Consider the following 115,343-nt stretch of genomic DNA (forward strand, 5'->3'; position numbering starts at 1 on the left):
GAATATTTCTTCGATATTGAAGATGAAGACTATCTATCAGATGACGACACAGATTCAGACGAAGAGTCTGATGAGGAAGATGAAGAATCCGACGACGAAGATTCAGATGAAGAAGATGAAGAGTCCGACGACGAAGATTCAGATGAAGAAGATGAAGAGTCCGACGACGAAGATTCAGATGAAGAAGACGGAGAGTCCGACGACGAAGAGTCAGATGAAGAAGATGGAGAATCCGACGATGAAGAATCTGAAGAAGAAGACGGAGAGTCCGATGACGAAGAATCAGATGAAGAAGACGGAGAGTCCGACGACGAAGAGTCTGATGAAGAAGATGGAGAATCCGACGATGAAGAATCAGATGAAGAAGATGGAGAATCCGACGATGAAGAATCTGAAGAAGAAGACGGAGAGTCCGATGACGAAGAGTCAGATGAAGAAGACGGAGAGTCCGGAGACGAAGAGTCTGATGAGAAAGATGAAGAGTCCGGAGACGAAGAATCTGACAAGGAAGATGAGGATTCAGATGAAGAAGTAGTATCTGACGACGATGAAGAAGGTGAAGAAGAAGAACTTGACCAATTGGATGAAGGCGTCGACAGTTTGTCTGGAAAACTAAATGCACAAAATAAGAAGCTTGAAGTCGTTGAAATGCAAATCAATAAACTTCTTACATGGGCAGAGAAAAAACTTGGTTCGGACGCTGACGTGTCTGAAATTAACGCCCTGTTTGAAGAAGTTGATGAATTGCGCGCAGACGTGAAAGAACTTGAAGAAACGCTTCAAACGGAACAGGCGAAGGCCGTTGATGACGTGAAAGAAGAAGAGAAAGAAGAATTTGAAGAAAAATCAGAGGTTGAAGAAAACAAAGTATGGGAAGTTCAATTCAATACCGCGATGACTCAAGAGAAAGTCGATGCTCTGAATTTCTTTGTTTTTGACAAAGACATGCAGATCGTATCGGTTGACGTTGCATACAATGCAGAGAAGAATGTTGTGGAAGTTATTCCAGACCAGGCATATAATACTGGCGAGACTTACACATTAATTATTGCTAGTGATGCTGCAAACCAGAATGGCCTAGCCCTTAAGAGTGCGGTACAAATGAACTTTACAATCCAATAAGGAAGTAGGACGAGCATGCATTTTCGCATGCTCGTTTTTTTAAAACTTATAAAGTGGTACAAATGGGAATTCGGACATTTGCTCAGGTTAATCGGACGGGAGGAGGGGGAATCCGGACATCTAGTCGGGCTATTCAGACAAGTGGCGAACGAATTAGGACATTCACTTCGAATTCGGACAAGAGATGCACTTTATCGGACATCGGCGCGAGTTTTTTCGGACACCTGCCCTATCAATTCCTTACATGGAAGTGATTTGTCAAAAAGTCAGGACTCTCATAGAATAGAAGAATCACCCACTATATTCCAAACGGAAGTTCATGTTTCGTTTCATGAAATCAGAGGAAAAGGTATTAGGACCTTTTTTCTTCTGATTTCATAAATAGGCAGGTTTTCTATGTCGATATAGGGAATAAGGGTATAGATGGTTCTATTACATACTTCTGGGAGGAGACAAGCAGATGAAACGATTGATCATGGCTCTTATAATCTTATTTATTCTATCTTATTCACCAATAGCTGCAGAAGAGACGGATACCGTTTGGTCCAACAAGTCTTGGACCGTGACCTTCAATACAGCTATGGACTTCAGTAATTTAAACGAGGCGATTTACGTATGGGACAAAGATCGTAATAAGGTTCCGGTCCAGCTCCAAGCATCATCTGACAACAAGTTTGTTGAAGTAGTGGGCATGACGCCTTGGACATTCAAACCAGGCCAAACGTATACGATATACATAACCCCTGCATTATCTTCTATCGAAGGCACACCGATGAAGGAGACGTTCACCAAAACCTTTACAGTGAATGAACAGGCTGATCAGGAATTGCAGGTGAACGATCTCATCGTGACGGAATCCAACAAGTCTGATGTCACAGCAGATTTCGGAGAGCCTGTCGAAGTGGCGCACCTTTCAGACGAGTACCGATGGGAAGTGTACCATGATCAGTTTGAGGATTTTATAATGGTTTTATACAATGGTGCGAATATCGTTCATGGGTATTACACGAATCAAGACATATTCGAGCTTTCCGGGAAGTTCAGGTTAAACGCTTCTTTTGATAGCTTAGAAAAAACATATAAAGAGAGAGCATATATGATCAAAGACGATGATGGGCGTCCAGAGAAGTTCATTATGGGGAGAGAAGATGTCACGCTCTATTTATTCCTAGACGTATTCCGTAATAGTAAACTGACCAGTACATTGATCATGTCACGAAAAGCAGAGGAAATGTATTATAATCGAACCAATACATTAGAAGAAGTATCAGATATGCAAATCTATCAGATCACAAATGCCATTCGAGTCCGCTATGGACTGAACCCTCTCAAGCGAGATGTGAAAATTGATGAGGTGGCTTATCGTCATAGTGTCGATATGGCGGACAATGAATATTTTGCACACGTGAACTTGCAGGGGCAGGGGATTCTCGATCGATTGAATGATGCGAATCTTTCCTATAGAAGTAGCGGTGAGAATATTGCTGCGGGCTATGCTACAGGAATTGAAGCTATGGAAGGATGGATGAACTCAGCCGGTCATAGAAAAAACCTATTGGCTGAGCACGACCTCATTGGTGTGGGAGTAAGAGTTGACAAGGATAGCCCTTATGGAATTTACTACACGCAAGACTTTGCTTCTGAATGAGATAGGTAAACAACATGAAAGGCAAGACTCTCTTAATGGGTCTTGTCTTTTTTATTTGCTGATTTGTCAATTTGCGATTTTAGAGGATTAAAGAGCTAGAAGCTAAGAAAGTGAGAAATGAATAGAATGATTATATTTATTCTAATAAAACTACTAAATTTGCATGAATATGACTTAATATTCATTATTCAGAAAATTTTAATTAGTGGAAACATTTGAGATAATTATACTCGGACATATAAAAAGGGGGAGTCGTTTGATGAGAAAGTGGTCATTATTTTTTGTTGTTGTTGCCATGGTTAGTCTATTAGCTGCTTGTGGAGGCACAGAAGCTAATAATGCGGATGCTACAGAGACATATACCGTTGCTACGGATAATAACTTTGTACCATTTGAATTTATGAATGAAGAAACGGGAGAAATGGAAGGATTTGATATCGATTTGATCAAGGCGATTGCGGAAGAAGCTGGCTTTGAAATCAATATCGAGTCTATGAAGTTCGATGGTGTTGTCAGTGGAATGCAGTCCGGTCGATTCGATATCGGTATTGCAGGTATGACGATTACGGAGGAGCGTAAGGAAACAATCGATTTCTCTGATCCATACTATGATGCCGGTCTTATGATCGCGGTTAGTGAAGATAACAATGAAATTGAATCTGAAGCGGACCTTGCTGGTAAAAAAGTAGGTACACGCTCAGGTACGACAAGTGAGCAATACATTAAAGATAACCACCCGGATGCTGAGCTTGTAACCTTCCCAGGAATTGTTGAAGCGTACATGGACTTGGAGTCTGGTCGTCTAGATGCCGTTATGTATGACGTTCCAAACGTTCAATATTACGTAGCAAATGATGCTGCTGGTTTGAAAACGGTTGGAGAAATCCTGCAAGGGGAGCAATACGGAATCGCTTTTCCTCAAGACTCTGAACTTGTAGAAGACGTCAACACAGCTCTTCAAACATTGATCGACAATGGAACCTATGATGATATTTATGAAGAGTGGTTCGGGGAGCGCAAGTACGGAACGGAATCATCTGAGTAAAGAATCTATAGTCATTAGGTATAGCTGATCAAAAAGGGCGTAGCAAGGATTAGCTTGTTGCGTTCTTTTTCTTTTAAAAATCATAGCGAAATTTGGTGAGGTTTGGATCTCCTTAAGTAAGGGTCTGAATAAAATAAGGAAGTATGAGACATAAAGTGCTTCTATCAAACAACCACATTTAATACGAATGCAAGGAGCGAATACAGATATGGAGTTTATTACAGAATCTCACTACTACCGGGTTATGCCGTTCCTTTTAGAAGGTCTCGTTTGGACGTTATTGATCACGGTAGTTGGACTGATTATCGGTTTTATACTAGGTGCGATTTTCGGGTTTGCCCGCTTATCTCACAATAAGATTATTTATGGAATTGCAACTGTTTACGTAGAAGCGGTACGCGGTACGCCGATTTTGGCGCAAATCTTATTTATTTACTTTGGTTTATCCGACTTGACAGGGATCAATATTGATAAGATATCTGCTTCCATTATTGCGATTGCGATTAACGCTGGTGCTTACATAGCTGAAATTGTCCGTGGTGCTGTTTATTCAATTGACAAAGGTCAAATGGAAGCGGGCCGATCGGTTGGTCTTACCCGCAACCAGACGATGCGGTACATCATCTGGCCGCAAGCATTCAGACGCATGATTCCGCCACTTGGGAACCAGTTTGTAATCAGTTTGAAAGATACTTCTCTTTTCTCGGTTATTGCCGTTACCGAGCTGTTGTATATGGGACAGCAATACTACGGGTCTACATTCGCAGCCTTTGAAGCCCTCACAATGGTCTGTCTGATGTACCTCTTGATTACGGTACCAACCGCAGTGTACTTACGTAGAGTCGAAAGGAGATTGGATGTCTGATGATTAGCGTAAAGAATTTGCATAAATCGTTTGGCGATACAGAAGTATTAAAAGGAATCGAAGCAGAGATTGCTGAAAAAGAAGTGGTTTGCGTCATCGGTCCTTCTGGATCAGGGAAAAGTACGTTCTTACGTTGTTTGAACTTGCTTGAAGAAATCACTTCCGGCGATGTCTATATCGAAGGAGACAATATTGCCGATAAGAAAATCAACATTAACGAAGTACGTTCACGTGTCGGCATGGTGTTTCAGCACTTCAATTTGTTTCCACACCGCACTGTACTAGAGAACATTACGCTTGGCCCTATTAAAGTTAAGGGAATGAATAAACAAGAAGCAGAGAAAGTAGCGCTTCCTCTGCTTGAAAAGGTCGGACTTAGCGACAAAGCGCATGTATATCCTGAAAGCTTATCTGGTGGACAAAAGCAGCGTGTTGCGATTGCGCGTTCATTGGCCATGGAACCACGAATCATGCTTTTCGATGAACCGACATCGGCGCTTGACCCAGAACTGGTGGGTGATGTGCTGGAGGTTATGAAAGACTTAGCCAAAGAGGGAATGACTATGGTCGTCGTCACTCACGAGATGGGATTTGCAAAAGAAGTGGGTGATCGGGTTCTCTTCATGGATGAAGGGATTATCATGGAGGAAGATACACCAGACAATATTTTCGACAATCCGCAAAACCCACGAACGCAAGAATTCTTAAGTAAAGTATTGTAAGATAAAAGCTTCTCCTTTAGGAGGAGCTTTTGTTTTGTATGTAAAATTATGATATCTTCCACCTTTTCGCTTATTTCCGACAAACGTTTAATCATTTCCCGGGGAATATCTTTCATTATCGACACATCACTACTTGATTGTCAGACACCAAAAAAATGGATCATTTTACTAATGAGTGATCCATTTTGATGATATAGACGATAGCTATGTAAAGCCCCTGGGAGTGAGGTATGCTATGATGGCGTTAGCAACTGTGGAAAAGGGGTGTGTTATGAGTAATCGTGATCTTGAGCATTATCAGAAGATGATCGATGGTGATAAAGAATCGCTGGAAGCGATTTACGATAAATATGAAAAATTACTGTATTCATTCGTCATAAAATTATCATCCGATCCATCATTAGCCGAAGAAGTATTGCAGGAAGTATTCATTAAGCTATGGACACATAAGGCCAAGTACGATGAAACAAAAGGAAAGTTTTCGTCTTGGATCGTTACCATTACGCGTTACACAGCAATCGATATCATTCGTGCGAAGAAGAACGAGAGTGTGTCTTTAGAAGAAGAGACCGACATGCCAGAACAACAGGGGGATTCTGTTGAGGATCTTGTCGAGTGGAAAGAGAAGAGTTCAGAGGTCCGTAAAGCGATTGACCAATTATCTGATGATCAACAGAAAATCGTTCACTTATTTTATTTCCAAGGATGCAGCCAAAGTAAAATCGCTGAAGAATGCGATTTGCCTTTAGGTACCGTAAAAGGCAGGTTGAGGCTCGCCTTAAAACACCTGAAGAAGCACATATCAACAGCGGAAGGGGGGATACGTGATGCGTGAATGCGAGAAAGTACTAGACTATTTTAATCATGAATTGACAGAAAAAGAGAGAGAAGAGTTTGAACGCCATCTTGCGTCTTGTGACGAATGTCGTGAAGAAATTGAAGAGCTCCAGTTATTAACAGAAGATTTGCCATTCAGCACTGAACCCGTCGATCCTCCAGAAGGGATGAAAGACCGTGTGTTAGGTGCCGTTTTTGCTGAAAAAGAGTCTGATTCTCAAGAGAATAACGTGGTTTCATTCGAGGAGCGCAGGAAAGAAGAGACAGAACCGAAAGAACCACAGCCGAAACGTAACAACCAACGTTGGGTGATGCGTGGTTTGGCAGCAGCCTTAACGTTATCATTGTTAGGAAATATACTCGTTTTGACGGGTGGTGATGAAGAGGTTGCGAACGAACCACCAGCAGTAGACAGTACAGATATTGTGAATCAACGTGTCCAGTTGCAAGGGGAAGCAACGGATGCCAGTGCTATAGCCGCTATGATTCGTCAAAACGACAAGAATTTATTGACGTTACAAGCCGAGCAGCTTGATCAGCTTCAGGGTGACGAAGTTTATCAAGTGTGGTTACTTGAAGGAGATAAGCCATATCGTGCCGGAACATTTGTTGCCAATGAAAACGGTGAAGGGGCCGTGGCCTATTCAATGGATGACTTGCCGGCGGACGCTGATTGGGATGCTGTTGCCATATCTAAAGAACCAGATGCAACAAGCGAAACTCCACAAGGCGATGTGATTTTGAGTTCTAGTTTATAGAAGTAAGAAGAGGTCTGAAATCTGATGTATGGATTTCAGGCCTCTTTTATTATGCAAGGTGGCTGAATCGGACATTTACTTTATTAATTCGGACAGATCGTCTAAGAAATCGGACACCCGCTCACGCAAATCAGACATAGGATGCCCTAAATCGGACATTCGGCTCTTATTCGGACAAAGCGCACAAGAAATCGGACACCCGCTCACATAATTCAGACATCTCCCCTCTCATTTGGGACACCCCTTCCCCTCCCATTAAACAAAATCAATATAATTTCATAAAAAACTTAAAAAGTATAAACCTTGATATGACAAGGTCTATAGATCAAATCTGCATGGTTTCTCAATATTTTTTGATCAAATAGTGATCCAATCGTAAAACTCTCCCGATAGCTTAGTGATTAATCAAAAACAAAGGAGAGATTTACATTATGAATAAGAACGTGAGAAATGCATTTCTAGCCGTACCGTTGAGTGTGTCGTTATTAATTCCGACAACATTGAGTGTCAGCGCACAAGATCATGCCAAGCCAAGCGTAACGACAGAAGCTGTTGAACTACGATCAACTTTAGATAACCTATTAAGTGAACACGCTTATCTAGCCGTTGAAACGATGAGAAAAGGTGCAGAAGGAGCAGCTGACTTTGAACAGTCTGCAGCCGCGCTATCCGCGAACACGGAAGATCTATCAGGCGCTATTGCATCTGTATATGGGGAAGAAGCCGGACAGCAATTCAGTCAAATGTGGACAGATCATATCGGATTCTTCGTTGATTACGTAAATGGAACAGCAAACAATGACGAAGAAATGAAACAGATGGCATTAGATGAATTGAACCAATATCGACAAGACTTCTCTCAATTCCTTGAATCAGCGACAGGCGAACGTCTAGAAGCTGATGCACTAGCTGAAGGACTTCAAATGCACGTAAAACAATTGATTGGTGCTTTTGACAGTTATGTAGCAGGCGATTACGAGAAAGCCTATGAGTATGAACGTGAAGCGATCAAACATATGTATGGGGTAAGTAAAGGACTTTCTAGTGCGATTGTGAATCAGTTCCCTGATAAATTCAACAATACAAAAGCCGTTACTCCAGCAGCAGACCTTCGCTCTAACCTGAACCACTTGCTAAGTGAACATGCTGGTCTAGCAGCGATGGCTATGCAGAATGGTATTGATGGAGCAGAAGACTTCGATGCATCCGTACAAGCTCTATCGAATAATACAGATGATTTAGCCGCAGCTATTTCTTCCATCTATGGGGAAGAAGCGGGTGCCCAGTTCAAAGAAATGTGGTCTGGTCACATCGGTAACTTTGTAGATTATGTAAAAGCGACAGGTGCAGACGACGCTGAGATGAAAGAGGAAGCACTACAAGCGTTAACTCAATACCGTGCAGACTTCTCTCAATTCCTTGAAACAGCAACGGGAGGCGAATTGGACGCTGATGTTCTTGCTGGAAATCTTCAAGAACACGTGAATCAGTTGACGGGTACTTTTGATAGCTATGTAGAAGAAGACTACGCGGCAACGTACGAGCAGCTACGTACAGCTTATGCTCATATGTTCGGAGCTTCCAAAGCCCTGTCTTCTGGATTTGTAGCTCAATTCCCAGAAAAATTCGCAGCAGATATGCCATCTGAAATGCCGGACACAGGTCTAGGTGGAACAGCAGATTCCAACAACATGTGGATTTTCGCATCCATCCTAGCACTGCTAGCAACTACAACTCTATTCATCCGTAAGTCAGAAAATCAACAATAAAAAAAGAGAGGGGATTCCCTCTCTTTTTTTATCAAAATAGAGGAGAACGTAGCTATGAAACGAATTTTATTTTTCTTATTGTTGTCTGTATTCTTAGTGGCTTGTAACGGTAATTCTGACACGTCCTCTTCAGCTGAAGGGCAATCAAAGAACGAAGAGGTCAACCAAGAGGAAGCTGATGAAGAAAAGAAAGGCTTACAAAAGAAGAAACAAGGCATGTATGATGACCCAATCATCAAAGAAGAAGATGTCAGCTTAACACCAAAGAGAATTCAAATTCCTGCGATCGGGGTAGATGCTTCCATTGAGAATGTCGGTACGCTAGCCAACGGACAAATGGGTGTACCACAAGATGAACAGAACGTTGCCTGGTTCGAACCCGGTGCGAAACCTGGTGCTAAAGGCAGTTCAGTTCTAGCAGGTCACGTAGGTCGAACAGAAGGCGCAGCCGTATTCTATCACCTGCAGAATTTGAAAAAGGGAGACGAGGTAGTCGTAACGGGAGAGAGTGGCGATTCGCTGACTTTTGTCGTTACAGGTCGTGAAGTATTCCCACAAAACAATGCTCCTGTCGAAGATATTTTCGGGTACACCGCAAGGAAAAGTATGAAGCTGATTACGTGTACGGGTGAGTATATTCGCAACAGTGGCGGACACCAAGATCGATTAGTGGTCTTTACAGAATTAAAAGAAGCCTGAAAGTCCTTCGTATATTGCGGGGGGCTTTTTTGTATGCGTCATGACTCTCCCATTTTTGTTGCAGTATATCGCGTTGCAAGGGTTCTGTGTTTTGTATGTGTTAAGGTAAGATGAAAAAATCCCTCTCCTTTCGAAAAAGAGGGATTTTTTTTATTGATCGATAATGATATCCTGTATAATTCGAAAGAACTAAAATGTTCAATGAAAAAGCATTAAAGTATAAAGAACTATGAATAAAAACCTAAATTAGCTGATTTTTCCGAATGTTATACCTCTGTAGGATTTCATAAATCCTCTGAAAATAAAATGTATACTGCCGATATTATACAGGTCAGACGTATATATAGCACTATATAATTTATTCGGAGGTGTCCTATGCTAATTTTGGAAAATCAAATTGTTTCGCCGTATCTAGTACAAACGGCACTCCATCAAAGTATACCGATTTATTACTCTAATGATGAGCGATCCTTTCAATTAGATGATGAGTCGAAAGTATTAACAAACTCAGAAAGTTGTCTGACGTTACTTGAGGAACAGCATCCTGATCATCCTCATACACGCTCCTCAGCGCTCGTGAAGGACAAAGCAGAATTCCGGGAATTATTATCTTCGATTAATGAGGATTACTTTTTCCGTAGAGTTAGTTTAGAAGAATTATTGCACATGGACCATGATGCGGTTCCATATCCTGTCGTCATTAAACCGAATCGGGGATATTCCAGTGTCGGTGTCTACATAGTGAAAGAGAAGCAGGATTGGGAGAAGGCGGTGAGAGGGTTATATTCGGATCTCACTTTGTCGAAGCAAATGTATTCAGAATCCGTTGTCGATGGCGAGCAAATCATTATCGAAGAGTGGATCAATGGGCAGGAGTATGCGTTCGATTGCTATTTCGATAAACAAGGACAACCTGTAATCCTAAGCGTACTTAAACGGATTTTTTCCCACGACCAAGATACCTCTGATCGCATTTACTATACTTCGAAAGCCGTCGTGAACGAAATTCAGACAGAGATGGTCGAATACCTCGACGTGTTGAATCAGCGATTAGAGTTAAGGAATTATCCTTTTCATATTGAAGTAAGAAAAACATCGGATGCCATCATTCCCATTGAGATGAATCCATTACGGTTTGCTGGAATCGGTACAACGGATGTGAGTCAATATGCATTCCAAATCCAAGCTGCGGATTATTATTTTTCAGATCAAAAGCCTGATTGGCAAACAGTCACAGACCACGCGGATGACGCGATATATGGATTCTTCTGTGCGGATGTCCCCTTGCATATCAGTCGTAATCTGATTGAAGAAATCAAGCACGATGAGTTGATGAGTGAATTCAGTCAAATTTTAGAGTACCGCAACTTAGAAACGGCGAACGATCGGACATTTGCGGTCATCTTTTTCAAAACAGAGAGTATGGAGGAGATGGAGTATTTGCTGAATATCGATCTGGAACCATTTATTAAGCAGAAACAGATGAAGGAGGAAGTTAAATGAAAAAGAAATTAAATGTAAACCCGAAGAAATCGTTGCTCGCCCAGCTGTTTCTTACTTTTATTATCCCGTTTTTGATTGTAGGAGTGATGATGTTCGGATTTGTGAAGTATATTTCATTCCAAATCATCGATGATTATGTTCTTCCTCAATTCGACCAAATCTTGGAGAGCAATGGGGAGAGTCTGGCCAATTCCATAGAACCAGAGATGGTAGAAGGAACCATCAATAACCCGGAAGGTGACAATTCGAGTTTACTGAATACACTGAATGCCTTCATGGAAGGAAAAAAACGCTTGGAATATGCCTACGTATTGACACAACAGGAGGGAACGGACTACATTGTCGGTTTAAACGGTAGTGAAGATGTGATGATGGAGTCTCCATTCACGGAAGAACAGGCGTCTTCGTTTTCTAATCAAGAAGTCGTCGTTACCGATATTTACACTGATGAGTGGGGAACCCATAAGTCATACTTCATCCCTGTTAATGGGACGGATGCAATCATTGGAGTCGATATGAGTGCACAGTTCATTAACGATTTACAACAAGAAATCGATCTATTCTTAGTAGGGTTTATTGTCGTGGCGCTCTTGATTGGCGGGATTTTAGCTTATACGTATGGTACGCGCTTGAACAAATCGATTCAATCGATCTTAGCGTCTGTGAAAAAAGTAAGCCAAGGGGATTTGACGGAGCGTATTGAGTCGAAGCGAAAAGATGAGCTTGGTCAATTAGCTTCAGCAACAAACGAAATGGCGGATAGCCTTCGTGACCTTGTTCAAAGTGTACGTGTTTCATCGAATGATGTAACCGCACAGAGTGAAGAGTTGACTCAGTCCTCTATTGAAGTGCGCGAAGGTAGTATGCAAGTTGCCTCTACCATGCAGGAACTTTCTTCTGGTTCTGAATCACAGGCGAATAGTTCTTCTGAGTTGTCCGGAATGATGGATGGTTTCGTACGTAAAATCGATCAGGCGAATGCGGAAGGTCAGACCATCTCTAAAACCTCTCAAGATGTATTGAAAATGACAGGGAACGGTAGTCATTTGATGAAAGAGTCTGTGCAACAAATGAACGCCATCAATGATATTGTGAAAGATTCGGTTGAAAAAGTACAAGGACTCGATAAGCAATCGAAAGAGATATCTAAGCTTGTGAAGGTGATTCAGGATATTGCTGAGCAGACCAATCTTTTATCTCTGAATGCGGCGATTGAAGCAGCAAGAGCAGGGGAACATGGCAAAGGGTTCGCTGTCGTTGCGGACGAAGTGAGAAAACTTGCGGAACAAGTGTCCACATCGATTGTAGATATAACAGGCATTGTGAACAACATCCAGTCTGAATCCAGTGCGGTTGTGGAATCGTTGGAGAATGGGTATAAAGAGGTCGATCAAGGGTCTAAGCAAATCGAGGTGACCGGCCATACCTTTGATGATATCAACGATTCTGTCAGTGATATGGTTCAAAAAATCCAAACGATTTCTAGTAACTTGACGGATATTGCAAAAGACAGCAAGTATATGAACACATCGATTGAAGACATCGCTTCCGTTTCTGAGGAATCAGCAGCAGGCGTGCAGCAAGTCGCCGCTTCTTCAGAGCAGACGAGCACTTCAATGGATGAAGTATCACATAGCGCCCGTCAGTTGGCGGAGCTCGCGGATCAATTGAATGAGAAGGTTGGTCAGTTTAAGTATTAAAAGGTTATAGTGTATAAATCAAAATCCCCCCTGTGCCAGATTGATTGGCGCAGGGGGGTTAGTTATTCACTACTGACGGTTTCCGTTGCACTGTTTAGCGTTAGAAGGGCCGGGAAATCACTCGCTTGCAGTGGCCCAACAGGACGTTGGGTCGTTCGACGTTGCCACACGATGTGGCGGTTTTAGTTCGAACATCCTATTTCGCTGAGCTTCCTCAGGCTTCGCCTTGCGGGATCTCAGCGATCATGTACATCCCACAGGAGTCTCTCAATTTCCCGGCCCTTCTTACTTTTAAATGTAGAAAGGAAACATCGGACGTGTGGGTATTTTGCCAACTAGCTCACTGTTCTATAGCTAGTGTCCTCCATTACGCTGAGGGTTCGGTTCTCTCTAATGTCGATAGGGGTGGTTTTGAAACAGCGAGACTCCCGCGGGAGAAGGACTCAGGCGAGACCCCACAGAGAGTGATAACGAACGAGGAGGCTTGCCGGTTCCCCCGCAGGAAAGCGAGTTGTTTCAAAACCACCCCTCCAACTTTTTTCTGTGATGAACCCCGTATGTTTACGAATGTGAATCTTGCTCAATCCACCTATTAGTTTATCTCTAGAATTACGTAACCGTTGGGTGCTAGCGTCAGGTTATGGCCACTAACGTTTGAACTCTCATCCTGATCAAGAACACGATCTACGTTGTCGTCAATGGTGAGTGTTTTTTCTTCAGAAAGCGTATTGACCGCAAACAGAAGAGTTTGGTCATCTGCCTTCTTCTCATAGACAAGGATATCATTCGTATCCCTGAACGAGAGTTTTCCTCTGTTACCGAAGGCTGGTTCTGTTTTACGGTAGTGAATCAGCTTTTTCACATATTGGAACAGTTCAAGGTCCTGATTCTCTTCATTCCATTCCATGCATTTACGACAGCCAGGATCGTCACCACCGGTCATTCCAATCTCGTCTCCATAATAGATGCACGGAGCTCCTTCATAGGAAAGTTGGAACAAATACATCATCTTGACTGCATCTTTATTTCCATCCGCATACGTCAAAATCCGTTTTGTATCATGGCTATCCAGTAAATTGAAGGAAACCTCGTTCACATTTTCCGGATACATATGTTGCACGTGAGTGATTTGGTTTTTGAACTGACTCAGGGACATTTCATCATTGAAGTATTTCAACACGGCATTGGTGAATGGATAGTTCATTACCGCGTCGAACTGATCCCCTTGCAGCCATGGCATCGAGTCATGCCAAATCTCTCCCAAAATATAGGTTTCCGGCTTCACCGATTTAACGGTACGACGGAAGTCACGCCAGAAAGCGTGATCGACTTCGTTGGCTACATCAAGACGCCACCCATCAATATCAAACTCTTCGACCCAATATTTCGCCACATCAAGTAAGTGCTGCTTCACTTCGGGGTGTTCGGTATTCAGCTTCGGCATTTCTGGGACAAAAGCAAAAGTATCATAATTCGGTTGTGGCTTTGTTTTCACCTCTTGTTCCCACATATGGAACCATTGGTAGTACTTCGACTGGACACCATTCTCCAGCACGTCTTGGAAGGGAGCGAAGTAATAGCCACTATGGTTGAATACAGCATCAAGCATTACGCGAATACCCCGCTTGTGGCACTCTTTTACTAATATTCGGAACGTTTCTTTGTCTCCGAATTGTGGATCGATTTCCATATAATCAATCGTATCGTATTTGTGGTTCGAATAAGCTTTGAAAATCGGCGTGAAGTAAAGACCGTTTACCCCGAGCGATTCTATATGATCCAAGTGGTCGATGACGCCTTGGAAGTCTCCTCCAAAGAAGCTGTCTGGTTTCGGGTCTTCACTTTCCCATGCTATGGTACCTTCTGGATCGAGCGAAGGATCACCATTTCCGAATCGTTCAGGGAAGATTTGATACCAAATCGTTTCTTTTGCCCATTCCGGAGCAGTGAATACGTCCGCTTCATTTAAGAATGGGAAACAAAAGTGGTACGCGATATCATCGACCGGCACATGATCGAAGAAGCCTTTCTCTGTATAGTTGGTCATTTCCTCTCCATCTTCTAGCAGAAAGGAGTATCGGAGGCGACGATACGGTGGCTTCAGAGAAGCGAACCAGTAGTCGAACAAGTCATCACTGCCGCTCTTTTCCATTTCTTTTTCCTCGTATATCCACTTTCCGTCTTCCCATACATAAGGGTCTCCGTGAATGAGGGTGACCTTCTGTATGTCCTCTTTCTTCGTACGAAGACGAAGGTGGATGGTTTCTTTATCATAGGCATACGCGAAATTGTTTTTCGCTCTATGGTAGACCGCTTCTTTCAACATGTAGATCTCATCCTTTCTGAACAATCGATTGCACACATATTTACTTTCTATATTTAAAGCTATAGAAAATGATAAATGAAGTCAATCTCAAATGTGAAAGCGGTTAAAACCTTATATTAAAACATTATCCTAGCTAATAATAATTTTTAACAAATTTCACGAAAACGCTTGCAAAAATATATGGTGTTTGTATAATAGGAATCAAGAGTTGTGCAATCGTTTTCACTAACTTTTGCAAAAATCACGTCACAACGTGATCTACTATTCTAAGGGGGAAAATTTCATGAAGAAATGGTTAAGCGCGTTACTTATTGCTTTTCTCGCTGTAGGTTTACTTGCTGCTTGTGCACCAGAGCGTGACGAAGAAGCAGATGCAGGAGGCTCTGATGGAGAAACTTCTGAAGACTCAGAAGGCACATCTGAAAAACCTGAGAAACTAGTTGTTTGGGAAGATAAAGATAAAGGGATCGCACTAGAACCTGCGATTGCTAGTTTCGAAGAAGAACATGGTATTGAAGTTGAATTCAAAGAACTCGATATGGCAACGAAAATGGGTGAGCAACTTCGTCTAGATGGTCCAGCTGGTACTGGCCCGGACGTATTGACACTACCACATGACCAAATCGGTCAAATGGCAATCGAAGGATTGATTGCACCGTTACAAGTTGATAGTTCCGTAACAGATATTTACACAGAATCTGCTATTCAAGCACAAACATATGATGGAGAGCTTTATGGCCTTCCGAAAGCAACAGAAACACCAGTATTCATCTACAACAAAGAACACATGCAAGAAGTACCGGAAAACTTTGAAGATCTTTATGAGTTCTCCCAAGACTTCGGTGGAGAAGAAGAGTATGGTTTCCTAGCACTTTGGGACAACTTCTACTTCGGTAACGCCATCATGGCTGGTTACGGTGGATATGTCTTCGACCGTGCGGATGGAACGTTGAACCCACAAGATCTTGGTGTGAACAACGAAGGTGCTGTTGAAGGTGCACAGTACATTCAGAAATGGTATGACAACGTATTCCCTGCAGGTATCGTAGGGGAAAGTGGTGGATCTGCGAAAGATGGTCTTTTCCAAGATGGTAATGTCGCTTCTCAAATGGACGGCCCATGGGCATTCCAAGCATTGAACGAAGCTGGAATCGATTATGGTGCTGCACCACTACCGAAGCTTCCGAATGGTGAATATCCTGAAACATTCATCGGAGTGAAAGGTTGGCACGTATCTGCTCAATCTGAGAACCAAGAATGGGCGACGAAGCTAGTAGAACACATTGCGAATGAAGAAAATGGTAAGATCCGTTTTGAAGAAACAAATGAGATTCCACCAATCAAGTCTCTGATTGAAGATCCAATTATTGCGGACAACGAAAATGCAAGTGCAGTAGCTATCCAGTCTCAGCGTGGTACGCCAATGCCGAACATTCCTGAAATGGGAGAAGTTTGGGAGCCAATGGCACAAGCCTTGCAAGTTATCGCAACAGGTAAGAACGATCCACAATCTGCTTTAGATGAAGCACAAGACACGATTAAAACAAACATTGAATTGAACCACTCTGGTAACTAATTAGGCGGAGCAGTACCCGGCTTACCGGGTACTGCTTCACTTTTTAACCGATATAGAGAAGACGTTCAAGGGAAAGAGAAAGGAGAATGAACATGGGGGATCAGGAAAAAAACTATTCAACGAATCATCGGAAAACCGCTCTTGCCTTATCTATCATTCCTGGACTCGGGCAGTTCTATAACAAGCAGTGGATCAAAGGGATCGTCTTTCTCATTTTGACAGCATCTTTTTTCATTGCTTTCACAGATTTGATTCAGTACGGATTTTGGGGACTATTCACTCTTGGAATCGATCCCACGTATGACCATTCCATCACTCTTTTAGTAGAAGGAATACTCGCGGTCATTGTCACGTTACTCGGATTATCAATCTATGCGTTAAATTTAAGAGATGCTTTCAAAGTGGGAAAGCAAAGGGATCAGAATCAAGAGCCTAACTCTGTACGCCAGCAGTATCAGAACTTGATTGGCGGCGGGTTCCCTTACTTAATGATGACACCAGGATTCATGCTACTCATCTTTGTTGTCATTTTCCCGATTCTATTCGTTGTGTTACTCTCGTTCACAAACTATGATTTGTATCATTCTCCACCAGCGAACCTAGTGGATTGGATCGGATTCCAGAACTTCATCGATATCTTCCGTATTAAGATTTGGCGTGAAACGTTCTTCAGCGTTCTCGCTTGGACCGTTATTTGGACGTTCGGAGCTACAACACTGCAAATTGCTTTGGGTATCTTTCTTGCGGTCATGATGAACCAGAAAGGAATCAAGTTCCAGAAAGTGATTCGTACGGTCTTCATCTTGCCTTGGGCGGTACCAGCTTTCGTATCGATCCTTGTTTTCGCGGGGATGTTCAACGAAACATTCGGTACGATCAACAACGATATCCTGGCTCTCTTTGGACTGGGAGATATCCCATGGTTGACGAACCCGACTTATACGAAAATCGCTTTGATCATGATCCAAACATGGCTCGGATTCCCGTTCATCTTTGCAATGGTTACAGGTGTCCTGCAGTCGATTCCTAGTGAATTGTATGAAGCAGCCGACGTAGATGGGGCGACGATTATGCAGAAGTTCCGTCAGATTACGCTGCCACTGGTCCTGTATGCGATCGCACCGATCTTGATCACGCAATATACATTTAACTTCAACAACTTTAACGTGATCTTCCTGTTCAATGGAGGAGGTCCAGCCGTCCCTGGTCAAAACGCAGGCGGCACAGATATTCTGATCTCCTGGATTTATTCCTTGACGGTAAGCTCGGCACAGTACGGGAAAGCAGCAGCCATCACTATGATTCTATCGTTGATCGTTATTGCAGTCGCACTGTGGCAATTCAGAAGAACGAAATCATTCCAAGAAGAGGATATGATGTAATATGAAAAATAGTAGAGCTAAAACGATACAACTGACACTCTCGTATCTTGTGATTTTGTTTATGTTTGCGATTATTTTGTACCCGATTCTTTGGATCGTCGGTGCATCGTTCAACCCAGGAAACAGTTTATCTGGTTCCTCTATCATTCCATCGGATGCCACTCTGAGTCATTATAAGGAATTGTTTGATTTAGAGAAGAGTGATTATTTGCTTTGGTATTGGAATACACTGAAAATCTGTTTCATCACGATGGTTCTATCCGTGATTTTGGTTAGTTTAACGGCTTATTCATTCTCAAGATTCCGTTTCGTCGGTCGTAAAAATGGTCTGATGACCTTCTTGATCTTGCAAATGATTCCGAACTTTGCTGCGCTGATCGCGATTTATGCGCTAGCCAATCTAACCGGATTATTGGATACGCATTTGGCGCTCATCCTTGTGTACACAGGTGGAGCGATTCCGATGAACACGTACTTGATGAAAGGGTACTTGGATACCATTCCAAAAGAATTAGATGAATCAGCCCGTATGGATGGGGCGGGGAACTTCCGTATCTTCTGGCAGATTGTTATGCCACTTGCGAAGCCGATCATTGCGGTTGTCTCCCTCTTCACTTTCATTACACCATTCACGGACTTCATCTTAGCTCGAATTCTACTTCGTACAGAAGAGAAGTTTACGCTTGCTGTCGGTTTGTTCGAATTGATTTCCGGTCAGTTCGGTAATGAATTTACAAAGTTCGCAGCAGGAGCGGTTTTGATTGCGATTCCGATCGCTATCATGTTCCTTTCCTTACAGAAATATTTCGTTTCAGGCCTGACTGCAGGTGGAACGAAAGGATAACGTTTGAAGAAGAGAAGAGGTCAGGTGGAGCGTATTGCTTTTCCTGACCTCTTTCAATCAAAAGAAGAGCTGCTCACGTTCCTTATGGTATGAAGTGATCAGAATGTTTCGTATGAGGTAGGAATACCGGCCCGTCTGCATAGGACGACAGAATCAGGTACAATAGAGATAACGCTTACAAACATAGAAGGTGATATTATGGGAGTGACAATTAAAGATGTAGCCAAAGCGGCCGGCGTAGCTCCGTCCACCGTGTCCCGTGTGATCGCTGACCATCCGCGTATCAGTTTAGCGACGAAAAAGCGGGTCAAGAAAGCGATGAAGGAAATGGGTTACCATCCCAATGCCAATGCGCGTAGCTTGGCGAATAAGTCGAGCCAATCAATTGGTGTTGTGATGCCGGCAGGAGCAGATAATGCCTTGCAAAATCCTTTCTTCCCTGAGGTATTACGAGGAATCAGTAATATCGCACACAGTATGGATTACTCCTTATTGCTGAATACGGGGCAAACGGATGAGGAAATACTAGAAGGTGTAAAACGGATGGTTCACAGCAATCGTACAGATGGAATTATTTTACTATATTCACAACTTAACGACCCTGTCGTCAATTTCCTGTTGGAACACAACTTTCCTTTCGTCATTGTCGGGAAACCGTCGGAACGAATCGATGAAATCACACACGTAGACAATGACAATGTGCGAGGCGGTAAAGAGATTACGGAGCATTTAATCCAGCAAGGTCATGAGCGGATTGCTTTTATAGGAGGGTCTACGGACTTAGTTGTAACGGTCGACCGTATGAAGGGCTATCAGCTGGCGTTAGAAGAAGCGGGACTGCCATTCTTAGAGGAGTATCGCATTCATACCGAATTTCTCGAATCAGGTGGACAACAGGCTGTCAACGAGTTGTTTGCTTTAGAGAATCCTCCGACGGGACTCGTCGTAACCGATGATTTGATGAGCATTGGTGTAGTCAGCATGCTCGAGAAATGCGGGAAGTATGTTCCGGAAGACATTTCACTCGTAAGCTTCAATAATGTCTACTTATCCGAGATTACACGTCCACCGCTGACGACAGTGGATATTCATATTTACGAGCTTGGTCAGCAGGCAGCGAAATGTCTAATTGAAAAAGTGAAAGACAAATCGGAGCCGGCGAAACGGGTTATTGTTCCTTATACGATTCAATATCGTTCGTCGACGATCGAAAGAGACATGCCATATATTAAGTAAGAATGTGAGGGAACCCGCTGTAAGGTGGGTTCTTTTTGTGGTATAAGACATCTATTTTTTATGAAATTGGGCAAAAGCAAACCCCGGTCAAAGTGGAGATCTGACCGGGGTTTCTCATTATGCTTATGCTGCTTCTTCTTTCGTTTGTTTCTGTACATCTACATTACGCTCGTTGGTTGGATCAAAGTAGAGGATGTAGCTGCCATCTGTTTCAGGGGTGAACGTCAAATTATCACCTTCCAGCCATTCTCCGTCACGAACGAATTTATATTCGAGTGTTTCACCTGCTGTAAGTTCAATCGGAGCACTCTTCCAAAGGCTCTCCTGATCATCAAACGTCAGCAAGTGATGGTCCGTTTCCCAATCGAGGGGAGCAGATCCTCGCACGACCACTTTAGAATACTTTTGGTCTTCGCTCGGCTCTTGTTCTTGTAAGTTCCCTTTCACTTTATACATGGACACAGATGCGCCGTCCACTGTTACAGGTAAGGTACGTTTGTTGCTCTTGAACGTTTCATCTCCGAGTAAAGATTGAAGTTGAACGCGGTTCGGTGTGTCATGGTGATAGAGTTTTTTCAAATCCAGTTGACGTTCGCTACCGTCTCGGTTCACAACGATAACGATTTTTTCTTGGTTTACAGAACGCTCAAAGATCATAAGGTCGTCCTCTGAATAAATCGTATTGAAGTCTCCGTTTGTAAGTGCAGGATGGTCGTTTCTCAATTGGATTAACTGTTGATAATGAGCTTTGACATCTAAGTTCTGTTCTTCTTTGTCCCACTTCATCATTTCGCGGTAATAGCGATCTTTCCATTCGCTCACTTCATTATGGTCACCGCTTTGAGAAAGACCGATTTCGTCTCCGTAATAAATAATCGGCGCACCAGGTAGAGCGAATTGAAGGGAAGCCGCTTGCTTTAATGTCTCGGTATTACCGTCTGCTTCAAATAGGAAGCGAGGCATGTCATGACTGTCTAGGAAGGTCGTACCGATAAATTCTTTACCATATTCATTGTTGATGGTTTCTAAATGATCCGTTACTTCATTAAGGCTCGTTTGATTAAGAAACGTATTGGCAATCGCCCCTTGTGTCTCAAAATCGATTGCGCCATCTAATTTACCTTTATAAGAAGTAATGGTATCAAGGTTGTCCCAAACCTCTCCGAAAATGAAAGCATCAGAATCCAGTTCTTTCACTTTATCTCTGAAATCAACCCAAAAGCTCTGACTAGGTCCCTTGGCGTAATCTAAACGGAAGCCGTCCACGCCGATTTCTTCCATCCAGAATGGCACCACTTCATTCAGCATGTAGTCTCTCGTTTCAGGATGGTCATTATTGAGTTCTGGGAGTTCGTTGATGCCATAGAACGTCTCGTATTCTTCTGGCCAATTTAAGAAGGTGTACCAGTCAAAATAGGGACTTTCCGTTCCATTTTCCACAGCATCTTGGAAAAATTCATGCTGGTCTGATGTGTGGTTCGGAACAAGGTCATATACAATCCTAATATCCTTATTATGAGCTTCTTCTACTAGTTGTTTCATCAATTGGTTGCTGCCAAAACGAGGGTCGATATTCATGAAGTCGGTCGGGTGATACCCATGGGAATACGGCCCTTCATATATCGGCGACACCCAAATCGTGTTCACACCCAGGTCATCAATGTAGTCGAGCTTCTCGATGACTCCTTGAAGATCTCCACCCATCCATCCCTTCAACTGCTCGTCGTAAGGAACCTCTTCATTTACCGATGTATTGTTTTCTATATTTCCATCACGGAAACGGTCTACAAATACTTGATAGATCACCGCTTCTTTAGCCCAGGCTGGTGATGTGTGATCCTCTACGTAGTATGCGAATTCTGTTGCGTAATCTGATGTTAATGCACCATTATCTGCATACTGTGACCCTTGGTTATACCGATTCCACACATCGATTTTGTATTTGACGCGTGTATCATTTTTTTGTTTCGGTATGGTTGCGGTAAAGACAGACGTCTTTAATTCATTTGATTCAATCTTGAGGCTTTCTCTTTGTAACTCGATGGTTTCTCCCGTTACCACTTCGCCTCTATTTCCTTCTGGGGAGGAGCCGTCCGTTGTGTAGTAAACGGCACCATTGTCGACAGGACCAAAGTGTTTTACGGTTACAGTAAGCGTTACTTCGTCTTTTTTAGTAGGAGTATAAGGAGTGTGGTTGAAGTCATGCGTCACGCTCTCTGCTACAGGAATCGCTTCCCAGGTGTTCACGGTATCTTCGAACATCTCAGGTTCCAATGAAAACGTAGCCGAGCGAGGGTTTTCGCGTTTTTCTTTATAGGCTTCTCCACCTAAACTGTATAAGTATGAAAGTTCTTCCCCAGGCTCACCACCAACAGTCAGTTGGAAGCTGTTTTCTCCCGTCTGTTTCATCGGACTGATCGAGTAATTGAACCCATTTTTACTATGTGCGACGGTCGGTGTCAGCCAGTCAGGGGTGCTTGCAGGAACTTGTAACGAAAGAATCAAGCTGCCTGATGCTTGGTTTGCGAGTACAACATCCACTGTGCGTTCATTATCTGGGTGAAAAATAAACTGATACTCCCCATCTTGTGAAGGTGTGAAAACAAGGTTTTCTCCTGGCATCCAGTTGCTGTCATAAACGAATTTATACTCGACATCTTCGCCGCCCGTCAATTCGATCGGTTCACTGACCCAAACGTTTTCTTCCTCATCGTAGGTAAGAGGATGATCATTCGAGCTCCAGTCTAACGCCTCGGCGCTGCCACGTAGGACAACCGAATCAAATGTTTGTTCTGCGTTCAATGCAATCGGTTGCACAAAAGGCAAAAATAAAACGACCATTACTATTGCTAGAAACCATTTCTTCAAGGACATCCCTCTTTCAATTGTATTTGGAATCGCTTTCATAATAATATAAAAATTCAGGCTTGTCCACCTAATATATGGGGTATAAGTAATCATCCCACAAAACCAGTTCGTGAGAATCAAAACTTTAGTAGGGGAATATAGAATATACTTGTAATTTTATGTCGGATGCAGTAACATAATCTGTAAACGGTTTTATTTGAATTGTCAGTTAATTTTTTGTAAAAACATTGAATATTCGTTTACAATACTTGATAGGGAAAGGGTAGGAAGTTATGATACAACCAGATGATCGAATTGCTACACCTGGACAAGTGGTAAGTTTTGAGAGAAACGACATTACTTTCAAAGGGAAAGTCATCCCGAGTCAATGCCAACGTTCAGTGATTGTTGATTTAACCATTATGGATAACTTAGCTGAAATTGATTTCGAATATGAAAGAACGGTTGTTGCTCATACCAACTATCGTATTATAGAAGAATAACGATGGGGCCCTCTTTGAGTTGCGATACTCGGGAGGGTTTTTGCATGAATGTTCGGAAGCTTTAGGAAAATTCCTATAAAGGAAAGGGAGAAGTCAGAATATGAACCAGAGACTACGCAGAGGAATCACCCCTGTATTGATTGCATCCGCACTTCTACTTGGCACGTCTGATATACATAGTAAAGCGGCTGAAAGGGACGACCAGCAAGTGATCGTCGTCTACAATAACGAAGAAGGAAAACAAGCTGTAAAGACGTTGAGTTCACAAATTGAGCGTGAGCTTGATTCTATTGACGCCTTGTCTGTAAAAATGAACGCAGCCGGAATTGAACAATTAGAATCCAATCCGGATATCGGCTATGTGGAACGCTCGTCTGCGGCAGGCTTATTAGGGGAAACAGCCCAGTGGAATGTAGAGTCCGTAAACGCCCCACAAGCATGGAAGGAAGGCTATACCGGTAAAGGGGTCAAAGTTGCCGTGATTGATTCGGGAGTGAACGCTAGTCACAATGATTTAGACGTCGTGAAGAGTGTTTCTTTTGTGGAAGATGATCCAGCGACAACGACGATTGATGAGTCATCCGTTGTCGATCAAGATGGACATGGTACACACGTAGCTGGAGTGATTAGTGCAAACTTTGGTGGCGATATCGTTCAAGGTAGCGATGTAGCCGGTGTTGCTCCTGACGTGGAATTGTACTCTTTAAAGGCGATTGCGACCAAAGAGGGGAACACACTCGATATCATTGAAGCGATCGATTGGGCGATTGCGAACGATATGGACATTATCAATCTATCTTTGGGAAGCGGAACCCACTCCGAGCTTTTCCAAGAAGCTGTGGATCAAGCCTATGAAGCCGGAATTCTAGTTGTAGGTGCAAGTGGAAATGACGGGCAAGACACAGAGGTCAGGTATCCGGCCAAGTATAATAGTGTCGTAGCCGTTTCTTCTGTCAATCAGCAAAAGAGTCTGTCTGACTTCGCATCTATTGGTCCTGAAGTAGAATTCACTGCACCGGGAGAGCCGATTACGAGTACTTATGAAGATACATACGCGATTATGGGGGGGACGTCTCAAGCAGCACCTCATGTGAGTGGTTTTCTCGCTTTACTCATGCAGAAAAACCCGGCGATGACGGCTATGGAATTGAGACAAGAACTGAAAAAGTACACGACGGACCTTGGTCCTGTTGGGCGTGATGAGAAATTTGGTTATGGATTCATCGATTATGCGGTTTATGACGACATGCCTCCGGGCGAGGTTAGAGGAGTTCAGTTGACTGAACAACAACAAGATTCCTTCACGATCGCTTGGTCGAATCCTGCCAATTCGGATTTTCAAAGTGTCCGAGTTTACTTGAATGGGGAGTATGAAGGCAAGACGAGTGGTGAATTCTATACGTTTGACGGGCTGGAATCCTCAAGTGATTATACCGTTGAAATTCGAACGGTCGATGACAGTGGAAACGAATCTGAAGGCATTCAATTAAATGTAGCGACTCAAGTCGATTTGTATACCAAACAACTTGCAGAACAGGCCGCGGTCATTCAAGATAAACTGACAAATGCTCCTGAACAGATGAACTTGTGGGATATCGATTCAGCTGAGTTGGCCATTGAACAATTGGATGATCCAGCCATGGAACGTTTGGCAGCGGACTTGGAAGCCTATAAACAATCAATTGGACTCAAGGCATTCGATTCAGTGGCTATGACACCATCGAAAGATTTGACCGTTCGATTTAACACGGCAATGGATGAGGAGTCTTTCGAAAACCGACAAGTGTTTGTCCGTCATAAAGGAGAATTTGTAAACGGCATTGATGTTCAACTGTCTGAAGACGGAAAAGCTTTAACCATCTCAGCACCTTCAGGTGGTTATCCATCAGGGGATTGTGCATTATATATCGATTCGGGAGTGAAAGGTTCCAATGGCCGTGGTCTTGGTTCACCTGTCGTCATGAAATTCAACTTATGATTTCCTGATTGCCGCGATAAAGCCATAAAAAGAGGCGTACCTATGACAGAGGGTACGCCTTTTTTATATATGTTTATTTAGAATAGGGAGAAACAATATAGGTTTCGGGTGCCTCCGTATTTTTGTGAGGGTGTTGAACAATTTTTCGTAGGTTAGAAGACGCTAGCCCCGTTGTTAAAATATGGTTTCATTAAATTGAAGGCGGGAATACACCATGTAACAAGTATAAGGAGGACGTTTACGTATGAAGAATTGGATAGTAGGAATACTCATAGGCTTTGTCCTATTAGGGTTGACGACGTCGGTTTCAGCTGCTGACCGCACAAATGTAGACCTGGATAAAGTGTGGACGATTACGTTTAATACGGAAATGGATTTGAATGACGATGGGATACAAGTTTATGATGCGCAATCGCAACCTGTAAATGTGAGTTTGAGTTACGGGAAATCAAAAAAGAAAATCATGGTTCGAGCAGAAGATCCGTATGATGCTGGAAGTACATATCACCTTGAGGTGAATAACAAATTGACTTCCTCTGAAGGTATTGCCATTCAGGAAGAAGTGAATTTTACTTTTGAGACGAAAGCCGGGGCTAGTGGGCTGACAAATCAAGACATTTTAGCATTGATCAATGACCGAACAAATGAAATCCAGTCCATTATTGGAACAGACTTAAATGATAACTTAGGTGGAGAAAGAGATTTTAGCCGAGTGGAAGCGGACTTGCAACAAGAGGCAACTAATTCATTCGTCAATGGCTTTCTTAAAGACCAATATTTGAACAAAGCATGCGGAGGCTGTGACTACTCTATTTTCATCAATAATTCTAGTCGTGTACTGTACTTCGAGGTTCTTGAAAACAATGAGAACACAGTAACAGTAAAAACAGCTGGCGCATCCGGATATATCACGAATAGTGGATATGCAATTTATGAGTTCACTAAATCTGACGGTAAATGGTTACTTAATGATTATTCTAATACTGAATATTCGGAAGACAATTACTTGAACCTTACTCCTGAACAAGGGGAGCTGTATATAGAAAACGCTTATAACAAGCAAGTGACTTACGTTCGGACAGTCAGCCAGCCTCCTTTTGATACAGGAACAGAAGATCGTCCTTATCACGTCTATGAAGTTGTAGGCGAAGCTGATATTTACCTAGATACGTACACAGGATTTTCAGAACGTGGTGATTTACTAAGTAAAGATCCACTATCTGATATGGAGTTGAAGACGGTAGTAGAAGAAACGGTTGATGAGGTTCACAACATCATTAACGGAGACATCAATCAAAATCTGGGGACAGATGTTCCGAAAGATTATGACCGTGTCCGCCCTGACCTATTGAACGTAGCTACAGGTGATATGGTTGTTGGAACGTTAAAGGAATATTACGAAAATGCTTGCGGCGCTTGTGACTACAGATATTTCCAAGAACCTAGTTGGAATTTGAAGTACAATGTGCTAGTTAATGATGGGCAGCACATTCGTCTAGAATCGGCTAGTCCTAGAAATGTATTCGACGAAGGTGGATTCGAGGTATACGACTTGGTATTAGAGGGTGGTTCGTGGTTGCTGAACGGAATAGAGCAACGCGATTTCACTTCTGAGGAGCATTTGAATGTTACAGCAAAAGAAGCACAAGCCTACTTAGAAACTACAGACCGACAAGGAGAGTATGAGTTTCTGAGAACAGAGACGAAAGAAATGAATAATGAAGACGGATTTAAGCAACGTCCTTTCCATATCTTCAAGTTCACGGGTGACAATGGTGCGACAGACCAAGTCATGTTCGATTCTTATACTGGTTTCACTGAATAGGCAATATCTCCCTCACATTTTCTACGTAAGAGTGGTATAATTCTCGCAATGTTGAAAAAAAGGTGAGTGAGAGATTATGAAAAAATTGGCACTCTTTCTTGTCGTCGTTCTATTCATAGCCGCTGGTTATGTAGGATACTTGTTTTTCTTCAAATCCTACGATACGGCCGATCAAGAGGTCGATCAGTTAGCAGATGAGCAATATGAAATCAGCCTTCCTGAAAGTAGTGGACCGGAGGAAGGAAAAGGAGCACCGACACAAGACCAAATTGTTGAGTCTTATCAGTCAAGCTACCAATCCTTAATGGCAAACGCAGAGGAACGAGTGAATCAATTGGCCTCCCAGGCACAGAACGAATATATGAGCAAACTGCAAAATGGTGAGGACGTATCGTACAGTTATTTCTATAATAAATACAATTCTGCAGCCGACCGGCTTGAAGAAACAACCGATCAGGCTTTTGAGACAATTTACAAGGATATGAACCAGTCACTCGAAACACATGACTACGCATCAGCTGAAGCAGACCAATTACAACAAGATTATGAGCAAACGAAGAAACAGTGGAGAAATTCACTTTTACAAAAAGTGAAAGAGTCTCTATGATTTTCAAAATCTAGAATTTCAAGGGTTGTTCTTAGTTAAAGAAAAAATTATAATTTGAACAATAAAGATATTTCCGACCGCTGAAAGGATGGAGCCATATTGGCACAACTCTCTAAATTGTTTTTGGATCAACAGGAGCTTTCTCTGCTCGGACGATATAGTGTGCGAATTGATCGAACGATTGTTGTTGAACCTTTCAAACCTTTGACCGAGGATACATGCCAACGTATCTTGAATAGCCAGATGTTAATAAACCGCATCGGTATTCAAGGCGCTGAATCGATGGATTCTGTGGAATACGAAGGACCTTATTCTTGTAAGAGGGTGTTTGGGGTTTTGGTTTTTAGTCGTGTATCTTGATGGAGGGAGCTCCCATTATGGGGGCTCTTTTTTCGTGTGTTTTTTAGTGTTGTGAGTGTAATTCGGACATTTTCGCGGTTGATTCGGACGTGGGTGGTGTTATATCGGACACCGGTTTTGGTAATTCGGACAGGAGAGGCGTTATATCGGACATTTTGTTAGGATTCGGACAAAGATAGCAGGATATCGGACACCAGCACGTGTAATTCGGACAGGAATGGTGATATATCGGACATTTGGTTAGGATTCGGACAAAGACAGCAGGATATCGGACACCAGTACATGTAATTCGGACAGGAATGGTGATATATCGGACATTTACCTAGAATTCGGACAAAGTCACACATAATGCAAAAAAAGCGATTGGCAGCCAAATGCCAATCGCTTTTCGGTTAGGATGTAGGGTTGTCAGCGTTGCTGCTCTTCATAGCACTTTCCCCCGAATCGTTGTAGTTCAATTTATCTTGCAATTCGTCTTTTACATTTTCTAAGCTTTCTTCGTCAGGTACAAAGTAGAATAATCCATCTTCCAACCGTTCATTGTTGCCTTCAATGTTGATCGTTTTCGTGTCCGCTTCATCAGAAGAGAATGCCTTTTGGATGGCATATATTTCACGAGGAGACAGGTTGGTCGAGATGTTCTGACCGACCACATCAGATATTTGTCCTACTTTGAATATCGTGCCAGCTGAGATTGCTTGATCTATCGATGCCTTAATGAATTGACGCTGTCGCTCGTCACGTGGGTAGGATATTCCGACATCTTCCCGTTTTCTCATGCGTACGAAAGCCAATGCTTCTTCACCGGTCATTTTCGTTGGACCTTCTTCAAACTCGATGATTTTGTAATAATCGATACTACTTCGTTCCCAGAAGCCTTCTTCGACATCGATCGTTACGCCACCGAGTAAATCAACGATTTCAATGAATCCTTCGAAGTTTACCGTCGCATACGTATCGATTGGAATACCTAAATAGTCTTCTACGGTTTCGACAGCCAATTTTTCAGCACCGTAACCGGATAATTCTCCAAGAGAGTACGTTGCATTAATCTTATGAGAGCCGGCGTATTGACCGACTTTTTCTTCGGGTAGCTCAACACGAGTATCTCGGGGGATGCTCGTCATCGTCATTTCCTTTGTTTCAGGGTCGAGTGTCATCACAATTTGAGTATCTGCTCGCCCAGCTCCGCCATTTGTCGAGTAATCTTCAACGCCAAGCAACAAAATCGAAATAGGGTCTTTCCCTATATCAACGGCTTCTTCACGTAGATCAGACTTTTCGCCACGCTCTAAATCTTGATAGGATGCCGTATATACCTGAGATGCATAGTAAAAGCCTACACCCACAAATATCGCTATGATAAATAAGAAAGTTACGACGAGTCGAATCTTCTTTTTTCGATTTCGTTTTCGTCTTCTTACAACTCTAGTTGTCAAAGTAAACACCTCGATTTTTTACCTTTCAATAGTTTATTGTAACATATCTGCCCAGATACAAATGACATAATTCGAAGGTACGAAGTTTTGTAACGCGATTGAAGTGGAGGTGATATAAAAAAACCTCGCTCAAAAATGAGCGAGGTTTCTGTTTTTATTCAATTTCTTCTTTTTCTAAAATCAAGTAGTTCAATTCTTTTCTATCTATACTATTGTAGCGTCCGGAATTGAATAGATAGAATACAATACCGATCAGGATCCAAATTCCTAGCGCAATATAGGACTCGGTTCCGAGAGATGCTGGTGACCAAGGAAGTAGAAGTAATACTAAGAATCCAATGGCACTAAGCATGCCGATCAAGGACAAGAATTTCTTACCTGGTGCGACAACATCAGCATACCCACGAGCCGGCTGTTTATCCGACCAGCGGAAAAATTTATAAGCTGTGGCCGTACAGAAAAAGTAAGCGATCGCCACACCTGTTGAGGACATATCAACGACCCATAGTAGTGCTTGGCGTCCAAACCAAGGAGCTATCAAGCAAATCGCCATAGTGAATAATATACCAACGTAAGGTGTGTTGTGTTTCGGATGCAACTGTCTGAACATATTCGGCAAGATTCGGGCACGGCCCATTGCGAAGGTCAACCGACTCGCTGAAATGTAGAAGCCGTTCAGTCCTGTGAATATCCCCATACAAACGGCTGCCGCAATAATGAACACACCGGCACGACCCATGTAGCTTTCAATGGCGTCTCCTGTTCCCCAAACGGACTGAGTTTCCTGAATCTGAGCAAGTAAGTTCTGCCAAGGAATCGAGCTTGCTGTGATTAGAATCATAGCACTGTATGCAATTCCGGCTGCAAGTAAGGACCAGATAATCAATCCGAACGCTTTTTTCGGTTCGAACTCGAATTCCTCTGCAGCTTGCGGGATGTTATCAAACCCGACATAAGCAAACGGTGCAATCGCAAGAATCGTCAGGATGGATGCAATCGCTGTTTGGTCAGGGTTAAAGGCAGGTGTGACATTCGAGAGGCTCGGTCCATCTGCAAAAATGGCTCCTACACCGAGCAGCGTAATGCCTAGAATCAAGATAATACTGAACACGAATTGCGTCTTTCCAGAAAAGCTGGCGCCTCGTATATTCAAGATAGCGAATAAAATAAGAGCGATACTAGCGATGGCAATCTGAATAATCGATACTTCATAGCCAGCGACGGTGTACATATTTCCTGTTCGCACGAGGTCTGGGAACAAGAACTTGGCGAGCAATGCGAGTGCCGATGCATTCAAAGCGACGATACAAATGTAACCGAGTGTTAAAAACCATCCGGCTATAAAAGCGAATAATCGTCCGAACCCAATGTAAGCATAAGCGAATTCGCCGCCCGTTACCGGGAACTTCTCAATTAAAAACCCGTAACTTACACCGATGATCATCATCAATGCGGCACCAAGTAAAATACCGATGATGACGCCAATCGGTCCAGCTTGATCGATCCAGTCTGTCGGCAGGACGAAAGCTCCCCAACCAATCGCGGATCCAAACGCAATCGCCCACACCCAATGGGGTTTCAACGATTTCTCTAATTTCTTTCTTTCTCTGTTGGCCATGTAAAAAAAATCCTCCTAAAAAATAACGTGCCTGACTATTTTAAAGATAGTTGATATCGTTCGCAACCCTATTAGGTTTATATTTACCTAGAACCGCCATGTTAAACCATTTGCAGCCTGAAAAATTTGATGAGAAGAGTCAAAAAAAGCTGAAAATTTACAAAATGATATAGATTCCTTTAAAAAGGTTTTGCTATACTGAAAATAATGGATTTTTCATTTATTTACTTTTCATGAATGAAAATGACAAATACTAGGGTAGAGAGAGGGAGAGTAATATGGGGAAAACTAACAAAATTGTCGCTTCTTTAGCTGCGACGACAGCGATGGCAGCGGCGATTGCACCAGCGGCGACTGCGGATGCAAAGGATTTCAGTGACGTATCGGATCGTTATGTAGATGCAGTCAACTTCTTGCTTGAACAGGAAGCAACGAACGGGTACTCCGAAACGCAATTCGGTACTCAAATGTCGATCAAGCGTCTCGATGCGGCTATTCTTTTGGCAAATGTGTTAGGTTTGGATACAGAAGAAGTCGATGAATCTGGATTCACTGATGTTCCGGAACGTGGTCAGGGTGCTGTCAGTGCATTGAAAGCAGCTGGCATTACGAATGGTAAATCTGAAACGTCCTTCGGCTCTCAAGATGAAATCACTCGTGGAGAACTTGCGATTTGGATTCAAAAAGGATTTGGATTAAAAGGTGTTGAACAGTTACCATTCACGGACGTAACGGACCGTTATGAGGATGCTGTGGAAGCGCTTTTATCGAATGATGTGACAAGTGGTATGACAGAAGATGAATTCGGTACATACGCGACAGCCAAACGTGGCGACTACGCAATCTTCTTGAAGAAAGCGTATGACATGATGGATGAGCAAGAAGGCAAGTTCGAGTTATCTGTGATGCACACGAACGACACGCATGGTCATATTGAAAACATCGCACAGAAGAAGACGGCGATTGACGATTACCGTCAGTATCACCCGGAAGCTTTGCTTGTTGATGCAGGTGATGTTTTCTCCGGAACTCTTTATTTCCAGGAATTTTTGGGCCAAGCTGACCTAGAATTCATGAACAAATTGGGCTATGATGCGATGACATTCGGTAACCATGAATTTGATCTTGGTAAAAGCGAGAATGGACATCAAGCATTAGCTGATTTTGTTAACAATGCGGACTTCCCGTTCGTAGCTGCGAACGTGGACTTCTCTGGTGATTCCCTATTCGATGAAATGAATAACGGAGACGAAATCGCTTCGACACCAGAAGACGGAGAGATTTACGGCGGAATCGTAACAGAAGTGGATGGAGAGAAAGTGGGGATCTTCGGCCTGACAACGGTTGAAACACCAGATATCTCTAGTCCAGTTGATATTGCTTTTGAAGACTATATTGCGGAAGCGAAGAAAATGGTTCAGTCCTTTGAAGACCAAGGCATTGATAAAGTCGTTGCCCTTACGCACCTTGGATATAACGACAACGTGGATTATGATAACGACGTTGCTCTTGCAGAAAACGTTGAGGGCATTGATGTCATTGTCGGCGGTCACTCTCATACAGAACTAGCTCCTAGAGTTGTCGGAGATGAAGAGCCTACTGTTCTAGTTCAAACGGGTGAATATAGTGATAACCTCGGTACACTAGAAGTTGAATTTGACGAAAATGGTGTCGTAACAAGTTATGCTGGAGAACTAGTTGAGCTTGACGGTTTAGAAGAAGATGCTTGGTTTGCATCTAAACTAGCACCTTATACAAAGCAAGTAGAATCTATTAAAAATGAAGAAATCGGGGTATCTTCTGACGTTGTCCTTAACGGTGTACGAGAAGACGTTCGTACTGGAGAAACGAATCTTGGTAACTTGATTGCTGACGGTATGCTTGCGAAAGCTCAAAGCATCAACCCGGATACAGCGATTGCGTTAACGAACGGTGGAGGAATTCGTGCTTCAATAGATGAAGGTCCTGTAACTCTTGGTGAAGTTTTGACGGTGATGCCGTTCGGTAATGCACTAGGAATCATGAATCTCACAGGTGCAGAGATTGAAGAAGCACTTGAACACAGTGTTGAAATGGCTCCAGAAGCATCAGGTGCCTTCCTTCACGTAGCTGGTATGAAGTTCGAATATGACAGCAGCCAGCCTGCAGGTGAGCGTATTGTGAACGTTCAAGTGGAAACGGAAGATGGTTACACACCACTTGAAGCGGACATGAACTATGATGTTGCGAGTAACTTGTTCACGATCCAAGGCGGCGACGGTTATACAACGTTTGAAAAAGCGTATGAAGAAAACCGTGTCAGCGAGCCAGGATTCATGGATTACGAGATTTTCGTTGAATACTTGAAATCTCAAGGCGACACGATCTCACCAGAAACAGAAGGACGTATTACGGACGTTGCAGGTGAATAATAGATTTTGAGCTCAGTAGTAAAGGGTCTTCCCATCTTAAGGGGAGACCCTTTTTGTTTTTCTTGATAAGTGAAGGTCATTTTCACTCTTTGGCAAGGAGAAAATATTACCAAGGGTATTCATGAGTAAAATGGCGGATTTGTTATAAATATTCTTCAATTTATGACAGGATTACCGATATTAAAGACAATGAGAAGATTTTTGTTACCTATTGAAAGGGGGAGACGTTGACAGAGGATTTTGGATAGAAAAAATCGCCTTTGTCAGTATTTTTTATGAAAAAAAGACATCTTAGAACAAAGTCGTTACGCTTCAGTATGATCATGCTTTCTTTCGTGCTGCTCTTTGCTCTTGTGCCTTGGCAGGGAGACGCATCAGCAGTAGGAAAGGGATCTTTAATTGTTTCGTCCGTGTATGAGGATTCTGCGAGAAAGACCGTTTCGATTTCAGTCGAAGCGAGTAGTGTTGAAGATATGGCCAGTGGACAATTGGAATTACGCTATGACCCACAAGTGGGATATGCGAGATCGGTGGAAGCGGGTTCTGCTGTAAGTGGCTCGATTTCCACGGTGAATTATGAAGCAGCCAAAGACGGCATCATCAAATTTGCATGGATCTCAACAGAAGAACTTTCTTCTGATGGAGAACTGTTGAACCTTGAATTTTATACGACCCATGAAAAAGGCGTGAAAGCAACAGACCTTGAATTAGTTGCAACACAGGTCTTTGATGAGGACGGAGAAGAAATTAAGGTCGCTCTTGAAGATGGATACGTAAAGCCATTCGACGGAAAAATAGAAGTAGCTGAGGAAGTAGTCGGCGATAAAACGTGGACTGTAACGTTCAGTACACCTATGCTATCTTCATCGATCACGAATCAAAGTGTCTACATTCTTAACGAAAGTCGAAGAAATCTAGTAAAAGCCGATCTGTCACTAAGTAATGATGGTACAGTCCTGACGGTTACACCTGATGAGGAATTGGGCCGTTACTTTGACTATAGTTTAATTGTTTCTGAGAACGTACGATCTATGACCAATACACGATTGAAACAAGCGGTGAAAGTGCCGTTTACAGTTAAATAACAACAGGAGGCGACGGTATGAATAAGAGACTCATCAGCTTATTTACAGCACTTGTTCTTATAGCGACGTTATTCCCATCGAATCAAGCGTTCGCTTATCGTGATTCAGTTGTCGAAGTAACGCAAACCTATTCGACAAGTGATGAAGTACGAGTAGCTGTGAAGATGCACAATATAAGAAATCTTAATTCCGGTAGTTTGCAAGTGTCTGTGGAAGGTTCTAACTTAGACTTGGATGGATTTGAAGCGGCACCGAAGTTTGATAAAGGGATGTTTACGACAACATCTCGAGAAGAGGGAGATACGCTCAACATTAGCTTCTTGGCTTCTGGTTCTAACGAAATCGATATCGATTCTTCGATTCTTGGTTACGTTACATACGAAGTAGAGGATTCTTCCAACGTCGGAGAATCATATGACATAACGTTAAAGAACGTGTCATTCAAAGATGCAGATGATGAAGACTTAGTAGAAGCCACATATGATGGAGCGGTTTACTATGAACGTTCCATGGGTGATGTAAACGATACGAACGAGTTAAATGCAGCACAAGCTATGAAAATCCTTCAACATGCGAACGGATCCAGTACGCTGAGTAGCGAGGACTTGGAATTCGCGGATATCGATGGGGATGGAAACATCTCTCAGAAAGATGCGAAAGAGTTGCTTGAATTCATTGTCGGTAAGAAAACGAGCATGATGAGAATCCAAACAGAAGAAGTAAATACAGCTTTTGTAGAGGTACCATACAGTCACGTTATGAAAGCGAATTATGGTCAAGCCCCATATACTTGGGATGCTAGCAACTTACCATCTGGACTGGAAATCAATGAAGAGACAGGTGAAATTTCTGGTTCACCTCGCGACATCGAAACAGAAACGATTGATATAACGGTTGAAGATCGCACAGGTGCCGAGATGTCGAAGAGCTTTGACCTTTCGGTTATCGAATCGGATGTGAAACAAATCGAACAGATCTCTCCGATCACCGTTCAAAAAGGAGAACAACCAAATCTTCCATCTAGTATTCAAGTAACCTACAAGGATGGCACTACTTCTAATGAAGGTGTCGAGTGGGATACAGTCAATACATCGAACGTAGGGGAATACACGATTTCTGGTGAAGTGGGAGATACGCAGCAAACTACGTCTGTACAAGTGATTGTGTTTGATGGCGACGAAAAGCCTTATGTTGCTGAAGATCAGATTATTGGCGTTACAACGGACTATGTCGGGTTCCTTGATGTTCATACGATTACGGTGAAAGTGACGGATAAGGTTTCTCGTATGGAAGTCGTATCTGGTCGTACGAAGATTGAAATGAATGCGGATGTTGATAGTACGTTCAGTCTGGCTACGCCAAGACTTGAGTCCCGGGATGTTGTAACAGTTATAGCCTATGATTATTTCAATGAGAAGATTACGGAGAGAAAAGTTACTTTAAAGTAAATGGGGGATTCTAGTGAAGAGACAATTGCAAAGCATGAAACTTGTTTCGTTTGTCGTCATATTAAGTGTCTTATCAACGTTGTTTGTTCCCAATGAGGCTAGTGCGGCGAGTTTGAAAGACGGGACATTGAACGATGAATTCAGTGACTTTCGTTTAGAAAACATCGGTGCTAGTAATGCAGACTTTAGTTTTGATACGAAAGAATCTGACGATGGTATAGATTCTAGTAGACTATTTTATGTATTAATTGATAGCAATGATGAATTAGCAGATACCGATGTATTTAATGCTTCAAGCGAATTGAAAACTATGTTGGACAGTGAAGAAGTTTATGGGTTATCAAACCCAGATCTTTTGCTGAATACAGACGGTGGTAAAGTCATTCGTTATGGAAGTAATCTAGATTTAAGATCAGGTCTTACAAATGAAGAGATTAATTTGAGTGGATTGGCTGAAAACAAGAACTATCGATTATATGTTGGTGCTTCGTCACCTGAAATGGATAAACCGAATGTAGATGTAGACAGTGGTCACACTGAGCCTAACGCTTCGTCTCCCGAACTTATAGAAGATCGATACGTACGTGTGACTTACACCGGAGATTCTTTAGGTGACCCTAATGAGCGTGACTTTAAAGTTCAATACTTAGATGGCACTTCTCGTAACGCTCTTTTTACACAAAACTTAGAAGAAAATGCTTCAGGGGACCTTCTTCTAGATTTTGAATTTGATTTCGATAATCAATTGTTTGGAGATCAAGGTGATTTTGGAGGAACTACTGACTTTGAACACTACAAGTACTACATGACAATCTCTAACGGTGTTGAAATTAATAAAAATGATTCTTGGATTCTTCAATTCGACAACAATGGGGTATTAGACAAGAGCCAGAACAGTATCATCAATGTTCCTCATACAGAGTTCGTTAGTGCAACTTCCGATAATTCTTCTGAAGAAATTTTCACAGGAGATGGCGAGATTCTTTTCTCAACAGATCCATTCCCATCTCTATTAGATGGTGCTGGAAATAGTCAGGCTGGGTTTAGTGTATCAAATACCCCAACTGATCAGGACTTCAGATACTTGAGAGGTGTGGCTTCTAACAGAAGAGGAGAAGTGACACTAAGGTTCGATGATGACATTGCTATAACCTCTAAAGGTCGTGAACAAATTCAAATAGTAGGTAGCGATGGGGAAGATTTTCGAGATTATGATCGTTCGGTAAGTCTAAATAACTCAGATGATTCAATACTTGAAATTCCTTTCGTAGCATTAGACCCTGGTAAAGAATATTACGTAAGTATTCCAGCGGGTAGCTTGGCATTAGATACAGGTACCTTTGGATTAGGCCAGCTGAACTTAGGTAACGAATTTAACCAAATTATCTTTTTCACAGAAAAGAAACCAGAAATCGCAAGTACATTCTTTAATCCAGGCAACGATACATTTGATCATAACTACTCTCCTTTCAGCTTGAACCCTACTGACGATATTTATCGTATTCCGGAATTGGTTGGAATTAACAAGTTGGGGGTAGGATTAAATCAGCAACTTGTTGTTAGCTTTAGAGATAAAATCGAATTGAATGGTAACCCAGATGGAAAACTACAGATCTCCTCTTCTGGAGATAACCGAAACTTGACTGCTACTGCAAGTATTAATGAAAATCGACCGAATGAGTTGATTATTACAATTAAACATGGTGACAATAACCAGAAGCTGCTTCGCCCGGACGTCATTTATGAATTGGTTATCGAACCAGGGATTGTAAAAGACCATTACGGTGGCGGTGCATTTGCAGAAAGTAGTACGATTAATGTAGATTTCAAAACGGCTGATGGATTCAAGAATGCCTTTCTTGATAAATCATCTTACGAGTTGAACTCAGGCCTTCTACAAACACCGAGTCATAATATCGCAATCGATGTGCCGAAAGTGTACATCCGTAACGTGGAAACCATCCATTATCGTCAAGGACTTGCTCCTGACGCTCAAGTGGCTCCGAACATCACAAACGTCGATGTTGAAGCAGATCCTGATGTAGCCTACTTAACGGTTACAACTAACCAGGATGAGCGTAGCATGCTTGAACGAGGTGCGAACGGTAAATTTACAGCAACTTTTGCTGGATTAAGCTCAAATGTAACACAGCTTGAGATCACAGCTTACGATGTAAATGAAAATGAACTAGTAACAAGAATCTTCCGTTTACAAGGAGCTCCTGGTTCTGAGTTTAAAAATGACTACGTCCCAGAGATTACAGATGTATTCGGTAAGAGAATCTCTCTTTATGAATTAATGCAGCAACCTGATCTAATGCGCCAAGTACTAGAACAGATTCCTGTTAGTGAGCTAGATCGTATTGGTGTCCTTGAACCATTCTTCGCACCATACAACGATGTACCTTAATTGAATACTAAAATAGAAAGCTCGGATGCTAAGTAAGCATTCGGGCTTTCTTCTATAATCAAAACATTTAAAAACCGGGTTAACTATGGTAGTCAACCCGGTTTGTTTGTTACTCAACACGAAACTTAAACTTCACCTTATGACTCAACTTTTCCCCATCAGGCGTCTTCAAGTCGTCCGTTATATACAATTCATAATCTTCGCCTCGGTCGTAGCGATCCTCAGGTATGACATATAACTCACGATTACTTACTAAAGCGACTTTAATATCCAGCTTTCTTGAACTAGATTCCTCTCGGATATAGACAGATCGATTATTGATGGTGTCTGGATTGATATCTGTACTGAAGGCTATCTTCCAGTACTTGTTCTCTAAAACGCTGTCTTTTGCTTTTTTGACTACCCAGCCATCGTTTGTTGTCCCGACGACGACTTTGACGCTGTCTACTTTTCCAGTATCAGCGGAGCGGGCGTATAGGGTGGTTGTCCCTGTACTGACCCCTGTCACTTTTCCTGACTGGGAAACAGTGGCGACATCCTTGTTGCTAGAAGAGTAGGTCAGTTTCTTATTGGTTGCGTTACTTGGATAGAAAGTCGGTGTTAAGCGGATGCTATCTTCTGCATCGACTTCGACCGTACTCTCTGCAATTTCAAAAGCTGACAGATCGACATAGTCTTCTGGATAGACGTGAACAGTAATGCTGCCTGTTTTTCTCTTATATAAGGTGGTGACGGTAATTTCAGCGGTTCCTTCTGATACGGCTTCGAGTTCTCCGTTTTGTTTTACTTTTACGACAGAAGAATCGCTGCTTTCCCATTCATACACATATTGATCGGTGGCACTGAGTGGGAAAATTCTGTACTCCAACTGATATTCTTCGTCTTGCTCTAGATATAAATCATTCTGGTATCCTTTGATATAAATGCGATCAACAGGTACGGAGACTTCGATGTCTACAGAGTCCTCAAAGCCGCCATCAATCGTTGTAGCCGTAATCGTCGTTCGTCCTTCAGATACCGAGGTGACTTCACCTTGCGTGTTGACCGTTGCAATGTCAGGATCATCAGAAGTCCAAATCACTCGTTTATCTGTCGCGTTATAGGGATAAACGAGGGCTTCAAGCTCAATGGTATCCTCGGTTACGCCTATCCATTCAGGCACGCGCTCAAGCGTAACGGACTTTTTGTTCAACTCGACACCTGTAACAGGAACGGCGATGATGACATTCACCGTATCGGTGTAGGCACCATCTAAAATCGAAGCTGTAATCTTCGCGCGGTTGCCTTCTATTCGTGTCATATCATCGGTGACTTGAATTTTTCCATCGTCCGAGACGGTTACCATATCCGTATTGCTTGATGACCATTGAATTTCTGTTTCAACAGCCCCCTTCGGAATGAGCTTTGCGTTTAACTGAGCTTCATCGCCTTCCGTTAAGGTAATGGTTTCGCGATCGATTTCTACTCCTTCAGCAAGCGACAAAATCAAATCTGTCGGCAGGCTGCGGTTCAGCGCTGTTCCGTCTCCGAGTTGTCCGTATTCGTTCAGCCCCCATGTGTACACGTCACCTGAAGCAGTCTTGGCGATCGAATAACGGTTCCCGGCATCGATTTCGGCAACATCGTTGATGGCTGTCAACTGCGTAGGAGGTTGCGTGATTCGGCTTGAGACAGGGATGCCTAATTCGCCGACCGCATTATCACCCCATGCCCAAACGTTTCCTTGTTTATCTAAGGCAAGATTATGAAAAGCGCCGGCTGCCAATTGTTCCACCGCTGGTAATGTTGGGACAACAAAAGGGGTGGCGATATCGGTTGCGTTTGGATTCAAGCCGAAGTCATTTTTCCCCCAACTCCACACACGGCCTTGTTCGTCTAGTGCTAATGAATGGGAAGTCCCTGTTGCGACTTGGGTGATGTCAGGTAAGCCTTTTATTTTATAAGGAGTTTTGGTAAAGGCAAAACTGACCGGCATTTGACCGCCCCAATTTTCTCCCCATGCCCAAACGGCACCGTCTTCATCAAGCGCCAGATTATGATGTTCAAAGCTTTCAATCTGTACGATATCCTCTAAGCCGATAATTTGTTCAGCTGTCAGCTTTTCGCCGGTCGCTTTGTATTCGTGCTGTCCTAATTGTCCGAATTGATTGGAACCAAAGCTCCAGACTGTACCATCGGATTTTAAAGCTAATGAATGGCTGTCACCGGCTGTGGCTTGTATGATATTCGATAACTTTCGCTCGACGAACTCATCTGAACCATCTTTTTCAAAAGCCATGACTTGCGAGAGCTCAGGTTCTGTTGTTGTTGCTTCTCCAGTCCCTGCTTGTCCACTATCATTCGAGCCGAACGAGAACACCTCTCCGTATTCTGTTACGACGAGTGAGTGGATATCCCCGGTTTCGACACTCGAAATTTTCTGATCGATGGTTGTAGAAATCTCTTTTGGAACAGATGTCTGATTATCGCTGATTGCCAGCTGGTCAAACGCATTCCATCCCCAACCTAGTAGATGATCATTCTCATCGGAGTCTTTTTTCAAAATCAATGTGTGATTACCGTATATCGAAATGGTCGGTTCGGCGCTGACCGTATGCGTGAGAATGAGGGAAGCTGCCAACGCTAACAGGAGCCCCCAACCTAATTTCCATTTAGTCATAGTGCACGACAGCTCCTTCTAGTTCGTTTTTCGTATAATAGCTCGGGATGTCTTCCAAGCGATAATAGCCGTTTTCGTCATCTACGAAATTTAATCGATCCCCATCAATGAGTAAATAAGGATCTCCTTTAGACAAGTCCAATTGTGAAGATTCAATGATTACTTCTGTGGAATGATTCTCATAGGTCAAAACTACTCCACCTAAGTCGATCACGGTCGGCTTCGCGTCTACTGCATGTTCGGATTGAGTCGTAAATGACATCATCGCATGCTTACCAAGAGGGAGGTCATCTTCACCGAATGTATTGAATTTCGTAATGAATAACTGATAGGTCGTATCATACTCATAGCCACCTGATGCAGGACGGATTTTCACGGTATCCCCCTGAATGCTTGTGGATAGGGGAATGACTTCCTTATTTTCATCCAGCAGGAAGATCGAATCACCATGTAAGTCAGGCTTGCTGTTAAAGGTGATGGTCCATTCTTTATCTGTCGCGACGTTCAATTTTCTCCCGAAGTTCAGGAACTGTAACGTATCTTGTGGATCTGATTCGACGATGTTTCCATCCTCCGTCAATTCATCGATCAGGTCTTTCGTGTCGGGGTGGTCGACCATGAGCTGATTCATGGTCAGGTTGAACGTTACATCAGAGAATGACTCATACTCCAATGGGGATAAGTCATAAATCAGGTTCCCCTCTAGGTTCACATGCTCTAAAGAGGGGAGCTGATCGATGTCCTCGACACTTTCGATTTGATTATAAGCGAGGTGAATTCGCGATAAACGATTCAAACCTCTGAGCGGTTTGAGGTCTTCAATCTCGTTCTCATTTGCGTACAGTTCAATTAATCGGGAAAGGCGATCGATATCAGATAAATCCTTGATTCTATTTTTACTCATGTGCAGTGATTTCAAATCTCTCATCTCATCGAGGACATCGATATCTGTAATACGATTGTCTGAAATCCATAGATTTTTCAAGTCACCCAGCGGTTCCAAGCCTTCGATCTCTTTGATTTGGTTGTTGGATAGATAAAGAGAATCAAGGTTCGTCAGTTGCCCTAAAGGATGGACATCGAGAATGGAATTGTCCGATAAGTTCAGCCATTCTAATTTATCCAAGTCATCCAAGAAGATGGTCGACGTGATGAGGTTGTTCGATAACCCTAAGTGCGTCAGGCTCTTTAGATCCTTTAATCCCCATAGATAGTCGATCTGATTGTTACTGACGTATAGCTTTTGTAAATCGGTCAAGTCTTGCAATGGACTGATCGATTCAATCTGGTTATTCGATAAATAAAGTTCTTCTAAAGAGTGGAAATGTTCGATTCCATCTATATTCGATAGATTCTTATTCTGAAGATCGAGCACGGGAATGTGCGTCACCTCATTCTTGAAAATCTCCTCATCGTCTTCTTTATCGAGAAATTCACGTATCGCTTCTTCAAAGTTCTGGTCGGTAAACTGAATGGTGGAGTCGGTATCGTTTCCGGACTCGCTACCTTGCTGTGGTAAGTATGTCAGGGAACCTGACTCGATTGGTAGTCTGTTCATCCAGTCCAGTTCGGTTGAAGGAGTCGTGACGTCCAGCACATTTTCCTCTACGCGAAGCTCTTTGACCTTTTCCCATTTGTATAATGGAGAAAGGGTGGTCAATTGATTATCGCTTAAAAGCAGAGATTCTGTCTGAACCAGATTCCGAAGCGGAGCCACGTCCGTTAACTGATTGGATTGTAAATGCAGACTCTTCATATTGGTCATATTTTTTAGCGGCTTTACATCCGAGATATTATTATGATCTGCCCATAGTGTCTCTAATTTTGATAATGGGCGTATATCGTCTAGTGAGTCTAGCTCATTGTCATTAACATATAAGTGACGTAGAGAGTCTAAATTACGGACAGGTCTAAGGTCATAAATACGGTTGCTATTCAGCTTAAGTTCACGGAGATTCACAAGAGAGCGAACCGGCGTGATGTCTGTAATTTGATTCGCAGACAAAGAAAGGATAGACAAAGTCTCCATTCCGTCCAAAGCTTCTATATCCCGAATGACGTTGTTATGTAACTGAAGTTCTTCTAAGTTTTCCAAATAGGAAAGTGACATAATCGATGTCAATTCATTATGGGATAGATCTAATCTTTTCAAGTTTTTGTACCTTTCAATCCCAGCAAGAGAATTCAACTCGTAATGGGATAAGTCGAGTTCTTCCACTTCCGCTTTTTCATCTGGTGTTAAGGAGGTTTCTACCCCGAGTTCTTCTTGGATCGCATCTTCTAATTCTTCGGCAGAAATCGTGATAGGAAGGGATAGAAGGGCTGTAAGCATCAAAGCTGAAGCTAAGGATCGTTTTACTAAATTATGCATGGGTTTCACTCCGAACTGAATGTGATCATACCTTCTTCTTATATCGGGAAATTTCTAGATTTATCAAGTCATAGCGACATGAAAAAACTCCAGACCGAGTAGGGTCTGGAGCTCTGATTAAAATTGACCGGCCACTTGACTTAAGAGGTTCGATTTTCTAGATTCCTTGGCACTCTCATATTGAGATTTGAACTCACTGGCTGCATTCTTGCTATGTCCATGTTTAGCCAGCTCGTTTTGCATTGCCCCGTAAACGCTTGAGAAAGCGGCGTCTGTTTTACTTTCTAGACGAGAAGCGGCCGCTTTGTATTTCTGATAGAAATAAGCGTACGAAATGTCTTCTCCTGATTCTTTTTTCGCTACATACTCGCTTTTAGCTTGGCCGACTAGATTACTCAAGCGTGACTGTGCTTGAGATTCCAGTGAGCTGAAGCTAGGGCGATATTTACTTTTAATCTCCGCTACAGACAATGAGTTTGATGATGTGTCATTGGACGTTGAGTCATTACTGCCTGTTGCTGAACTGTCATTACCATTACTATTGTTATTGCTGTTAGAACTGTTTGAAGAGTCCATGTTATTATTCGAAAATCCATTGCTATCGTTTGATGAATTGCCGCTTGATGAGTTGGATTCGTCTGAGCTTGAGTCATCGTTTCCACCTTCATCTGAATCCTCGTTCTCATCAGGTGTATTGGTTTCGAAAGTGGCATCATTAGAAGAGTTCGAGTTCTGAGATGATTCGTCACCGTCATTGCCGGACTTCGATGCGGTGCTCGCCTTATTTGATGATTTCTTATCGGAATCAGAGTCCTCACCTGTAGGAGCAGCATCATCAGGCAAGTCGATGTCATACTCTGTATCGGCAATTTCATCGACAGTTTCGTCCGCTGTGTCATAGTCTTTCATAGTGAATAAGTATGTAAAGTAGCCCCCTACCATAAGTAGAACAGCAAGAATTCCAAGTGCAATGTATTTCTTCTTCATTTGCCCACCTCCAAATTTTCAATTAGTTGATAGTATAGCATGGATAATTATAGAAAGAGAGAGATGAATCATACTTTAGTATGGTTCATTGTCAAAAAAGGTCATATAATGATGAATCTTAGTGTCAATTTAGCTCACTTAGGTATTATAGAGTAAAACTTAGTTCATATCTACTATCCATTGATGAAAAACGTTATACTCTCTATAAGTTAAACTTTTGTTTAACTTATAGTATGTTGAATAGAGTTTGTAATATATGCTCGAAGTTTGTCATATTATTTCCTTTATTTAATTGAATAATAGATGGGAATCGGGTATCCTTAGATTATTCTTTTTAAATTCCAAGTGATTCCTATAATGTAGTTTTTTGTACTCATCTCACTTGAGGGTTTGGAACTAAAATTTGTTGAAGAGGTGATGGTTAAGTATGAATAAGAAATTAAAGCGTGGAGTTAATGGTGCATTAGTCACAGCAATGGCCGCGACTCCGGTTTTGGCTTTTCCGGTAGATAAGGCTCATGCGGATGAAGACACAGAAAACATCTTAGATATGATGGAGAAGCTAGACGACATTAATAGTGAGCTTACCACCGAAGAGGTAGACAAGCTTGAAGACGCAAAAGACTTGTTCCGTAGAAACGTATCTTGGGAAGATTTTACTTCGTTTGTTCAAATTGAAGGTATGAGCCAAGATCAAAAGGAAGAGTTTATTGAAAATATCGTTAACATAATGAATTTCTCTTCTTATACAGATTTGCTCAACTCAGTAGAAGACTTCGAGAGTACATACAACGGTGATGGTCCTGACCAGGTTAACTTAGAAGATACACTTGATGTAACTTTTGATGAATTTCTTAAGTTTCTAGTCGGTGTTCAAAGTGGAGCATTCGAGTACATGGAAGATAATCGTGATGATGTAGCAGAAGCTGCTTTATCTAATGATGATGAAGATTATCGTTCATTACTAAATAATGCATATCGCTATTCGTTAGATAGTCTAACTTCTACTAACGAAGATATTTATGAAAAGTTAAATGACCAGGTAATCTTCGGACAAGACGGAATCATGGGGTACTACATCGACCTTATTTATGATGAAAATGACTCTGATGATACTTTTACTGACGATCAACAGGACCAAATGAAAGAAGCACAAGAGATACTTATCCAAGCTTTGCTTGAAGCAACAGCACCAGTGGACAATGGTAATGATGAAGACGATGATGATAACGACAATGGAGGAGGATCCTCTGGAGGAAATACTGGCGGTAATACAGGTGGGGATGACGGAGATAACGGACAAACAGATCCAACCGACCCGACAGATCCAACTGATCCAGAAGAACCAGGTGAAGACGGAGACGACGATCTAGTCGTAGACGTTGATCCAGAAGACGATCAAGTTCTTGTTGATGAAGAAGCCGTTGACGTTGTAGAAGAAGAAACAGCAGACGGTAAAACGCGTGTAAATGTAAACGTCGATGGGGATCGTATCCAAAAGTCTATTCAAGATCTTGATCCTGAACAAGTTCGTAAAATAACGATCAAAGTCACGAATGGTAACGATGCCAACCGTATTCCGGTTATCAACGTTCCATCTAAAGCTGTGAAAGCCATTGCTGAGAAGAACCCGAATGCGATTCTTGAAGTAGGTACAGAGGATGCTGCTTATGAGCTGCCTGTTCAAGAAATTGACTTGGCTCAGTTTGCTCAAGACCTAGGGGCAGATTCTGAAGACGATGTTGAAGTTGAAATTCAGGTGAACGTAGTCTCTGAAGACGATGCAGAGTCTACAACGGCTATTCAAAACAACAACTTACGTACAACGGCTCCAGTAATCGAGTTCACAGTGCGTGCGAAGTCTAGTAATGGCCAAGTGAAAGACGTAACGAAGTTCAAATCATACGTCAGTCGTTCCATTCAAGGTCAAAATGATTTCAATGCAACTTTCTCAACAGCTGTCCTGTTAAAGCCAGACGGTACGTTCATGCCGATTCCTACTTTGTTCAATGGTAGCTCTGCAACAATGAAGAGCCAAACGAACAGTAAATACACCATCGTAGAAAATGACGATGTATCCTTCACGGACATTGCTGATCTTTGGAACAAAGAGCAAGTTGAGAAACTAGCAGCAAAATATATCGTTCAAGGTAAAGAAGATGGCTCATTCGAACCACAATCTTCTATCCGTCGTTCTGAATTTTCTGCTCTTGTCTCCCGTAGTTTAGCACTACTAGCGGATGAAAACGCAGAGCTTCCGTTCACAGATATTCGTGAATCAAAATGGTATGCGGATCCAATCGCAGCCGTTTATGAAGCAGGAATCGTCCAAGGTCGTGAAGATAACACATTCGATCCAGATGCTGAATTGACACGTATTGAAGGTGTCTTGATGCTTGACCGTCTATTCGAATATGTAGGGTATGATAGTGCGGAACTTAACACAGATTTAAGTATCATGGACTTCGAAGATGAAGGAAGTATCCCGACATACGCACGTGACGCTGTCGAGCGTATGGTACAAGCTGGTGTCATTAATGGTCGTGGAAACGGAAACTTCGATCCATATGGCAAGCTTGACCGTGCCGCTATGGTTAAAGTATTAGATGAGTCTCTAGAATTCGTAGATTTCATCAGTGAAGACTAAGTAGAGTATAATAAAGAATCCGCTGGCCCTTGGGTCAGCGGATTTTTGGTTGCTATCATTTTAAGTTTTGTTTGATAAACTCCATACTTATTTCCAAACTTTCTAGTGGCGTCCGTCGACTTTCATCCTGTTCAACAATGAACCAGTCCACACCAATTTCTTTTCCTTTCTCCCAAACCGCTCCAATATCAACGCCACCCGTTCCTAATTCAGCAAAGAACTGATCGTCATCAACGGTCATATCTTTCAAATGAACAAGAGGGGAACGGTTGCTATAGGTTTGTAGCCATTCCACAGGATTCTCTCCCGCTTTCTGCAACCAATAAATATCAAATTCTGTTTGAAGGTGAGCGGATGACGTATCTTCAAAGATCGACTTTAAAGCCGTGCGTCCGTCAGATAGGGTTTCTAATTCAAAGTCGTGATTATGATAGCAAAGCGTCAATCCTGCTTCTTTGCAACGCTCCCCAATCTTATCTAAGTCTTGAATCAACACGTTGTAATCTTCTTCCGTACGCTCTGTTATGTAAGGGCATACAATATAGTTGCTGCCAATCACTTTCTGTTCTTCGATTACATCGTCCAAGCGATTACGTAGATCGTCTAAAGGAATATGGCTGGATGCCGATTTAAGACCGAGTTCGTCCAGCATCGTTTTTACCTCAGAAGCGGAGTGCCCTCCGAATCCGGCAAATTCAACACCGTCAAATCCCAATTCGGCTACCTTCTCAAGGGTACCTTTAAAGTCTTCAGCTGTTTCATTCCGAAGCGTATAGAGTTGTGCAGCAACAGGAATCGTTGTCATCATGATCCTCTCCTTTATTTGTATTTGCCCCATTATATAACAATTTTTACTCTTTTCGAATTCATACGCCTATGAAATTTATGATTTACGTAGTAGAAAAACCAAGAATAGTAGAGATTTAGCGCGAATTATATCGTTTTCGGTATTCGCTAATTATTGAAGAGATTCTTATAATAGAGGGGGAAAGGAGGCGGGGAACGTGAACGAAATGTTGCAACGAATCAACTGTACAGATGCGTTCTGCTGGCATTGCCGTAAGGGAGTCTCACGAGAAGAATTGATGATCATAGAAGAAATCGGGACGACGATTGCAGAACTCTGTTATGCATGTTATGAAGAAACCATGATGAATTGATAGTTTTATATTGTATAAAAAAAGAATGAATGTTACGATTTACATAATTCATGCACCGTCCTCGGTGCAGATTTTTTTAGCATCTATTGTAAACGCATTCAAAAATAAGGATAACGCAACCTTCTCTTTTTTTAATTGTTATTGAAATCGATTTCAATGAAGAAGAGATACGGAGAGGAGATTTACAGATGAACGTACTTGTATGGAATGAATTCCGACATGAACAAGAGAATGAAGTCGTCCGTGATATTTACCCTGAAGGCATCCACAGCGCGATCGCTGAGTTTCTTGAGGAAGATCACGCCACGGTGAAAACCGCGACATTGGATGAAGAGGAACATGGTCTGACTGACGAAGTATTGGCAGAGACGGACGTACTCGTATGGTGGGGACATAAAGCGCACGAAGAAGTAAGTGAAGAAGTTGCGGAAAAAGTGAAGCAACGCGTCCTGGATGGTATGGGACTTGTTGTGCTGCACTCCGCTCACTTTTCAAAACCATTCAAGAAATTGATGGGCACATCCTGCGACTTGAAGTGGCGTGAGGCGGATGATAAAGAACGCATCTGGGTCGTCGATCCGAGCCACCCGATCACAGAAGGACTCGGAGAATACATCGATATTGAAAAAGAAGAAATGTACGGCGAGCACTTCGACATTCCCACGCCGGAAGAGTTGATTTTTGTGAGCTGGTTCGAAGGCGGAGAAGTGTTCCGAAGCGGAGCTACCTTCCGTCGCGGACGCGGAAAGATTTTCTACTTCCGTCCCGGTCACGAAACGTATCCGACATATTATCATAAAGACGTCCAAAAAGTTATCAGAAATGGCGTCCAGTGGGTAAACAATAACGAAACGCCTACACCTGTTTATGGAAACGCTAATCCACTGGAAGAAATCAAAACCAAATAAAAGGAGTGGTCGATTATGTCTAAATTGAATGTTGCTGTCATTGGTTGTGGAAGTATTGCTCAACACCGTCACTTGCTAGAGTATCAGGCCAATGAACACGTCAGCATCACTGCTGTCTGTGATCTCGTAGAAGAGCGTGTCGAGAAAGTCGCTCAGAAATATAACGCAAAAGCCTATACGAGCTATGAAGAGTTGCTCGCAAAAGAAAATGTGGATCTCGTCAGTGTATGCCTTCCCAACTACCTGCACGCACCCGTATCTATCGCGGCACTGAACGCAGGCAACCACGTTTTGTGTGAAAAACCGATGGCGACATCCCGCGAAGAAGCAGAGCGTATGATTGAAGCGGCTGAAGCAAGTGGCAAAACCTTAATGATTGCGCACAATCAGCGATTTGTCCCATCTCACCAAAAAGCCAAGGAATTAATCTCAGAAGGCGCGATCGGTAAAGTCTATAGCTTCCGCACCGCTTTCGGCCACGGGGGCCCAGAAGGGTGGAGCGTAGATGGTGAGGAGAGCTGGTTCTTCAAAAAAGACGAAGCCTACATCGGTGCCATGGGCGACCTCGGCGTACATAAAGCCGACCTGCTTCGCTACATCTTAGGACAGGAATTCGTAGATGTTGCTGGATTCGTCCAAAACAACGCCAAATCAGGCATCACAGTCGATGATAATGCGGTTTGTATTTTGCGTTCAGAAAGCGGGATCGTCGGTACTATGGCAGCAAGCTGGGCGTACAACCCGAACGAAGACAATTCAACCGTCATTTACGGAGAAAAAGGAACGCTTCGTTTAGAAGATGACCCAGAATACTCCCTCGTTGCCCAGTACACGAACGGTGATGTCGTCAACTATCAGCTCGGAAAAATCCAGTCCAATGACGAAGGCGGACAAAACAACTCCCACGTCATCGACCACTTTGTCGACAGCGTCCTGAATGGTACCGAACCATTGATCACCGGAGAAGAAGGCATGAAGTCCCTTGATGTCATTTTAGGAGCGCTCCGTTCAGGCGAAACCGGCCAAATCAGCCGTCTTGAGAAGGTATCCAAATGAGTGTTCTGAAAATGGGCATCATCGGTGTGGGAGGCATCGCCCAAGCACGGCACCTCCCCGCCTTTAAACAAATGACAAACGTAGAAGTCACCGCCGTCCAGGACGTCAACGGCACGCGCGCCCAAGAAGTCGCGACTAAATTCGACGTCCCTTACGCCTTCGATAACATTCAAGACCTTTTTGAAAAAGTCGATGCTGTCACGATCTGCACGCCGAATAAGTTCCACGCGGATATCAGTGTCGCTGCCTTAGAAGCTGGCGTCCACGTCCTGTGTGAGAAACCGATGGCGATGACGACCGCCGAGTGTGAAGCGATGGTTGCGGCAGCCGAGAAGAATGACCGTCTATTATCGATTGCCTACCATTACCGTCATACTGCAGAAGGACGTCTTGCCAAAGGAGCGATGCAGGAAGTCGGCGACCCGCTCGTAACCCGCGTCCAAGCGATGCGCCAACGTAAAGTACCTGGATGGGGCGTCTTTACGAACAAAGAATTGCAAGGCGGAGGAAGCCTGATCGATTTTGGCTGCCACCTGCTCGATTTAGCTTTATGGCTATTAGACGACCCGAAACCTGTCGAAGTGATGGGGAAAACGTATGATCGTCTGAGTAAAGTACCGAATCAGGTGAATGACTGGGGCACATTTGACCATGAGACTTTCAATGTCGATGACCATGTCACAAGCTACATAACGTTTGAAGATGGTTCATCGATGCAATTCGAATGTTCCTGGGCTGCAAACATTAAGGAAGATCACACCACGTTGACCATATCCGGAGCAGATGGTGGACTAAGCGTCTATCCATTTGAAGTGTATCAACCGAAGTTCGGATCGATGATGGAGACGACCTCTCAGGTAGAAGGTGGCGAAGAAGCGGCAGGGCTCGTCCAGGCTGAAAACTTTGTGAACAGCTGCCTCGGCACAGACGAACTTGTCGTCAAACCCGAGCAAGCCCTGAAAGTCAGTCAGCTGATCGAAGCGATCTATGAAAGTAGTGAAACCGGAACAAGTGTCCGACTAAAATAACTGAATGGAGGAATCCTCAATGAAATTAGGTGTATTCGCCGTTTTATTTTCAGATAAATCGTTTGAAGAAATGTTAGACCGTGCCAAAGAAGCAGGCCTCCAGGCTGTCGAAATCGGCACAGGAGGTTATCCTGGAGATGCTCACTGTAAAGTGGATGAGCTTCTGGAAAGTGAAGAGAAACGCCAAGAATATCTGGATAAAGTTCATTCACGTGGCCTGACAATCAGTGCGTTCAGCTGTCACGGAAACCCGATTTCCCCTGACAAAGCGTTCGCACAAGAGTCTCACGACGCTTTTGTAAAATCTGTGAAGCTTGCGAGTCTCATGGATGTGCCTGTTGTTAACACATTCTCTGGTACGCCGGGAGGACATGAGAATGATACGGCGCCAAACTGGCCTGTAACACCGTGGCCACCTGAGTATTCCGATGCTTTGGAATGGCAGTGGAATGAGAAGTTGATTCCATATTGGAAAGAGCAGGGCGAATTTGCCAAAGAGCATAACGTAAAAGTCGGCCTCGAGCTGCATGCAGGCTTCCTTGTGCATACGCCTTATACGATGCTCAAGTTACGTGAAGCGACCAACGATGCCATCGGGGCCAATTTGGATCCGAGTCACTTATGGTGGCAAGGCATCGATCCAGTTGCAGCGATCAAGATTCTCGGAAACGCAGATGCGATCCATCACTTCCATGCGAAAGATACGTACATCGATCAAGAAAACGTCAATATGTACGGTCTTACAGACATGCAACCATACGGCAATGTGAAAACTCGCGCTTGGACATTCCGTTCGGTTGGGTATGGTCATGGTACGCAGGAGTGGTCGAATATCATCAGTGCGCTTCGCACCTATGGCTACGATTATGTGGTCAGCATCGAGCACGAAGACCCGATCATGTCGATCAATGAAGGATTCAACCAGGCCGTGAAGAATTTGAAATCGGTCATCATAGAAGAGCCGGCTACAGAGATGTGGTGGGCCTAAGGCAATACTCCCTCTTCATATGAAGGGGGAGTTTTTTCATAGTCTACGTGAAAGCTACTTTCGGTTCTTCCAAGATGAGAAGGGACCGGTGGCGTGGAAACGACTCCCTTTCCGCAGGAGGCGGTGAGCTTCCTCGATTGCTTCGCAATCTGCGGGATCTCACCCAGCCCTCAGATCCTGCAGGAGTGTCGCCGTTTCCACGCCACCTCACAGCAGGAGGGCTGAACCTCTAGAGATTTCTATCATCTACCCCCCCATTTCAAAGATCAGGCAGCACCCTTAAAAACTCCCTTTGCACGAAAAAGGGAGTTTTTCTATCTCGACCTTTTTGGAATAGGATGAGCTATAAAATCGTCATGAGAGCCTCTATCACAACCATTTCACCGAAAGATCACGATAGAAAAGGTTGTGATAGAGGCTCTCAAAGCTGTTTCGGTGGTGAGGGTGTTTCAAAATAGTCGTGAGGGAGAGGATCACGACCGTTTTACAACAAGTCAGCTCACGAAAAGGTAGAGACCCTGAGTGCGAACGTCGTCTATTATTACCGGTATTCACATCATCGTATTTTTACAAAAAGAGGATAACTACCTTTCAAGGGTAGTTCAATATAATCAACAAAATATGTGAAAATCCAGGACTATTCGCTATGGTTGTAGATCGTATTAGGGATTATGTCCTCTTAAAATTTACATTAGTTTACACAAAACTGTATTATTCATCTCTATTCTTGTCGAAGAAAATTATGAATATAGGAGGTTAGGCTTTTTCTCTTATTTTTCTGAAAATTAAATTATTTGCGTTGCTATATTGCAGGAATTTGATAGATTAGTAAATGTAGGATAAAAAAAGATCCAAAGGAAGGGGCTTTTTCTATTGAAGAAGACAAGCAAAATTGTAACATCCGCTTTAGCTCTGGCTCTTGCAGTCGGACCGATGAGCGCAAGTGCAAGTACTGTCAAGTCACCCAATGTCTCTCACGATCATGGTGTACATAAATCGCATATGAGCATGCCTTTCGATGCAGCGATAGCAAACGATGATCGACTCATAGAAATGTTGAAGAAGAGTGGAAAGATCGCGAGTGACGCTTCGGCTGCTGAAGCACAGGAAGTTTTAGAAGAATTTATGAAGTCGAAACAAGAGTCCGCTATGAAGAAAGCCGGCGGTGAGTTAGAAGACGAGCAAAAAGCGTCAAAAGAAAAGCTGGAAAAAGCAATGGAAAACAATAGCATAACGAACGGAAAAGGAAACAAATTAGGTCAAGCGAAGAAGGACTCACCTGATTCAGTGGAAGAAGAAGCTTACGATGGGGAGATGAGAACGGATAAAGTATTGGTTCTTTTGGTCGATTATCCGGACAAACCTCATAACTCTATGAGTTCAGACGAAACAGATATGTATTACGAAGGGGAAGATGCTTATTCTCCTGCGCATTACCAAGATATGTTGTTCGGAACGGGCGGCTGGACAGGTCCTGACGGAGAAAACTATGTATCTATGAAGCAGTACTATGAGCAACAATCAGGCGGTAGTTACTCTGTAGAAGGGGATGTGGCTGGATGGTACACAGCGAGCAAACCTGCCGCTGCTTATGGAGCTAACGACCCTCAACCTGATGGAAGCGATGTAAACGCACGTGGGCTAGTCAAGGAAGCGCTAGCGAAAGCAGCTGCTGATCCAAATGTTAACATTGCTGACTATGACCAATGGGATCGTTACGATCTAGATGGCGACGGAAATTATTTAGAAGCAGACGGCCTTGTCGACCACTTGATGGTCATTCACTCCGGTGTCGGTGAAGAAGCAGGTGGTGGATCTCTTGGATCTGACGCGATTTGGTCTCACCGCTGGAACTTAGGTGGCGTCACGCCTCTAGCAGGAACCGAAGCTACGGTACCTTACTGGGGTGGAGCGATGGCCGCTTACGACTACACGATCGAGCCCGAAGACGGAGCGGTTGGCGTCATGGCGCACGAATTCGGTCACGACCTAGGTCTTCCAGATGAATATGATACACAGTACACAGGTGCTGGAGAACCGGTTAGTTACTGGTCGATCATGTCAAGCGGAAGCTGGGCAGGGGATATTCCTGGAACGATGCCGACTGGTTTCAGTCCGTATATGAAAGAGATGCTACAAGCTTCAGCCGTCGTAGATAATAAAGGAACGGAAGGAAACTGGTTAACAGGCACGGAAATCGACCTTAAAGATGTGAATGAGAATGGTCAAGAGTTCACTCTAGATGAAGCCAATACAAAAGGAACAAACAATGATGTTGTGAAAGTGACACTTCCTGAAAAAGAAACGGTTATTGTGACTCCGGCAAGCGGAGAGTATGCGTACTTCTCTGGAAGTGCGGATGCTTTGAACAATACTCTTTCTACAACGGTTGATTTAACGAATGCTACGGATGCAAGCTTTGATTTCAAAGCGTGGTACGATATTGAAACAAACTGGGATTACGCTTATGTAACCGTAGATGGTGAGCAGATTGCTGGCGAAATTACAACGAATGAAAATCCAAACGATTCGAATCTTGGAAATGGCATTACGGGAAGCTCAGATGGGTGGATTGATGCCTCTTTCGATCTTTCTGATTATGCAGGACAAGAAGTGGAAGTAGCTATTGAATATGTGACAGACGCTTATGTTTCTAACCCTGGTTTTTATGCGGATGACCTTTCCATCGTTGTAGATGGAGAAGAAGTCCTTTTCGACGATGCTGAGGGAGAGCCGAAGTTCGGTCTAGATGGTTTCACAAAGGATGACGGTATCAAACGTTCTGACCATTACTACCTTCTTGAATGGCGTAGCCACAACGGTGTAGATGAGGGTCTTGCCAACATCCGTCGTGGCGACAGCTTGATGACATTCGATGATGGACTAGTTGTATGGTACGTTGACAAGCAGTACTCTGAAAACTGGACAGGAATCCACCCTGGTGATGGTTTCGTAGGCGTGGTCGATGCGGATCAGCACATAAACAAGTGGAGTGATGGATCCGTAGCCGCTACACGCTTCCAAGTACATGATGCTGCATTTAGCTTAGATAAATCTGAAAAAATGTACTTGGATTACAGTAACCTTTTAGGCGTTACACTGAAAGATAACTTTACAAAACGCAATCCACTATTTGATGATAGTGCCGATTACTCCAACCCTGGATTGGTTGATGCTGGACGTAATGTTCCAGAATACGGCCTCAAGTTCCGTGTGACTGGTCAAAGTGACGACGGTACAGTTGGTAAAGTCATGATTTTCAAATAAGAACCAAAAAAACCTTTCAAGCCGCGCGGCTTGAAAGGTTTTCTTTTAGCCAATAATCATCGGCTCTTTTGGATAGCGGTACGTTTCCTTGACTGCGCGTCCTCTCAGAATGAACAAATACGAGAAAATCCCAATCCGCCCAATAAACATGAGCGCGATGATGATCAGTTTTCCAGACGTGTGTAAATCCGAAGTAATCCCCATCGATAATCCAGTCGTACCGAAAGCGGAACATGCCTCGAAGATGATCGCAATCGTATCGAACTGGGGTTCAACTAGCGTCAGTAAGATGATTGCTGATCCTGTCACCATGATCGCCGTACTGATGACGATGAACGAACGGAAGATATCATCCTCAGGTATCTCTCTTCGGAAGACACGCACTCTCCTTTGGCCTCTTGCATAGGCGAAAATCGTGAGCGTTGTAATCGCGAACGTCGTGGTCCGGATGCCTCCCCCGACACTACTCGGTGAAGCTCCGATAAACATCAGTACACAAATCGTCAGCAGCGTCGGTACGGTGAACTCACTGACATCCATCGTTGCAAGACCTCCATTACGCATTGTAACCGATTGGAAAAATGCGTAGAAGAAAGATTCATGCCACGCTTTTCCTGCAAAGAAATGGTTACGGTCGAACAAATAGATGAAAATCGTACCCACGACGACGAGGCCAGCGAATGTGACAGAGGTCAACTTGGTGAACAAAGAAAACTTGAATAAGTCCTGTTGCTTTTTCGTAATATAATCCTTTACCTCAATCAAAACTGGAAAGCCGATTGCACCGAGCGTCAGTAACAAAATGTTGACCAGCTGCACAAAGTAGTCGTCCTCGAACATGACGAGCGATGTTCCGGTTATATCAAAGCCGGCATTCGTCGTAGCGCTGACCGAGGCGAATGCTCCTTGAATCAAGGCCTCTTTGAGAGTAGGGAAATATTGCGTAAAATAAATGCCTAAAATGATGGCCCCGATGATTTCAATCACGAGAATGAGGAGAAGGATTTGGCGGATCAACGTCACCATTCCTGAGAATGTGCTACGGTTCTGGTCAGTTTTAATCAGCTGTCTACGCTTCAATCCGATTTTTTGGCCTAGAAGAAGCCAAATGAATGTACCTAAGGTCATGACCCCGATTCCACCGAACTGTAGTATGAACATCAAGAAAAAATACCCCACTTCATTGAACGTATCCGCTGTTGAAACGACGGTCAGCCCCGTAACGCTGATGGCACTGACGGCTGTAAACAGGCTATCTATAAACGACAAACTCATCCCTTCGCGGTGCAGGAAAGGAAGATTCAATAATGTTGTCGATATAACAGCTGCTGATGCATAGAACAGCACGATGATTTGAAAAGGGGGCAACTAATTAAACCACCGATTCCAATCCGATCTTCTTCTCATGGAAAAACTCCTTAATCGCGTGACATGTACTTATATGGATTTTATAGCTAAGCGCTCCTCTTTACAATATCAAGAAGGAAATAAAGGGCCGTTTGGGGAATAGAGGTAAGAGGGAAACAGCTATAATAAAAGGGGTATAGGATGAAGGAAAGCATTTGGTTGATCTCAGAGTTCATCGATTTTTGGCACGACCTTCTATTAGATATATCTCGCGAGCTCGGATTAGGATTATCAGACACAGAACTACACTTCTGGATCATTGGCATCCTCGGTTTAGTGGGCCTGCTATTTGTCGATGTGCTTTTTCATGCTTTGGCAAAAGTGAGTATAACAGCGATTTCGTTCTTATTCAGCTTAGCTATTGTCATCATTTTCGTCTTTGCACTGGAAATTCAACAAAAAATCAGTGGAAGTGGAAATATGCAATTCAGTGATGCGATGGCAGGGCTGTTAGGGTTTTTAGCTTTCTGCTTGGTCTATTTCCTTATACGAGGAGTTGTAGAGATGATCAAAAGAAGGAAAGCGAATGATTAAATAGTCGGGAGGCAGTACCAATGGGATTACATATAGGAATTGATTTAGGTGGAACGAATGTAAGAGTCGCTTCCGTGTTGGAAAACGGAGAAGTAGATGAAATGATGCAGGAACCGACGGAAGCAGAGCAAGGGCCGAAGTACACGATTGAAAAAATCATTCGGATGATCGAGTCCGTCGCCGGTGACCAATCGATTGAAGGAATCGGAATCGGGGCTCCAGGACCACTTGATCCTCACAGGGGAGTGATTCTGGCTCCACCCAATTTACCAGGTTGGGACGAGGTGCCGATTGTCGACCATTTGAAGAACCATTTTCAAACCACTATAAAACTGAACAATGACGCCAACGCAGCCGCTTTAGCGGAAGCGCGTTTCGGTGGAGGGAAAGGCTACGAAAGCGTGTTTTATATTACCGTCAGTACAGGGGTCGGTGGAGGACTTGTCATCAATGGTCGCGTCTTCAACGGGGCACAAGGCTATGCAGGAGAGATCGGCAACATGATACTGAATCCGCATGGTTACCAATATAGCAATTTGAACAAAGGGGCACTAGAAAGCTACTCGAGCGGAACGGCTATGGCAGAGCGGTTCTCGGATCAATTCGGAAAATACGGAGCAGCGGAAGACGTCTTCGAACTCGTCAGTCAAGGCAACGAGAAGGCGCAGCGCATCGTTGACGAAGCAATCGATTATTTGGCGATGGGCATTGCGAACATTACCCACATCATCAATCCTGAAGTGTTTGTCATTGGTGGCGGCGTAATGAACGCAGGGGAGCTGATTTGGGTACCATTGCGAGATCGTTTAGAGGATTATGTCTATCCAGGTCTTGTCGAACACATCCATTTAGAACCTGCCGCGCTGAGCGGTGAAGCGGGTGTCATTGGGGCTGCATTGTTAACGCAACAGTAAATAGGTTTTGCTCATGGTCTCATATCCGCAACTAGACAAGCGTAGGATAGAGTAAAAACGAGAAGGTGAGCGCATGAAAAAAAGTGTAGCCGTCCTATTTTCTGTCCTATTACTCGTCGGATGTGGAGCAGAAGTATCGAATCAGCAGTTGATCGAACCATGGAAACCGAGCACAATCCAAGAATGGACCATTGTCTCGTTTTATGAAGGAAAGCAGGTAGAGAACCCCGATTCATCCCTGAAGGCGTTGCAAATATTGCTGGCCAGAAAGGGTGTGGCGGCGAAGGTGATCCATCAAGACATTGATGAGAAAGAAGGGTTCCGTGACGTGTTGCAAGTCGAAGCGGGACATGTCATCGTCATCGACCATCAAGGCATCCGCTTTAAGGCAAGCAGTGTATCTATGCTCGAAGGAATGATTTTGGAACAGTTGTAAATCTAACACAAGAAAAGCCCCAGACAAATGCTGGGGCTTTTCTTGTGTTTCTTTTATTTGTCGGTCGGTACTTCGCATCCATCTTCTGTACAAGCGGAATCATCATTTTGAGAGAATGTCTCAAATTGTGGCGTTGCTTTTTCTTCATCAAACGCTTTTTTCAACCCTTGGATGAACATTTCTTTCGGTTGTGCACCTGAAATCGCGTATTTGCGATTGATGACAAAGAACGGAACGCCTTGTACACCGATTTGATGTGCTTCACTTTCTTCTGCACGTACTTAATCCCCGTAGCTTCCTGCCGCAAGAACCTCCGTGACATCATTTTCTTCCAGTCCTGCTTCTACAGCTAGCTTCGTAATCACTTCGTGGTCGCCAAGGTCCTGCCCTTCTGTGAACACTCCTTTAAAGAAGCGTTCGGCCACAGGAAGGCCGAGGCCTTTCGATTCAGCAAATTTTGCTATGCGGTGGGAGTCGAACGTGTTCGTCGGGACCATGCGGTCGAATTGGAAATCAAGCCCTTCCATTGTAGCTTGCTCTGTCATATTAGCCGTCATCCCACGCGCCTCTTCTAATGAACGGCCATATTTAGCTGCAAGTTTTTCATGAATATTCTGCCCCGTGTTCCGTTCAGCATTCGGGTCAAGCTCGAAACTTTTGTACACCATTTCGACGCTATCTTTTTCTTCGAAATCTTTCAGGGCATCCTCTAAACGAGCCTTCCCAATATAGCAAAAAGGACAGACGAAATCTGACCAAACCTCAATTTTCATATGATTCACCTCTTCTTTAGATTACACGTCTATTGTACGCCTGGATAAAGGTGAAATCCATTAATCTGATTTATAGGAAGGTCGCCACATCTTGGATCTGTTTTACAAAATCAACGATGAAAAGTCGGACGATGAAATAGGAGATCAACATCGATACAGCCGTTGTACCGATGCTCCAGTACACGATATTCAGCGTCTTGGAGCTTCTCATACCACGATGATAAATGAAGAGGGCAGGCATAATCGCCGTAATGAAAAATAACGACAAACCCGTTGTGAATAGCGTAAGTCCCGCCGCGCCCGCTAAACCGAATCCAAGAGCAATGACATTGACGACCGTAAAGGGTAAGATCACACTTCCAAACTGTGCGACGAGCAAGCGGACGGGCAATCCTTCGCCCATCAATTTGGATGCTGTATATAAACTGAGTAACGTTGCTAGGACGAATAGTGAAATGAAGAAGAAGATGGTTGAAGTGAGGTTAAGAAAAGGGAGCGATTGTTGATAGCCGGTTTCCGTAAATAAAGTCGATAGCCCGCCCATCATGATTGTGTACAATTTGTTGGCTAGGAAGTAGAAACTCAATGCGAACGCGAACATATAAAAGATAATGGTGATCAGCCCGTACGTGAAGAATTCCTCATCCGCTCCAAATCCTTTTCCAGGACGCTTCAACAAATCTTTTACGTACTGGGAAAAAGGAGTCTTGTCCTTCTGATGTCGCTCCGCCCGTGAGCCGGTTGTTGTGTGGACAGTCGGCTCTTTCTCGATAATCTGATACGTCACCGGCTCTTCTTCATACGTGGTCAGGGCGTCATAAAAGGGTGTGCCGCAAACTGTGCAATAGTTTCCATTCTCTTGTTCGTACTGGCAATGAACACAAATCATTCGCAATCTTCCTTTCTATAAGTCTCTTAAGGTCCACTATCCAATTTGGGGAGGGTGTGGTGGGAAATAACTCGCTTTCCTGTGGGGGAACCGGCAAGCCTCCTCGGTCGTTGTCACTCCCTGTGGGGTCTTGCCTGAGTCCTTCTCCCACGGGAGTCTCGTCATTTCCCACCACCCCCATCCGAATATCTGTTTGTGGACCACTTTTATGATAAGATGACGAACTTTATATTCCCCCGAAACGTAGAGTATCGGCATTTATGCAAGGCAACGGCTTGATGACTACTATTTGAGTGTGATTTCGAGAGCAGTTTATGCAAAGGGAAGCTGGGGAAGGGGGAGGCTCCTGTGGGATCTAGCGGGACAGCTGAGACCCCGCAAGGCGAAGCCTGAGGAGGCTCAGCGCCCGCCCCACGGAAAGCGACTCGTTCCCCAGCGCCCCTTTCTCCTCACAAAAGTATCGAAATCAACTACTCTAAAATAATCCAAGCCTTTTGTATCATTGTATCGATGGACGGGGAGAATCATGCGCATCTTTTTTCCGCTACCTTTTCTACACATCTATCGATTATAGAAGTAGGGAGGCGATAGGATGATATCCAAGGAAACGTTAATCCAGAGAAGTGTGAAGAAGATGGGGAATGTGAGGGAGCCTGTCAGACGAAAGGCGGTCGAGTTGATTGAACTTTCTTATGCAGAAGGGATCTGTGTACAAATCTCATCAGGATACCGCACCTATGAGGAACAGGCGAAACTGTACGGACAAGGTAGACCGGACTACTCTTGGAACGGTGTAAAGTATGGGCGCGCAGGAAGAATCGTGACACATGCGAGACCTGGCGCGAGTGTACACAATGAGGGAAGGGCCGTCGATTTCTTTCTAGTATCCTCAGATGGAAAAACGGCTTTGTGGACAGTGAATGGTCATTGGAAGAGAGTAGCTGCGATCGCGAAGTCGCTCGGCTTCCGTTGGGGAGGGGAGTGGCGTTCTTTTCCGGATTATCCACACCTCGAATGGCCGAGAACCAACGCTTTGGTCTACCAAAGAGGAGACAAAGGTTCAGGCGTGAAAGAAGTGCAGCGCAAACTGCTCGATTATGGATATCATTTAGGAGAGCACGGTGCGGATGGAAGGTTCGGTCCTGTGACGGAAGCGGCTGTCAGACGATTTCAAGAAGACCACGCGATAGACGTTGACGGCATCGTCGGTCCCGTGACGCAGTCCTTGCTATAAAAGGATGTGACGTGGGTAATGAGATATAAAGTATTTTGGCTATGGATTCCTCTCATTATTTGATAGAATGATACAGTTATTACTGTATATTCTATGAAGGAGGAAACGTCCATGGCCATCTTTTTGCAAGTCGTACTACCTGTGATTCTCGTATTTTTAGCCGGGTATGTATTACAAAAATTCCTCCGACTTGAAATTAAATCGGTGTCGACCGTTGCCTTATATATCATGCTTCCATGTCTTGTGTTCGAGACGTTTTATGGAGCAGAGTTCGACCAGGACTATTTGATGATGGTCGTATTCTCAGCACTCTTGTTATTTGCCATCATCGGAGTGAACAAAGCAGCGGCTAAGCTTCTCCGTTACGATACGCCGACAGAGAGTGGCGCCATTCTATCCACCGCTTTTATGAATGCCGGAAATTACGGAGCTCCGATTGTTCTGTTCGCTTTCGGAGAAGAGGGGTTCGTCTATTCTGTTTCGTTCATGGTGCTTCAGCAAATCGTCATGAACTTCTTTGGCGTCTATTACGCAGCTAAAGGCGCAGCTGGTATCAGTATGGCGGTGAAGACCGTACTCAAAATGCCTCCGACTCATGCGGTCTGGATCGCATTAGTCTTCAAATATGCCGAAATCCCGGTTTCAGAGAACTTCATGTCGAGCATCCGCCTTGTAGGGGATGCGACGATTCCGACCGTGATGATTCTATTAGGGATGCAGCTTGCCAATATTACGGTGAAAAATTTAGCGTGGGACAAAATTTCGTATGCAGCGAGTGTACGTCTGATCGGTTCTCCGTTGATCGCTTGGGCTCTGACAGTGATTTTACCGATGAGTGACTTAATGGCAAGCGTGCTGATCATTTCGGCAGCGATGCCTTCTGCTGCCACGACGACGATGTATGCTGTGCAGTTCGATTCAAAACCCGAGCTTGTCTCAAGCATCACGTTGATTACGACGCTCATCAGTGTTGTCACCGTTCCGATCGTATTAACCATACTTCAATAAAAAAAGTCCCGGCGGCCGGGACTTTTTTTGATACATAGCCTTACTCGTCTTTTTTCTCTTCCTTCTTCGATTTGAAGAAAAGGTACACATTGGCAAAAACGAATACGACAGAAATGATGGATGCGACAGGTGACAGCTCCACCAAGTCGGTCAGAGAACCGACTAGAAAATATCCTAAGAAAAATAAAGCGAACAATAAATAAAACAACGAACTCTTCCTTTCCTATCAAACTGTTACCACTATACCATTATTCTGGTGGATACATAAAAAAACGATACACGGTAAATTCATTTCCTTCAACGATCTCATACGATTCGATGGTTAAGGAAGGGAAGTAAGAGCCGTCTGTCTGCTCAATCGAGAGGTTCAGCACATATTCACGGTGTTCCATGAAAGGGATGGGGAACGGGTTCACAATTTCAACCATCCACTCGTAGGCGAGTCGCTCGACAAAAGCATGCGTAAACGAAGTCGGACTATCGTCTAACCAAATTTTCTTGATCGGAAATAAAGAACGTGAAGGCTGTTGCACATGGATTCCTCCGTTCGTGTAATACTATGATTTTTCCCTTTATCAAGATAAATAAACAGCATTTTCAGAGAGTTTTTGTTTAATACGTTTCCGCGTGCGAAGAATGGTAGATACACTGACTTCTGTGGTATGGGCGATGTGTTTGACGGAGTATCCTGCGTAAGAGAGTTCAACAACTTGTTGCTCTAAGGAAGTCAATTGGTGGAAGTGGAGGATATCTGTGAGTAGAAGGCGATCATCAAGCATTTCTCCGTTTGGGGGTTGGGGTTGCTGACTCAATTGTTGAATGACTTGCTGGTGACGATGTTCATTTCTGAGGAAAGACCGCAAATGGTATTGGAGCTGGCTGGTGAAGTAAGTGGAGAACTCGGCACGTGTTCCATCATACTGGCCTAAGCATTTTTTGAAAATGACATAAGATTCTTGGAAGTGGTCATCAAAAGGTGGGGGAATGTGAAGGTTTCGGAGCGTGTAGTAAATCAACTTTTCAAGAGACTTAAAGGTTATCGTATTCATTTGTTCCTCCTTTTATTCTATTATTATCGAAGACGAATAAAAAAGGAAGTTTTTCCTAGCAAAAAATCTATTTTAGACACTAAATTTTGTTAAAAATTAAATTTTTGCCCATTTTGTGACACCAAAAACCCTTTTTCTAACGATTATAGTATGAAGGACAAAATTCAGGAAAAGGTAGGAGAGCAAAAATGGACGATTTGAGATTTGAGCAAATACTATTGGAGAATGAACGGTTGATTCATCATCACATTCGACATTTAGGCGTTCACGACTCGACAGGTGAATTTTTTGCAGAAGGACAAGTAGCCTTGTGGCAGGCCTCATTAATGTATGATGAAAAGAAGGGAAGCTTTTCGACGTTCATCAGCTGGAAGATACGGAATGCCCTGATCGATTACATACGAAAGCACTCGAGACAGAAAGAGACGGAGAAAATATACAAAGAACAACTGCCCCCACAAGATTTGTACACTACAGTGGAAAACCAGACGGAAGACTTGTACTTGTGGCAGCAGGTCAGATCCCTTTTATCCGAGAATCAGTGGAAGTGGATCCATTATTTCATCATTCACGATTATTCAGTTGAACAAATCTCAAGCATAGAGGGAGTGTCGAAGGATGCAGTTAAGAATTGGGGTCGGCATGCACGCAATAAATTGAAAGCAGAGTTGAACGTTGATCTATAATAATATTCTGAACCTCTATGTGCCTCAGAGAACGATTTCCCCTCATCAGACACACTACATGATTGACTCCATATAAGATAACAAAAAAAGCGTGTGGGTAGTCATCCCGCACGCTTTCTTATGGATTATTTCTCGATGGTCAAATTGATTTTGCTCAACCCTAGGGCTTGAGCAGCTTTGATCATCTTGGCTGCTTCTCTCTCTGCATCTTCAATAGAAATGTCGTTGCGAGAAATGCTCAACGTTGTTCCGTTTGATGCTGTTGGAGATCCCTGCTGTTCTTGTGGTTGGTTAGGTACATGCAAGTTGGCAGCCGGTGATGGAGACTTCTCTTCCATCGCCTCATACTTATGTGAGCGGTTGACGCGCCCACGGATTTTTCGGCCGTGGTAGACAACGCTTGCGTATGGGCAACCGGTCTCAGCGGAGATTTCACGATAGTTTTTATCTGTTTCTCCAATCAATCGCTTCACTTCGCTGAGGTCGTAATCGTATTGCTTACTTTTCTTCGCCATGTTCAAATCCCCTTTTTATCTCGCCTTAACACGCCATAATATCCCCGTTTCGAGGGTTTAATATAAACCGCAAAAAGGTACATATGGAGATAAAATGCCTGTAAAAGGTCTGTTTTGTTCAACTAACAATCAATAGGGAGAAGAAGCTTCCCTAACGATTGAAGCTTCACTTTTCTGGTTCTACAAACATTGTATACAAAAATGAAGTTATTTAATAGTATTAATTATTAATTTATTTTGACGATAATTTCTTTTTTGTGTATGTAATGTAAAAAAGTAGTATACTCAGCGTATAAAAGTAGTAGAAAGTGTGGATGAAATGCGTAATAAAATATTTTATATACTTGCCCCGGTATCGATTATGGGAATCATATTCATCTTTTCATCCCAACCCTACCATGAACAAGATTTGCGTCCAGCGATGAACGATCATATTCCATTGGATGTTTTGGAACCGTTAGTGGCGTCTATTGAAATTCCTTATCACAATCGCATTGTGAGTGTTGAGAGTCATGGGGTTGCAGGGATGATTGAATTCATTATTCGGAAATTCGCTCATTTTGCGGTCTTTTTCACATTGATGGTGGCAATGTACATCGCAACCACCCGTTTAGTGATGTGGTCGTTTCCGACGAGGTGGCTGACGTCATTCGTAGTGACAATTGCTTATGCGGGTTTCGATGAGTTTCATCAGTCTCTCACGCCGAATCGAACGCCTTATGTGGGGGATGTGGTGTTAGATGGTGCTGGGGCTTTGGCAGCGGGGATACTTATCTTGCTCTTTCACCGGAGGTCTTCCTAGAAGTACTGTTTTTCTTCTGGATGACGCATTTACTCTCAACGGTTTTTATAGTTAGCCTTCGTTAAATGTGCTGTGAGAAGTGATATCTCGTCACTTTTTCTAACAAGGTAGTTGAAAAAGTGCTGTGATAACCCTCCTCTAAGCGTTTTTCGATGTTAAGAACATTCAGAAGTGCTGTGAATAGCTTTATCTCAACCGTTTTGAAAGAGTCCGCTTCAAGAAAAGGATGAGAACCACAATGAACAGGAAAAAAATCCACACACAAACAAAAACCAGCGCCCATGCGCTGGTTTTATTGTTGCGAGATCGATGCAGGTTCAGTATGGACCCCGACCAAATCTGCACGTAATGAAAAATGCTTGTATTCAGGAAGTTGTGACTCGATTTTTTCAAAAGCAGAGTCAGAAAACTGATCGAATAAGGCGACCATCGTCGGACCGGCTCCACTGATGTAAAGGCCTGATGCGCCAAATTGATCGACGGTTTTCAAGACATCATCAAACCCTGGGATCAGCTGCTTTCGGTAAGGTTGATGCCACTCATCATGCATCATCATTTTTCCGGCGAGTTCCCAGTTCTGTTGGGCTAGTGCAGCGACGAGTACGTTAGCTGTTCCACTCGCATGGACGGCTTGCTTGTAAGGGAGTTCTCTTGGCAATAGCTGCCGTGCTTTCTCTGTTTCAAGATGAAAGTCAGGAACAATCGCAAGCCATGTGAGGTTTTCTAATCCTTCTGTAAAACGGACGAAGTCTACTTCTCCGCCGTCATAACTCGCGATCATGATTCCTCCATAGATGGCTGGGGCAACGTTATCCGGGTGACCTTCGATAGCACAGGCGATCTTCAATTTTTCAAAATCGGTCAAATTCAGCTGCAGAAGGTGATCGGCGAGTTCAATTCCCCCCACGACCGCTGTCGATGAGCTTCCGAGCCCACGGGCGATGGGAACATCGTTCGACAGCTTAACGGCACAGGGGGGCAGGGATGAATGACCTTGAGATTGAGCGGTATATATGGCTGACTTATAGATTAGATTTTCCTTACCCGAAGGAATATACGGTTGATCCTTTTCCGGTACGATGAAGTGCCATTCTTCGGATGCCGTACATTCAAGCGTAACGTATTTAGATAAGGCGATCCCGATTGAGTCGAATCCCGGTCCTAGGTTCGCGGACGTTGCAGGGATATGAACACGAAACGGTCTCATGATTTGACTCCTGTCACAGCCGCCGTAAACGCTTCGATGTCATTTTCGATGACAGTCGGTTTGACAGGACTTGTGTCGATTGCTGTAACAGGATCCTTCAAGCCGTTTCCGGTCAGCACATGGACGACTTTCGAACCTTGTGGGATATGTCCTTGTTTCACTTTCTTAATCATGCCGGCAATCGAGGCACAAGAGGCAGGCTCAGCAAATACGCCTTCTTTCTCTGCCAACAGTTGGTACGCTTCGACAATCTCATCGTCCGTCACTTCATCAAATAGCCCTTGTGATTCTTGTTGAGCAAGAATGGCTTTTTCCCAACTGGCGGGATTCCCGATACGAATGGCTGTCGCTAATGTTTCTGGCTCTTCTATGATCTTGTTACGCACAATAGCGGCGGACCCGCTCGCCTGAAAGCCCATCATTTTCGGCACTTTGTAACCGAAACGTTCCTGATATTCTTTGAACCCTTTCCAGTAGGCGGTGATATTACCGGCGTTCCCGACCGGAATGGATAAAATATCTGGGGCTTCTCCGAGAGCATCGCATACTTCAAAAGCGGCCGTTTTCTGCCCTTCGATCCGGTAGGGGTTGACGGAGTTGACGAGCGTGATCGGTTCATGTTCGGCAATCTCACGTACCATTTTCAAGGCCTGATCGAAGTTCCCTTTGATCGCAAAAATTTCAGCGCCGTACATGACGGCTTGCGCGAGCTTTCCTTGAGCGATTTTTCCATCAGGAATGACAACGATGCAACGTAGTCCGGCTCTGGCTGCAAAGGCAGCGGCTGAGGCTGACGTATTGCCGGTCGACGCACAGATGACCGCTTTGGAGCCTGCTTCGATTGCTTTTGCCATGGCCATGACCATGCCGCGATCCTTGAAGGACCCTGTTGGGTTAGCTCCTTCTATCTTGACATACCCTTCGATGCCGAGTTCCTCAGAAAGAGTCGGAATCGGAAGCAAAGGCGTATTGCCCTCGTGTAACGTCAAGGGTGGTGTGTCATCTGTCATTGGAAGAAATTCACGATATTGATGAAGTAACCCTTGCCACATGTTATTGTCCTCCTTCTACCCGGAATATGCTGTGAATGTGTTTCACTGGAGCTAATTGCTCGAGGTCATGCTTCGCTTTTTCAAAGTCATCTTCACTGACAAGGTGCGTCATGAGCATCAACTCACGTGTGTTTTCGTCATCTGTCGAGCGTTGAATCACTTGGTCGAATGACACCCCGTATTCCGCGAAGGCATGCGTAATTTCATTCAGCACACCAGGCTCATCCAATACTTGCATTCGCATATATTTCTTCGTCAATTTCTCACTTTTCGCTTTCAGTTGATGAGGGAACTGCGGCTGTACGTAAGCTGTTCCTGTGGTACCGAGACGGATGTTTTTCAAGACGGCAATCAAGTCGGAAACAACGGCAGTTGCCGTCGGTAATTTCCCGGCACCAGGCCCATAGAACATCGTCTCCCCGACTGCATCGCCATACACATAGACGGCATTGAACTCATCATTTACGGAAGAAAGGGGATGAGAAACGGGCAGCAAGGAAGGTTCTACACTGACCGATACACCGGCATGATCGTTTTCGGCAATGCCGATCAACTTGATCCTGTAGCCGAGTTCTTCAGCATAGCGAATGTCATCAAGCGAGATGTTTCGGATTCCTTTCACCTCAACATCTTTCAATTCAAACGGCATAGAGAAGCCTAAAATAGATAAGATGGTCATTTTTCTTGCTGCGTCCAAACCATCTACGTCAGCTGTAGGGTCAGATTCTGCAAACCCTAATTCTTGAGCTTCTTTAAGTACACTGTCGAAATCGACACCATCCTGCGCCATTTTCGTCATGATATAGTTGGTCGTTCCATTCACGATCCCCATCATTTTTGTAATCCGATCAGAAGCTAAACCATCCATAATAGAGCGTATGATCGGAATGCCTCCAGCGACACTTGCTTCATAATATAGGTCGCATTGATGTTTCTGACAGGCTTCGAAAAGCTCGGCACCGTGCTCGGCGATCAAGTCTTTGTTGGCCGTTACAACGTGCTTTCCATGTTCGATGGCTTCTAACAATATCGTTAATGTGTGATCGATCCCACCCATTACCTCTACGATAACGTCAATGTCAGGATCGCGCGTGATGTCTTCATATCGTTCGGTCAAGGTCGTCGTTGAACCACTCAACTCACGAGGCTTTGACAAGTCACTGACTAGTGCAGATTTAATGGTGACCGCACACCCTGTTTTATGTTGAATTTGTTCTTGATGGTCACGAAGAATCTCTATGACCCCACTTCCGACTGTTCCTAAACCGAGTAATCCGACGGTAATGGTATTTTGCATCGTTCACACTCCTTGTCCACTTGGTATATACAATATTCTTTATATAAAGGACATTGTAACGAAAAGGGGTATCAGTTACAAGAAAATATCTGAATTAATTTTATTTTATGATTTATCCAAAAAGAATGAAAGAGCATTTTTGCTTTTTCTCAACGAAGTCTTATGGAAAAAGGAGTTTTTAAACTTGATAAGTATGGAAATAGAAGTTTTTATTAATTTATACTACTCGTTTTTAAATAATGGGGACTTTTGTAGTAAAAAAACGCATCTTGACTATTTTTGACAAATAATCTATAAATAATATGAACTAGTCATAAGGAGGTGAGCAACATGTTTGAAATGTTCCGTTCATTAGGTGGACCGTTACGAAGGTTTGAAGCCGTCATTGATGAAATTATTGTCGATATCGGTGTAGAAGGAAAATTAGAAGAGTTTAAACAAGAAGGTAGAAAAGCGGTTTATGAAGCGGAAGGTGTCCTTCACTCCGGTCTTTCTGAAACGCAAATCGACCTTGAGATGTATGCGTTCATTCGAAAACATTTACTTAGCTTTTTACCAAGGTAGTTCCTCATAAAATAGAAGGCAGACGATCGGAAGGAAGACATCCTTACTACTATTGGTAATCCTGTCTATTACGACCAGTTTGTTAGTTTCAGTCATAATAAAGATTCGTCACCTAGTTTGATCACCGATACATACATACAAACGCTACGCTTAGACTTCTATTTACCCTCACCATTATTAAGGAGTCGGACTTCCCTGTCTTTCCTTGTTTTCACCCCCCCTCCTAGACAAGGAACTATTTTTTCAATACGATGAAGGATGAAAAGGATTCCATGGAGGATGAAATGGTATGACAACAATCAATGATATTGCACAAATGGCGAACGTCTCTCGCACAACCGTGTCGAGAGCGCTGAATAATAGTGGATACGTCAGTGAAGATGTACGACGACGAATTATGCAGATTGTAGAAGAAACGGGGTATATGCCAAATCAATCGGCGAAGTCTCTCCGAACGAAACGGTCAGGTGTAATCGGCGTCATTTTACCAAGGTTAAGTACGGAAACATCTACACGTGTCGTCAATGGCATCAATGAGGTGCTCGCAAAAGAAGGGTTTCAGATCTTGCTGACCGACACAGAGCTTGATAAGCAAAAAGAGATCGATTATATACGATTATTGAAAAGCAGACATGTAGACGGCATCATCCTGCTTGCGACGAATGTTAATGAGGCATTGATTCAGACGATTCAACAAGTCGATATTCCTGTACTCGCCATCGGACAAGAACTTCCAGGAGTTCCGTCTCTTGTCTATGATGACTATCACGCAGCCGCTGACCTAACCAATATGTTGGTGAGAAAAGGTCACGAAAAGATTGGGTTTATCGGTGTAACACGGGATGATCCATCTGTTGGTGTCTTGAGAGAGCAAGGTTATAGAGATATGATGCAACAACACGGTCACCAGATCAATGAAGCCTGGATCGGTGAAGGGGACTTCAGTATTGAGTCTGGGTACGAGCAAGTGAAAACCATTTTGAGAAATAGTAAATCCGATCGTCCTACTGCTTTGTTCGCTGTAACAGACCGAATGGCGATAGGAGCAATAGAATATTTGAAGGAGCAGGGATATGCCATTCCAGAGGACATCGCTGTAGTAGGAATCGGCGCCTCGATGATGTCGAAGTACATGACGCCATCCTTGACGACGATCGATTATCATAACAAGGAAGCAGGCAAGCAAGCAGCGCATTTGCTACTGAGACAATTAAAAAATGAAAAAATCGATCCCAAATTTGAGCTATCCTATAGACTCATTTTACGAGATAGTGTATAGTACATGGTGTAAGCGTAATCATGTAATCGTTCACACATTGATTCATAACTATTGTGATCATATGTGTTTTATTAAAAAAAGAAAAACCGAAAAAACAATTATTCTTAACGCACTTATTTTTTTATGCAATGTGTAATCGATTACATGTCGAAGCTATTATTGAAAGGAGAAATGAACAATGGCTGATAATTCAACAATTGCTAAACAGGTCATTGAAGCAGCAGGAGGCAAGGAGAACATTGCTTCTGTAGCTCACTGTGCGACACGTCTTCGGGTTATGTTGCATGACAAAGAAAAAGCGGATATTTCTGCGATTGAAGAGATAGAGAAAGTCAAAGGCGCCTACTATAACTCCGGTCAGCTTCAGATTATTTTTGGGACAGGTACGGTCAACAAAATGTACGATGAAGTGATGAAACTGGATATCGAGGGCAAAACGAAATCAGAAATGAAGGAAGAAACGAAGGACCAAGGGAACCTATTCCAACGTTGGATTCGTACTTTTGGTGACGTATTCGTTCCGATCATTCCGGCGCTCGTCGCAACCGGGTTGTTCATGGGACTTCGTGGACTTGTTACACAACCACAGATTCTGGCACTCTTCGGTCTCGCACCAGAAGATATTTCGCAAAACTTCATTCTGTACACACAAGTTCTGACAGATACAGCGTTCATTTTCCTCCCGGCTTTAGTGGCATGGTCCACGTTTAAAGTCTTTGGAGGCAGTCCGATTCTCGGTATAGTGCTCGGACTCATGCTCGTCTCACCAGCGTTGCCGAACGCATGGGCCGCAGCAGGAGGCGAAGTCGATCCGATCATGTTCCTAGGATTCATCCCGGTCATCGGATATCAAGGTTCCGTATTGCCAGCCTTTATCGTCGGTATTATCGGTGCCAAATTGGAAAAAGGGTTACGGAAACGGATTCCAGAAGCGCTCGACTTGATCTTAACGCCGTTCCTTGTCTTATTGATTATGATTACAGCAGGTTTATTCTTGATTGGTCCTATTTTCCACATCGTTGAGAACGGAATTTTCACAGCGACTCTTTGGGTACTGGACCTGCCACTAGGACTCAGTGGATTGATCATCGGTGGACTTCACCAAGTCATCGTGATCACAGGTGTTCACCACATCTTCAACTTGCTTGAGATCCAATTGCTTGAGCGCGTAGGTGAGAACGCCTTTAACCCACTGATTACAGCAGCAATCGCCGCTCAAGGTGGTGCGGCACTTGCAGTCGGTATGAAATCAAAAGCGAAGAAAATGAAAGCTCTCGCACTTCCATCTTCCTTGTCCGCATTCTTAGGTATTACGGAGCCTGCGATTTTCGGTGTTAATCTCCGTTACATGAAGCCATTCGTCATGGGGCTGATCGGTGGTGCGGCCGGTGGATTCTTTGCATCTATTGTGAACATCACAGCATCCGGTATGGCAATCACCGTAATTCCAGGTTCGCTATTGTATATTGATACGTTCTTCGGTCTCGCCATGTACGTAGTGACGAATGCCATCGCGATCGGTGTCGCGTTTGGCTTGACGTGGGCGTTCGGATACGATGATAAAATGTTAGAGAAAACAAAATAATGTTTGTAAATGGACTGCTTCTCTGAAGTGGTCCATTTTTTCTGAATGTGTGTGGCTGATTTGAGGATGGATCAGGACATGTGGTTAGGGGATTCGGACATGTGGTGTGATATATCGGACATCTGCGGCTGGGATTCGGACAAGTAAGGCGCTATATCGGACATTCCGACCGGATTAGGACATTTGGCTGCATGATTCGGACATCCAGAAGCATAATTCGGACAAAGGGAACAGCTTATCGGACACTCTGCGCGGGTTCGGACAAATGAAATGATAAACCAGTCACCCCACTAATCGGACAAGAGAAACAAGATATCAGACAACCACCCCAGCAAATCTTACAAACCATAGTAGATACTCACGTAAGCGCTTAGAAATATGGTACAATTTTTGTAAAGATACACCACAGAGAAGGGAAATGGTCGCGATGTATAACGAACCGATTTTTTTACAACCAGAATATAAAGAACGCCTTTGGGGAGGGACGAAGCTGCAAGAACTCTTCGGCTACTCGATCCCTTCTGAACAGACAGGAGAAGCATGGTGTATTTCCGGCCACGCCAATGGACCGAATACGATTAAGAATGGACCACTCCAAGGAAAGACGCTTGCCGATGCGTGGAATGAGCATAGGGAACTGTTTGCAGGTGGATCAGGGGAAGAGTTTCCTCTTCTTGTGAAAATTCTCGATTCTTCGAAAGACCTTTCCGTCCAAGTTCACCCTGATGATACATATGCACGCGAAGTGGAGGGGGAGAATTATGGCAAGACCGAATGCTGGTATGTCATTGATTGTGAGCCCGGTGCGGAAATAATTTTTGGACATCATGCAACAAATAAACAGGAATTAGAGCGAATGGTGGAGAATGAAGAATGGGACGGCCTTTTACGTCGCATCGAAGTTCAACCTGGTGACTTTTTCTATGTCCCGAGTGGAACCATACATGCGATCGGGGAAGGCATTCAAATTCTTGAAACGCAACAAAGTTCAGACATTACCTATCGTGTCTACGATTATGATCGAGTGGGTAAAGATGGGGAGAAGCGCGAACTTCATTTGGAGAAATCTTTAGAGGTGACGACCGTTCCTCACGAGGATCCGACCATCCATCGCACCTATACGCTAGAGGCAGGTGTCAGAAAAGAAACCTTGGTTGAAGAAGCCTACTTCTCCGTGTATCACTGGGGATTAGATGGTTTGAGCAAAGAATTGAAGCCGCAAACGTATCAATTGATGAGTGTCCTTCAAGGAAGCGGTGAGGTACTCGCAAATGGCGGTTCATTTGCATTTGAGAAGGGAGATCATCTGATCATCCCGGCCACCATGGATTCATTTCAACTGAAGGGACAAGCAACTCTGATTGTCTCTCATTCAAATAAAGCATAACCCAATACTTTTCTAGGAGTGGTGTACATGTGGAAAAAGGAATACGATCGTTGGAAAGCGTTCACAAATTTAGATGAGAAATTAGCGGATGAGTTGAACACCATCGATGCTGACGAACAATCGCTAGAAGACGCTTTTTATAAGAATTTAGAGTTCGGGACAGGTGGCATGAGAGGGAAGCTTGGACCAGGAACGAACCGCATGAACATCTATACGGTACGAAAAGCGGTGGAAGGTCTCGCTTCGTATGTGAACGACCGAGGCTTATCGAAACGGGGCGTCGCAATCGCCTATGATTCCAGATACATGTCGAAAGAATTTGCCGTCGAAACGGCTCGTGTTCTCGGGCATCATGGTATTCCATCGTACGTATTCACTTCCTTGCGCCCGACACCAGAGCTCTCGTTTGCCGTGCGTCATTTGCAAACGGCAGCGGGTGTTGTCGTCACAGCTAGCCATAATCCGCCGGAGTACAACGGCTTTAAAGCTTACAATGAAGATGGCGGTCAGCTACCACCGAAACAGGCGGCTTCGATGATCGATTTTGTCAATCAGGTCGAAGATGAACTGAATGTTGACGTTGCCGATCAAGGGCAATTAGAAGAGTCAGGCTTACTGAATTGGATTGATGAAGAGGTGGACGCGGCGTATTTAGAACACTTAAAAACCGTCACGATCCAGCCAGAAATCGACAAAGACATCTCTCTCGTCTTCACTCCTTTGCACGGTACAGCTCGTGACTTAGTGGAAAAAGGGTTAAGTCAAAGTGGATTCTCATCAATCCACATTGTCGAGGAACAAGCGACGCCAGATCCGGAGTTTTCCACAGTGGAATCGCCGAACCCGGAAGAGCATCAAGCTTTTGCTGTAGCGATTGACCAAGGGAAAGCAATCGGTGCGGACTTGTTGATGGCGACAGACCCTGATGCCGACCGTCTAGGTGTGGCTGTGCCAAATAAAGACGGCGAATATGTCGTATTGACCGGAAACCAGACGGGTGCGCTCATGCTTGATTATATTTTAGAACAAACGCCGGATTTACCTGACAACGGATTGTTAATCAAAACCATTGTGACCTCTGAATTCGGGCGCATCATCGCCGATGCTCACAATACGAAAACATTAGACACCTTGACCGGATTCAAATTCATCGGTGAGAAAATTCGTGAATACGAGAAGACGGGTGAATATCAATTCTTGTTCGGCTATGAAGAAAGCTACGGCTACTTGGTGAAAGATTTCGCTCGCGATAAAGATGCTGTTCAAGCGGCTGTCCTTATTGCAGAAGTCGGCGCTCACTGGAAAAACCAAGGCAAGACACTGCTTGATGCATTAGATGATCTATACGAGAAACATGGTTACTTCCTCGAAGACTTGCAATCTGTGAAATTGGAGGGTAAATCAGGTGCCGATACGATCACGAAAATCATGGACGACTTCCGCGAAGCAGAGATCAAAGAGGTTGGTGGTAAAAAAGTCGTGTCGATTGAAGATTATCAGGCCACGGTGCGCCACCTCGTGAAAGAAGGGACGACAGAGGAGATCGATCTACCGACGTCGAATGTCCTGAAATTCATTTTGGAAGATGACTGTTGGTTCTGTCTTCGTCCATCAGGTACAGAACCGAAGATCAAATTTTATTACGGTGTGAAAACCGATTCCAGAGAAGCAAGCGAACAGCTGCTTGAATCGTTGAAGACGACGGTCAACGAACGTTTGCATGCGCTTATCTGACCATTGAACTCCAGCCTTGTGCTGGAGTTTTTTCTTACAAAATGGGCATATTTTTTCAAATGATGAAAGGCTTTGGCAAAGGGAATCAGAAGAAATATGCAGGGATTCTGTAAAGAAAGGGCTTTCAATTCGTTGACAAATCGGCGATAATAGAATAAAATACTGAAAATTCTGATTTAATAAAGGGGTGGGCATCATGCTGAATATAAAGATGTTGAAACCGTACTATGTGAAAGAGGATAAACGCTTTATCAGGGTCGTTCTAGCCTACCAGTATTTCTCACTTTTTATTGATCAAGAGTTGTATCAATTCGTGCCTATGGAATCGAGAGAAATCATTATCGATCGCAGTCGTAAACGCGTCCACAATGTATTTGATATTTTTGTCTTCCAACGTGGCAAAAAAATGGTGTACGTATCTGTAGCGGACCTTCTAGCACTTCCAGAATTTATTAAACAACTTGGTTCTATAGTATCTCCTTACTATGATGACGATGAACAACTAGAAGGGCAGGAGTCTATGGAAGAAGTAAATGAAATCATCGTTGAGCTTGAAAGGGAAAATTTGCGTCGTCTGATCGACCGTGCCATTGATGAAGAAGACCGTGAACGTTTTCAAATATTGACAGACTTATGGAATAATCAAAACAATGAAAAACCCTCTCATTCTTAACGGAAAGAGGGTTTTTTCGTTTTTATGTACATATACCTACCTAGCAGAGTATTGTTTCAGAGATTCATCCTTTGGTATTATTTTCTGTAAATATCAAGAAAATATTTAATCGTCGGACGATGTCATGCTATACTGACGATAGTACAACTTTAAGCACCAAGGAGGAAAATAACTTGAAACGTAATGGATTTGTTGTTGTATTACTAATCATACTTATGGCTTTTCTTGTCGCTTGTTCTGGTGATCAAGTACAGGATGCCAACGGTTTAGAATCAAAGGATAGCGAAGAAGTAGATAAAGAGAATCCGTCCAGTGACGATAAAGGAAGCGGCGATAAAGCAGATGGGGATTCTGATGGTTCATCAGCCTCAGGTAGTGATTCAGAGGGAACCGACGGTAGCAGCAGCGACGGATCATCATCTGATGGAAGCAGCTCGTCGAGTGATTCTTCTGAAGGTAGCAACTCTTCAGACGGTACGAGTAGTTCTTCTGATGGAAGCTCATCAAGCGACGGTTCATCAGCTTCCTCAGGCTCTGAAAATAAGAACATAAACGGTACACCAAGATCAGATGAAGAGAAGAAATCAGCAACCACTTATACATTTGCTGAAGTCGAAGGAAAAGCCGTTGATGTCATAACAGGAGTCGCCGCCGCAGAAATCAAATTAAGCAACATCCCTGAAGCCTCTAAAGATGCTAGTATTTATATGGTTGCGGGTGATCAAACGATAGATTTGACGTATAATGAAGAAAGAGATTCTTTCAGAAATATTCAAATTAAAGGAATCGATGTAGCTAAGCTTCAAAACTCTGAAGTTTACGTGAATTCATAAGCCCAGGGGGAATAGAGAAATGACAGCAGTAGTAAAAGACAAACAACCCATTTTGAAAGATGTAGCAGGCATCGCTAAAGCATTGAAAATCGATGCTGAGCAAATGGGGGAAAAAGATCGCCATGATCTAGAATTGGTCATAGATACCCAGGAAGGCGAAAAACGCTTCTCCTTTACGTACAAAGAGGACAAGGAAGATTACCGTATTTTGCAAATTCCGATGGTGTTCTCTGATGAAGCGATTCTAGCAGGACGAATTGAACCGAAGGCCGTTAACGTAGAACATTAATTTGAAAGCTCTCTTTCTAAGAGGGCTTTTTTTAATGCATAAGAGTTCATGCTTCTTATGCATGTCGTAGCCATAAGAAGAGCGAGCGTTTACATATGAAGGTGGCCTTTTATTTAGGATAGTATATGAGACAAACTATTTTTTATCAATCTTTTAAAAATGATTAATAATATGTAGAAAGTGGTTCGATTTTGATAAAATATGGGAATAGGTAGGAAGACATAATAGAGAAAAAATCCCAATATCCGACTATTTTCTCTAAATTTCCACTACTAAATGATTTATACTGTCATAGTACGAGCGATTTTTTTAAGAAATTTGGGGAGGAACGTATGAGCAATCAAAAGAGGAACATCAAAAAGGCTCTCGCATCTGTTTTTGCTTTTGGAATGATTTTTACAGGGGTGGCCCCGGCCAATGCCGCAACCTATGACTTGAAAACGATAGATTCTTTTCAACCAGCACCATCTGTTACATATAAGCAACAAAAACAAAATAGTGGAAGCATCGATCAAATGGCCAATGTAATGGAGATCGATGTCTCCGATCAATACACAACGGTACAGCTGGGTCTGCCGACACCTTATCCGTCATTGGATACATTAACAAATCAAACCCAGGCGGTAAGTGGAGAAGGCAACCGGGTCGTTGGAGGAATCAACGGATCCTTCTTTCACTTTCTAACGAAGAATCCGGCTTATTTTGTTTCGAAAGATCAACGAATCATCAATATGGGAGCGATCTCTCAAAAGTCGAATGACTTTATGTACACACCAGCCGCCTTCGGTATGAATGAGAATGGCGATGCGATGACAGGTACATACGAACTGGAGATGGAGTTCGAACATGACCGTGAAACAACAGTAGTCGATTCGATGAATACGTCCCGTGGCTCAGATGAAGTGATCGTCTACACGAGCTCATACGGACAGGAATTCACAAAGACTAACCCTTATGGCTATGAAGTTGTCGTCACGGGTGTAGATCAACCTCTTGATGGGGGAGAAGTCGAGTTCGGGGATACCATCGAAGGAACAGTATCTGCCGTAAGAAGTTACGGGAACAGAGATTGGGCTGAGATTCCGGATGATGGTTTTGTTCTTTCATTTGGTAGAGAAATAGCAAGCGACTATACAGATTTACGCCCTGGGGATAACATTGAATTTTCAATTGATATCAATGATCCATGGGATGATTCAGAGTTCATGCTCGCAAGTGGACCTTTGCTCGTTCAAAATGGACAAGTCGATTTATCGATTGATCTAACCAGTCCTAAAGTGACGCTGCCTCAGCCTCATACGGCTGTCGGCACCAATGCGGATGGAAGCAAAGTTTATTTTGTTACGGTTGATGGACGAAGTGGAATTGCGGACGGAATGCGCTTGGATGACTTCGCCAGATATCTTCAAAGTCTAGGAGTCTATAATGCTATTAACCTGGATGGTGGAGGGTCGACTGAGATGGTCGCGCGTAAAAAAGCGTACATTTATCCTTCCATTATGAACAATCCTTCCGACGGTGTGGAGCGAAGTATTTCGACTTCTCTCATGGCCGTGATAGAGAATCCGGATGAGCGTGCTGCTGATATTAGTTTTTATAAAGATCAGCAGGGCTTACTATTAGAAGGTGCCTCTATAAATGTAGGCGTCAGTTACGTTCTTGATGAGTACTTCACGTACTTAGAGGATGTGGATGCTAGCGATATCGATTGGTCTGTCGAAGGGAATGTCGGCCGGATGGACGGCACAACCTTTGTCGCGGAACAGGCGGGGACAGGACATATCGTAGCTACGTATGAAGACGCTGTCGAGAAGAAAGAAGTCACGGTTGTCGACGAGATTGATAACTTCTCTGTATCACCGAACAATTTGCAAATCGGTACGAGTACACAACAAACGTTTAATTTTGAGGCGAAGGATGCTCAAGGTAACGCGATCATTCTTCCGGAAAATGCAGTAGAATGGTCGACGGACGTCGGTGCCATCGATGCAGATGGAACACTGACATCATCTAGCCAAGCGTCAACAGGAAGCGTGACGGCGACGATTAATGGCCAATCGGTTTCTGCGGACGTTCAAGTCGGTGGAGAGACCGTTGTCTTATCTGACTTTGATAATGCAGATCTATGGTCGGTTCAAGAAGCTCGTGCATGGGGACAGGTTCGCGCGGCTCAAGGGTTTGAGCCGATTGCGGAAGGTAGCTCGTCTCTACGGTTCGATTACAACTTCCGTGTAGGAGAGTCAGGCACAGCCGCGACGTATGCGGTCCCTCGTGGTGGAATTGATATCCCTGGTAAGCCTAATCACCTTGGTTTATGGGTGTACGGAGATGACGCAGATCATTGGCTGCGTGCTAGAATCGTAGATGGAGCCGGTCAAAAATACGCCATCAACTTTACGGAAGAAGATCAGCTGAACTGGAAGGGATGGAAGTACGTTGAAGCGGATCTACCATCTTCAACAACCTTGCCTCTTGAGCTGGATCAGATTTATTTAGCGGAAACGACAGAGTCAGAGAAGGACAAAAACGTGCTGTTCTTCGATCAGCTAAAAGCCTTTTATGATGATTCTACAGATGATGTGGAAGCGATGAACCTTCCTGAATACAATATTCATCCTACAAACAAAACGTGGGAAGTGACGTTCAATACAAGAATGGATGAAGATACGTTTACATCTGAAAACATTTATGTCACCAATCACTTAGGGAACAAAGTACCGGTGAATATTGAGCTTGATGCAACGAAACGCATCGCTTCGATTTCAGCCAAGGACGGAAACTTCCTTAAGGACCACTTATTCGAGCTCGTGGTCACAGATGATTTAGAGTCTGCCTATGGTCTGAAATTGAAAGAATCAAGAACAATGAGGTTTATGACAAGATAATAGAAAAGAGAGGGCGCGCCAAGTTTGGCGCGCCTTTTATTGAAAATCTAGAGAGCGGAGTGTCTAGTAGTTCAAGTTGCCTAGAATACAAGGTAAGAGCTCTTTACAAGACTTATAGAAAGACTTATGATAATGTGAGGAGGTTTTTGAGAAATGAAGAAAAAGCAAATGAGTGTCCGTCTTGAAGAAGACTTATATCATAAAATAGGAAATAAGACTGAAGAGCTAGGTGTAAGTAAAAGTGCGTTTATGTCCTTAGCATCGAATTTCTTCTTGCATCAGCTGAATCAAGCTGAGAACAATGCGAAGGGTTACAGCGTCAACGTTTACGATATACTTAAGTACAATCTGGAGCAGCAATACGAAAAGAAGTAATGATCGAATAAGGCGACATCCGAGGGAAGTGTATCGGATGTCGCCTTATTTTTATTTACAACTGGCTGATGTAGTAAGGTTAGGGGGGCTGATTCGGACAAACGGTTTATCATATCGGACAATTGCTGGAACTATTAGGACAGTTGGTATGGTAATTCGGACATTTCGAGCTTTTTCGGACAAAGGGAACAGGAAATCGGACACCCGTATCGATAATCCGGACAAATGACGCACTAATTCGGACACCGCCCCTCCTCCGCCCATAAAAAAGAGGAGAAGATAGCCGCAGCTAACTTCTCCCTTTCAAAGACACTACTGATTCTGAATCGGGTAAGCTTTCCAGCGACTCAGGTCGTAATCTTCTTTCAGAACCATGTCTTTCGGGAAAATGAATGTCCATGGTTTACTCGTATTCGCTTTGACTTCGAAGTCTTCTAGCTTGAATCCACCTCGAGCCACAATGTCTCCGTTCGCATCTTCGATTTGAAGCGGGAGTTGCTGAAGGTTCAAATTCTTCTCACTGCCGTTACGGATCAGCATCGTGACGTGCAAGTTTCCTTCATCGGACTCAATCAGCTTGACACCTAAGAAGTTCACTTCTCCGGCTTTTGGTGCATTCAAGTTCTCGACGAATTGTTCGAGCTTTGTAATGTCACTTTCTGCCATAGACTTCTGCCAGCTCTCCGCAAGGTCTAACGCATGCTTGCGTGGTGTTTTACGAAGTTCAAACGCAAGCTTCCATCCCTCGGTCGGAATCTCTTCAATCGGAACGAGTAAATCATTCTTGTTAAAGATGAAGGCAGATGGTCGGCTGGATTGGGCAGGCAGTTCGCCTAGATCAGAAAGGTCGAATTCTTTGCGCGCAAGCTTTTGCCCGTCTTCACTCACGAGGAGCAGGTTCGTTTTTTGGAATGAAATCTTCTTATCCAGTGAGTTCCGGACAAAGGCGCCTACAGCAACTTCTGGATCAAGAATTTTCATTTCATAGCCAGCGAGCGAGATCTGTCCTGGTTTGAGTGGTGGGTTGTCGTTGTTCATAAATTGATAGACGTACGTTTCTTCCTCGCTCAGTCTCCAATTCGGATGCATGGAAAGTTCGGTTTCGACGAGTTCATCAGACTGTGCCTGCTGTTCGCCTTCAAACAATTCCGAAGCGGAAACCGTAGATCCGTCGGAGTTCGTGGATTCCGTTTCTTCTGTTTTCTTCTTTTTGAATAAGTTAAACATCATCGACTCTCCTTCGTTTTTCGGTCTTTTCGTTGATAGATCGCTTGAACGAAGCGTGCTAACTGAAGGATCATGCCTTTTTTCATTTCGAAATACGTGTGATTGAACACGTCCAGGCCATCATTTTGATAGAGGCGAAGAGGGTCTTCTTGTTGATACTGCCTGATGCCGACGCCTTCTTTCAAACGGTTCATCATTTCCAAGTGTCGAATCCACTGCTGATCGAGAACAGCGAGGGCTGCTTGTCTCAGACGGTTTTGGAGCATGCGGTGTTCTTGGAAGGATTCGAGCTGTCCTTGATATGCGCCCGCTACCTCTTGTACGTATGCTCGAACGTCTTCGATGCTTTCCATTTTCTTCTCAGTAAGTTTGGTTTGAACACTTGGTGCCGCGCGGTTCAATTCTGTTTCTACCTGATCCAGTGGCCAGTCTTCCGGAACGATGGTCTCTGGACAGTACTTATCAATCAATTGATCGAAGTAGGACGGGATCATAGGAGAAACGAGTTTGATGATATCATCGTCCTCTAGTAAACGGTCGCGAAGTTCATAGACGACCTCTCGCTGATCGTTCACGACGTCGTCGAGTTTCAAGGTGAACTCACGGATGTTGTAGTTACTACCTTCACTGATTTTCTGGACGGTATCGATGAATTTCGTCAAGTCCTTATTGAGCACGAGTCCGTTGTCATCGGTTTTGATCGATTTTTTCTTCCGTTCGACTTCTTCCTCTGCGAAGCGGTGCATCATATCATCATCAATCGAAATGATGAACTGTGTGGAACCAGGATCACCTTGGCGTCCGGAACGGCCTTTCAGCTGGTTATCAATACGGCGCGCTTCGTGGCGCTCTGTACCAAGAACGTGTAAACCGCCTAGCTCGGCCACACCTTCACCTAGCATGATGTCGGTGCCTCGACCAGCCATATTCGTTGCAATCGTGATGTTGCCTTTCTGACCGGCAAGTGAAATCAAGCGGACTTCTTGTTCGACACTCTTAGCATTCAATAGCTCGAAGGCGATTCCTTCTTCTTCTAAGTAATCAGCGATTTTTTCTGATTGAAGGATGGAGGTCGTACCGATCAAAATCGGTTGTCCTGTTGCATGACGCTCTTTCACTTCATCAACCATCGCTTTATACTTTTGTTCTTTGGTCATATAGACTTTATCAGGTTGATCAACACGGGCGATCGGTTTGTTCGTCGGAATCTTGATGACATCCATGCCATAAACCGTTTGGAACTCCTTTTCTTCCGTCTTCGCTGTACCAGTCATCCCTGATAGAACCGGGTACATACGGAAGTAGTTTTGAACCGTGATGGAAGCTTGGGTTTTGTTTTCTTCCGTAATTTCCAAGCCTTCTTTTGCTTCAATCGCTTGGTGAAGTCCGTCAGATAGCGTGCGGCCTTCCATCATGCGGCCTGTGAACATGTCGATCAACTTCACTTCACCTTCGTGCACGATATAATCGACGTCGCGTTCGAACATGACATGCGCACGTACAGCTTGGATGACGTAATGATAAAGGGTCTGGTGCTCAAGGTCGAATAGGTTTTGGATACCAAAGGCACGTTCTACTTTGGACATTCCTTGTTCTGTCAAGCTGACACCTTTGGTTTGTTTATCAAACGTATAGTCTTCATCTTCTTTAAATGAACGCCCGAGCTTTGCACAAACTTTATGTAAGTTCGCACTAGCCATCGTTTTTCCAGCGATGATCAGAGGGGTTTTCGCCTCGTCGATCAGCACACTATCAATCTCATCGATAATGGCATAGTGGTACGGGCGTTGAACTTGCTGATCTTTTTGTTGAGCCATATTGTCACGCAAGAAATCAAAGCCGAATTCATTCCCGATTCCATATGTGATATCGGCTTTGTAGGCTTGTTTCTTCTCTTCCGGACTGATTTGAGGGACATTCAACCCAACTTCTAATCCTAGGAATTCGTGAATCGGACCAATCGTCTCAAAGTCACGGCGAGCCAGGTATTCATTCACTGTGATGACGTGAACGCCTTTTCCTTCCAACGCACGCAAGTAACTAGGAAGAGAGGCGACGAGGGTTTTCCCTTCTCCTGTAGGCATTTCTGAAATATTACCTTCTGTGAGAACGAGGCCACCGATCAATTGGACATCGAAATGTCGCAACCCGATGACACGCTGTGATGCTTCACGCACTACGGCGAAGGCTTCATATTGAATATCGTAAATGGAAGCACCATTTGCCAATTTCTCTTGAAACTCTGTCGTTTTTTGACGTAGCCCATCATCTGTCAGCTGTTTGATTTCAGCTTCCCATCCGTTGATGTGCTCGACTGATTTTCTATATTTTTTCAACTGTCGCTCGGTCTTGTCTCCGAACACTTTCTTCATTGAATCAATCATAGTTTTGACGCTCCTTGAAGTAGTAATCACCAAATATTAGTTTATCATGAATTTGTGTCGAGTTACTAGACTATGAGGAAGGTTTTCAGGAGGGAAGGCCCTTCTCTTGACAAAATCCCCTATCTTTTTTACTAAATCTACTTATACGTATAGAAATCCCGGTCGGTATCATGGTATTCTAAGAGAAGTGAAAATTGCATACTATTGGAAATTCATTATAGTCAGTGGAATTACAAGTAATAGGAGGAAAAGCAATGACAACTAGAAGGTCCGTCGTCGCATTTGTCGGTTTGTTGGTTTTGATGTTGTTTCCGTCAGTTGCTAAAGCCGAGGTCACCCACATAAATATGGGGGAAGCTGACGGTGTCGGAGTACATAAGGAATGGGAAGTACAGTTCAATGAAGGTGTCGAGGTCGTTGAGGACAGCTTAAGCGATGTGAACATTGTTGTGAAAGATTCCAATGGTGAGACGGTAGATGTACCGGACGCCTATTTGAAAAATAAAAATACAATTGTCGTACCTGCTCCTGAAAATGGATACCAAGGTGGTCAAAAGTATAAACTTTACGTTGGTAAATCCATTCAATTTAAATCAGGCGTAAATATGAGCGATCGTTATATGAAGACATTTTACACAGAACGAGAAATTTTAGATCCACCAGCTCCAGGTGAAGATGTAGTGTCATACGGAACCGTAACATCCGATACGTTAAATATCCGTAAAGGTCCAGATGGAAGTGCAGAGAAACTTGGACAATATGTCGAAGGTGATCGTGTAGAGATTTACGGTTTTGAAGGGTACTGGGCTCAAATTCGTCACAATGGTGAAATTGGATATGTCCATAAGACCTATATGAAGCTTCGCGCTTTAACAGGCGGCGTTTTACAAGATCAAATCATCGTTCTCGATCCCGGTCATGGCGATCATGATAATGGGGCTTCAGATCACGGCGGTTTTGAAAAGGATATTAACTTAGACGTATCGAAACGTGTTTATGACATATTAGAAGAAAAAGGTGCCGATGTTCGGATGACTCGTACGGATGATACCTTCTTAGAGCTATCTGAGCGTGTCGAGTATGGGGACAAGCAGATGGGGGACCTTTTCGTAAGTATCCATACGAACGCTTACGTTGAAAGTGCTCACGGTACAGAAAGTTTCTGCTATGTTGATAAAACATCCAATGTAGAAGAGGGATGTTTACTAGCTGAGAAGATCCATGAACAAATCGTTGATCTCGTTGGTATGTATGATCGAGGTGTAGTCGAAGGAACCCGTGGAGGATTCGGGGATTTCCACGTTATCCGTAACACGCACACACCTTCTGTTTTAGTCGAAATGGGCTTCCTAACGAACGATGGCGATGCTGAGAAATTGATGTCCGATTATTATCGCGATTTATATGCACAAGCCATTGCGACGGGTATTGAAAATTATTACAAAGAACCAGTTCAGTAAAAATGCAACGAGACCAGACAAAGGAGAGTTGTCTGGTCTTTTTAAAGACAAGCATGTCTACAAATAAAAAAAGGTGAGGGATTAGGATGACAACACGAAGATCGACTGTCTTGCTCTTGTCGTTATTGATGTTTTTGGTATTTCCGGTTATGGCTCAAGCTGAAGTGACTCATATCAATATGGGAGAAGCTGACGGAGTGAGTGTAAACAAGGAATGGGAAATACAGTTTAATGAAGGTGTCGAAATCGTCGAGGAAAGTCTCAGTAGTGTCAATATTGTCGTGAAAGATTCATTCGGGCAGACAGTGAACGTGCCTGATGCTTATGTTAAAGACAAGAATACGGTTGTAGTCCCGTCTCCTGAAGAAGGATATAGAGGCGGAGAGCAATACAAGCTTTATGTCGGGAAGACAATTGAATTCACATCTGGGGTGAAGATGCAAGATCGTTATGTGAAGACATTCATTACAGAACGTGACGTGTTAGCTCCAGACCCAGGTGGAGACATTGTTTCCTATGGTACGGTAACATCCGATACATTGAATATTCGCAAAGAGCCGACGAGTGGTTCTGAGAAAGTAGGCGTGTTGGTTGAAGGAGACCGCGTCAATATTTATAACTTTGACGGATACTGGGCTGAAATACAGCATAATGGTCAGAAGGCATACGTTCATAAAACGTACATGAAGCTTCGTTCTACAACAGGCGGCGTGTTGCAGGATCAAATTATCGTCCTTGATCCGGGGCATGGTGGACATGATCCAGGAGCCGTTGGAAATGGTGGCCAGGAGAAAGAAATCGTCTTGGATGTATCAAAACGTGTATACGACCTTTTGAAGCAAAAAGGGGCTCAACCTCTTATGACCCGTGACGACGATACGTATCAAACATTAGGCGGTCGTGTGCAATATGCAGATGACAATAATAATGATATGTTTGTCAGTATTCATGCGAATGCCTCAACGAATACGAACGTCAATGGGACCGAAACGTGGTGCCATGGCGGGAAGACATCCAACAAAGAAGAAGGTTGCCTTCTGGCGAAAAAAATTAACGAACAGATTGCTCAAATGACTGGTTTGAATGATCGAGGAGTAAAAGTAAGTGAATTGGGCACATGGAATGATTTTTATGTCATTCGTAATACGTTCGCACCTTCCGTTCTTGTAGAGCTTGCCTTCCTTTCGAACTCAGGAGATGCAGAAACGTTGTTGTCTGATTATTACCGAGATATTTATGCCAAAGCCATCGTGAAAGGCATTGAGAATTACTACGCTTCACCGATTGAATAAATACAGAAAGACCGGGTGGTGTGCCAGCACTGACCCGGTCTTTTAAAATAATGAAACTTTAGTCTGGCCAATTCGTCTAATAGATATACATAATTCGACGGATCTTTTTTACATTTTTGTTGCATCTTAATGAAATGTGTTTAGAAGTTGTCATTAAAGGTTAACGAACTATAGGTAAAAAACTACTTATTGTATAGCGGAACTTGTGCTATAATCGTCTAGGATTAGCATTTACAACATGATGAAAATTATACAAAAAAGTATGGAAAAATATATCTGCTTTACACGGAAGCCTGTGAGGACATACTAAACTTGAGGAGGGTCTTTATGGAGTATAAGGCCTTGTTGTTCTGTTTTATTGCGTCTATTCTAATTACACCAATCGTAAAGAAAATCGCAATAAAAATTGGAGCGACGGATCAACCGAATCATCGAAAAGTGCATAAAATCGTCATGCCACGACTTGGCGGTTTAGCGATATTCTTAAGTTTTGCTGCCGGGATGTTAATTTTCTTCCCGAAAAGTGATTTGACATGGCCCGTTCTAATCGGTGCGACCATCATCATCATTACAGGCGTTTTGGATGACATGATGGAATTGTCACCGAAGCTGAAACTTGCCGGCCAATTGGTTGCTGCTGGGGTAGTAGTGAACGGTGGCGTGCTCGTCGAATTCATCAACTTGCCTTTCGGCGGTCAAATTGATTTCGGCTATTTAAGTATTCCTATTACCATCTTATGGATTGTCGGCATAACGAACGCGATTAACTTGATTGACGGTTTAGACGGGTTGGCTGCAGGTGTGTCATCGATCGCCTTGCTGACCATTTCCGGAATGGCGATTACAATGGGGAACGTCTTCGTTGTATTTGCTGGACTCATGATGCTTGGTGCTACAGTTGGTTTCCTTATTTACAACTTCTACCCAGCGAAAATTTTCATGGGCGATACAGGAGCACTGTTCTTAGGCTTTATGATCAGTGTGCTGTCGCTGCTTGGGTTTAAAAACGTTACGTTATTCTCTTTCATTATTCCTGTCATTATTCTTGGTGTTCCGATTTCGGACACGCTATTTGCCATCGTTCGACGAATCATTCAGCGTAAACCTTTATCTGCACCAGATAAATCACATTTGCACCACTGCTTAATCAATTTAGGCTACAGCCACCCTGAAACGGTCTTAATGATTTATGCAGTAGCCGCATTATTCAGTTTAGCGGCTGTCATCTTCACGAAAGCTACGATGTTTGGCGCGATCTTCGTCATCGCCTTCCTCGTCTTGATGGTTGAACTGATTGTTGAAATGACTGGTTTAATCGGTAAAGATTATAAACCGATATTGAATTTAATAAGGGATTATCGCACGAGACGATAAACGATAGAGCTTTTCCGGAGTATGCCTCTGGAAGAGCTTTTTTTGTTTCTGCGCGGTTGTTGGGGAGGGGCTAGTGTCCGGAATAACGGAGCGGTTGTCTGAATAGTGGGTGTAGATGTCCGAAAAAGGCTATCAAATGTCGGAATTAGAACCAAATGTCTGAATAAGCGAGGTGCTTGTCCGGATTACGAACATCGATGTCCTGAAAAGCGCCGCATTTGTCCGAATAGCCCGAACAAATGTCCGAATTTTGTTTCAGACTGATCCACCAAACATTCTACAGACTTACAAAATAAATATTTCCGGGGTAATATTCGCCAAACTTCTACTATATCCACCTTTTGGTATCATAACCAAGTATTTATGAACTTTTTGACTATTTAATTGCCCTCCATGAACCGATATAATAATTGGTAGATTACTAGTTTGGGAGGAATACAATTGAAAAAATGGTTAATGAGTGTAATCTTGATCACTTTTTCCATATGTTCGTTCAGTGGATTAGCTTTTGCAGATGAGAACGTGGAGACCTGGGTAGATCGATTAAATGTATCCCCAGATAAAGAGTGGAACATTACGTTTAATACGAGTATTACTGAAGAAACAGTGAATGATGAAAGTGTGTTTGTAAAAAACACAGAAACGGGAGAGAAGATTGACGTCAGTCTTAACCTGATCAATGATGGAGAGAATTTGGTTATTGAACCGGCTCAACCGTATACGGTCGATCAAGCGTATGAGCTACATATTAAGAACGGTTTGACGTCCGTTCAAGGAGAAGAAACGTTGAAAAAGGCGATCATCCTGCCATTCAACGTATCGAAGGCTTATCAGATTGTGAAATTGCAAAGTGGGCCGAAAGACTGGGAGCTTGCCTCGTCATACGATACGTTAGATGAAGCGGTCGCTGAAGCGAAACAGGAGGATGGTAAAGAAGGTGTCATTCACGAAGGACAACTGATGTGGGCACCAAAAGGGAGTCAATTGTTCTCGAAAGGATTCACTTATTTGTATAGTGACGAGCAATTAAAGGATGCATACAGCTATGTCAGTGGCAGCAACGAGATGGAGTATGTACGTTCGACAGAGAACTCGATTGAAGTCGTACTCGCAGGAGAGACTTACTTCATTGATCATGATAGTGCAGCGCTTGTTCCTGAACCATTTAAGGAGGGAGGATCCTATTATGAAAATGTCGGAGGAGACTTGTATCACCGCCTTTACTTAAACGGCTACAGCCCCTCTTATAATTATGGACAAGCCCCAGCTGACCTAGAAGAGGGGGAAAAGGTCTATAGCCCTGATGGGTCCTTCAATTGGGAGGATGCGAAGTTCTTCAACGATCTTCTTTTGACGAAACAATCGCATTATAATGAAGAGCAATTGGATCAATTCTTGGAAGAACAATATCCATATGATAACGAGAACCGACTAGCAGGTCTTGGTGAAGCCTTCATTGCTGCTGAAGAGAAATATGATGTCAACGCTCTATATCTGATGGCTCATGCCATTCATGAAAGCGCGTGGGGCACAAGTGATATTGCGCGTGATAAAAATAACTTGTATGGATATAAAGCTTACGACGGGAGCGCTTATGACAGTGCGGAAACCTTCGAATCTTTAGAGTCTGGCATTGATTTTATTGCGAAAAAAGTATTGGACGAAGAATACTTGAACCCTGTGAACTGGAAGTATTACGGTGCGTACCTTGGGGATAAGTCAGGCGGGATGAATATTAAATATGCATCCGATCCATTCTGGGGACAGAAAATCGCTGGTTACATGTACCGTGCAGACAAGTTCCTTGGTGGTCATGATCGCAAGTTGCTTGAAGACGGCTATGTGGTCGAAGAGAAGTTCTTGACGGAAGAAGAGAAGAAAGAGCAAGAAGAGGAAGAGAACGATGACGAAGATAACACGGATGATGAAGGGACAGATCCTGAACCTGACAATCCGGAAGATCCAGTAGATGAGGAAACAACTCCATAATGAGTGAACGCCCTTGCAAAGTAGCAAGGGCGTTTTTTGGTAGGACGGATTTTTGCCGTGACGTCAGTCTGAACACTTTTTTGTGGTTGAGTAGCCTGAAAGCGCAGAGAGAGTCTGTATCTCCGCGTCTTTGAAGGAGGGAGCGTTTCATAAGCGCTTAGAGAGAGGCGATCACCTCAGTTTTTATGGAAGATGATTCTTAAAAGTGTGACGAGGAGATTCCTCTCCACACTTTTGGCATGCTGCCTCGTTAAAAAAAGCTTTGAAAAAGCATGCAAGTCAGTGGCCTGCATGCTTCTATCTATCACATCGAATCATTTTCATCATCATCTTCTGCGAACGAATTTATCTCGTCGTCATCATCTTGGAGACTGTCTAAACCAAGGTGTGTGCGTAACTGGTCTTTTGTTTCATCTAGGCTATCGCTTTCGACGTCAAAGTACCAGACGTTATTGATGTACGTACCTTCTCCATCGAGCTGCATTTTATCAAAGCTTAGCCCTTCTTTTTGGAAGAAGTACTCTTTAAAGGCGATCATCTGATCGAAGGCTAAGTTGGTGCTTAAATTATCTTCGATCGACTGGAGAATGTCTCCGATATTGTTGATCGTGCTTGTCGTCATCGACTGGCGGACGATTTCTTGGATCAATTCCATTTGTCGTTGGCCACGGGCGAGGTCGCTATCGTATTTTCTTGTGCGGGCAAGAGCGAGTGCTTCTTCTCCGTTAAGAGTTTGATACCCTTCGTCCAGTTCTATCGCGCCGTGCATGTCGCGACTGTTCTTCTCTGAGATATCAAATGGCACATCATACTGAATACCGCCCATAGAATCGACAATTTCTGTGAAAGAATTGAAGTTCAGTCGGACATAATAATCAACAGGGACATCAAGCATACGCTCGACTGTTTCTACTGTGGAATCGATGCCGCCGAACGCATGGGCGTGGGTGATCTTGTCTTTGTACCCGACTTCCGGGATATACGTGTAAGAGTCTCGCGGGATGCTTAGCATTTTCACGGTTTTATTGTCATCGTTGAATGTAGCTAGGACGAGTGCATCTGACAAAGCATTCCGATTTCCATTTGCATCATTCGATCGTTTTTGACTGTCATCTATTCCGACAAAAAGGACGGACGTATGGTCATCGGCAGGGTTGACGACTTCCACGCGTTTTTCAGATTTTTCACCACGGTCGAGCTCTTCATGGGACTCGGTCGCGGTCTGTCTCACCTGATCGGTGACGTAAGCGGCATAGCCAGCTGCCGTACCGATGCCGAGAAGTAAGACAAAGGCGAGCGTCCAAAGAATGATTTTAAGCGTTTTGTTTTTCATCGTTGATTCATGCTCCTTCATTCTGAGGTGACATCGAATTCAACATAAGATGAATCACCTGGAGTGATTTCCGCTTGATTGCTCGTTAAATTAATGATCCATTTTTCGAATTCTTCTTCCTGACCACTTTCTACATATATTATTAATTCCACATTTTCTAAGTAATTAATCGTCTCAAGTGTATAAGTGGACTGACGCACTTCATTTTCAAGCTTACCGAGCAGGTGATAGGCGACGGTCACTTTCATTTCTTTCATCAATTGACGACGTACGACACCTGTCGTTTCAATCGCTTGTGAGGCCGTACCGGAATACGCGCGAATCAACCCGCCGGCACCTAGTTTGATGCCTCCGAAGTATCTTGTAACGACAACGGCCGTGTCTTTGATGCCTTTTCGTTTCAAAACTTCCAGCATCGGGACGCCTGCTGTTCCGCTCGGTTCACCATCGTCGTTGGCTTTTTGTATAAGGTCATGCTCGCCGATCATATAGGCGGAGCAGTTATGGGTCGCATCATTATGTTTCTTTTTGATAGATTGTATGAAATCTTGCGCTTGTTCTTCGGTTTCACAACGCTTCACATAGCCGATGAAGCGGGATTTTTGTATGGTCACTTCTTCTGATCCCTCAGGTTTTACGGTATAATAACTTTCTAGCATATGGGTCAACCTCCTAAACTCTAATTATATAACCGTCGAAGCGATTCGGCAAATGGAGGAAATTTAGAAAAAGAATCGAAATATGGATAATAAACACCCCCATAAAATGACTTAGGTCTAACGAATGAGTGTGTGTGAATATTGATGGAGGGACTTGTCATGAGCGAAAACAAACTTGGAGATAAGGCACTGGACTTTATCATCAATGAAATGGTGGATACAGTCACAAACAGTAAGGATGAGATTTTTCAAATCAGTGAAGACTCACGTACGGAATTTGAGAAGCTCAGCCATGAGTTAGTTGAAACGAAGAAACAAGTCCATGCGCTCATCAATGAAGGCGATCAGCTAGAACAGAAAGTCAAGTTCTCGCGCATGCGCTTATCTGAAGTGAGTAAACAGTTCCAGCAATATTCGGAACAAGACATTCGCAAAGTCTATGAACAGACGCACGGATTGCAAATGGATTTATCGATGAACCGTGAAAAAGAAAAGCAACTAAGAGTACGGCGCGATGATTTAGAAGTCAGGTTGCGAGGGCTGGAAGAGACCATCGATCGTGCCGAAGCATTGGGCGGGAAAATTTCCGTCGTATTGAATTATTTAACCGAAGATTTTAAACATGTCAGTGATGCGTTGGAAGATGCAAAAGAGAAGCAACAATTCGGATTGAAAATCATTGAGGCGCAGGAAGAAGAACGACGTCGTCTCTCCCGCGAGATCCATGACGGGCCGGCGCAAATGTTGGCGAACGTCATGCTGAGGTCCGATTTAGTCGATCGTACCTACCGTGAACGTGGTGTAGAGGAAGCGATGGTCGAGATGCGAAGTCTGAAGAAAATGGTTCGTTCGGCACTTTATGAAGTGCGTCGTATCATTTACGATCTCCGTCCCATGGCCCTTGATGATCTTGGATTAATTCCAACGTTGAAGAAGTACATCGCAACGATGGAAGACTACAACAAGAATATAACGATCTCCTTCACGTCACTAGGGAAAGAACGACGGTTGGAATCGAAATATGAAGTGGCCCTTTTCCGGTTGATGCAAGAATCCGTCCAGAACGCACTGAAGCACGCGGAAGCTTCTCATATCAAAGTCAAGGTGGAGATGACGTTACAATCAACTATGATTATTGTAAAAGATGACGGCAAAGGTTTTGACCTGAATGAGAAGAAAGATCAGTCATTCGGCCTTGTCGGCATGCGCGAACGTGTGGACATGTTGGACGGGGAACTAAGTATCGACTCCAGTCCAGGAGAAGGGACGATTGTCACGATTCAAATACCAATTAATGGTTAATGATAGAAAAACTATGTAAATGGACGTGAATCGTTTATAATATGGGAAAAGGATTAGGTGGGTATGGAAAAGCGTAGACGGCTTTTCGTATTCCCGTATATAGAGAGAAAACATGACATAGAAAAGACAAATCAAAAAGAGAGTATAGGTTAGGGGAAAAAATCCCTAAAGGCAAAGAAATAGGAGGAAATAATCATGACGACAAGAATAGTCCTGATTGATGACCATAAATTATTCCGTGAAGGCGTTAAAAGAATATTAGACTTTGAATCTAGTTTTGAAGTAGTAGCAGAAGGGGACGACGGTACTTCCGCCGTTCACTTGATTGAACAATATATGCCGGATGTCGTATTGATGGACATCAATATGCCGAGCATGAACGGTGTCGAAGCGACAGCTGAAGTCACGAAGAAATTCCCTGACATGAAAGTGATCATTTTATCGATTCATGATGATGAGAACTATGTGACCCATGCACTGAAGACGGGTGCACAGGGGTACTTGTTGAAAGAGATGGATTCGGATGCCCTGATCGAAGCAATCAAAGTCGTCAGTGAAGGCGGATCGTACCTTCACCCGAAAGTGACGCATAACCTCGTTGCTGAATACCGTCGTTTGTCCGAAACGAACGGCAGCAATGCTTACCGCACCATCGAATACCGCAAACCTCTCCATTTACTGACTCGCCGCGAATGTGAAGTACTTCAACTTCTTGCGGACGGAAACAGTAACCGTGGCGTAGCGGAATCGTTGTATATCAGCGAAAAAACCGTCAAGAACCACGTCAGTAATATTTTGCAAAAAATGAACGTGAATGACCGTACGCAAGCGGTCGTAACAGCAATTAAAAATGGCTGGGTTGAAGTAATCTAGTCGTTGACGGGGCCTGAAGGGTGTTGAACTCTTCAGGCCTTTTGATTTCTTCTCTTATAGCGGTTTGAACGCCTTAAACTAAGCCGAAACGGTCAGAATCTCTTGAGATAAAACGGTTTAAGAGGGGAGAGGGAATCGAAACAGTCATTATTAACTCCATATAACCTTTTCCATATAGAATGTGAGTTCACACCGTTCTATGTGCCGACTTAAGACGGTTTTTAAGAAGTGCAGACTTGTAAATGTGCTTAACCCTAATGTGAGGATAGTAGATAAATGCTTAGAATTCAGATGCAAAATGAACAAGCTTCATGTAAAATGAGAGGAAACGCATAGAATAGAAAGCTATACATATATTGAAAGAAAAATCAGCACACATGAAGGAGTGAGATGGTATGAAAACGGCGGTATTGACGGATAGTACAGCATACATACCCAGGAAAATCCGTAAAGAGAAGCAGATCCATATGGTGCCATTGAACGTGATTTTCGGCCATGAATCGTATCAGGAAGAAGTCGATATACTAGCGGACGATTTTTATGACATGGTCAAAGAGGGCGGCGACTTGCCGAAAACGTCTCAACCTTCGATCGGTCTTATGACGGAAAAACTGGAAGAGCTGGCTGCGGATTACGATGCAGTCATTGCGGTTCATTTGTCGAGCGGTATCAGCGGCACGTATCAAGGTATCTTGGCGGCGGGCGATATGGTCGACGGCATCGACGTGCATGCGTTCGATTCCGAGACGAGCTGTATGATGCAAGGGTTCTATGCCCTTGAAGCGGCGGACCTTGCGAATAACGGAGCGACACCGGAGCAGGTTCTTGCCCGTTTAGATGAAATGAAAGAGTCGATGAGCGCTTACTTCATGGCGGACGACCTAAGCCATCTGCAGCGCGGCGGTCGATTGAACGGGGCGCAAGCCTTTGTCGGAAGCTTGCTTCAAGTGAAGCCTGTGCTTCATTTTGTCGATACGAAGATCGTACCGTTTGAAAAAATCCGTACGCGCAAAAAAGCATTGAAGCGCATCTTATCGCTTTTTGAAGAAGACGTGAAGCAAGGTGGTCAGTACAAAGCGTGTATGATCCATGCCAACCGCGAAGAAGAAGCGAAGCAGATGAAAGCGGAAATCGAACAGCAATTCGACAATGTCGAGGTCGAAGTCAGTTACTTCGGTCCGGTGATCGGCACCCACCTCGGTGAGGGTGCGATGGGACTCGGCTGGTATAAGAAATCCTAATACGACGAGCCTGTTTGTGAGACTCAAGCAGGCTCTATTTTTATATTAGGATGTGAATGCTGTGAACCCTCATGCAGGAAAACTGTACCTCCACCATGAACTCTCTCCCGATGAACGAACCTCTCCTACTTTTACGAAAATCCCTTCTATTGAAAAGCTACGATTCGGCTATCGATGTAATCGATGTGGCAAACAAAAAACGTATAGATTCGGCAACATGCCACATTCTACTTGTGGTCAGAACTGTCGCTATTGTCGCCATTGCATTCAAATGGGGCGCGTGATGGAGTGCGAACCGTTATACAGCGGGTCGTCTTATGTTGAATGGCCACGTTATGAGGACGTCTTGCAGTGGGACGGGCAACTGACAGTAGCGCAACAACGAGGCGCAGATGCAATTGTCCATGCCATGACAAAAGGGGAAGCGGAGCTCTTAGTCTGGGCCGTATGTGGCGCTGGGAAAACGGAAATGTTGTTTCCGGGCCTCGCATTCTCGCTCGAGTCTGGTAAGCGCGTCTGTTTGGCGACGCCGCGAGCAGATGTCGTGCGCGAGCTTGTGCCGAGATTGAGAGTGGCCTTCCCCGATGTGGTGATCCAAGGATTATATGGCGATAGCCCAGATAAAGGGACGGACGCCAGTTTCATCGTTGCCACGACGCATCAATTGTTGCGCTATGCTTCGGCTTTTGACGTGATGATCATAGATGAAATGGATGCGTTTCCGTTTCATCATGAGGAGTCGTTGCAGTTTGCAGCGAAACGAGCAGCTAAGCCCGGTGCGACTCGTATTTATTTAACGGCAACGCCTCGGAAAAAAGAAAAATGGCGGGTGCGGCTGAAGAAATTGCCTGTCATCTTCATCCCCAAACGCTTCCATGGACACCCTCTCCCTGTGCCAAAACTCCAGTTAAACCCTACTCTTCCTTACCATATGAAACGAAAACAACTTCCTGCTTCAATTGTGAACGCGATTGTTGAACAGCAACAGACGGCTCGCCAACTGCTCGTCTTCTTACCGAGCGTTCAGATGACCGAGTGGGTGGCAGAGGTGCTTGAGAGTCATAGTCTCCATGCTGAACAAGTACATGCGGGAGATCCGGAGCGGATTGAGAAAGTGACAAGTTTCCGGGAAAAGAAAGCCTCCTTATTGTTGACGACGACGATTTTAGAGCGCGGCGTAACGTTTCCGTCGGTCGATGTATTCGTCATCGATGCCGGTCATCAAGTGTTTGATGAAGCGGCGCTCGTTCAGATTGCCGGACGGGCTGGTCGGAGTCCGGATGATCCAGATGGGGACGTAAGCTTTTACCATGCCGGGAAAACGAATGCGATGCTTGATGCTCATGATTCGATTGTGAAAATGAACAAGCTGGGTAAAGGCCGATGAGGTGTTATGTCTGCTTCGAAGAGATCTTGCCAGAGGTGACGTGGAGTACGTTTCTTTTGCCGCAAAAAGTGAAGAAAATCTGTTACGGTTGCGAGCGGCAGTTTGAACACATCGTTCCAGCGTGTCCGAAATGCGGTCGACCGGACAGTACGGGACTGTGTTTTGACTGTGAGCGATGGGGAATGGAACAGGAAGACCCGCTTGAACAAAATGTGGCTCTCTATCAATATAATGATTTTGCGAAAGACTGGGTTGCGCGGTGGAAGTATCGCGGGGACTATGAATTGCTGCAGTCGCTCGAGTGTCAGCTTCGTTCGCTTTTTCAAAAAACGGAATGGGATACGTATGCGCTTGTTCCGGTTCCGTTAAGTGGCGGTCGTTTGGTAGAGCGGGGCTTCAATCAGTCGGAAGCGATCATTCAGTCGCTTGGGCAAAAATCTACGAACCTATTACGTCGAACGGGTACGGAAAAGCAGTCGAAGAAACAACGCCGGGCACGTGTCGCCTCTAGTAATCCATTTTCGATGATCGATCCTATCTATACACCTGTTGTACTTGTGGATGATATTTATACGACAGGTACGACCATCCGTCATGCGGCGTCATTACTGAAGCAGAGCGGCTGTCCTCAAGTATTTTCGTTGACTCTTTTCAGGTAATTTGCCAATAACACTTTGGCTTCTCGGAAAATTGCCGATATAATAGAAAGAGATGTAAAAGGAGGCGACGATATGGGTGAAGTAGCCAATTGCCCGCGTTGTAACGCGATTTTTATGAAAGGTGCAGCAACGGTCTGCCCGGATTGCCAGAGACAAGAAGAGAAAGATTTCCAAACGGTGTATGCGTTTATGCGCAAAAAGCAGAATCGCTCTGCGAACGTGAAGGAAATTGAATACCATACAGGTGTAGAAGAAAAGCTGATTCGTAGGTTCGTAGCGCAAAAACGACTGCACCCAGCCCAGTTCCCGAATTTGATGTACAGCTGTGAGAAATGCGGCGCAGGGATCCAGGACGGTCGCCTGTGCTCGAGTTGTACGGAAGAAATCGAAGGCGGTCTGAAGCAAGTGGCCCGAAATCAGGAGCTTGAAGAAAAGAAGAAACAAGCCGAATCCGCCCGGAACAGGACTTATTATTCAGTTAAGAATGATTAAAAAGTCAGATTTAACTATCAGGTAAAATGGTCGATATAGGAAGTAAATCAATGTAACGGTAGAAATGAGGTGAAAGCTGTGAAGATCAATGGTCCAAATCAAACAAACTTCAATCCATATCAGAAGCAGCTCAACAAGCAGACGGACATGAAACAGCAAGGCAACCGTCAGGACAAACTGGAGATTTCCAATCAAGCCAAGCAGATGCAAGGGAACGACCAACCTAGCCCTGCGCGCCAGAAACTGGTGAATCAGATCAAACAGGATGTTGATTCCGGAAACTATCAAGTGGATCCTAAAGCAACCGCCAAGAAAATGATCGACTTTTGGAGTAAATAAAACGAAGCAAAGATCTTCATAGGGTATCCTGTGAGGGTCTTTGCTGATGTTTACATAAACCTGAAACATAAAGGAGTCTAGATATGAGTGTTCAAACGGTCATCCAGGTGATGAATCAAATGAAGCAACTTCACGAAAGTTTAGTCGCTCTATCTAAAAGTAAAACAGACGCGCTGAAATCGAATGATACAAGCGGACTTCAGCAGCTATTAACGAATGAACGAAAGCACGTACAGGCCATTAATAAAATGGAAAAAAAGCGTGTCGAAGCGGTCACGCATTGGTATCAAGTAAACGGTATGAATCCGTCTGAACCGACGATTTCTGAAATGCTGTCCCACTTGGAAGGCGGAGATCACGAAGAATTGAATGCCGCGTATAATGAGCTGATCATCGTGCTGGCTGAGCTCAAGCAGCAGGAACTGTTGAACGCTGAACTGACGAAGCAGTCCCTGCAATTCGTCAACTTGTCGCTCGATATGCTGCAGCCATCCTTGAACAGCGTCAATTATGGTGGCAAAGAAGAACAGCAGCACAAGCCGAAACGATCCGTCTTTGATTCGAAAGCTTAATAGAAGAGGAGAATTCACATGGTTTCAACCTTTAACGGACTCGAAGTTGCGAAAAGAGGTCTTTTCACACAACAGTCCGCCCTTTATACAACAGGACATAACATTTCCAACGCCAACACCGATGGCTACACGAGACAACGTGTCAACTTCGAGCAAACGAGTCCGTTTCCACCTGGTTCACGAAACCGCCCGGAAATCCCAGGTCAAATGGGAAGCGGTGTACAGGCTGGATCGATTGAACGTGTGCGCGATCAGTTTCTAGACATCCAATACCGTAATGAAACGAAAAACGTCGGCTACTACGACGCCCAGCGTTCAGCGCTATACAAAATGGAAGAAATCATGAACGAACCGACCGACCAAGGACTAGCGAAAACGATGGACCGCTTTTGGCAGTCGCTTCAAGACATGTCTGTGAACCCAGAAGACGAAGGTGCACGTTCCGTTGTCCGTCAACGTGGCCTTGCCGTAGCAGAAACGTTCAACTATCTATCGAATTCTTTACAGACGGTACAAAAGGATTTGAAAAACCAAGTGAATGTCGCTTCCAGACAGTTCAATTCGACGTTAAACCAAATCAACTCATTGAACCAACAAATCTCTGAAGTCGAGCCTCACGGCTACCTGCCGAACGATTTGTACGATGAGCGCGACCGCCTTATCGATGACCTATCCGAGATGGCGAGTATCGACGTTTCCTACAGTCCTTCTGGAGATAGCTCAGAGGATATCGCTCTGGGAGTTGCAACGATACGATTAGCAGATGAAATCGGTCAGCCTGTAAACCCACCCATGACACTCGTTGATGGTGCAACGGATACCGTGAATGAGATTTCGGTTTCGTATGCGGATACAGCGAATCAGACCGTCGTGAAGGATGTGACGATCGGGGAGCAGACGATGACGGTGGATCAGTTTTCTTCGGTTGGGAAGTTGAAGGGTTTGATGGAGGTTGGGGGCTATATGAATAGTACGCCTTCTGAACCTGCTTATGTTGTCGGACAAGGCTTCAAGGAAGACGAGGATGGCAATGCGTTCTTACCTAGCTCTATGACAGGTCAGACCATTTCTGTTACAGGTTCGACCGAAGAAGAGGGCGAGTTCACGACGGGGGAAACCGTTGATGTTGAGATTACGGATGGCATGACGTTACAGGACTTAGCCACTCAGTTGAACAATCCTGATGAAGGGATCGAAGCGACGATTCAAAACCAAGATGGCGTCCAGCGCCTTGTTGTAAAATCTACTGCTCAAGGCTCAGGAGCCACGATGAAGGTAGAAGGATCGGCTGCCCAGTCTCTTCAACTAGACGGAGAATTCACAGGAATGAACGAAGTGTCTGGTAACTTTTCTGATATGCTAGGGGACTTGGACGTGATGGCTTCTGCATTTGCGATGCAGTTCAATGAGGTTCACTCGAGCGGTGGTAACTTAACGTCAGATGCGACAGACAGCCCTCACTTTTTCTCCTATGGTCAATCACTGGAGAGCACACATGCAGAAGGTGAAGGAACAGGTCACCCTTATTACAAGGGAATTGCGAGTAATCTAGGCATTACAGATGCGGTGGAAAGCAACCTAGATCATATCGCAGCCTCCAATATTTCAACAGATGCTGCAGGCAATGACGCGGTTTTTGCTGGTAACGGTGGAAATGCAGAGGATCTAGCGAATATTCAAGAACAACCGTATGATTTATTAGGAAATGAAACGAACATCAATAGCTTTTATGAAGGCATGATCGGTGGTATGGCGGTGGATGCGCAGGAAAACCGTCGAATGGTTGATAACTCCGCGACGCTTCAGGCTTCTGTCCAAAACCAGCGTGACTCGGTCAGTGCTGTGTCATTAGATGAAGAAATGACGAACATGGTGAAATTCCAGCACGCATACAATGCGGCTGCGCGAAATATAACGGTTGTGGACGAAATGATCGACCGAATCATAAATCAAATGGGACGAGTAGGAAGGTAGGTGACTGAATAAATGCGTGTAACCCAAGGAATGTTATCGAACAACATGTTGCGTAATTTGAGTAAGAGTTATGAGAGTATGGCGACTTATCAGGAACAGCTTTCGACCGGAAAGAAAATCAGTCGACCGTCCGATGATCCGGTTGTCGCGATGAATGGAATCAATTATCGTACGGAACTGAACCAAATCGAACAGTTTCAGCGTAATATCGGTGAAGTGTATAACTGGATGGACAACTCGGATGCGGCACTCGATAAAGCCAACGAATCGCTTCAACGAGTAAGAGAGCTGGCGGTTCAAGCTAGTAATGGGACAAACAGTCCTCAAGAACGTGAAAGTATTGCGAAAGAAATCAAGCAAATCAAGGATCACATTGAAGATATTGCGAACACGAAAGTGAACAACAAATATTTGTTCAATGGGACGAATACGACATCAGAACCTGTTGACTTAGAAAATGGGAAACTTTCTGAGAATAGCCAGGCCGTGAACATTGAGGTTTCTAAAGGTATCCAGTTAAAGGCGAACGTGAACGCTGTGAAGGTCTTTGGATCTGAAAACGTAGACGGGAATGGTAGTCAATTGTTCGATACGTTGTCATCATTGGTTGGAGATTTGGAGAACCCTGATACTGGTGATAAAGATTTAAGTAAGTATATCCAAAGCATTGATGATCACGCGAACCGAATCGTTGATGAGCGAGCGGACCTAGGTGCCAGAATGAATCGCCGAGATCTTGTTGAAGACCGTTTAGGTACGCAAGAAATCATCGCGAACCGAGTGCTTTCGAATAATGAAGATGCAGAAATGGAAAAAGTGATTACCGACTTGAAAACACAAGAGAGTGTTCATAGAGCTGCAATGGGTGTAGGAGCTCGTGTGATTCAGCCTACCCTCATGGACTTTTTACGTTAATGGAACATGGAGCACCCGAACTCGTGGTGCTCTTCTTTTTTCTAAAAGGTAGGAGGTGGAATCAATGGTAGAAGGTGTAGCGCCAAAGCTTCAGGTGTCGACAACGCAGGGGAGAATCGGGATTACGAAAAAAGATGCTGTTTTACATCTCAAACAACAAAAGGCAGATCAACAAATTCAGCAGCCGAAAGCTGATCTTCAAATTAGGCAACGATCTGGGAAACTATCAATCGATCAGACTAAAGCTTGGGACAACTTAAAGTTCCAGTCCGGTTCAGAGATTGTCAGTGAAGCGGCTCAGTTAGGTCGGCAAGACTGGCTTGAGGGAGTCGCACGCGTGTCGCGAGAAGGTGATGAATTGATGCGGATTGAAAATAAGGGAGATCCAATTGCTTCACAAGCGAAACGTAACGCGGTATGGGACTTTGACTATAAACCTGGCGGGCGTCCGGTTAACGAACTTGTTGATATCAGCTATCAGGCGAACCCTGCAGATATTGAAGTGAAGCGCAATGACCCGATCATTGATTCAACTCCAAGGTATCCACAGCTAACCTATCAAAAAGGGAATGTTGATATTTCTCTTGCTCAAAAGCCTGATGTTCAAATTGATTGGAAAGTATAATCTGATTGAAAAGGAAAGATAACTATGAATCTCAATACAAAATACTTCGGTAATGTAACCATTGATGAGAGTGAATTGCTTCATTTTAAGCAGGGAGTACCCGGATTCAAACAACTTCATAACTTTGTGCTCATTCCGCTAGCCGATGCTCCACTGTATCACGTGCTTCAATCCGCGGAGGATTCAACCATCGCTTTTATTGTGGTTAATCCTTATGTGTTCTTCAAGAACTATGAATTTGATATCGATCAAGGGTCCAAAGACGAGTTGGACCTACAGGACGCCGAGGATGTCAGTCTGTACACCGTCATGACTCTGCACGATCCTTTTGAAAAGTCTACCGTTAATCTTCAAGCACCGATCGTCATCAACAAAAAGAACAATAAAGCGAAGCAACTGATCTTGAATGGAACGGACTACCATACGAAGCATTCTGTTCATGTTCCTTTGGAAGCGGGTGATCACCATGTTAATCCTTAATCGTAAAGCAGATGAGTCGATTAAAATTGGTGATGATATAGAAATCAAAGTCCTTTCTGTAGAGGGAAGCCAAGTGAGGATTGGAATTGATGCTCCATCAAATTTAGAGATTCACAGGAAAGAAATCTATTTAGCGATACAAGAAGAAAACAAAGTAGCAGCTTCGATTACAGATGATTTAATGAATCTGCTGAAAAGTAACAAAAAGGATTAAAGAATATGGAAAGTCGGTCGATATAATAGGTGTACAGCCAAACACCTAAAGTCGGCCGACTTTTTCATTTGGCACAACTAAAATAACTTTTTTACATCCCACAAGGACGTGGGGTAAGAAATCAGGGAGGATTATTTACTTATGCGTATTAATCACAACATTGCGGCGCTAAACACGCACCGCCAACTAGGTCAAGCAAACAATGCTCAACAGAATTCTATGGAGAAACTTTCTTCAGGTCTTCGAATCAACCGTGCTGGAGATGACGCAGCTGGTCTTGCAATTTCTGAGAAAATGCGTGGTCAGATCCGTGGTTTGGATCAAGCTCAGCGTAATGCTCAAGATGGTATTTCCATGATTCAAACAGCTGAAGGTGCAATGAATGAAACTCATTCTATCCTTCAACGTATGCGTGAGCTTTCTGTACAAGCTTCTAACGATACAAATACAGCCGATGACCGTGCGGAAATCCAAAAAGAAGTTGATCAATTAGTAGAAGAAATTGACCGTGTCGGAAATACTACTGAATTTAACACTAAAAACCTGTTAAATGGCGGAGCGAATGTTGCTGGAACTGTTGGGGCAAACTTAACTGGTGTTGAAGTTGTAGGTGGAACAGGTGATACAACTGTTGGTTCCTCAGTTGCTATTACTGATGTAACAGCTGCAACTGGAGCAGTAGCAACAGCCACAACAGCTGCAACAGGGGGAGCACTAACTGCAGATAGTGAAGTCACTATAAATGGTACTTCTTTTTCTTTCGCAAGTGGGGAGTCTGCCGATAACGTAATAAAAACCATAAATGATTCAGGTGTAGGAGTTACCGCATCTATTGATGGTTCAGATATGTTGGTACTAAATTCAGATAGTGAAGGTAGTTCTTCTAAGATTGAAATTGCTGGAGTGACAGGAAACTTCACCGGTATGGCAACTGACTCTGGTACAGATGCTTCAATTGCAGGGTCTGGTTATACTAATTTCTCAGCACAAGGAAATACAATTACTATTGAAGATGGAAGTTCAAAAGGCCTTCAACTTGAAGTAAGCCAAGACCTAACTGGACTTGCTGCATCAAACACAGTATCTGTTGACAGTAATGGGACACTGAATTTCCAAATTGGAGCGAATGAAGGCCAAGAAATGAATATATCTATAAAGGATATGCGTTCAGGCGCTTTAGGTGTAAGTGGTCTTGATGTTACATCACAAACTGGAGCATCTTCAGCTATTTCTTCAATTGATGATGCAATACAATCGGTATCAGGTGAACGCTCTAAGCTTGGAGCATACCAAAACCGTTTAGATCACACAATCAATAACCTAGGTACATCTTCTGAAAACCTAACGGCAGCGGAATCTCGTATCCGTGACGTAGATTATGCTTTAGCTGCATAAGCAGAAAAAGCACAGTCGTCCTGACTGGTAACGGTCAGCGATTACAATCGGGTGAATTGCTGGAAACCCCTGAAACTTTTCTTACCACAGCGTAGTTGGAAACGACAGGCGTGATGGTCAAAAAAAGAAAAGATTGGGCAATCAGCAGCCAAGCTCCTGTCTCGAAAGAGTGGAGAAGGTTCAACGACTAGGATAGACCACCGCCAAAGGTGATGAAATCCGTAGGTGACACAATGCCGGTTCAGCATTGTCGATCCGAAGTGCCCGACTCCTTCTATAATAGAAGGATGAAGATATAGTCTAGTCATTTATGAAAGTAAATGTTCGCACGATGGCGAAAGAAATGATGAACCAAACGAAGTCTTCTATTCTGTCTCAAGCTTCTCAAGCAATGCTTGCGAAAGCCAACCAGATGCCACAAGGAGTTCTTCAACTTCTGCGTTAATTTTGGTAAAGACCTATCATTTGATAGGTCTTTTTCTTATGAATTGAAATTTTAAAAGTAAACTATATTTATTTTTTATGGATTATATGTTAGTTTTATATACTTTATTTCTCGTAGATTTGTCTAATTTTGTCTAAAATTCTATGGAAAAATATAAAAAAATCGGTTAACATATCTAACAGTCATCCGATATAAAGAGTAAGATAAGTCACTATATAAATTTTAGTAATTGAATAGAGAAATTTAATTACTTTACAAAACACTTATTCAAGGATGAATGAGTACATAAAGAGATCTACTCAAGGATGAGTTATTGAACCTAGACAAATGTTTAGGTTTGTTAACTCATCCTTATTTTGTACTAAGTATATAAAAAAGATAAAAGGGGTTGTACGGATTGTTAGTAATCGGAAGAAAACCAGGAGAGTATGTCATGCTGGATGATGATATTATGGTGAAGGTAGTAAAAAGTGAAGAAGGTCATTTACGCTTAGCTATAGAGGCACCTAAAGAAGTGAAAATCACACGCGGTGAACTTTTTGAGGAACAACAACAAAATAATAAGTAATACATAAACTCAAGGACGAGTTTGGAATAGAGAAACATGGATAGGACATCCATTTCTCTACACCAAACTCGTCCTTTTTTTATTTTCGTTTGTTTCTATACAGATAAACAGGGCCCGTTGTCTGTGTAGATCAATATATATGGGGTGAAAAAGGATGTTCACCCAACAACCATTCTAGGGAGGAATTATTAAAATGAGAATTAATCACAACATCGCGGCGCTAAACACGCACCGCCAACTAGGTCAAGCAAATAACATGCAACAGAACTCTATGGAGAAATTATCTTCTGGTCTTCGTATCAACAAAGCTGGAGACGATGCAGCAGGACTTGCAATTTCCGAAAAAATGCGTGGGCAAATCCGAGGGCTAGATCAAGCACAGCGTAACGCTCAAGATGGAATTTCCATGATTCAAACAGCAGAAGGAGCATTAAGCGAATCCCACTCCATTCTTCAAAGAATGAGGGAACTTGCTGTTCAATCCTCGAACGATACGAACACAGCAACCGACCGTGAAGAACTTCAAAAAGAGGTTGACCAACTAGCAAAAGAAATGACTAGAATTTCAAATAACACTGAGTTTAACACTCAAACATTACTTAATGGTGGTATAGACTCAGATAACCTCGGAAAAGCTAACTTCCATATTGGAGCAAATGCTGGGCAAAATCTATCATTTGAAATTGGTGCAATGGATGCATCTACTTTGGGTGTTGCTAGAGATACTCAAACTGCTACTGTGTCTAGTGCAACAGACGTTACAGGTGCAGAGTTAAGTGGTACATTAGGAACAGCCCTTTCTGACGGTGCATCATTATCACTAAATGCTGATGATGTCGCTTCGAAAACAGAGTGGGCATCAGGTGCAGCTGGTATAACAGGAACTACTATTAAGTCATCTGATGATTCATCAACATATAATGGTTATACTATTACCACAGAAACTACTGGTTCTGGTGGACCCGCAGCTTCTATCGATACTGATGCAAAGACAATTACGCTTACAGGAAGTAGTACAGCTGGCGACTGGAGTGCAACAAATATTAACACTGCATTTAACGATGCAAATATTGACTTGGCAGCTACTGGCGATGCTAGTGCTATCTCTGCAACAGCTGATGTAGCAAATAGTGTTGATGGCTTAGCTGCTGATGAAGTTAAATTAACAATCGGTTCAGAAGACGTTATTGTTAAAGAAGATGCTACTTCAGCTACCTTTACAAGTGCAGCAAATCAAGGATTGACAGTTGATTTGGATGGATCAGTAGATGGGAGTGCCTCTGCAACAATTGATATTGGCGTTACAACATCTTCAGCAGCAACTTTCGCTGGAGGAGCTACGACGGATGCTGTAGCAGCTGGAGGAATTGACATTAGCTCTCAATCGGCAGCAGATACAGCAATTACTAAAATCAATGATGCGATTGAAACTGTATCTGCCGAGCGTTCTAAGTTAGGTGCTGTTCAAAACCGTTTAGATCACACAATCAATAACCTAGGTACATCTTCTGAAAACCTAACTGCTGCGGAATCTCGTATCCGCGACGTAGATTATGCTTTCGCCGCGTAGGCAAAAGCACAGTCGTCCTGACTGGTAACGGTCAGAGATTACAATCGGGTGAATTGCTGGAAACCCCTGAAACTTTTCTTACCACAGCGGAGTTGGAAACGACAGACGCGAAGGTTGAAAAAAGAAGAGATTGGGCAATCAGCAGCCAAGCTCCTGTCTCGAAAGAGTGGAGAAGGTTCAACGACTAGGATAGACCACCGTCTAAGGTGATGAAATCCGTAGGGGACACAATGCCGGTTCAGCATTGTCGATCCGAAGTGCCCGACCCCTAGCTATTGTAAGTAGGGTGAAGATATAGTCTAGTCATTTATGAAAGTAAATGTTCGCACGATGGCGAAAGAAATGATGAACCAAACGAAGTCTTCTATTCTGTCTCAAGCTTCTCAAGCAATGCTTGCGAAAGCAAACCAAATGCCACAAGGAGTTCTACAACTTCTACGTTAATAACTTTGAAAAGAGGTCCCAATCATCTGGGATCTCTTTTTTCTTGAAAACATATTAAGGCTAAATCATTGTATGTTAATCCCGTAAATCGCTTTAAGGCTTCTAAATAAGATAGATTTGTTGCATTGACGACAATTTGATATTTCTTAGAGGGGACATTCTTTTTTCTGAAAATAAATTGATATCGATGATAGAATTCCTTTTGTTCAATTGACTCAAAAATTTCGGTTAGATTCTCTAATTTTTGGTTTATTTGGTTTGTCGGTTTCGTCAAGATAATATTTGCTGGAATCGAAAGGGTCGTTCTTTTGGAGGGAGTGGGGCTGATCCTCAACTTTTGTTTCAACATTTTTCTACTCATTGAAGAATGGTGAAAGGGTGAGGTTAAGAAAAGAAAGTAGTTGATAGATGCTCTGTTATAAATCACTAATCGTTTTTGACCATCCAATGAGAACAACAAGTTATACTTTTTATAAAGCAAATCGATCAGTTCGAGACATTCCTGTTTTGTGAATGATTCAGTAGATAAAATAATCTTTGCGGGCTTACGACCTTCCATTTTTAGGTGGCCATCATCTTGATACCACCACGCTAAGGCTTCTGGCGTCATATAATCATGAATTAAGTGGAAAGGGATTACTTTTTCACATGCATACCACTGTTCGTGTAAGTAGGTCACTAAGGGTGAAGTTTTTGATTGACAGATGTACCGTTCACTATACCCCTTTCGTAAACGAGGGTCTGTGATTTTATTGTAACTTGGTTCAGTTAGTGGAATGTAATCGGATAAGTTGGTGTAGCAATGTCCACTCCATTCTTTATCCTTAGCACAGTGAGTAAATTGAAAACGAGGTTTACGCCCCTTTTGTTTAATGATTCCGCCATCTCCTAACAGTTTTCCTGTTATCCTAGCTTTAGCTTGTTCGGGTAATTCTGTCCACACTTTCTCCAAGTTCATCACCACCATAATGCGAATGTATGTTCTTGTTTGTGTTTACCCTTTTAGAACAAAATTGATGCGCTTTTTTATTCAACAATTCCTTTTATTACCCGATACTAGTAATAACAGCAAAATACAGTCGGGGAGTTGTTAAGGGTGGAAATTAAAAATAATTTAAGCCAACCACAGCTCTTGCAAAAGAACTCACAACAGAATAAAGCACCTACAACATTGCAAGAGAATAGAGAAACGATTCAAGAAGAAAAAGTGACCGAGACTTCTATTCTTTCACCGAATGAAGAGAAAGAAAAGTTGGAAGAGATGACGAACAGTATGAATGATTTATTAAAGCCTGTTCAAACGTCACTTAAATTTGAATTTCATGATAAATTAGAAGAATATTACGTCGCCATCGTAGACGACAGCACAGAGGAAATAATCCGAGAGATACCGCCTAAGAAAATGTTGGATTTATATGCATCAATTGCAGAATCTCTAGGATTCATCGTCGATCACAAAATATAGGTAGGTGAAAGTATGAGTGATATGAGAATCGGAGGCTTGGCCTCTGGAATGGATATTGATAAATTAGTTGGCGATCTAATGAAGGCAGAGCGTCAGCCTATGAATAAGATGGAGCAAGATAAATCATGGCTCGAGTGGAAGCGGGATTCTTATCGTGACGTAAATAAACAGTTGAATGAACTCGATACAATGGCGTTCGATATGAAATTAGAAAGATCGTTTAATTCAAAGAATACAAGTTCATCTGATCCAGCTGTATCTGCTACAGCAACGGCAGCGGCTGGCAATGGCTCTTATACGCTAGATGTAAAAGAAGTAGCAACGGCTGCTTACAATTATAGTGAAAACAAATTGACTAAAACTGGGGAAACCTTCGACCCCGACGCGGCATTGAGTTCACAGCAAGGAAACCTCAAGAACGGAATAAATCTATCAGAGTCTTTTTCATTAACCACTTATAATGAAGACGGGACGAAGAATGAAAGGACTTTTGATGTAGCTGGTGATAAATCACTGAATGATATTCTGAAAGAGATAAGTGATTCTGATTTAGGTGTCAGGGCGTTCTATGATAAGAGTGCTGATAAAGTGATGATTGAACGGACGGAGACAGGTAACTTCAATCAAAATAGCGGAGAATTTTTAGGCGCAGAAATTGGTTTTGACGGGTCTAATAGCTTCATGTCTACTACACTAGATATTAAGAACGGGGATAACTCTACAGGTACTTGGGAATTGAATGAAAAAGGTGGTAGTGATGCCAAGTTCACCTATAATAATGGTTTAGAAATCACTTCTTCATCGAACGATTACACCTTAAACGGAGTTAACTTCAAATTCAATGCTGTTACAAATGGGAACATTACAGTTGATGTTTCTAACGATGTGGATAAAGCGGTTGATAAAATCGTTGAATTCGTCGACAAATACAACAAAGTCATAGAAGATTTGAATGGAAAAACAGATGAAAAGCGTTACCGAGATTTCCCTCCATTGACCGAAAAGCAAAAAGAAGACATGGAAGAACGGGAGATCGAACTTTGGGAAGAAAAAGCGAAGAGCGGTATGCTTCGTAACGATACATCGATTGAGTCAGCGTTAAATAATATGCGTAGAGATTGGTACACGCCTGTTGAGAATGATGGAGCGTACTCAATGATGTCTGAAATCGGAATTTCCACGTCATCAAATTACCGTGACGGTGGTAAGTTACTGATCGACGAGGATGAATTACGTACGGCTCTTAGTAAAGATCCAGAGTCTGTGCACAAATTATTTTCTGGTACAGATGAGAATCCTGGTGTAGCTCGCCGGATTGAGACAAGTATTGAGGGTACGATCAATTCAATTGAGAAAAAAGCAGGTAAATCAACGACCGTAGATAATAGCTTTATGTTAGGTCGTCAAATTGAGGACTTAAATAAAGAAATGGATAATTTCCAGGATCGACTTAATATGATGGAGGATCGTTATTGGAGTGAGTTTGGTGCAATGGAAAAAGCCATCTCACAGATGAACCAGCAGTCGTCGTTTATCATGCAAAACTTCGGCTAACGTATTAAATAAAGGAGTGTTGGCTATATGTCCATCCAAGCCTATCAGAATAATTCAGTAGAAACCGCCTCCCCAGGCGAATTGACATTAATGTTGTATAATGGCTGCATCAAGTTTATTAAAGCGGGTCGTAAAGCTATGGAAAATAAAGAAATTGAAAAGAAGAATACAAATATCCAAAAAGCTCAAAACATCATTCAAGAGCTTATGGTCACGATGAATCAAGACTATGCAGTTTCCCAAGAGATTCTGCCTCTTTATGATTACATGAACCGTCGCTTGGTGGAGGCGAATACCAAGAATGACCTTGAAATCTTAGATGAAGTTCAAGGACTAGCTGTTGAGTTTCGTGACACGTGGAAACAGGTCATTCTGCAAACGAGACAGTCTCAGCATGCACAAAGTGGGCAAGCGTAGTGAGTACGTGGCAACAATTTTTGACCATCACGACAAAACTGGATGAAATCGTTCATAGTCCGACTGAAAAACGCTCGCATGTTGTTGAGGAAGTAGAACGTCTATTAGAAGAACGGGAAGCGATCATGTACGAGCTTCCCCAACCAACCGAAGCAGAAAAACCGCTCCTCGAAGAAGTCAAAAAACGCGATCTCAAGATCAATCAAAAGCTTGAGTTTCTTTTCAATGACCTGAAGCGCGACATGCGTAACAATAAGAAGCAGAAGGCCAGCAAGAAGCAGTACACAAATCCCTATCAAAACGTATCGAGTTACGATGGGATGTTTTTAGACTCTAAAAAGTAGGATCGGTGATTTTTTGGTAGAACTGACAAAAGATATGCATCAAATGTTAACGCATTACGACGAGCTTCTGAACACAATCAGTGAGGGGCTTATATACTTAGAACAAAACATTTCAGAAGAAGCACCACCTGAAGCACAGCGTGTGTTTGAAGATACGTTGCTTGCGCTTGAACAGGTGAGTGTCAGCCATGAACAGATGGTGACGATTTTTGAAAATGATCCAGAAGTGCAAACGTTGATTGAGGATTTCCACGATATCGTAAAGCTATTGCAGGGATGGTTCACGCTTTCGTCGAATGAGGAGAAGCGTCGATTGCTGGCTGATCAGGTTGTTCCTGCCTTTGAATCGTGGAAAGCTCGGATTCAGTCGTTCATCAAACCACATATTGCGCATTAATTAGAAAAGCACCCTGCGCGTGGGTGCTTTTTTATTATTTTAATTGATGAGCTCTCCAACAAAATCCGCCTAAAGAGGTCAATTTCCGATTCGCGAATCTAAATTCAGTCTATAACTTACAAAATTATTCCCCGTCCCATCAAGCCCTCATCACCGCTTCCTCCTCTTCCAACAAATACCGACACAAAAACGACAAAATATTTCGAAAGTTTATGCAGGAAAGCCCCCGGGTATGATAGAATATATATCACATAAGGATGAAAGGAGGACACTTCTTATGCTACAATACAACATTCGTGGTGAGAACCTAGAAGTGACAGATTCTATTAAGGACTATGTGGAGAAAAAGGTGGGCAAGCTTGAACGCTACTTTGATACTCCGCCATCTTCTGAGGTTCACGTAAATTTAAGTGTCTATAATGATGAGCAGACAATCGAGGTAACGATCCCGATGAAGAACTTGCTTCTTCGCGCGGAGGAACACAACACAGACTTATACGCTGCCATCGACCTTGTGGTTGATAAATTGGAGCGACAGATTCGCAAGCATAAAACGAAGGTTAACCGTCGTTTCCGCCAAGAGGGTGCTCCGAAATATGTCTTCGCTGAACTTGAGCGTGAATCACGCCAAGAAGCGGTAGAGGAACAAGATAGTGAATTTGATGTTGAAATTGTAAAAACGAAACGATTCGATCTGAAACCGATGGATAGTGAAGAAGCAGCCCTTCAAATGGACATGCTTGGACACAATTTCTACGTATTCACGAATGCGAATACGGATGAAACGAACATCGTGTACAAACGTCGTGACGGTCGTTATGGCCTAATCGAAACATGATCTAGTAATCGCAAGCCACCTCTACTTCGGTAGGGGTGGCTTTTTGATAGAAAAAGAGATTCTCTCATCATGGAGCATTCAAAAAACGCTTTTTCTCATAGTGAAAATGGTTTTTTCTACCTTCAATCACCTAGAAAAATGCAAAATCCCTATTTCGACAGCTTTCGCTCCCTATGGTAAAAAAGAAGGAGAGGAGGTGATGGAATGAACGGAACCTGCCACGATTGCAGCTATGTCTATGAAAAATTGAAGCAGCAAGAAGAAACGATTGCTCAGCTTGTTCAGATTATCGGATCGACGAATCAGAAAGTGATTGATTTACATAAACGACAGATGGGTGTCGAGCACCAGATTCTTCGTGAACAACCTCTTCCTTTTCCTTCAGCCAGATAACCTCCAGATTCCCTCGTGGATTAATTGCGAGCCTGCTTCTCTTAGTGTTATGATAAGTAATGGATTATAGTATTCAACCGAGATTTGATATCTATAGAGGAGCGGTTTCAATGCTAGGAACTTTAAAGAAAATTTTTGGCGATGAGAACTCACGTCATTTGAAACGATTAGACAAGATCACTGAAGATATCGATGCTCTCGAAGAAGAGTACGAGAAACTCTCTGATGATGAATTACGACAAAAGACAGATGAATTTAAAGAACGCTACCAAAAAGGCGAAGATTTAGATGACTTATTACCAGAAGCTTTCGCGGTTGTACGTGAAGGCTCTAAACGTGTGCTAGGCATGCGTCCGTTTAAAGTTCAGCTACTTGGCGCCATCGCGTTGCATCAAGGGAACATTTCCGAGATGAAAACCGGTGAAGGTAAAACGCTTGCTTCTACGATGCCTGCCTATTTGAACGGGATTACAGGTAAAGGCGTCCATATCATCACCGTCAACGATTACTTAGCGAGCCGTGACGCGACGGAAATGGGCGAGCTGTTCCAGTTCCTTGGTCTGACCGTCGGGCTGAACTCGAACGGGATGTCGAAAGAAGAAAAACGTGAAGCGTACAATGCGGATATTACGTATGGTACGAACAACGAGTTCGGTTTCGACTACCTGCGTGACAACATGGTGTTGTATAAAGAGCAAATGGTGCAGCGTCCGCTTCACTTTGCCATCATTGATGAGGTCGACTCGATCCTGATTGATGAGGCGCGTACGCCGCTGATCATTTCCGGTACGGCTTCGAAGTCTGCCGATCTTTATCAATCCGCAAACTCTTTCGTACGTCTACTCGCTGTTGAAGAAGATTATACGTATGACGAGAAAACGAAGAACGTACAATTAACGGAAGAAGGAATCAACAAAGCGGAGAACTTCTTCAAGATTGAGAACTTGTACGACCTATCTAACGTATCCCTGATTCACCACATCAACCAGGCGCTTAAGGCGCACACGTCGATGCAGCGTGACACGGATTATGTGGTGGAAGAAGGCGAAGTCGTCATCGTCGACCAATTTACGGGTCGTTTGATGAAAGGGCGTCGCTATAGTGATGGATTGCACCAAGCGATCGAAGCGAAAGAAGGCTTGGAAATCCAAAACGAAAGCATGACCCTTGCTTCGATTACGTTCCAGAACTTGTTCCGTATGTATGAAAAGCTATCCGGTATGACGGGTACAGCGAAGACGGAAGAAGAAGAATTCATGAACATTTACAATATGCGCGTCATCGTCATCCCGACGAACCGTGAAATCATCCGTGATGATAAAGCCGACCTCGTGTACAAGACGATGGACGGGAAGTTCAAGGCGGTTGTCGAGGATATCAAAGAGCGTTATGAAAAAGGACAGCCGGTTCTTGTCGGTACAGTTGCCGTTGAGACGTCTGAAATCATTTCCCGCTATTTAACCAAAGCGGGCGTGAAGCATAACGTCTTGAACGCGAAAAACCACTTCCGTGAAGCGGAAATCATCGAAAACGCAGGTCAACAGGGAGCGGTCACGATCGCAACCAACATGGCCGGTCGTGGTACCGACATCAAGCTTGGCGACGGCGTGAGAGATTTAGGTGGCCTTGCCGTCATCGGTACCGAGCGTCACGAATCCCGTCGTATCGATAATCAGCTGCG

General features: G+C 43.5%; 102 protein-coding genes and 1 pseudogene (2 of these 103 cut by a window edge). 79 read left to right on the forward strand and 24 right to left on the reverse strand.

The genetic code is table 11. The annotated features are described in order from the left end of the window. The 11 genes from H0266_RS11300 to H0266_RS11350 form a co-directional block, all read left to right on the forward strand. Nucleotides 1–1,122, forward strand: partial view of an Ig-like domain-containing domain gene (locus H0266_RS11300; RefSeq protein WP_181472483.1) — the 3' portion only. The gene continues 264 nt to the left of window position 1, outside the view; only the last 1,122 of its 1,386 coding nucleotides appear in the window; its start codon lies off the left edge, out of view; its stop codon occupies nucleotides 1,120–1,122. A gap of 460 nt (nucleotides 1,123–1,582) precedes the next feature. Continuing rightward, nucleotides 1,583–2,770 (forward strand): CAP domain-containing protein, encoded by a 1,188-nt coding sequence (locus H0266_RS11305; protein ID WP_181472484.1) that lies wholly within the window; start codon nucleotides 1,583–1,585, stop codon nucleotides 2,768–2,770. A 259-nt stretch (nucleotides 2,771–3,029) separates the two neighbouring features. After that, nucleotides 3,030–3,815, forward strand: a complete 786-nt coding sequence (locus tag H0266_RS11310; RefSeq protein WP_181472485.1) for a glutamine ABC transporter substrate-binding protein — start codon at nucleotides 3,030–3,032, stop codon at nucleotides 3,813–3,815. Nucleotides 3,816–4,023: 208 nt separating this feature from the next. Next, entirely contained in the window at nucleotides 4,024–4,680 is a 657-nt protein-coding gene (locus H0266_RS11315; protein ID WP_181472486.1) for an amino acid ABC transporter permease, read from the forward strand. Then, nucleotides 4,680–5,402 (forward strand): amino acid ABC transporter ATP-binding protein, encoded by a 723-nt coding sequence (locus H0266_RS11320; RefSeq protein ID WP_181472487.1) that lies wholly within the window; start codon nucleotides 4,680–4,682, stop codon nucleotides 5,400–5,402. Before H0266_RS11315 ends, H0266_RS11320 begins: the two co-directional genes overlap by 1 nt. A 271-nt stretch (nucleotides 5,403–5,673) precedes the next feature. Continuing rightward, nucleotides 5,674–6,237 (forward strand): RNA polymerase sigma factor, encoded by a 564-nt coding sequence (locus H0266_RS11325; RefSeq protein ID WP_181472488.1) that lies wholly within the window; start codon nucleotides 5,674–5,676, stop codon nucleotides 6,235–6,237. Further along, nucleotides 6,230–6,997, forward strand: coding sequence for an anti-sigma factor (locus H0266_RS11330; RefSeq protein ID WP_181472489.1), 768 nt, complete (start codon nucleotides 6,230–6,232; stop codon nucleotides 6,995–6,997). The genes H0266_RS11325 and H0266_RS11330 overlap by 8 nt, the downstream gene beginning before the upstream one ends. 431 nt (nucleotides 6,998–7,428) lie before the next feature. Continuing rightward, nucleotides 7,429–8,766, forward strand: coding sequence for a copper amine oxidase (locus tag H0266_RS11335; RefSeq protein WP_181472490.1), 1,338 nt, complete (start codon nucleotides 7,429–7,431; stop codon nucleotides 8,764–8,766). Between the two features lie 54 nt (nucleotides 8,767–8,820). After that, nucleotides 8,821–9,465, forward strand: a complete 645-nt coding sequence (locus H0266_RS11340) for a class F sortase (RefSeq protein WP_181472491.1) — start codon at nucleotides 8,821–8,823, stop codon at nucleotides 9,463–9,465. A 375-nt stretch (nucleotides 9,466–9,840) separates the two neighbouring features. Beyond that, nucleotides 9,841–10,968, forward strand: a complete 1,128-nt coding sequence (locus H0266_RS11345; protein WP_181472492.1) for an ATP-grasp domain-containing protein — start codon at nucleotides 9,841–9,843, stop codon at nucleotides 10,966–10,968. Beyond that, the gene (locus tag H0266_RS11350) at nucleotides 10,965–12,668 is read left to right on the forward strand and encodes a methyl-accepting chemotaxis protein (protein WP_181472493.1); all 1,704 of its coding nucleotides are present in this window, start codon (nucleotides 10,965–10,967) and stop codon (nucleotides 12,666–12,668) included. The genes H0266_RS11345 and H0266_RS11350 overlap by 4 nt, the downstream gene beginning before the upstream one ends. Nucleotides 12,669–13,260: 592 nt before the next feature. Here H0266_RS11350 and H0266_RS11355 read toward each other — a convergent pair. Continuing rightward, nucleotides 13,261–14,994, reverse strand: a complete 1,734-nt coding sequence (locus H0266_RS11355) for a glycoside hydrolase family 13 protein (RefSeq protein WP_181472494.1) — start codon at nucleotides 14,992–14,994, stop codon at nucleotides 13,261–13,263. A 283-nt stretch (nucleotides 14,995–15,277) separates the two neighbouring features. Here H0266_RS11355 and H0266_RS11360 point away from each other — a divergent pair, with 283 nt between their 5' ends. From H0266_RS11360 to H0266_RS11375, 4 genes are all read left to right on the forward strand, one after another. Next, complete coding sequence (locus H0266_RS11360) at nucleotides 15,278–16,570, forward strand: extracellular solute-binding protein (protein ID WP_181472495.1); 1,293 nt, start codon at nucleotides 15,278–15,280, stop codon at nucleotides 16,568–16,570. Between the two features lie 92 nt (nucleotides 16,571–16,662). Further along, nucleotides 16,663–17,952: a carbohydrate ABC transporter permease gene (locus H0266_RS11365; protein ID WP_181472496.1), complete on the forward strand. Its 1,290-nt coding sequence runs from the start codon at nucleotides 16,663–16,665 to the stop codon at nucleotides 17,950–17,952. A gap of 1 nt (nucleotide 17,953) precedes the next feature. Next, a complete protein-coding gene (locus tag H0266_RS11370) occupies nucleotides 17,954–18,796 on the forward strand; it encodes a sugar ABC transporter permease (protein WP_181472497.1) in 843 nt (280 codons plus the stop codon). 198 nt (nucleotides 18,797–18,994) lie between these two features. Then, on the forward strand, nucleotides 18,995–20,032 hold the full coding sequence (locus H0266_RS11375) for a LacI family DNA-binding transcriptional regulator (protein ID WP_181472498.1): 1,038 nt from the start codon (nucleotides 18,995–18,997) through the stop codon (nucleotides 20,030–20,032). A 123-nt stretch (nucleotides 20,033–20,155) separates the two neighbouring features. On the opposite strand, the gene H0266_RS11380 is transcribed toward H0266_RS11375, so the two are convergent. Next, nucleotides 20,156–22,900 (reverse strand): alpha-amylase family glycosyl hydrolase, encoded by a 2,745-nt coding sequence (locus tag H0266_RS11380; RefSeq protein ID WP_181472499.1) that lies wholly within the window; start codon nucleotides 22,898–22,900, stop codon nucleotides 20,156–20,158. A 272-nt stretch (nucleotides 22,901–23,172) separates the two neighbouring features. Here H0266_RS11380 and H0266_RS11385 point away from each other — a divergent pair, with 272 nt between their 5' ends. The 5 genes from H0266_RS11385 to H0266_RS11405 all read left to right on the forward strand — a co-directional run bounded on the left by H0266_RS11385 (nucleotide 23,173) and on the right by H0266_RS11405 (nucleotide 28,152). Continuing rightward, a complete protein-coding gene (locus tag H0266_RS11385) occupies nucleotides 23,173–23,382 on the forward strand; it encodes a YkvS family protein (RefSeq protein WP_181472500.1) in 210 nt (69 codons plus the stop codon). Between the two features lie 100 nt (nucleotides 23,383–23,482). Further along, nucleotides 23,483–25,360: a S8 family serine peptidase gene (locus H0266_RS11390; protein ID WP_181472501.1), complete on the forward strand. Its 1,878-nt coding sequence runs from the start codon at nucleotides 23,483–23,485 to the stop codon at nucleotides 25,358–25,360. Nucleotides 25,361–25,604: 244 nt separating this feature from the next. Further along, on the forward strand, nucleotides 25,605–27,185 hold the full coding sequence (locus H0266_RS11395) for an Ig-like domain-containing domain (protein ID WP_181472502.1): 1,581 nt from the start codon (nucleotides 25,605–25,607) through the stop codon (nucleotides 27,183–27,185). A gap of 76 nt (nucleotides 27,186–27,261) precedes the next feature. Then, nucleotides 27,262–27,792, forward strand: a complete 531-nt coding sequence (locus tag H0266_RS11400) for a hypothetical protein (protein WP_181472503.1) — start codon at nucleotides 27,262–27,264, stop codon at nucleotides 27,790–27,792. Between the two features lie 99 nt (nucleotides 27,793–27,891). Beyond that, nucleotides 27,892–28,152, forward strand: coding sequence for a hypothetical protein (locus H0266_RS11405; protein WP_181472504.1), 261 nt, complete (start codon nucleotides 27,892–27,894; stop codon nucleotides 28,150–28,152). A 392-nt stretch (nucleotides 28,153–28,544) separates the two neighbouring features. Here the strand turns inward: H0266_RS11405 and H0266_RS11410 are convergent, their stop codons facing one another. Then, on the reverse strand, nucleotides 28,545–29,600 hold the full coding sequence (locus H0266_RS11410) for an LCP family protein (RefSeq protein WP_425484300.1): 1,056 nt from the start codon (nucleotides 29,598–29,600) through the stop codon (nucleotides 28,545–28,547). 145 nt (nucleotides 29,601–29,745) lie between these two features. Further along, a complete protein-coding gene (locus H0266_RS11415) occupies nucleotides 29,746–31,209 on the reverse strand; it encodes an APC family permease (RefSeq protein WP_181472506.1) in 1,464 nt (487 codons plus the stop codon). 278 nt (nucleotides 31,210–31,487) lie between these two features. Between H0266_RS11415 and H0266_RS11420 the strand changes: the two genes are divergently transcribed. The 4 genes from H0266_RS11420 to H0266_RS11435 all read left to right on the forward strand — a co-directional run bounded on the left by H0266_RS11420 (nucleotide 31,488) and on the right by H0266_RS11435 (nucleotide 38,563). After that, nucleotides 31,488–33,620, forward strand: coding sequence for a 5'-nucleotidase C-terminal domain-containing protein (locus H0266_RS11420; RefSeq protein WP_181472507.1), 2,133 nt, complete (start codon nucleotides 31,488–31,490; stop codon nucleotides 33,618–33,620). Nucleotides 33,621–33,895: 275 nt separating this feature from the next. Continuing rightward, a complete protein-coding gene (locus H0266_RS11425) occupies nucleotides 33,896–34,705 on the forward strand; it encodes a cohesin domain-containing protein (RefSeq protein WP_181472508.1) in 810 nt (269 codons plus the stop codon). A gap of 17 nt (nucleotides 34,706–34,722) precedes the next feature. Beyond that, nucleotides 34,723–36,153 (forward strand): Ig-like domain-containing protein, encoded by a 1,431-nt coding sequence (locus H0266_RS11430; protein ID WP_181472509.1) that lies wholly within the window; start codon nucleotides 34,723–34,725, stop codon nucleotides 36,151–36,153. 13 nt (nucleotides 36,154–36,166) lie between these two features. Beyond that, nucleotides 36,167–38,563: a hypothetical protein gene (locus tag H0266_RS11435; RefSeq protein WP_181472510.1), complete on the forward strand. Its 2,397-nt coding sequence runs from the start codon at nucleotides 36,167–36,169 to the stop codon at nucleotides 38,561–38,563. Between the two features lie 109 nt (nucleotides 38,564–38,672). Here H0266_RS11435 and H0266_RS11440 read toward each other — a convergent pair whose 3' ends face one another. The 3 genes from H0266_RS11440 to H0266_RS11450 all read right to left on the reverse strand — a co-directional run bounded on the left by H0266_RS11440 (nucleotide 38,673) and on the right by H0266_RS11450 (nucleotide 44,580). Next, nucleotides 38,673–41,222, reverse strand: coding sequence for an RCC1 domain-containing protein (locus tag H0266_RS11440; protein ID WP_181472511.1), 2,550 nt, complete (start codon nucleotides 41,220–41,222; stop codon nucleotides 38,673–38,675). Then, nucleotides 41,215–43,593: a leucine-rich repeat domain-containing protein gene (locus tag H0266_RS11445; protein WP_181472512.1), complete on the reverse strand. Its 2,379-nt coding sequence runs from the start codon at nucleotides 43,591–43,593 to the stop codon at nucleotides 41,215–41,217. The genes H0266_RS11440 and H0266_RS11445 overlap by 8 nt, the downstream gene beginning before the upstream one ends. Nucleotides 43,594–43,710: 117 nt before the next feature. Further along, nucleotides 43,711–44,580 carry a hypothetical protein gene (locus H0266_RS11450; RefSeq protein WP_181472513.1) on the reverse strand — a complete coding sequence of 290 codons (870 nt, stop codon included), beginning with the start codon at nucleotides 44,578–44,580 and terminating at the stop codon, nucleotides 43,711–43,713. Between the two features lie 427 nt (nucleotides 44,581–45,007). Between H0266_RS11450 and H0266_RS11455 the strand changes: the two genes are divergently transcribed. After that, complete coding sequence (locus H0266_RS11455; RefSeq protein ID WP_181472514.1) at nucleotides 45,008–47,227, forward strand: S-layer homology domain-containing protein; 2,220 nt, start codon at nucleotides 45,008–45,010, stop codon at nucleotides 47,225–47,227. A 55-nt stretch (nucleotides 47,228–47,282) separates the two neighbouring features. Here the strand turns inward: H0266_RS11455 and H0266_RS11460 are convergent, their stop codons facing one another. Then, a complete protein-coding gene (locus H0266_RS11460; protein WP_181472854.1) occupies nucleotides 47,283–48,032 on the reverse strand; it encodes a sugar phosphate isomerase/epimerase family protein in 750 nt (249 codons plus the stop codon). A gap of 199 nt (nucleotides 48,033–48,231) precedes the next feature. On the opposite strand from H0266_RS11460, the gene H0266_RS11465 reads away from it, so the two are divergent. The 6 genes from H0266_RS11465 (at nucleotide 48,232) to H0266_RS11490 (ending at nucleotide 55,634) form a co-directional block, all read left to right on the forward strand. Then, on the forward strand, nucleotides 48,232–48,387 hold the full coding sequence (locus H0266_RS11465; RefSeq protein WP_181472515.1) for a hypothetical protein: 156 nt from the start codon (nucleotides 48,232–48,234) through the stop codon (nucleotides 48,385–48,387). A gap of 188 nt (nucleotides 48,388–48,575) precedes the next feature. After that, nucleotides 48,576–49,295 carry a ThuA domain-containing protein gene (locus H0266_RS11470; RefSeq protein ID WP_181472516.1) on the forward strand — a complete coding sequence of 240 codons (720 nt, stop codon included), beginning with the start codon at nucleotides 48,576–48,578 and terminating at the stop codon, nucleotides 49,293–49,295. A gap of 15 nt (nucleotides 49,296–49,310) precedes the next feature. Next, nucleotides 49,311–50,351: a Gfo/Idh/MocA family protein gene (locus H0266_RS11475; protein WP_181472517.1), complete on the forward strand. Its 1,041-nt coding sequence runs from the start codon at nucleotides 49,311–49,313 to the stop codon at nucleotides 50,349–50,351. Further along, nucleotides 50,348–51,379: a Gfo/Idh/MocA family protein gene (locus tag H0266_RS11480; protein WP_181472518.1), complete on the forward strand. Its 1,032-nt coding sequence runs from the start codon at nucleotides 50,348–50,350 to the stop codon at nucleotides 51,377–51,379. Before H0266_RS11475 ends, H0266_RS11480 begins: the two co-directional genes overlap by 4 nt. 19 nt (nucleotides 51,380–51,398) lie before the next feature. Continuing rightward, nucleotides 51,399–52,367 (forward strand): sugar phosphate isomerase/epimerase family protein, encoded by a 969-nt coding sequence (locus H0266_RS11485; protein ID WP_181472519.1) that lies wholly within the window; start codon nucleotides 51,399–51,401, stop codon nucleotides 52,365–52,367. A gap of 933 nt (nucleotides 52,368–53,300) precedes the next feature. Beyond that, a complete protein-coding gene (locus H0266_RS11490; protein WP_181472855.1) occupies nucleotides 53,301–55,634 on the forward strand; it encodes an immune inhibitor A domain-containing protein in 2,334 nt (777 codons plus the stop codon). A 45-nt stretch (nucleotides 55,635–55,679) separates the two neighbouring features. Here H0266_RS11490 and H0266_RS11495 read toward each other — a convergent pair whose 3' ends face one another. After that, nucleotides 55,680–57,002: a TrkH family potassium uptake protein gene (locus tag H0266_RS11495; protein ID WP_181472520.1), complete on the reverse strand. Its 1,323-nt coding sequence runs from the start codon at nucleotides 57,000–57,002 to the stop codon at nucleotides 55,680–55,682. Between the two features lie 180 nt (nucleotides 57,003–57,182). On the opposite strand from H0266_RS11495, the gene H0266_RS11500 reads away from it, so the two are divergent. The 3 genes from H0266_RS11500 to H0266_RS11510 all read left to right on the forward strand — a co-directional run bounded on the left by H0266_RS11500 (nucleotide 57,183) and on the right by H0266_RS11510 (nucleotide 58,925). Beyond that, complete coding sequence (locus tag H0266_RS11500) at nucleotides 57,183–57,575, forward strand: hypothetical protein (RefSeq protein ID WP_181472521.1); 393 nt, start codon at nucleotides 57,183–57,185, stop codon at nucleotides 57,573–57,575. Between the two features lie 20 nt (nucleotides 57,576–57,595). Then, a complete protein-coding gene (locus H0266_RS11505; RefSeq protein WP_181472522.1) occupies nucleotides 57,596–58,489 on the forward strand; it encodes an ROK family protein in 894 nt (297 codons plus the stop codon). A 73-nt stretch (nucleotides 58,490–58,562) separates the two neighbouring features. After that, nucleotides 58,563–58,925: a hypothetical protein gene (locus H0266_RS11510; RefSeq protein WP_181472523.1), complete on the forward strand. Its 363-nt coding sequence runs from the start codon at nucleotides 58,563–58,565 to the stop codon at nucleotides 58,923–58,925. A gap of 53 nt (nucleotides 58,926–58,978) precedes the next feature. On the opposite strand, the gene H0266_RS19695 is transcribed toward H0266_RS11510, so the two are convergent. The 3 genes and pseudogenes from H0266_RS19695 to H0266_RS11520 all read right to left on the reverse strand — a co-directional run bounded on the left by H0266_RS19695 (nucleotide 58,979) and on the right by H0266_RS11520 (nucleotide 60,587). Continuing rightward, nucleotides 58,979–59,104 (reverse strand): hypothetical protein, encoded by a 126-nt coding sequence (locus tag H0266_RS19695; RefSeq protein ID WP_343063284.1) that lies wholly within the window; start codon nucleotides 59,102–59,104, stop codon nucleotides 58,979–58,981. Nucleotides 59,105–59,107: 3 nt separating this feature from the next. Next, nucleotides 59,108–59,698, reverse strand: a pseudogene (locus H0266_RS11515) (DsbA family oxidoreductase); the annotation flags it as partial. A 70-nt stretch (nucleotides 59,699–59,768) separates the two neighbouring features. Then, nucleotides 59,769–60,587 (reverse strand): CHY zinc finger protein, encoded by an 819-nt coding sequence (locus H0266_RS11520; protein WP_181472524.1) that lies wholly within the window; start codon nucleotides 60,585–60,587, stop codon nucleotides 59,769–59,771. A 592-nt stretch (nucleotides 60,588–61,179) separates the two neighbouring features. On the opposite strand from H0266_RS11520, the gene H0266_RS11525 reads away from it, so the two are divergent. Further along, nucleotides 61,180–61,821 carry a peptidoglycan-binding protein gene (locus H0266_RS11525; RefSeq protein WP_181472525.1) on the forward strand — a complete coding sequence of 214 codons (642 nt, stop codon included), beginning with the start codon at nucleotides 61,180–61,182 and terminating at the stop codon, nucleotides 61,819–61,821. A 111-nt stretch (nucleotides 61,822–61,932) separates the two neighbouring features. Next, on the forward strand, nucleotides 61,933–62,829 hold the full coding sequence (locus H0266_RS11530) for an AEC family transporter (protein WP_181472526.1): 897 nt from the start codon (nucleotides 61,933–61,935) through the stop codon (nucleotides 62,827–62,829). Between the two features lie 40 nt (nucleotides 62,830–62,869). Here the strand turns inward: H0266_RS11530 and H0266_RS11535 are convergent, their stop codons facing one another. From H0266_RS11535 to H0266_RS11545, 3 genes are read right to left on the reverse strand one after another with little or no spacing between them, the layout of a single operon-like run. Beyond that, complete coding sequence (locus H0266_RS11535) at nucleotides 62,870–63,037, reverse strand: hypothetical protein (protein ID WP_181472527.1); 168 nt, start codon at nucleotides 63,035–63,037, stop codon at nucleotides 62,870–62,872. A gap of 40 nt (nucleotides 63,038–63,077) precedes the next feature. Continuing rightward, complete coding sequence (locus tag H0266_RS11540) at nucleotides 63,078–63,362, reverse strand: hypothetical protein (RefSeq protein WP_181472528.1); 285 nt, start codon at nucleotides 63,360–63,362, stop codon at nucleotides 63,078–63,080. Between the two features lie 42 nt (nucleotides 63,363–63,404). After that, complete coding sequence (locus H0266_RS11545; protein WP_181472529.1) at nucleotides 63,405–63,878, reverse strand: sigma-70 family RNA polymerase sigma factor; 474 nt, start codon at nucleotides 63,876–63,878, stop codon at nucleotides 63,405–63,407. A gap of 188 nt (nucleotides 63,879–64,066) precedes the next feature. Here H0266_RS11545 and H0266_RS11550 point away from each other — a divergent pair, with 188 nt between their 5' ends. Next, nucleotides 64,067–64,564: a sigma-70 family RNA polymerase sigma factor gene (locus tag H0266_RS11550; RefSeq protein ID WP_181472530.1), complete on the forward strand. Its 498-nt coding sequence runs from the start codon at nucleotides 64,067–64,069 to the stop codon at nucleotides 64,562–64,564. Between the two features lie 125 nt (nucleotides 64,565–64,689). Here the strand turns inward: H0266_RS11550 and H0266_RS11555 are convergent, their stop codons facing one another. Then, on the reverse strand, nucleotides 64,690–65,079 hold the full coding sequence (locus tag H0266_RS11555; RefSeq protein ID WP_181472531.1) for a hypothetical protein: 390 nt from the start codon (nucleotides 65,077–65,079) through the stop codon (nucleotides 64,690–64,692). 319 nt (nucleotides 65,080–65,398) lie between these two features. Between H0266_RS11555 and H0266_RS11560 the strand changes: the two genes are divergently transcribed. Beyond that, nucleotides 65,399–65,881, forward strand: a complete 483-nt coding sequence (locus H0266_RS11560) for a VanZ family protein (RefSeq protein WP_181472532.1) — start codon at nucleotides 65,399–65,401, stop codon at nucleotides 65,879–65,881. 292 nt (nucleotides 65,882–66,173) lie between these two features. Here the strand turns inward: H0266_RS11560 and thrB are convergent, their stop codons facing one another. Genes thrB through H0266_RS11575 form a run of 3 tightly spaced genes read right to left on the reverse strand, consistent with a single transcriptional unit; the run spans nucleotide 66,174 to nucleotide 69,437 of the window. After that, on the reverse strand, nucleotides 66,174–67,088 hold the full coding sequence (gene thrB, locus H0266_RS11565; RefSeq protein WP_181472533.1) for a homoserine kinase: 915 nt from the start codon (nucleotides 67,086–67,088) through the stop codon (nucleotides 66,174–66,176). After that, nucleotides 67,085–68,140: a threonine synthase gene (gene thrC / locus H0266_RS11570; protein WP_181472534.1), complete on the reverse strand. Its 1,056-nt coding sequence runs from the start codon at nucleotides 68,138–68,140 to the stop codon at nucleotides 67,085–67,087. Before thrC ends, thrB begins: the two co-directional genes overlap by 4 nt. A 1-nt stretch (nucleotide 68,141) precedes the next feature. Next, on the reverse strand, nucleotides 68,142–69,437 hold the full coding sequence (locus tag H0266_RS11575) for a homoserine dehydrogenase (RefSeq protein WP_181472535.1): 1,296 nt from the start codon (nucleotides 69,435–69,437) through the stop codon (nucleotides 68,142–68,144). Nucleotides 69,438–69,767: 330 nt separating this feature from the next. Here H0266_RS11575 and H0266_RS11580 point away from each other — a divergent pair, with 330 nt between their 5' ends. The 10 genes from H0266_RS11580 to H0266_RS11630 all read left to right on the forward strand — a co-directional run bounded on the left by H0266_RS11580 (nucleotide 69,768) and on the right by H0266_RS11630 (nucleotide 81,041). After that, nucleotides 69,768–70,001 carry a hypothetical protein gene (locus tag H0266_RS11580; protein ID WP_181472536.1) on the forward strand — a complete coding sequence of 78 codons (234 nt, stop codon included), beginning with the start codon at nucleotides 69,768–69,770 and terminating at the stop codon, nucleotides 69,999–70,001. 289 nt (nucleotides 70,002–70,290) lie between these two features. Beyond that, on the forward strand, nucleotides 70,291–71,280 hold the full coding sequence (locus H0266_RS11585) for a LacI family DNA-binding transcriptional regulator (protein WP_181472537.1): 990 nt from the start codon (nucleotides 70,291–70,293) through the stop codon (nucleotides 71,278–71,280). Between the two features lie 178 nt (nucleotides 71,281–71,458). Then, a complete protein-coding gene (locus H0266_RS11595; protein ID WP_181472538.1) occupies nucleotides 71,459–72,865 on the forward strand; it encodes a sucrose-specific PTS transporter subunit IIBC in 1,407 nt (468 codons plus the stop codon). A gap of 427 nt (nucleotides 72,866–73,292) precedes the next feature. Further along, on the forward strand, nucleotides 73,293–74,252 hold the full coding sequence (gene manA / locus H0266_RS11600) for a mannose-6-phosphate isomerase, class I (RefSeq protein WP_181472857.1): 960 nt from the start codon (nucleotides 73,293–73,295) through the stop codon (nucleotides 74,250–74,252). A 27-nt stretch (nucleotides 74,253–74,279) separates the two neighbouring features. Further along, entirely contained in the window at nucleotides 74,280–75,986 is a 1,707-nt protein-coding gene (locus H0266_RS11605) for a phospho-sugar mutase (protein ID WP_181472539.1), read from the forward strand. A 196-nt stretch (nucleotides 75,987–76,182) separates the two neighbouring features. Next, complete coding sequence (locus tag H0266_RS11610; protein WP_181472540.1) at nucleotides 76,183–76,659, forward strand: IDEAL domain-containing protein; 477 nt, start codon at nucleotides 76,183–76,185, stop codon at nucleotides 76,657–76,659. A 173-nt stretch (nucleotides 76,660–76,832) separates the two neighbouring features. Further along, a complete protein-coding gene (locus H0266_RS11615) occupies nucleotides 76,833–77,492 on the forward strand; it encodes a hypothetical protein (protein WP_181472541.1) in 660 nt (219 codons plus the stop codon). 19 nt (nucleotides 77,493–77,511) lie between these two features. Then, nucleotides 77,512–77,781 carry a hypothetical protein gene (locus H0266_RS11620; protein WP_181472542.1) on the forward strand — a complete coding sequence of 90 codons (270 nt, stop codon included), beginning with the start codon at nucleotides 77,512–77,514 and terminating at the stop codon, nucleotides 77,779–77,781. A 332-nt stretch (nucleotides 77,782–78,113) separates the two neighbouring features. Further along, on the forward strand, nucleotides 78,114–80,666 hold the full coding sequence (locus H0266_RS11625; protein WP_181472543.1) for a phosphodiester glycosidase family protein: 2,553 nt from the start codon (nucleotides 78,114–78,116) through the stop codon (nucleotides 80,664–80,666). 153 nt (nucleotides 80,667–80,819) lie between these two features. After that, entirely contained in the window at nucleotides 80,820–81,041 is a 222-nt protein-coding gene (locus tag H0266_RS11630; RefSeq protein WP_181472544.1) for a hypothetical protein, read from the forward strand. Between the two features lie 312 nt (nucleotides 81,042–81,353). On the opposite strand, the gene H0266_RS11635 is transcribed toward H0266_RS11630, so the two are convergent. Both H0266_RS11635 and secA2 read right to left on the reverse strand, forming a co-directional pair. Continuing rightward, entirely contained in the window at nucleotides 81,354–82,268 is a 915-nt protein-coding gene (locus H0266_RS11635; RefSeq protein ID WP_181472545.1) for an accessory Sec system S-layer assembly protein, read from the reverse strand. Then, nucleotides 82,268–84,652 (reverse strand): accessory Sec system translocase SecA2, encoded by a 2,385-nt coding sequence (secA2, locus tag H0266_RS11640; RefSeq protein ID WP_181472546.1) that lies wholly within the window; start codon nucleotides 84,650–84,652, stop codon nucleotides 82,268–82,270. Before secA2 ends, H0266_RS11635 begins: the two co-directional genes overlap by 1 nt. Before the next feature lie 254 nt (nucleotides 84,653–84,906). On the opposite strand from secA2, the gene H0266_RS11645 reads away from it, so the two are divergent. From H0266_RS11645 to H0266_RS11660, 4 genes are all read left to right on the forward strand, one after another. Beyond that, a complete protein-coding gene (locus H0266_RS11645; RefSeq protein WP_181472547.1) occupies nucleotides 84,907–86,112 on the forward strand; it encodes an N-acetylmuramoyl-L-alanine amidase in 1,206 nt (401 codons plus the stop codon). An 86-nt stretch (nucleotides 86,113–86,198) separates the two neighbouring features. Further along, entirely contained in the window at nucleotides 86,199–87,404 is a 1,206-nt protein-coding gene (locus H0266_RS11650) for an N-acetylmuramoyl-L-alanine amidase family protein (RefSeq protein ID WP_181472548.1), read from the forward strand. Between the two features lie 327 nt (nucleotides 87,405–87,731). Then, nucleotides 87,732–88,778, forward strand: coding sequence for a glycosyltransferase family 4 protein (locus tag H0266_RS11655; protein ID WP_181472549.1), 1,047 nt, complete (start codon nucleotides 87,732–87,734; stop codon nucleotides 88,776–88,778). 441 nt (nucleotides 88,779–89,219) lie between these two features. Continuing rightward, nucleotides 89,220–90,767, forward strand: a complete 1,548-nt coding sequence (locus H0266_RS11660; protein ID WP_181472550.1) for a glucosaminidase domain-containing protein — start codon at nucleotides 89,220–89,222, stop codon at nucleotides 90,765–90,767. 304 nt (nucleotides 90,768–91,071) lie between these two features. Here H0266_RS11660 and H0266_RS11665 read toward each other — a convergent pair whose 3' ends face one another. Beyond that, on the reverse strand, nucleotides 91,072–92,100 hold the full coding sequence (locus H0266_RS11665; protein WP_181472551.1) for an LCP family protein: 1,029 nt from the start codon (nucleotides 92,098–92,100) through the stop codon (nucleotides 91,072–91,074). Nucleotides 92,101–92,117: 17 nt separating this feature from the next. Beyond that, nucleotides 92,118–92,759: a YigZ family protein gene (locus H0266_RS11670; RefSeq protein WP_181472552.1), complete on the reverse strand. Its 642-nt coding sequence runs from the start codon at nucleotides 92,757–92,759 to the stop codon at nucleotides 92,118–92,120. A 159-nt stretch (nucleotides 92,760–92,918) separates the two neighbouring features. Between H0266_RS11670 and H0266_RS11675 the strand changes: the two genes are divergently transcribed. From H0266_RS11675 to H0266_RS11760, 19 genes are all read left to right on the forward strand, one after another. Next, complete coding sequence (locus tag H0266_RS11675) at nucleotides 92,919–94,061, forward strand: sensor histidine kinase (RefSeq protein WP_181472553.1); 1,143 nt, start codon at nucleotides 92,919–92,921, stop codon at nucleotides 94,059–94,061. A gap of 195 nt (nucleotides 94,062–94,256) precedes the next feature. After that, the gene (locus tag H0266_RS11680; protein WP_181472554.1) at nucleotides 94,257–94,934 is read left to right on the forward strand and encodes a response regulator; all 678 of its coding nucleotides are present in this window, start codon (nucleotides 94,257–94,259) and stop codon (nucleotides 94,932–94,934) included. Nucleotides 94,935–95,329: 395 nt separating this feature from the next. Next, complete coding sequence (locus H0266_RS11685) at nucleotides 95,330–96,175, forward strand: DegV family protein (protein WP_181472555.1); 846 nt, start codon at nucleotides 95,330–95,332, stop codon at nucleotides 96,173–96,175. A 110-nt stretch (nucleotides 96,176–96,285) separates the two neighbouring features. Then, complete coding sequence (locus tag H0266_RS19470) at nucleotides 96,286–96,459, forward strand: hypothetical protein (RefSeq protein WP_246363882.1); 174 nt, start codon at nucleotides 96,286–96,288, stop codon at nucleotides 96,457–96,459. Continuing rightward, nucleotides 96,459–97,562: an ATP-dependent helicase ComFA gene (locus tag H0266_RS11690; protein ID WP_246363883.1), complete on the forward strand. Its 1,104-nt coding sequence runs from the start codon at nucleotides 96,459–96,461 to the stop codon at nucleotides 97,560–97,562. The genes H0266_RS19470 and H0266_RS11690 overlap by 1 nt, the downstream gene beginning before the upstream one ends. Then, nucleotides 97,559–98,221, forward strand: a complete 663-nt coding sequence (locus H0266_RS11695) for a ComF family protein (RefSeq protein WP_181472557.1) — start codon at nucleotides 97,559–97,561, stop codon at nucleotides 98,219–98,221. The genes H0266_RS11690 and H0266_RS11695 overlap by 4 nt, the downstream gene beginning before the upstream one ends. 72 nt (nucleotides 98,222–98,293) lie before the next feature. Continuing rightward, nucleotides 98,294–98,713: a TIGR03826 family flagellar region protein gene (locus H0266_RS11700; protein WP_181472558.1), complete on the forward strand. Its 420-nt coding sequence runs from the start codon at nucleotides 98,294–98,296 to the stop codon at nucleotides 98,711–98,713. Nucleotides 98,714–98,791: 78 nt separating this feature from the next. Further along, nucleotides 98,792–99,052, forward strand: coding sequence for a flagellar biosynthesis anti-sigma factor FlgM (gene flgM, locus H0266_RS11705; protein WP_181472559.1), 261 nt, complete (start codon nucleotides 98,792–98,794; stop codon nucleotides 99,050–99,052). A gap of 83 nt (nucleotides 99,053–99,135) precedes the next feature. After that, nucleotides 99,136–99,624, forward strand: a complete 489-nt coding sequence (locus H0266_RS11710; RefSeq protein WP_181472560.1) for a flagellar protein FlgN — start codon at nucleotides 99,136–99,138, stop codon at nucleotides 99,622–99,624. An 18-nt stretch (nucleotides 99,625–99,642) separates the two neighbouring features. Further along, nucleotides 99,643–101,598, forward strand: coding sequence for a flagellar hook-associated protein FlgK (gene flgK / locus H0266_RS11715; RefSeq protein ID WP_181472561.1), 1,956 nt, complete (start codon nucleotides 99,643–99,645; stop codon nucleotides 101,596–101,598). A 12-nt stretch (nucleotides 101,599–101,610) separates the two neighbouring features. Then, the gene (gene flgL, locus H0266_RS11720; RefSeq protein ID WP_181472562.1) at nucleotides 101,611–102,513 is read left to right on the forward strand and encodes a flagellar hook-associated protein FlgL; all 903 of its coding nucleotides are present in this window, start codon (nucleotides 101,611–101,613) and stop codon (nucleotides 102,511–102,513) included. A gap of 64 nt (nucleotides 102,514–102,577) precedes the next feature. Next, entirely contained in the window at nucleotides 102,578–103,138 is a 561-nt protein-coding gene (locus tag H0266_RS11725) for a DUF6470 family protein (RefSeq protein WP_181472563.1), read from the forward strand. Nucleotides 103,139–103,162: 24 nt separating this feature from the next. After that, nucleotides 103,163–103,618 (forward strand): flagellar assembly protein FliW, encoded by a 456-nt coding sequence (gene fliW / locus H0266_RS11730; RefSeq protein WP_181472564.1) that lies wholly within the window; start codon nucleotides 103,163–103,165, stop codon nucleotides 103,616–103,618. Further along, entirely contained in the window at nucleotides 103,605–103,832 is a 228-nt protein-coding gene (csrA, locus tag H0266_RS11735; protein ID WP_181472565.1) for a carbon storage regulator CsrA, read from the forward strand. The genes fliW and csrA overlap by 14 nt, the downstream gene beginning before the upstream one ends. 141 nt (nucleotides 103,833–103,973) lie before the next feature. After that, the gene (locus tag H0266_RS19610; RefSeq protein WP_181472566.1) at nucleotides 103,974–105,227 is read left to right on the forward strand and encodes a flagellin N-terminal helical domain-containing protein; all 1,254 of its coding nucleotides are present in this window, start codon (nucleotides 103,974–103,976) and stop codon (nucleotides 105,225–105,227) included. A 310-nt stretch (nucleotides 105,228–105,537) separates the two neighbouring features. Continuing rightward, nucleotides 105,538–105,672 carry a flagellin gene (locus H0266_RS11745; RefSeq protein WP_425484301.1) on the forward strand — a complete coding sequence of 45 codons (135 nt, stop codon included), beginning with the start codon at nucleotides 105,538–105,540 and terminating at the stop codon, nucleotides 105,670–105,672. Between the two features lie 397 nt (nucleotides 105,673–106,069). Further along, on the forward strand, nucleotides 106,070–106,240 hold the full coding sequence (locus H0266_RS11750) for a carbon storage regulator (RefSeq protein ID WP_181472567.1): 171 nt from the start codon (nucleotides 106,070–106,072) through the stop codon (nucleotides 106,238–106,240). 193 nt (nucleotides 106,241–106,433) lie between these two features. After that, nucleotides 106,434–107,810 carry a flagellin N-terminal helical domain-containing protein gene (locus tag H0266_RS19615; RefSeq protein ID WP_181472568.1) on the forward strand — a complete coding sequence of 459 codons (1,377 nt, stop codon included), beginning with the start codon at nucleotides 106,434–106,436 and terminating at the stop codon, nucleotides 107,808–107,810. Between the two features lie 309 nt (nucleotides 107,811–108,119). Continuing rightward, nucleotides 108,120–108,254, forward strand: coding sequence for a flagellin (locus H0266_RS11760; protein WP_425484301.1), 135 nt, complete (start codon nucleotides 108,120–108,122; stop codon nucleotides 108,252–108,254). Nucleotides 108,255–108,276: 22 nt separating this feature from the next. Here H0266_RS11760 and H0266_RS11765 read toward each other — a convergent pair whose 3' ends face one another. After that, a complete protein-coding gene (locus tag H0266_RS11765) occupies nucleotides 108,277–109,197 on the reverse strand; it encodes an endonuclease (RefSeq protein WP_343063282.1) in 921 nt (306 codons plus the stop codon). A gap of 153 nt (nucleotides 109,198–109,350) precedes the next feature. Between H0266_RS11765 and flaG the strand changes: the two genes are divergently transcribed. The 8 genes from flaG to secA all read left to right on the forward strand — a co-directional run. Continuing rightward, a complete protein-coding gene (flaG, locus tag H0266_RS11770; protein WP_343063266.1) occupies nucleotides 109,351–109,719 on the forward strand; it encodes a flagellar protein FlaG in 369 nt (122 codons plus the stop codon). A gap of 12 nt (nucleotides 109,720–109,731) precedes the next feature. Continuing rightward, nucleotides 109,732–111,273 (forward strand): flagellar hook-associated protein 2, encoded by a 1,542-nt coding sequence (locus H0266_RS11775; protein WP_181472570.1) that lies wholly within the window; start codon nucleotides 109,732–109,734, stop codon nucleotides 111,271–111,273. Nucleotides 111,274–111,300: 27 nt separating this feature from the next. Next, nucleotides 111,301–111,690: a flagellar export chaperone FliS gene (gene fliS / locus H0266_RS11780; protein ID WP_181472571.1), complete on the forward strand. Its 390-nt coding sequence runs from the start codon at nucleotides 111,301–111,303 to the stop codon at nucleotides 111,688–111,690. Then, nucleotides 111,690–112,034: a flagellar protein FliT gene (fliT, locus tag H0266_RS11785; RefSeq protein ID WP_181472572.1), complete on the forward strand. Its 345-nt coding sequence runs from the start codon at nucleotides 111,690–111,692 to the stop codon at nucleotides 112,032–112,034. Before fliS ends, fliT begins: the two co-directional genes overlap by 1 nt. A gap of 13 nt (nucleotides 112,035–112,047) precedes the next feature. Continuing rightward, nucleotides 112,048–112,431: a DUF8042 domain-containing protein gene (locus H0266_RS11790; protein WP_181472573.1), complete on the forward strand. Its 384-nt coding sequence runs from the start codon at nucleotides 112,048–112,050 to the stop codon at nucleotides 112,429–112,431. A 277-nt stretch (nucleotides 112,432–112,708) separates the two neighbouring features. Next, a complete protein-coding gene (hpf, locus tag H0266_RS11795; RefSeq protein ID WP_181472574.1) occupies nucleotides 112,709–113,269 on the forward strand; it encodes a ribosome hibernation-promoting factor, HPF/YfiA family in 561 nt (186 codons plus the stop codon). 204 nt (nucleotides 113,270–113,473) lie between these two features. Further along, a complete protein-coding gene (locus H0266_RS11800; RefSeq protein WP_181472575.1) occupies nucleotides 113,474–113,662 on the forward strand; it encodes a hypothetical protein in 189 nt (62 codons plus the stop codon). A 110-nt stretch (nucleotides 113,663–113,772) separates the two neighbouring features. Next, nucleotides 113,773–115,343, forward strand: the 5' portion of a protein-coding gene (secA, locus tag H0266_RS11805) for a preprotein translocase subunit SecA (RefSeq protein WP_181472576.1). 943 nt of this gene lie beyond the right edge of the window; the window shows 1,571 of its 2,514 coding nt (coding positions 1–1,571); the start codon lies at nucleotides 113,773–113,775; its stop codon lies off the right edge, out of view.

This window comes from Halobacillus locisalis (assembly GCF_013694105.1).
GTDB classification, from domain to species: Bacteria; Bacillota; Bacilli; order Bacillales; family Halobacillaceae; genus Halobacillus; species Halobacillus locisalis.

Bases quoted from the DNA above. Each gene is read 5' to 3' on its own strand.
- H0266_RS11550 (WP_181472530.1), top strand. From the start codon at position 64,067: ATGGACGATTTGAGATTTGAGCAAATACTATTGGAGAATGAACGGTTG.
- H0266_RS11385 (WP_181472500.1), top strand. From the start codon at position 23,173: ATGATACAACCAGATGATCGAATTGCTACACCTGGACAAGTGGTAAGT.
- flgL (WP_181472562.1), top strand. From the start codon at position 101,611: ATGCGTGTAACCCAAGGAATGTTATCGAACAACATGTTGCGTAATTTG.
- H0266_RS11650 (WP_181472548.1), top strand. From the start codon at position 86,199: ATGACAACACGAAGATCGACTGTCTTGCTCTTGTCGTTATTGATGTTT.
- H0266_RS11635 (WP_181472545.1), bottom strand. From the start codon at position 82,268: ATGTTTAACTTATTCAAAAAGAAGAAAACAGAAGAAACGGAATCCACG.
- H0266_RS11330 (WP_181472489.1), top strand. From the start codon at position 6,230: ATGCGTGAATGCGAGAAAGTACTAGACTATTTTAATCATGAATTGACA.
- flgK (WP_181472561.1), top strand. From the start codon at position 99,643: ATGGTTTCAACCTTTAACGGACTCGAAGTTGCGAAAAGAGGTCTTTTC.
- fliS (WP_181472571.1), top strand. From the start codon at position 111,301: ATGTCCATCCAAGCCTATCAGAATAATTCAGTAGAAACCGCCTCCCCA.
- H0266_RS11325 (WP_181472488.1), top strand. From the start codon at position 5,674: ATGAGTAATCGTGATCTTGAGCATTATCAGAAGATGATCGATGGTGAT.
- H0266_RS11320 (WP_181472487.1), top strand. From the start codon at position 4,680: ATGATTAGCGTAAAGAATTTGCATAAATCGTTTGGCGATACAGAAGTA.
- H0266_RS11665 (WP_181472551.1), bottom strand. From the start codon at position 92,100: ATGAAAAACAAAACGCTTAAAATCATTCTTTGGACGCTCGCCTTTGTC.
- H0266_RS11420 (WP_181472507.1), top strand. From the start codon at position 31,488: ATGGGGAAAACTAACAAAATTGTCGCTTCTTTAGCTGCGACGACAGCG.
- H0266_RS11400 (WP_181472503.1), top strand. From the start codon at position 27,262: ATGAAAAAATTGGCACTCTTTCTTGTCGTCGTTCTATTCATAGCCGCT.
- H0266_RS11500 (WP_181472521.1), top strand. From the start codon at position 57,183: ATGAAGGAAAGCATTTGGTTGATCTCAGAGTTCATCGATTTTTGGCAC.
- H0266_RS11625 (WP_181472543.1), top strand. From the start codon at position 78,114: ATGAGCAATCAAAAGAGGAACATCAAAAAGGCTCTCGCATCTGTTTTT.
- H0266_RS11305 (WP_181472484.1), top strand. From the start codon at position 1,583: ATGAAACGATTGATCATGGCTCTTATAATCTTATTTATTCTATCTTAT.
- H0266_RS11510 (WP_181472523.1), top strand. From the start codon at position 58,563: ATGAAAAAAAGTGTAGCCGTCCTATTTTCTGTCCTATTACTCGTCGGA.
- H0266_RS11455 (WP_181472514.1), top strand. From the start codon at position 45,008: ATGAATAAGAAATTAAAGCGTGGAGTTAATGGTGCATTAGTCACAGCA.
- H0266_RS11655 (WP_181472549.1), top strand. From the start codon at position 87,732: ATGGAGTATAAGGCCTTGTTGTTCTGTTTTATTGCGTCTATTCTAATT.
- thrC (WP_181472534.1), bottom strand. From the start codon at position 68,140: ATGTGGCAAGGGTTACTTCATCAATATCGTGAATTTCTTCCAATGACA.
- H0266_RS11355 (WP_181472494.1), bottom strand. From the start codon at position 14,994: ATGTTGAAAGAAGCGGTCTACCATAGAGCGAAAAACAATTTCGCGTAT.
- H0266_RS11675 (WP_181472553.1), top strand. From the start codon at position 92,919: ATGAGCGAAAACAAACTTGGAGATAAGGCACTGGACTTTATCATCAAT.
- H0266_RS11345 (WP_181472492.1), top strand. From the start codon at position 9,841: ATGCTAATTTTGGAAAATCAAATTGTTTCGCCGTATCTAGTACAAACG.
- H0266_RS11800 (WP_181472575.1), top strand. From the start codon at position 113,474: ATGAACGGAACCTGCCACGATTGCAGCTATGTCTATGAAAAATTGAAG.
- H0266_RS11470 (WP_181472516.1), top strand. From the start codon at position 48,576: ATGAACGTACTTGTATGGAATGAATTCCGACATGAACAAGAGAATGAA.
- H0266_RS11680 (WP_181472554.1), top strand. From the start codon at position 94,257: ATGACGACAAGAATAGTCCTGATTGATGACCATAAATTATTCCGTGAA.
- H0266_RS11430 (WP_181472509.1), top strand. From the start codon at position 34,723: ATGAATAAGAGACTCATCAGCTTATTTACAGCACTTGTTCTTATAGCG.
- H0266_RS11310 (WP_181472485.1), top strand. From the start codon at position 3,030: ATGAGAAAGTGGTCATTATTTTTTGTTGTTGTTGCCATGGTTAGTCTA.
- H0266_RS11395 (WP_181472502.1), top strand. From the start codon at position 25,605: ATGAAGAATTGGATAGTAGGAATACTCATAGGCTTTGTCCTATTAGGG.
- H0266_RS11460 (WP_181472854.1), bottom strand. From the start codon at position 48,032: ATGACAACGATTCCTGTTGCTGCACAACTCTATACGCTTCGGAATGAA.
- H0266_RS11585 (WP_181472537.1), top strand. From the start codon at position 70,291: ATGACAACAATCAATGATATTGCACAAATGGCGAACGTCTCTCGCACA.
- hpf (WP_181472574.1), top strand. From the start codon at position 112,709: ATGCTACAATACAACATTCGTGGTGAGAACCTAGAAGTGACAGATTCT.
- H0266_RS11620 (WP_181472542.1), top strand. From the start codon at position 77,512: ATGACAGCAGTAGTAAAAGACAAACAACCCATTTTGAAAGATGTAGCA.
- H0266_RS11695 (WP_181472557.1), top strand. From the start codon at position 97,559: ATGAGGTGTTATGTCTGCTTCGAAGAGATCTTGCCAGAGGTGACGTGG.
- H0266_RS11450 (WP_181472513.1), bottom strand. From the start codon at position 44,580: ATGAAGAAGAAATACATTGCACTTGGAATTCTTGCTGTTCTACTTATG.
- fliW (WP_181472564.1), top strand. From the start codon at position 103,163: ATGAATCTCAATACAAAATACTTCGGTAATGTAACCATTGATGAGAGT.
- H0266_RS11520 (WP_181472524.1), bottom strand. From the start codon at position 60,587: ATGATTTGTGTTCATTGCCAGTACGAACAAGAGAATGGAAACTATTGC.
- H0266_RS11595 (WP_181472538.1), top strand. From the start codon at position 71,459: ATGGCTGATAATTCAACAATTGCTAAACAGGTCATTGAAGCAGCAGGA.
- H0266_RS11365 (WP_181472496.1), top strand. From the start codon at position 16,663: ATGGGGGATCAGGAAAAAAACTATTCAACGAATCATCGGAAAACCGCT.
- H0266_RS11575 (WP_181472535.1), bottom strand. From the start codon at position 69,437: ATGCAAAATACCATTACCGTCGGATTACTCGGTTTAGGAACAGTCGGA.
- H0266_RS11685 (WP_181472555.1), top strand. From the start codon at position 95,330: ATGAAAACGGCGGTATTGACGGATAGTACAGCATACATACCCAGGAAA.
- H0266_RS11560 (WP_181472532.1), top strand. From the start codon at position 65,399: ATGCGTAATAAAATATTTTATATACTTGCCCCGGTATCGATTATGGGA.
- manA (WP_181472857.1), top strand. From the start codon at position 73,293: ATGTATAACGAACCGATTTTTTTACAACCAGAATATAAAGAACGCCTT.
- H0266_RS11425 (WP_181472508.1), top strand. From the start codon at position 33,896: ATGAAAAAAAGACATCTTAGAACAAAGTCGTTACGCTTCAGTATGATC.
- H0266_RS11350 (WP_181472493.1), top strand. From the start codon at position 10,965: ATGAAAAAGAAATTAAATGTAAACCCGAAGAAATCGTTGCTCGCCCAG.
- H0266_RS11475 (WP_181472517.1), top strand. From the start codon at position 49,311: ATGTCTAAATTGAATGTTGCTGTCATTGGTTGTGGAAGTATTGCTCAA.
- H0266_RS11605 (WP_181472539.1), top strand. From the start codon at position 74,280: ATGTGGAAAAAGGAATACGATCGTTGGAAAGCGTTCACAAATTTAGAT.
- H0266_RS11670 (WP_181472552.1), bottom strand. From the start codon at position 92,759: ATGCTAGAAAGTTATTATACCGTAAAACCTGAGGGATCAGAAGAAGTG.
- H0266_RS11340 (WP_181472491.1), top strand. From the start codon at position 8,821: ATGAAACGAATTTTATTTTTCTTATTGTTGTCTGTATTCTTAGTGGCT.
- H0266_RS11745 (WP_425484301.1), top strand. From the start codon at position 105,538: ATGAAAGTAAATGTTCGCACGATGGCGAAAGAAATGATGAACCAAACG.
- thrB (WP_181472533.1), bottom strand. From the start codon at position 67,088: ATGAGACCGTTTCGTGTTCATATCCCTGCAACGTCCGCGAACCTAGGA.
- H0266_RS11370 (WP_181472497.1), top strand. From the start codon at position 17,954: ATGAAAAATAGTAGAGCTAAAACGATACAACTGACACTCTCGTATCTT.
- csrA (WP_181472565.1), top strand. From the start codon at position 103,605: ATGTTAATCCTTAATCGTAAAGCAGATGAGTCGATTAAAATTGGTGAT.
- H0266_RS11530 (WP_181472526.1), top strand. From the start codon at position 61,933: ATGGCCATCTTTTTGCAAGTCGTACTACCTGTGATTCTCGTATTTTTA.
- H0266_RS11555 (WP_181472531.1), bottom strand. From the start codon at position 65,079: ATGGCGAAGAAAAGTAAGCAATACGATTACGACCTCAGCGAAGTGAAG.
- H0266_RS11315 (WP_181472486.1), top strand. From the start codon at position 4,024: ATGGAGTTTATTACAGAATCTCACTACTACCGGGTTATGCCGTTCCTT.
- H0266_RS11580 (WP_181472536.1), top strand. From the start codon at position 69,768: ATGTTTGAAATGTTCCGTTCATTAGGTGGACCGTTACGAAGGTTTGAA.
- H0266_RS19610 (WP_181472566.1), top strand. From the start codon at position 103,974: ATGCGTATTAATCACAACATTGCGGCGCTAAACACGCACCGCCAACTA.
- H0266_RS11445 (WP_181472512.1), bottom strand. From the start codon at position 43,593: ATGCATAATTTAGTAAAACGATCCTTAGCTTCAGCTTTGATGCTTACA.
- H0266_RS11375 (WP_181472498.1), top strand. From the start codon at position 18,995: ATGGGAGTGACAATTAAAGATGTAGCCAAAGCGGCCGGCGTAGCTCCG.
- H0266_RS19470 (WP_246363882.1), top strand. From the start codon at position 96,286: ATGAACGAACCTCTCCTACTTTTACGAAAATCCCTTCTATTGAAAAGC.
- H0266_RS11440 (WP_181472511.1), bottom strand. From the start codon at position 41,222: ATGACTAAATGGAAATTAGGTTGGGGGCTCCTGTTAGCGTTGGCAGCT.
- H0266_RS11710 (WP_181472560.1), top strand. From the start codon at position 99,136: ATGAGTGTTCAAACGGTCATCCAGGTGATGAATCAAATGAAGCAACTT.
- H0266_RS11480 (WP_181472518.1), top strand. From the start codon at position 50,348: ATGAGTGTTCTGAAAATGGGCATCATCGGTGTGGGAGGCATCGCCCAA.
- H0266_RS11485 (WP_181472519.1), top strand. From the start codon at position 51,399: ATGAAATTAGGTGTATTCGCCGTTTTATTTTCAGATAAATCGTTTGAA.
- H0266_RS11390 (WP_181472501.1), top strand. From the start codon at position 23,483: ATGAACCAGAGACTACGCAGAGGAATCACCCCTGTATTGATTGCATCC.
- H0266_RS11610 (WP_181472540.1), top strand. From the start codon at position 76,183: ATGCTGAATATAAAGATGTTGAAACCGTACTATGTGAAAGAGGATAAA.
- H0266_RS11360 (WP_181472495.1), top strand. From the start codon at position 15,278: ATGAAGAAATGGTTAAGCGCGTTACTTATTGCTTTTCTCGCTGTAGGT.
- H0266_RS11725 (WP_181472563.1), top strand. From the start codon at position 102,578: ATGGTAGAAGGTGTAGCGCCAAAGCTTCAGGTGTCGACAACGCAGGGG.
- H0266_RS11525 (WP_181472525.1), top strand. From the start codon at position 61,180: ATGATATCCAAGGAAACGTTAATCCAGAGAAGTGTGAAGAAGATGGGG.
- H0266_RS11700 (WP_181472558.1), top strand. From the start codon at position 98,294: ATGGGTGAAGTAGCCAATTGCCCGCGTTGTAACGCGATTTTTATGAAA.
- H0266_RS11775 (WP_181472570.1), top strand. From the start codon at position 109,732: ATGAGTGATATGAGAATCGGAGGCTTGGCCTCTGGAATGGATATTGAT.
- H0266_RS11505 (WP_181472522.1), top strand. From the start codon at position 57,596: ATGGGATTACATATAGGAATTGATTTAGGTGGAACGAATGTAAGAGTC.
- H0266_RS19695 (WP_343063284.1), bottom strand. From the start codon at position 59,104: ATGTTCATCCAAGGGTTGAAAAAAGCGTTTGATGAAGAAAAAGCAACG.
- H0266_RS11645 (WP_181472547.1), top strand. From the start codon at position 84,907: ATGACAACTAGAAGGTCCGTCGTCGCATTTGTCGGTTTGTTGGTTTTG.
- H0266_RS11690 (WP_246363883.1), top strand. From the start codon at position 96,459: ATGGAGTGCGAACCGTTATACAGCGGGTCGTCTTATGTTGAATGGCCA.
- H0266_RS11415 (WP_181472506.1), bottom strand. From the start codon at position 31,209: ATGGCCAACAGAGAAAGAAAGAAATTAGAGAAATCGTTGAAACCCCAT.
- H0266_RS11760 (WP_425484301.1), top strand. From the start codon at position 108,120: ATGAAAGTAAATGTTCGCACGATGGCGAAAGAAATGATGAACCAAACG.
- H0266_RS11545 (WP_181472529.1), bottom strand. From the start codon at position 63,878: ATGAATACGATAACCTTTAAGTCTCTTGAAAAGTTGATTTACTACACG.
- H0266_RS19615 (WP_181472568.1), top strand. From the start codon at position 106,434: ATGAGAATTAATCACAACATCGCGGCGCTAAACACGCACCGCCAACTA.
- secA2 (WP_181472546.1), bottom strand. From the start codon at position 84,652: ATGATTGATTCAATGAAGAAAGTGTTCGGAGACAAGACCGAGCGACAG.
- H0266_RS11630 (WP_181472544.1), top strand. From the start codon at position 80,820: ATGAAGAAAAAGCAAATGAGTGTCCGTCTTGAAGAAGACTTATATCAT.
- H0266_RS11490 (WP_181472855.1), top strand. From the start codon at position 53,301: ATGAGCGCAAGTGCAAGTACTGTCAAGTCACCCAATGTCTCTCACGAT.
- H0266_RS11335 (WP_181472490.1), top strand. From the start codon at position 7,429: ATGAATAAGAACGTGAGAAATGCATTTCTAGCCGTACCGTTGAGTGTG.